At 72.7% G+C, this 115,343-nt stretch carries 94 protein-coding genes, 3 pseudogenes and 1 riboswitch (2 of these 98 cut by a window edge); of the genes and pseudogenes, 57 read left to right on the top strand and 40 right to left on the bottom strand.

The window, feature by feature from the left end; translation table 11 throughout:
* A protein-coding gene (locus ACIGHB_RS12105) for a hypothetical protein (RefSeq protein ID WP_399912045.1) crosses the window boundary here: on the top strand, nt 1–451 show its 3' portion. Its footprint begins 101 nt before the window's first position; 451 of the gene's 552 nt are visible here — the last part of the coding sequence; its start codon lies off the left edge, out of view; its stop codon occupies nt 449–451.
* A gap of 48 nt (nt 452–499) precedes the next feature.
* On the opposite strand, the gene ACIGHB_RS12100 is transcribed toward ACIGHB_RS12105, so the two are convergent.
* The 7 genes from ACIGHB_RS12100 to dhaK all read right to left on the bottom strand — a co-directional run bounded on the left by ACIGHB_RS12100 (nt 500) and on the right by dhaK (nt 5,580).
* Entirely contained in the window at nt 500–1,342 is an 843-nt protein-coding gene (locus tag ACIGHB_RS12100; RefSeq protein WP_360316538.1) for an ATP-binding cassette domain-containing protein, read from the bottom strand.
* Nucleotides 1,339–2,088, bottom strand: coding sequence for a cobalt ECF transporter T component CbiQ (gene cbiQ / locus ACIGHB_RS12095; protein ID WP_399912041.1), 750 nt, complete (start codon nt 2,086–2,088; stop codon nt 1,339–1,341). Before cbiQ ends, ACIGHB_RS12100 begins: the two co-directional genes overlap by 4 nt.
* A gap of 6 nt (nt 2,089–2,094) precedes the next feature.
* Nucleotides 2,095–2,439, bottom strand: a complete 345-nt coding sequence (locus ACIGHB_RS12090; RefSeq protein WP_399912038.1) for an energy-coupling factor ABC transporter substrate-binding protein — start codon at nt 2,437–2,439, stop codon at nt 2,095–2,097.
* Nucleotides 2,439–3,134: an energy-coupling factor ABC transporter permease gene (locus tag ACIGHB_RS12085; protein WP_360316547.1), complete on the bottom strand. Its 696-nt coding sequence runs from the start codon at nt 3,132–3,134 to the stop codon at nt 2,439–2,441. The genes ACIGHB_RS12090 and ACIGHB_RS12085 overlap by 1 nt, the downstream gene beginning before the upstream one ends.
* Before the next feature lie 28 nt (nt 3,135–3,162).
* Nucleotides 3,163–3,385, bottom strand: a riboswitch (cobalamin riboswitch).
* 161 nt (nt 3,386–3,546) lie between these two features.
* Complete coding sequence (locus tag ACIGHB_RS12080) at nt 3,547–3,954, bottom strand: PTS-dependent dihydroxyacetone kinase phosphotransferase subunit DhaM (RefSeq protein WP_399912033.1); 408 nt, start codon at nt 3,952–3,954, stop codon at nt 3,547–3,549.
* Nucleotides 3,951–4,580: a dihydroxyacetone kinase subunit DhaL gene (gene dhaL / locus ACIGHB_RS12075; protein ID WP_399912030.1), complete on the bottom strand. Its 630-nt coding sequence runs from the start codon at nt 4,578–4,580 to the stop codon at nt 3,951–3,953. The genes ACIGHB_RS12080 and dhaL overlap by 4 nt, the downstream gene beginning before the upstream one ends.
* A gap of 7 nt (nt 4,581–4,587) precedes the next feature.
* On the bottom strand, nt 4,588–5,580 hold the full coding sequence (gene dhaK, locus ACIGHB_RS12070) for a dihydroxyacetone kinase subunit DhaK (RefSeq protein WP_399912027.1): 993 nt from the start codon (nt 5,578–5,580) through the stop codon (nt 4,588–4,590).
* A gap of 902 nt (nt 5,581–6,482) precedes the next feature.
* Between dhaK and ACIGHB_RS12065 the strand changes: the two genes are divergently transcribed.
* The 3 genes from ACIGHB_RS12065 to ACIGHB_RS12055 all read left to right on the top strand — a co-directional run bounded on the left by ACIGHB_RS12065 (nt 6,483) and on the right by ACIGHB_RS12055 (nt 9,698).
* Nucleotides 6,483–7,568: a S1 family peptidase gene (locus tag ACIGHB_RS12065; protein ID WP_399912024.1), complete on the top strand. Its 1,086-nt coding sequence runs from the start codon at nt 6,483–6,485 to the stop codon at nt 7,566–7,568.
* Between the two features lie 75 nt (nt 7,569–7,643).
* Nucleotides 7,644–8,558, top strand: coding sequence for a hypothetical protein (locus tag ACIGHB_RS12060; protein ID WP_399912021.1), 915 nt, complete (start codon nt 7,644–7,646; stop codon nt 8,556–8,558).
* A gap of 660 nt (nt 8,559–9,218) precedes the next feature.
* Nucleotides 9,219–9,698, top strand: a complete 480-nt coding sequence (locus ACIGHB_RS12055) for a DUF5709 domain-containing protein (RefSeq protein WP_399912018.1) — start codon at nt 9,219–9,221, stop codon at nt 9,696–9,698.
* A 75-nt stretch (nt 9,699–9,773) separates the two neighbouring features.
* Here ACIGHB_RS12055 and ACIGHB_RS12050 read toward each other — a convergent pair whose 3' ends face one another.
* The 7 genes from ACIGHB_RS12050 to ACIGHB_RS12020 all read right to left on the bottom strand — a co-directional run bounded on the left by ACIGHB_RS12050 (nt 9,774) and on the right by ACIGHB_RS12020 (nt 15,274).
* Complete coding sequence (locus ACIGHB_RS12050; RefSeq protein WP_399912015.1) at nt 9,774–10,040, bottom strand: hypothetical protein; 267 nt, start codon at nt 10,038–10,040, stop codon at nt 9,774–9,776.
* Nucleotides 10,041–10,147: 107 nt separating this feature from the next.
* On the bottom strand, nt 10,148–10,477 hold the full coding sequence (locus ACIGHB_RS12045; protein WP_399912012.1) for a plasmid stabilization protein: 330 nt from the start codon (nt 10,475–10,477) through the stop codon (nt 10,148–10,150).
* A gap of 145 nt (nt 10,478–10,622) precedes the next feature.
* A complete protein-coding gene (locus ACIGHB_RS12040; protein WP_399912010.1) occupies nt 10,623–11,519 on the bottom strand; it encodes a sucrase ferredoxin in 897 nt (298 codons plus the stop codon).
* Nucleotides 11,520–11,532: 13 nt separating this feature from the next.
* A complete protein-coding gene (locus tag ACIGHB_RS12035) occupies nt 11,533–12,681 on the bottom strand; it encodes a cupin domain-containing protein (RefSeq protein WP_399912734.1) in 1,149 nt (382 codons plus the stop codon).
* Nucleotides 12,593–12,973 (bottom strand): PT domain-containing protein, encoded by a 381-nt coding sequence (locus ACIGHB_RS12030; RefSeq protein WP_399912007.1) that lies wholly within the window; start codon nt 12,971–12,973, stop codon nt 12,593–12,595. The genes ACIGHB_RS12035 and ACIGHB_RS12030 overlap by 89 nt, the downstream gene beginning before the upstream one ends.
* Nucleotides 12,974–13,239: 266 nt before the next feature.
* Nucleotides 13,240–14,829, bottom strand: a complete 1,590-nt coding sequence (locus ACIGHB_RS12025) for a phytoene desaturase family protein (RefSeq protein ID WP_399912004.1) — start codon at nt 14,827–14,829, stop codon at nt 13,240–13,242.
* Nucleotides 14,822–15,274 (bottom strand): SRPBCC family protein, encoded by a 453-nt coding sequence (locus tag ACIGHB_RS12020; protein WP_399912001.1) that lies wholly within the window; start codon nt 15,272–15,274, stop codon nt 14,822–14,824. The genes ACIGHB_RS12025 and ACIGHB_RS12020 overlap by 8 nt, the downstream gene beginning before the upstream one ends.
* Before the next feature lie 301 nt (nt 15,275–15,575).
* Here ACIGHB_RS12020 and ACIGHB_RS12015 point away from each other — a divergent pair, with 301 nt between their 5' ends.
* Together ACIGHB_RS12015 and ACIGHB_RS12010 are read left to right on the top strand one after the other, a co-directional pair.
* On the top strand, nt 15,576–16,571 hold the full coding sequence (locus ACIGHB_RS12015) for an SDR family oxidoreductase (RefSeq protein WP_399911998.1): 996 nt from the start codon (nt 15,576–15,578) through the stop codon (nt 16,569–16,571).
* A 56-nt stretch (nt 16,572–16,627) separates the two neighbouring features.
* A pseudogene (locus tag ACIGHB_RS12010) lies at nt 16,628–16,818 on the top strand (ornithine decarboxylase); the annotation flags it as partial.
* 69 nt (nt 16,819–16,887) lie between these two features.
* Here the strand turns inward: ACIGHB_RS12010 and ACIGHB_RS12005 are convergent.
* Nucleotides 16,888–18,447, bottom strand: coding sequence for an FAD-dependent oxidoreductase (locus tag ACIGHB_RS12005; RefSeq protein WP_399911995.1), 1,560 nt, complete (start codon nt 18,445–18,447; stop codon nt 16,888–16,890).
* 343 nt (nt 18,448–18,790) lie between these two features.
* Between ACIGHB_RS12005 and ACIGHB_RS12000 the strand changes: the two genes are divergently transcribed.
* The 4 genes from ACIGHB_RS12000 (at nt 18,791) to ACIGHB_RS11985 (ending at nt 26,491) form a co-directional block, all read left to right on the top strand.
* Entirely contained in the window at nt 18,791–23,035 is a 4,245-nt protein-coding gene (locus tag ACIGHB_RS12000) for a molybdopterin-dependent oxidoreductase (protein ID WP_399911992.1), read from the top strand.
* Nucleotides 23,036–23,198: 163 nt separating this feature from the next.
* Nucleotides 23,199–23,588 carry a helix-turn-helix transcriptional regulator gene (locus tag ACIGHB_RS11995; protein WP_360316591.1) on the top strand — a complete coding sequence of 130 codons (390 nt, stop codon included), beginning with the start codon at nt 23,199–23,201 and terminating at the stop codon, nt 23,586–23,588.
* A 38-nt stretch (nt 23,589–23,626) separates the two neighbouring features.
* Entirely contained in the window at nt 23,627–24,442 is an 816-nt protein-coding gene (gene modA, locus ACIGHB_RS11990) for a molybdate ABC transporter substrate-binding protein (protein ID WP_399911987.1), read from the top strand.
* Nucleotides 24,443–24,556: 114 nt separating this feature from the next.
* Nucleotides 24,557–26,491, top strand: a complete 1,935-nt coding sequence (locus tag ACIGHB_RS11985) for an ABC transporter permease (protein ID WP_399911985.1) — start codon at nt 24,557–24,559, stop codon at nt 26,489–26,491.
* A 57-nt stretch (nt 26,492–26,548) separates the two neighbouring features.
* On the opposite strand, the gene ACIGHB_RS11980 is transcribed toward ACIGHB_RS11985, so the two are convergent.
* Complete coding sequence (locus ACIGHB_RS11980) at nt 26,549–27,127, bottom strand: TetR/AcrR family transcriptional regulator (RefSeq protein ID WP_360316598.1); 579 nt, start codon at nt 27,125–27,127, stop codon at nt 26,549–26,551.
* A 151-nt stretch (nt 27,128–27,278) separates the two neighbouring features.
* Between ACIGHB_RS11980 and ACIGHB_RS11975 the strand changes: the two genes are divergently transcribed.
* The 11 genes from ACIGHB_RS11975 to ACIGHB_RS11925 all read left to right on the top strand — a co-directional run bounded on the left by ACIGHB_RS11975 (nt 27,279) and on the right by ACIGHB_RS11925 (nt 39,211).
* Nucleotides 27,279–27,725, top strand: coding sequence for a DUF1772 domain-containing protein (locus tag ACIGHB_RS11975; RefSeq protein ID WP_360316600.1), 447 nt, complete (start codon nt 27,279–27,281; stop codon nt 27,723–27,725).
* Between the two features lie 224 nt (nt 27,726–27,949).
* On the top strand, nt 27,950–28,684 hold the full coding sequence (locus ACIGHB_RS11970; protein WP_399911981.1) for a dienelactone hydrolase family protein: 735 nt from the start codon (nt 27,950–27,952) through the stop codon (nt 28,682–28,684).
* A gap of 464 nt (nt 28,685–29,148) precedes the next feature.
* Nucleotides 29,149–29,238, top strand: coding sequence for a K(+)-transporting ATPase subunit F (kdpF, locus tag ACIGHB_RS11965; protein WP_033204243.1), 90 nt, complete (start codon nt 29,149–29,151; stop codon nt 29,236–29,238).
* Between the two features lie 8 nt (nt 29,239–29,246).
* On the top strand, nt 29,247–30,911 hold the full coding sequence (kdpA, locus tag ACIGHB_RS11960; RefSeq protein WP_399911976.1) for a potassium-transporting ATPase subunit KdpA: 1,665 nt from the start codon (nt 29,247–29,249) through the stop codon (nt 30,909–30,911).
* Nucleotides 30,908–33,043, top strand: coding sequence for a potassium-transporting ATPase subunit KdpB (gene kdpB / locus ACIGHB_RS11955; RefSeq protein WP_399911973.1), 2,136 nt, complete (start codon nt 30,908–30,910; stop codon nt 33,041–33,043). Before kdpA ends, kdpB begins: the two co-directional genes overlap by 4 nt.
* A 6-nt stretch (nt 33,044–33,049) precedes the next feature.
* The gene (locus ACIGHB_RS11950) at nt 33,050–33,694 is read left to right on the top strand and encodes a potassium-transporting ATPase subunit C (protein WP_399911970.1); all 645 of its coding nucleotides are present in this window, start codon (nt 33,050–33,052) and stop codon (nt 33,692–33,694) included.
* A 124-nt stretch (nt 33,695–33,818) separates the two neighbouring features.
* Nucleotides 33,819–34,511 carry a response regulator gene (locus tag ACIGHB_RS11945; RefSeq protein ID WP_399911967.1) on the top strand — a complete coding sequence of 231 codons (693 nt, stop codon included), beginning with the start codon at nt 33,819–33,821 and terminating at the stop codon, nt 34,509–34,511.
* 12 nt (nt 34,512–34,523) lie between these two features.
* On the top strand, nt 34,524–37,070 hold the full coding sequence (locus ACIGHB_RS11940) for an ATP-binding protein (RefSeq protein WP_399911964.1): 2,547 nt from the start codon (nt 34,524–34,526) through the stop codon (nt 37,068–37,070).
* A gap of 213 nt (nt 37,071–37,283) precedes the next feature.
* On the top strand, nt 37,284–37,970 hold the full coding sequence (locus ACIGHB_RS11935; RefSeq protein WP_360320018.1) for a response regulator: 687 nt from the start codon (nt 37,284–37,286) through the stop codon (nt 37,968–37,970).
* A 44-nt stretch (nt 37,971–38,014) separates the two neighbouring features.
* Complete coding sequence (locus ACIGHB_RS11930; RefSeq protein ID WP_360320021.1) at nt 38,015–38,413, top strand: OB-fold nucleic acid binding domain-containing protein; 399 nt, start codon at nt 38,015–38,017, stop codon at nt 38,411–38,413.
* A gap of 3 nt (nt 38,414–38,416) precedes the next feature.
* Nucleotides 38,417–39,211: a DUF3159 domain-containing protein gene (locus ACIGHB_RS11925; RefSeq protein WP_399911960.1), complete on the top strand. Its 795-nt coding sequence runs from the start codon at nt 38,417–38,419 to the stop codon at nt 39,209–39,211.
* Nucleotides 39,212–39,286: 75 nt separating this feature from the next.
* Here the strand turns inward: ACIGHB_RS11925 and ACIGHB_RS11920 are convergent, their stop codons facing one another.
* On the bottom strand, nt 39,287–39,961 hold the full coding sequence (locus ACIGHB_RS11920) for a TrkA family potassium uptake protein (protein ID WP_360320027.1): 675 nt from the start codon (nt 39,959–39,961) through the stop codon (nt 39,287–39,289).
* On the bottom strand, nt 39,961–40,629 hold the full coding sequence (locus tag ACIGHB_RS11915) for a TrkA family potassium uptake protein (protein WP_189852669.1): 669 nt from the start codon (nt 40,627–40,629) through the stop codon (nt 39,961–39,963). Before ACIGHB_RS11915 ends, ACIGHB_RS11920 begins: the two co-directional genes overlap by 1 nt.
* Nucleotides 40,630–40,864: 235 nt before the next feature.
* On the opposite strand from ACIGHB_RS11915, the gene ACIGHB_RS11910 reads away from it, so the two are divergent.
* Nucleotides 40,865–42,916 (top strand): APC family permease, encoded by a 2,052-nt coding sequence (locus tag ACIGHB_RS11910; protein ID WP_399911955.1) that lies wholly within the window; start codon nt 40,865–40,867, stop codon nt 42,914–42,916.
* Nucleotides 42,917–43,005: 89 nt separating this feature from the next.
* On the top strand, nt 43,006–44,334 hold the full coding sequence (locus ACIGHB_RS11905) for a class I SAM-dependent RNA methyltransferase (RefSeq protein ID WP_399911952.1): 1,329 nt from the start codon (nt 43,006–43,008) through the stop codon (nt 44,332–44,334).
* A gap of 32 nt (nt 44,335–44,366) precedes the next feature.
* Here ACIGHB_RS11905 and ACIGHB_RS11900 read toward each other — a convergent pair whose 3' ends face one another.
* Nucleotides 44,367–46,811: an FtsX-like permease family protein gene (locus ACIGHB_RS11900; protein WP_399911949.1), complete on the bottom strand. Its 2,445-nt coding sequence runs from the start codon at nt 46,809–46,811 to the stop codon at nt 44,367–44,369.
* A complete protein-coding gene (locus ACIGHB_RS11895) occupies nt 46,805–47,656 on the bottom strand; it encodes an ABC transporter ATP-binding protein (RefSeq protein ID WP_399911946.1) in 852 nt (283 codons plus the stop codon). Before ACIGHB_RS11895 ends, ACIGHB_RS11900 begins: the two co-directional genes overlap by 7 nt.
* A 109-nt stretch (nt 47,657–47,765) precedes the next feature.
* Between ACIGHB_RS11895 and ACIGHB_RS11890 the strand changes: the two genes are divergently transcribed.
* From ACIGHB_RS11890 to ACIGHB_RS11875, 4 genes are all read left to right on the top strand, one after another.
* Nucleotides 47,766–48,983 (top strand): histidine kinase, encoded by a 1,218-nt coding sequence (locus ACIGHB_RS11890; protein WP_399911943.1) that lies wholly within the window; start codon nt 47,766–47,768, stop codon nt 48,981–48,983.
* Nucleotides 48,971–49,624, top strand: coding sequence for a response regulator (locus ACIGHB_RS11885; RefSeq protein WP_388880229.1), 654 nt, complete (start codon nt 48,971–48,973; stop codon nt 49,622–49,624). Before ACIGHB_RS11890 ends, ACIGHB_RS11885 begins: the two co-directional genes overlap by 13 nt.
* A 186-nt stretch (nt 49,625–49,810) precedes the next feature.
* Complete coding sequence (locus ACIGHB_RS11880) at nt 49,811–50,785, top strand: alcohol dehydrogenase catalytic domain-containing protein (RefSeq protein ID WP_399911939.1); 975 nt, start codon at nt 49,811–49,813, stop codon at nt 50,783–50,785.
* Between the two features lie 90 nt (nt 50,786–50,875).
* Nucleotides 50,876–51,823 carry a superoxide dismutase gene (locus tag ACIGHB_RS11875; protein WP_399911936.1) on the top strand — a complete coding sequence of 316 codons (948 nt, stop codon included), beginning with the start codon at nt 50,876–50,878 and terminating at the stop codon, nt 51,821–51,823.
* Nucleotides 51,824–51,958: 135 nt separating this feature from the next.
* Here ACIGHB_RS11875 and ACIGHB_RS11870 read toward each other — a convergent pair whose 3' ends face one another.
* A complete protein-coding gene (locus ACIGHB_RS11870; RefSeq protein WP_399911934.1) occupies nt 51,959–52,888 on the bottom strand; it encodes an SDR family oxidoreductase in 930 nt (309 codons plus the stop codon).
* A 115-nt stretch (nt 52,889–53,003) separates the two neighbouring features.
* Here ACIGHB_RS11870 and ACIGHB_RS11865 point away from each other — a divergent pair, with 115 nt between their 5' ends.
* Nucleotides 53,004–54,077 carry an AraC family transcriptional regulator gene (locus ACIGHB_RS11865; RefSeq protein ID WP_399911931.1) on the top strand — a complete coding sequence of 358 codons (1,074 nt, stop codon included), beginning with the start codon at nt 53,004–53,006 and terminating at the stop codon, nt 54,075–54,077.
* Here ACIGHB_RS11865 and ACIGHB_RS11860 read toward each other — a convergent pair.
* A complete protein-coding gene (locus ACIGHB_RS11860; protein ID WP_399911928.1) occupies nt 54,047–54,769 on the bottom strand; it encodes a MerR family transcriptional regulator in 723 nt (240 codons plus the stop codon). The genes ACIGHB_RS11865 and ACIGHB_RS11860 overlap by 31 nt on opposite strands.
* Before the next feature lie 137 nt (nt 54,770–54,906).
* On the opposite strand from ACIGHB_RS11860, the gene ACIGHB_RS11855 reads away from it, so the two are divergent.
* From ACIGHB_RS11855 to ACIGHB_RS11825, 7 genes and pseudogenes are all read left to right on the top strand, one after another.
* Nucleotides 54,907–56,130: an erythromycin esterase family protein gene (locus ACIGHB_RS11855; RefSeq protein WP_399911927.1), complete on the top strand. Its 1,224-nt coding sequence runs from the start codon at nt 54,907–54,909 to the stop codon at nt 56,128–56,130.
* Nucleotides 56,131–56,336: 206 nt separating this feature from the next.
* On the top strand, nt 56,337–57,401 hold the full coding sequence (locus ACIGHB_RS11850; RefSeq protein WP_399911924.1) for a GHMP kinase: 1,065 nt from the start codon (nt 56,337–56,339) through the stop codon (nt 57,399–57,401).
* Between the two features lie 43 nt (nt 57,402–57,444).
* The gene (locus ACIGHB_RS11845; protein ID WP_399911921.1) at nt 57,445–58,752 is read left to right on the top strand and encodes a PLP-dependent aminotransferase family protein; all 1,308 of its coding nucleotides are present in this window, start codon (nt 57,445–57,447) and stop codon (nt 58,750–58,752) included.
* 90 nt (nt 58,753–58,842) lie between these two features.
* On the top strand, nt 58,843–59,286 hold the full coding sequence (locus ACIGHB_RS11840; RefSeq protein ID WP_360320073.1) for a cell division protein SepF: 444 nt from the start codon (nt 58,843–58,845) through the stop codon (nt 59,284–59,286).
* Between the two features lie 469 nt (nt 59,287–59,755).
* Entirely contained in the window at nt 59,756–61,204 is a 1,449-nt protein-coding gene (locus ACIGHB_RS11835; RefSeq protein WP_399911918.1) for an ATP-binding protein, read from the top strand.
* A 104-nt stretch (nt 61,205–61,308) separates the two neighbouring features.
* Entirely contained in the window at nt 61,309–61,674 is a 366-nt protein-coding gene (locus ACIGHB_RS11830; RefSeq protein ID WP_360320183.1) for a nucleotide pyrophosphohydrolase, read from the top strand.
* 127 nt (nt 61,675–61,801) lie between these two features.
* A pseudogene (locus ACIGHB_RS11825) lies at nt 61,802–62,272 on the top strand (DUF6099 family protein); the annotation flags it as partial.
* A gap of 405 nt (nt 62,273–62,677) precedes the next feature.
* On the opposite strand, the gene ACIGHB_RS11820 reads toward ACIGHB_RS11825, so the two are convergent.
* The gene (locus ACIGHB_RS11820) at nt 62,678–63,001 is read right to left on the bottom strand and encodes a hypothetical protein (RefSeq protein WP_399911915.1); all 324 of its coding nucleotides are present in this window, start codon (nt 62,999–63,001) and stop codon (nt 62,678–62,680) included.
* Nucleotides 63,002–63,252: 251 nt separating this feature from the next.
* Here ACIGHB_RS11820 and ACIGHB_RS11815 point away from each other — a divergent pair, with 251 nt between their 5' ends.
* From ACIGHB_RS11815 to ACIGHB_RS11785, 7 genes and pseudogenes are all read left to right on the top strand, one after another.
* Nucleotides 63,253–64,176, top strand: coding sequence for an LLM class F420-dependent oxidoreductase (locus tag ACIGHB_RS11815; protein ID WP_399911912.1), 924 nt, complete (start codon nt 63,253–63,255; stop codon nt 64,174–64,176).
* Between the two features lie 6 nt (nt 64,177–64,182).
* Nucleotides 64,183–65,088, top strand: a pseudogene (gene mmuM / locus ACIGHB_RS11810) (homocysteine S-methyltransferase); the annotation flags it as partial.
* A gap of 600 nt (nt 65,089–65,688) precedes the next feature.
* Nucleotides 65,689–67,179 carry a 3' terminal RNA ribose 2'-O-methyltransferase Hen1 gene (locus tag ACIGHB_RS11805; RefSeq protein WP_399911909.1) on the top strand — a complete coding sequence of 497 codons (1,491 nt, stop codon included), beginning with the start codon at nt 65,689–65,691 and terminating at the stop codon, nt 67,177–67,179.
* Complete coding sequence (locus tag ACIGHB_RS11800; protein WP_399911906.1) at nt 67,176–69,725, top strand: polynucleotide kinase-phosphatase; 2,550 nt, start codon at nt 67,176–67,178, stop codon at nt 69,723–69,725. Before ACIGHB_RS11805 ends, ACIGHB_RS11800 begins: the two co-directional genes overlap by 4 nt.
* 126 nt (nt 69,726–69,851) lie before the next feature.
* The gene (locus ACIGHB_RS11795) at nt 69,852–71,084 is read left to right on the top strand and encodes an arginine deiminase (protein WP_360320162.1); all 1,233 of its coding nucleotides are present in this window, start codon (nt 69,852–69,854) and stop codon (nt 71,082–71,084) included.
* 169 nt (nt 71,085–71,253) lie between these two features.
* On the top strand, nt 71,254–72,267 hold the full coding sequence (argF, locus tag ACIGHB_RS11790) for an ornithine carbamoyltransferase (RefSeq protein ID WP_360320159.1): 1,014 nt from the start codon (nt 71,254–71,256) through the stop codon (nt 72,265–72,267).
* Nucleotides 72,268–72,443: 176 nt separating this feature from the next.
* Entirely contained in the window at nt 72,444–73,877 is a 1,434-nt protein-coding gene (locus tag ACIGHB_RS11785) for an amino acid permease (RefSeq protein ID WP_399911901.1), read from the top strand.
* Here ACIGHB_RS11785 and ACIGHB_RS11780 read toward each other — a convergent pair.
* From ACIGHB_RS11780 to ACIGHB_RS11770, 3 genes are all read right to left on the bottom strand, one after another.
* Nucleotides 73,831–74,310, bottom strand: a complete 480-nt coding sequence (locus ACIGHB_RS11780) for an ATP-binding protein (protein ID WP_399911898.1) — start codon at nt 74,308–74,310, stop codon at nt 73,831–73,833. The two genes, ACIGHB_RS11785 and ACIGHB_RS11780, sit on opposite strands and share 47 nt — an antisense overlap.
* A gap of 380 nt (nt 74,311–74,690) precedes the next feature.
* The gene (locus tag ACIGHB_RS11775; RefSeq protein WP_360320150.1) at nt 74,691–75,512 is read right to left on the bottom strand and encodes a PaaX family transcriptional regulator C-terminal domain-containing protein; all 822 of its coding nucleotides are present in this window, start codon (nt 75,510–75,512) and stop codon (nt 74,691–74,693) included.
* Nucleotides 75,513–75,521: 9 nt separating this feature from the next.
* On the bottom strand, nt 75,522–77,195 hold the full coding sequence (locus ACIGHB_RS11770; protein ID WP_399911893.1) for an AMP-binding protein: 1,674 nt from the start codon (nt 77,193–77,195) through the stop codon (nt 75,522–75,524).
* 492 nt (nt 77,196–77,687) lie between these two features.
* Here ACIGHB_RS11770 and ACIGHB_RS11765 point away from each other — a divergent pair, with 492 nt between their 5' ends.
* Entirely contained in the window at nt 77,688–79,244 is a 1,557-nt protein-coding gene (locus ACIGHB_RS11765; RefSeq protein ID WP_360320144.1) for an MFS transporter, read from the top strand.
* 23 nt (nt 79,245–79,267) lie between these two features.
* On the opposite strand, the gene ACIGHB_RS11760 is transcribed toward ACIGHB_RS11765, so the two are convergent.
* The 6 genes from ACIGHB_RS11760 to ACIGHB_RS11735 all read right to left on the bottom strand — a co-directional run bounded on the left by ACIGHB_RS11760 (nt 79,268) and on the right by ACIGHB_RS11735 (nt 86,990).
* Nucleotides 79,268–81,772 carry an Hsp70 family protein gene (locus ACIGHB_RS11760; RefSeq protein WP_399911889.1) on the bottom strand — a complete coding sequence of 835 codons (2,505 nt, stop codon included), beginning with the start codon at nt 81,770–81,772 and terminating at the stop codon, nt 79,268–79,270.
* 62 nt (nt 81,773–81,834) lie between these two features.
* Nucleotides 81,835–82,503 carry a nucleotide exchange factor GrpE gene (grpE, locus tag ACIGHB_RS11755; RefSeq protein ID WP_399911886.1) on the bottom strand — a complete coding sequence of 223 codons (669 nt, stop codon included), beginning with the start codon at nt 82,501–82,503 and terminating at the stop codon, nt 81,835–81,837.
* Nucleotides 82,500–82,793 (bottom strand): hypothetical protein, encoded by a 294-nt coding sequence (locus ACIGHB_RS11750; RefSeq protein ID WP_360320135.1) that lies wholly within the window; start codon nt 82,791–82,793, stop codon nt 82,500–82,502. The genes grpE and ACIGHB_RS11750 overlap by 4 nt, the downstream gene beginning before the upstream one ends.
* A complete protein-coding gene (locus tag ACIGHB_RS11745; protein WP_399911881.1) occupies nt 82,790–84,787 on the bottom strand; it encodes a hypothetical protein in 1,998 nt (665 codons plus the stop codon). Before ACIGHB_RS11745 ends, ACIGHB_RS11750 begins: the two co-directional genes overlap by 4 nt.
* Before the next feature lie 220 nt (nt 84,788–85,007).
* Complete coding sequence (locus tag ACIGHB_RS11740; protein ID WP_360309372.1) at nt 85,008–86,537, bottom strand: UDP-N-acetylglucosamine 1-carboxyvinyltransferase; 1,530 nt, start codon at nt 86,535–86,537, stop codon at nt 85,008–85,010.
* A gap of 96 nt (nt 86,538–86,633) precedes the next feature.
* Complete coding sequence (locus tag ACIGHB_RS11735; RefSeq protein WP_360309370.1) at nt 86,634–86,990, bottom strand: VOC family protein; 357 nt, start codon at nt 86,988–86,990, stop codon at nt 86,634–86,636.
* A gap of 373 nt (nt 86,991–87,363) precedes the next feature.
* Between ACIGHB_RS11735 and acnA the strand changes: the two genes are divergently transcribed.
* Nucleotides 87,364–90,078, top strand: coding sequence for an aconitate hydratase AcnA (acnA, locus tag ACIGHB_RS11730; RefSeq protein ID WP_399911878.1), 2,715 nt, complete (start codon nt 87,364–87,366; stop codon nt 90,076–90,078).
* Between the two features lie 92 nt (nt 90,079–90,170).
* Here the strand turns inward: acnA and ACIGHB_RS11725 are convergent, their stop codons facing one another.
* Nucleotides 90,171–90,683, bottom strand: a complete 513-nt coding sequence (locus ACIGHB_RS11725; protein WP_399911875.1) for a MarR family winged helix-turn-helix transcriptional regulator — start codon at nt 90,681–90,683, stop codon at nt 90,171–90,173.
* 98 nt (nt 90,684–90,781) lie between these two features.
* Between ACIGHB_RS11725 and ACIGHB_RS11720 the strand changes: the two genes are divergently transcribed.
* Entirely contained in the window at nt 90,782–91,447 is a 666-nt protein-coding gene (locus tag ACIGHB_RS11720) for an FMN-dependent NADH-azoreductase (RefSeq protein WP_399911872.1), read from the top strand.
* Nucleotides 91,448–91,553: 106 nt separating this feature from the next.
* Nucleotides 91,554–92,342 carry an SDR family NAD(P)-dependent oxidoreductase gene (locus ACIGHB_RS11715; protein WP_399911869.1) on the top strand — a complete coding sequence of 263 codons (789 nt, stop codon included), beginning with the start codon at nt 91,554–91,556 and terminating at the stop codon, nt 92,340–92,342.
* An 88-nt stretch (nt 92,343–92,430) separates the two neighbouring features.
* Here ACIGHB_RS11715 and ACIGHB_RS11710 read toward each other — a convergent pair whose 3' ends face one another.
* Entirely contained in the window at nt 92,431–93,375 is a 945-nt protein-coding gene (locus ACIGHB_RS11710; RefSeq protein WP_399911865.1) for an FG-GAP repeat domain-containing protein, read from the bottom strand.
* A gap of 525 nt (nt 93,376–93,900) precedes the next feature.
* Here ACIGHB_RS11710 and ngcE point away from each other — a divergent pair.
* The 10 genes from ngcE to ACIGHB_RS11660 all read left to right on the top strand — a co-directional run bounded on the left by ngcE (nt 93,901) and on the right by ACIGHB_RS11660 (nt 107,233).
* On the top strand, nt 93,901–95,349 hold the full coding sequence (gene ngcE, locus ACIGHB_RS11705) for an N-acetylglucosamine/diacetylchitobiose ABC transporter substrate-binding protein (RefSeq protein WP_360309358.1): 1,449 nt from the start codon (nt 93,901–93,903) through the stop codon (nt 95,347–95,349).
* Nucleotides 95,350–95,451: 102 nt separating this feature from the next.
* Nucleotides 95,452–96,381, top strand: a complete 930-nt coding sequence (locus tag ACIGHB_RS11700) for a sugar ABC transporter permease (RefSeq protein WP_360309356.1) — start codon at nt 95,452–95,454, stop codon at nt 96,379–96,381.
* The gene (locus ACIGHB_RS11695; protein WP_360309354.1) at nt 96,381–97,313 is read left to right on the top strand and encodes a carbohydrate ABC transporter permease; all 933 of its coding nucleotides are present in this window, start codon (nt 96,381–96,383) and stop codon (nt 97,311–97,313) included. The genes ACIGHB_RS11700 and ACIGHB_RS11695 overlap by 1 nt, the downstream gene beginning before the upstream one ends.
* A 159-nt stretch (nt 97,314–97,472) precedes the next feature.
* Complete coding sequence (locus ACIGHB_RS11690; protein WP_399911860.1) at nt 97,473–98,693, top strand: ROK family protein; 1,221 nt, start codon at nt 97,473–97,475, stop codon at nt 98,691–98,693.
* A 121-nt stretch (nt 98,694–98,814) separates the two neighbouring features.
* The gene (locus ACIGHB_RS11685) at nt 98,815–99,879 is read left to right on the top strand and encodes a substrate-binding domain-containing protein (RefSeq protein WP_360309350.1); all 1,065 of its coding nucleotides are present in this window, start codon (nt 98,815–98,817) and stop codon (nt 99,877–99,879) included.
* 236 nt (nt 99,880–100,115) lie between these two features.
* Nucleotides 100,116–100,895, top strand: a complete 780-nt coding sequence (locus tag ACIGHB_RS11680) for an ATP-binding cassette domain-containing protein (protein WP_360309348.1) — start codon at nt 100,116–100,118, stop codon at nt 100,893–100,895.
* Nucleotides 100,892–102,202 carry a sugar ABC transporter permease gene (locus ACIGHB_RS11675; protein WP_388880330.1) on the top strand — a complete coding sequence of 437 codons (1,311 nt, stop codon included), beginning with the start codon at nt 100,892–100,894 and terminating at the stop codon, nt 102,200–102,202. The genes ACIGHB_RS11680 and ACIGHB_RS11675 overlap by 4 nt, the downstream gene beginning before the upstream one ends.
* A 231-nt stretch (nt 102,203–102,433) precedes the next feature.
* A complete protein-coding gene (gene dxs / locus ACIGHB_RS11670; RefSeq protein ID WP_399911855.1) occupies nt 102,434–104,353 on the top strand; it encodes a 1-deoxy-D-xylulose-5-phosphate synthase in 1,920 nt (639 codons plus the stop codon).
* A 218-nt stretch (nt 104,354–104,571) separates the two neighbouring features.
* The gene (locus ACIGHB_RS11665; protein ID WP_399912731.1) at nt 104,572–106,050 is read left to right on the top strand and encodes an amino acid permease; all 1,479 of its coding nucleotides are present in this window, start codon (nt 104,572–104,574) and stop codon (nt 106,048–106,050) included.
* Nucleotides 106,051–106,147: 97 nt separating this feature from the next.
* Nucleotides 106,148–107,233 (top strand): hypothetical protein, encoded by a 1,086-nt coding sequence (locus ACIGHB_RS11660; RefSeq protein ID WP_360309344.1) that lies wholly within the window; start codon nt 106,148–106,150, stop codon nt 107,231–107,233.
* A gap of 104 nt (nt 107,234–107,337) precedes the next feature.
* Here the strand turns inward: ACIGHB_RS11660 and ACIGHB_RS11655 are convergent, their stop codons facing one another.
* The 5 genes from ACIGHB_RS11655 to ACIGHB_RS11635 all read right to left on the bottom strand — a co-directional run bounded on the left by ACIGHB_RS11655 (nt 107,338) and on the right by ACIGHB_RS11635 (nt 113,916).
* Nucleotides 107,338–109,476 carry a 3-hydroxyacyl-CoA dehydrogenase NAD-binding domain-containing protein gene (locus ACIGHB_RS11655; RefSeq protein WP_399911851.1) on the bottom strand — a complete coding sequence of 713 codons (2,139 nt, stop codon included), beginning with the start codon at nt 109,474–109,476 and terminating at the stop codon, nt 107,338–107,340.
* Nucleotides 109,473–110,687: a thiolase family protein gene (locus tag ACIGHB_RS11650; protein ID WP_399911848.1), complete on the bottom strand. Its 1,215-nt coding sequence runs from the start codon at nt 110,685–110,687 to the stop codon at nt 109,473–109,475. The genes ACIGHB_RS11655 and ACIGHB_RS11650 overlap by 4 nt, the downstream gene beginning before the upstream one ends.
* A gap of 198 nt (nt 110,688–110,885) precedes the next feature.
* Nucleotides 110,886–112,169: an HRDC domain-containing protein gene (locus ACIGHB_RS11645; RefSeq protein ID WP_399911845.1), complete on the bottom strand. Its 1,284-nt coding sequence runs from the start codon at nt 112,167–112,169 to the stop codon at nt 110,886–110,888.
* 81 nt (nt 112,170–112,250) lie between these two features.
* A complete protein-coding gene (locus ACIGHB_RS11640) occupies nt 112,251–112,916 on the bottom strand; it encodes a response regulator transcription factor (RefSeq protein WP_015037008.1) in 666 nt (221 codons plus the stop codon).
* A 274-nt stretch (nt 112,917–113,190) separates the two neighbouring features.
* On the bottom strand, nt 113,191–113,916 hold the full coding sequence (locus tag ACIGHB_RS11635; protein ID WP_360309336.1) for a DUF3000 domain-containing protein: 726 nt from the start codon (nt 113,914–113,916) through the stop codon (nt 113,191–113,193).
* A 90-nt stretch (nt 113,917–114,006) separates the two neighbouring features.
* Between ACIGHB_RS11635 and hemE the strand changes: the two genes are divergently transcribed.
* Complete coding sequence (hemE, locus tag ACIGHB_RS11630) at nt 114,007–115,083, top strand: uroporphyrinogen decarboxylase (protein ID WP_399911841.1); 1,077 nt, start codon at nt 114,007–114,009, stop codon at nt 115,081–115,083.
* An 86-nt stretch (nt 115,084–115,169) separates the two neighbouring features.
* Here the strand turns inward: hemE and ACIGHB_RS11625 are convergent, their stop codons facing one another.
* Nucleotides 115,170–115,343 carry the final stretch of an FAD-dependent oxidoreductase gene (locus ACIGHB_RS11625; protein ID WP_399911838.1) on the bottom strand. The gene runs 1,200 nt beyond the window's last position, so only the last 174 of its 1,374 coding nucleotides appear in the window; its start codon lies beyond the right edge, outside the window; its stop codon occupies nt 115,170–115,172.

Genomic DNA, 115,343 nt, shown 5'->3' with positions numbered 1-115,343 from the left:
GCGATTCCGTCTCCCCGACCCGTCCGTCCCCGACCCGTCCGTCCCCGACCCGTCCGTCCCCGACCGGGCCCTCCTCGCCGCGCTCGTCGCCCACGAGCAGTTCCGCGACGACTACGCCGGCGGCGGAGTGGACCCCGGGGGCACCCGCCACGGCCCGTACTGGCTCCGCCTCGTCACCCCCGAGGCGTACGAGTCCATCGGCCGGGACGGGGCGACCCGGCTCCTGGAGACCTGGGCCGAGCGGTACGGCCCCCTCCCGGACGCGCTCGCCGAAGCGCTGCGCCGCGAGGCGTACGAGCCGCTGGCGGCGGCGGACTCCGTCCACCACCTGAACGGCCTCGGGAAGGACGCGTACCACGACTGGGCGAGCGTCCACGGCGAGTTCCACGAACTCGTCCTCGTCGACCGCGCGGCCCGCCGCCTCACCCTGCTCGTGGCCGCCGACGACTGAACGCCTCCGACGCTCAGCCCACGCCGTCCGGGGGCCCGGTACGCGCGCTCAGCCCACCCGCTCCAGCAGCGCGTCCAGGTCCTCCGCCGTCCGGGGGCCCGGTACGCCCTCCGGCAGCAGCCCCCGCGACCGGAGCAGCCGCTCGACCGAGACCGCCCACGGCCGCCGCAGCCGGGCCGCGCCGAGCAGGGCCTCGTCCGCGAGCAGCTCGCCCGCCGGGCCCGTGCGCAGTCCGGCGGGGGAGAGCACGGCGGCCTCGTCGGCCCACCGCAGCGCCAGGTCCACGTCGTGCGTGGCCATGACCACCGTGGTGCCCGCCGCCCGCAGCCGCTCCAGGGTGTCGAGCAGCCGCTCCTGCCCGTGCGGGTCCAGGCCCGCCGTCGGCTCGTCCATGATCAGCACCCGGGGGCGCATCGCGACCGCGCCCGCGATCGCCGCCCGCTTCCGCTGCCCGTACGACAGCAGGTGCGTCGGCCGGTCCGCGAGCGCGGTGATGTCCAGCGCCTCCAGCGCCTCGTCCACCCGGAGCCGCACCTCCTCCTCCGGCAGCCCCAGGTTCATCGGCCCGAACGACACGTCCTGCGCCACCGAGGCGGCGAACAGCTGGTCGTCCGGATCCTGCACCACCAGCTGCACCGACGTCCGCAGCCGGGTCAGCCCCTTCCGGTCGTACGCCACCTCCGCACCGTCCAGGAGCAGCGCTCCCTCCCCGCAGCGGAGCCCGCCGCTGAGCAGCCGCAGCAGCGTGGTCTTCCCGCCGCCGTTCCGCCCGAGCAGCGCGATCGCCCGGCCCTCCGTCACCGCGAACCCGACATCGGTGAGGACGGCGGGACCGTCCTCGTACGCGAAACCCGCGCCCACCAACTCCACCACCGGGACGGGGACCGTCATGGCAGGAACCTTTCCAGTACGAGGGTGAGGGCGACGAGCCCCCCGAGCAGACCGGCCGTCGCCGCGAGGAACGGTCGCGAGACCGGGGCCCCGGGCAGCAGCACCCGCAGCGTCCCGTCGTAGCCGCGCCCGGCGAGACCGGTCTGGAGCCGCCGCGCCCGGTCGAAGGCGCGGACGAACGAGGTCGCGCCGAGCCCGGCCAGCGACCGCCAGACGGCCGCCCGGGTCGTCGCCCCGAGCCGCGCCGCCTGCGCCTGCCGCACCTTGGCCTGCGCGTCGAGCAGCAGGAACACGATCCGGTACATCACCAGGGCCACGTCCACCACCGGCGCCGGCACCCCGGCCCTGACCAGGCGCGGCAGCACGTCCGACACCGGTGTGGTGAACGCGAACAGCAGCACCCCCAGTGAGGCCGAGGCCGTCCGCAGCAGCAGCTCCCCGGCGTGCGCCGGCCCGTCCGGGGCCCAGGCCACGACGCCGCCGGGGCCGCCCACCGCGAACAGCAGCGGGACGGCCCCGGTGACGCAGAAGCCCAGCGGGATCCGGAACGCCCGCCACAGCTGCCGGCCCGGCACACCGGCCGGGCCGAGCAGCACGGCGAGCGTGGCCGCCGCGACCAGGGGCGCGCCCGGCCACGGCGGCAGACACACCGCGCACAGGGTCAGACCGAGACCGAGCGCCGCCTTCTCCGCCGGATGGCGGCGGCGCCAGCGGCTGCTGTGCGCCGCCGCGTCGATCGGCAGCATCGGCGGTTACGCCTCCGCGCCGGGTGCGCCGCTCTCCTCGCGGGCCGCCGCCCGCTCCTCGCCCTGCCGACGGCCGCGCCGCACCCCGAAGTAGTACGCGAGGACACCGGCGCCCAGCGCCGCCTGGAGGGCGAAAAGCGCCGACTCGATCTCGCCGGACGGCGGCTCGTACAGCGGGCTGAACCACGGCTCGTAGTCCGGCTTGATCTCGGTGATCGCCGTCTCGGCCTCCGCGTCGGCGCCGGCGAACGGCTCCTCCTTGTGGTCGCCGAGCCCGAGCGCCAGCGGCACGACGGCGAGCACCGCCACGAGCGCGAGCAGCAGGGTGTTGATCTTCGCGTTCCGGCTCATCACGCCGCCGCCTCCTCGCGTCGCTTCGGCTCCGTCCGGGCGAGCACGCCCAGACGCAGCAGGTCACTCTTGCTGGCCTGCATGAGCAGCCGCACCACGAGGACGGTCAGCAGCCCCTCGCTCACGGCGAGCGGGATCTGCGTCACCGCGAAGATGGAGCCGAACTTCGCCAGCGAACCGGCGATGCCGCTGCCCGGGTCGGGGAAGGCGACGGCCAGCTGGACGCTGGTCACGCAGTAGGTGGACAGGTCGGCGACGAACGCGCCGAAGAAGACGCTCACCATCAGGGGCGCCCCGGACCGCTTCAGCAGCACGTAGGCGCCGTATCCCGCCCAGGGGCCGACGATCGCCATCGAGAAGACGTTCGCCCCCAGCGTGGTCAGCCCGCCGTGGGCGAGCAGCAGCGCCTGGAACAGGAGCGTGATGGTGCCGAGCACCGCCATGATCGGCGGCCGGAACAGTATGGCGCCCAGACCCGTACCCGTAGGATGGGAACAACTGCCCGTCACGGACGGCAGTTTGAGCGCGGACAGGACGAACGTGAAGGCGCCGGCGGCGCCGAGCAACAGCGTGGACTCGGGGTTGGCGCGCACCTCGCGGGTGAGCGCCCGGACGCCGTGGACGACGAACGGAGCCGATGCGACGCCCCAGGCGGCCGCATGGACGGGGGGCAGATACCCCTCGGCGATATGCATGATCGGGAGACCCTCTCCAGCACCTCGTGGATGGACAACGCGCCCTGGCCGGTCTCCTGGCTGACGGTCATGACGCCCGACTCCGCCTTCCCACCCCGCGACGGTCTCCCGCGGCGGAGCAGTGGCTTCCCCGAGGGGAAGGAGCCGGACCTCCCGATCACAGTGGCGAGGGCCGCACCGGTACTGCACCGGTTTCCCGAACACCAAGGCGCTGTGACATTAGTGTGTTGACCTGCTTCATCACAATGCGGGGTCGGTCACTCGCGCTCGGACATCCTCGCCGGGCCCGGTGGCGCGGGACCCGTTGTCAGACCCTCGCACTAGCGTGGAACGCGTCCTAGTGCTTGCTGCTGCTCGGACGAGGGCGCCCCGGCGGCGTGGAACCCAGCCGGGGCGGCCCCCTCTCCCCGTCTCAGACCTTGCGGTAGGCGTACGCCTCCGACGCCGCGGCCGTCACCGCGTCCAGGCCGCCGCCGGCGCTCGCCGTCACCAGGGCGGCCACCGCGCCCTCCACGAAGGGGGCGTCCACGAGCCGGGTGCCCTCCGGGAGTTCGTCGCCCTCCGCGAGGAGGGCCTTCACCGTCAGGACCGCGCTGCCCAGGTCCACCAGGACGGCCACGCCGGCCCCCGCGTCGACGTCCCTCGCCGCCGCGGCGATCAGCTCGGAGCTCGTACCGAGACCGCCGTCGGGCGTGCCGCCCGCCGCCGCGACCGGTGCCAGGTCGCCGCCGCCGGCGAGCCCCCGGGCCAGCTCCGCGACCGCCGCCGCCACGGCGGCACTGTGCGAGACGAGCACGATCCCGACCCTCGCCCCGCTCATCCGGCCGCCCCCTCCGCCGCCTCCTCCGCCGCCTCCGCCAGCGCGGCGAACAGCAGCGCCGAGGAGGTCGCCCCCGGGTCCTGGTGGCCGACCGACCGCTCGCCGAGGTAACTGGCCCGGCCCTTGCGGGCGCGCAGCGGGACCGTCGCGAGCGCGCCCTCGCCGGCCGCGGCGCGCGCCGCCGCGAAGGACTCGGGCAGCGCCGCCACGGCCGGGACCAGCGCGTCCAGCATCGTCTTGTCGCCCGGTACGGCCCCGCCGAGCTGCCCGACGGCGGCGACGCCGGCCGCGAGCGCGTCCGCGAGCTCGGCCCGCGTCACCGCGTCACCGTCGCCGAGCGCCTTGCCGGCCCGGCGCAGCAGCGTCCCGTAGAGCGGCCCCGAGGCCCCGCCCACCGTGGAGATCAGCTGCCGTCCGGCGGCCACGAGGACCCCGCCGGGTGTCGCGGGCGGCTCCTTCGCCAGCGCGTCGGCGACGGCGGCGAACCCGCGCCGCAGATTGGCGCCGTGGTCCGCGTCGCCGATCGCCGCGTCCAGCTCGGTCAGCCGGCCCGCCTCCTGGTCCACCGCCGCCGCCACCGTCTCCATCCAGCGCACCGCGAACGCGGCACCGTACGCCTCCGTCATCGCCCGCTCACCGGCCCCAGCGCAGCGCGGCCGTCGACACCGGCGCGTCCCACAGCCGCAGCAGCTCCTTGTCGGCCGCGCACACGGTCACCGAGCACCCGGCCATGTCGAGCGAGGTCACGTAGTTCCCCACCAGGGTCCGCGCCACCGGCACCCGGCGCGCGTCGAGCACCCGCCGTACCTCCGCGTTGAACCCGTACAGTTCGAGCAGCGGCGTCCCGCCCATCCCGTTCACGAGCAGCAGCACCGGATCCGAGGGCCGCAGGTCGTCCAGGACCGCGTCGACGGCGACCTCGGCGATCTCCCGCGCGGTCATCATCCCGCGCCGCTCCCGCCCCGGCTCGCCGTGGATGCCGACGCCCAACTCCAGCTCCCCGGGCGGAAGATCGAAGGTCGGGCTGCCCTTGGCGGGCGTGGTGCAGGCGCTCAGCGCGACGCCGAAGGACCGCGACCGCGCGACCACCCGCCGGGCCAGCGCCTCCACCCGCTCCAGCGGGGCGCCCTCCTCGGCCGCCGCCCCGGCGAGCTTCTCCACGAAGAGCGTGGCGCCGGTCCCGCGCCGCCCCGCCGTGTACAGGCTGTCGGTGACGGCCACGTCGTCGTCGACGAGCACCCGGGCGACCTGGATGCCCTCGTCCTCGGCGAGCTCGGCGGCCATCTCGAAGTTCAGCACGTCCCCGGTGTAGTTCTTCACCACGAACAACACCCCCGCCCCGCTGTCCACCGCGGCGGCGGCCCGCACCATCTGGTCCGGCACGGGCGACGTGAACACCTCCCCGGGGCACGCCCCGTCGAGCATCCCCGGCCCCACGAACCCCGCGTGCAGCGGCTCGTGCCCGGACCCGCCCCCCGACACCAGGGCGACCTTCCCGGCCACCGGCGCGTCCCTCCGCACCACCACCCGCCGCTCGACGTCCACGGTCAACTCGGGGTGCGCGGCGGCCAGCCCGCGCAAGGCATCGGCGACGACGGTCTCGGGCACGTTGATCAGCATCCTCATGGATACCTCCTGGTGCGACTAGCAGGTAGGTGACTGAGCAGGCTTTACGCAGGTCACAGTAGGTGAGACCGTTTGTTGATCTTGGCGGATCGCGGCGCCCGGGGGCGATCCCGAGCGGTACTGATGCTGACCTGTAGCTGACTTTATTGACCACCCGTCAGGGGTGAGTCGGACTGGGTGCTCTTTGCACTTGTGCATGATGGCGCAATTATCTGCCTGGGAGTGAGGTCGCGCACCGGTGCGCGTAAGAGAGCCTGTGCCGGCCGGGCAGGGTCACCGCGCAGCTGGCGCACGGCGGGCCTGCACCACACCCCGGGCGCGCCCACTGTCGTCGTACGAGAACCCGTTTGCCACCGGCCGGCCACAGCCTGGCTCACCCAGCGCACCGCCGACCGGTTCGACCTGACCAGCGCCGCCGCAGACTCCCACAGCCACCGCACCCCGATCCTGCCCGAGGACACGCTGCCCCTGGGCGCGGGCAGTCCCTGACCGAACTCCTCACCCTCATGCACCCCGCCACGGCCCACGGCCCGCAGGTCGCCGACGCCGCCCCCTCGGCACTGCTGACCGCACTCGCCGCCGATCTGCTGGAAGCCGGCGTGCCTCAGGAGCGATGCGGAGAGGTCATCAGGGGCGCCCTTTGCCACGACGCTGCCGCTGAACTCGCAGGTGATGGTGACCGAAGGGGCGGGCACGTGGGCCTCCTGGGTTCGAGGGGCCGGGTCTGGACTGGCGGGCAGGTGCCCCATCTCAGCTCGGAATCTGCCAAGAACCGATATGGATCGGCCAAGCCTTACTCACCCGTATGTGTGGACGATTCCTGTTCGCCCCCCGGCCATCGACCGCAGACAGTGTCGTCCCTCGAACACCACTGATCAGTTTGTTCTGTTGGGGGACTTCGCATGCTGAGACGCCAGATACGCCGCACGGGAATCACGATGGCGACAGGTGTCATGCTCGTGGCGCTTGCCGTACCCGGCGCCCAGGCGGCCCCGGAGCCGCTCATGGACCCTGCCCGGGCCACGGCTCTGGCCGCCGAACTGGGAGACGACCGCATGGCGGGCGTCTACTACGAGAACGGTCGGTTGGTGGTCGCCGTCACCGACGAGACCGCCGCGCGGTCGGTGCGAGAGGCGGGTGGGGCCGCGAAGGTCGTTGCCCATAGTGCCGACGAACTGAACTCGGCTCAGGCGGACTTGGATCGTCTGGCGGGTATCCCCAACACCGCCTGGGGGGTCGACCCGAGCGGCAACCAGGTGGTCGTCAGCATCTACGACGGGGTTTCCGCAGCCGACCGAGCCCGCATAGAGAAGGTGGCCGCCACGCACGGTGACGCCGTGAGCGTGGAGAACAAGCCCGGCACGCTCCAGAGCACCGTCGAGGTCATGCGCGGCGGCCTCGGCATCACTTCGGGCAGCCGAACCTGCAGCGCCGCGTTCAACGTGCGGAACGGCTCGTGGAAGACGTACATGCTCACCGCCGGACACTGCATGGTGGGTGGCTACTACGACTGGGACCGGCGCTCCAACGGGGTCTACCTGGGCCGTCAGACCACGTTCAGCTATGGCGGCGATGGCGACTACGCCATCGTCGAGTACCTCAACTCCAACGTCATCCCGTACGGAACCATTCAGTACCGGGACGCCTCGACCGGTCAGATCACGACCTCCCGGTACGCCTATGACGGGGAGAAGGTGAAGCGTGTGGGGACCATGAGCCAGGACCTCGACGGGATGGTCCTCCAGCCGAGCACGACCGTCACCTACAGCGACGGAATCACGCTCAAGGGCATGATCAAGACCAGCCTGTGCAACAAGCTCGGGGACAGCGGCGGAGCCTTGTTCACGGGAACCACGGCCCTGGGTATCACCTCGGGCGGTAACTACGTCGACCAGCCCTGCGGAGACACGGACGCCCAGTCGGACCGCGAAACCTATTACCACCCCGTCCAGAAGGTGCTCTCCGCGTACGGCCTCCAGGTCATCTGAGGAGTGGAGCGGTGCCGCACCATCTCGCACTGCGCCCGCCCCCCCGCATCCGTCCTCGGCAGCCCTGGGAGATCCATGCGTACACGTATCAGGCACACCGTTCCCCTGTTCCTGGCGATGACCATGCTTGTCGTCGGCGCCGGGACACTCACTGGCTGCGACAGCGAGGAAAACGGGGGCAGCAACCGCTCGGGCGCGGCCGAGGCATCGCAGCCACGTGCGCGCGAGGTGGCCGCCGCCTGGGACGGTTCCCAGGCCGCCAAGGCGTGGAGCAGGGGTTACCACCCGATGGACGAGCACGTCCAGCCGCCGGAGAACGGCCTACGCGGCAAGGCAGACAGACGTGCCTTCGAGACCCGGAGCTTCATGCTGCGCGGCGAACTCCCCGCCGTCTCACCGGGGGTCGGGACGGTGACGTGGGAGCGTGGCGGCTCCCTCAAGGCACCCCTGACCGGCGCACGGGAGGCATACGCGTCACTCGACCGCACCAGCGGCCCCGGCCCGCACCTCACGGTTACGCGGGCGGAACCGGGCGTGATGACGCTGGCAACCCACCGCGGCCCGGCCACTGTCCCCGCCTGGCTCTTCACCCTGGAGGGATACGACACCCCGCTCAAACAGGCGGCCGTCGCACCGTCGAGACTCTCCGAACCTCCCATCGCGCCAGCCCCGCAGACATCCTCACGGAACCTGACACCGCTGCGCCGACTGGTCGACATGTCGGCCGACGGCCGTTCTGTCACCGTGCAGGCGGATCACGGAGCGTGCGACGACGGGCCCAGGGTGACGGTGCTGGAGACGAGCGGCAGCGTGGTGCTTTCCGCATCCGTCGCCGGCGTGGACGACGGACCCTGCACCGGCCGACTCGACGGCGAGAAGCTGACCGTCAGACTCGACCGGCCTATGGGTGACCGGGTGTTGCTGGACGCCTTCACGGGTCGCCCTGTGCCGTACGGCGAGCCGGGCGGCCCGTCACCGAGCTGGCGCTGACTTCCGGGCGACCGGGGGAGTCGACGTCACGAGGCGAACGCCCGGCCAGGACACCGAGGAGGGTACGGGTGAGCAGGAACGTGCCGAAGGCGAGACGACGACGAGACCGGTGGAGCCGACTACCTTGAGGGCGTGGATCTCGTCCAGGGGCGGGATGGTGACCCGATGGGGTATGTACTCCGGAGGCACGACGCCCTGGAAGGGATCGCCGGTGGCTGTCGAGCAGTTGCTTGATCGTGCGTATGGTGCCGGGCGCGAAGTGGCGCTGACGCGGCAGCCAGGCGCTCGCGTACTCCCCGAAGCGCTGCGCTCCCAGCGTGCGCTTCGACTCGGAGTGCTGCGCAGGTGTGCTGCGCTTCTCCTGGTAGATCTGCGTGAGACGGTCGAGGGCGTCGTCCTGTGCCGGATAGCCCGACTCCTCGCACTGGCGCCCCGTTCCGTCGCGAAACCGAAGAGCGTAAGGGTGTGCACAGCCGTCTGGGGCGCCGCCGCGCACGGGTGCGTCGCGGGTGGCCTCCGACTCCGTCGGCAGCCACGCCCGCCCCGACCGTTTCGCGTGGCGCGCCGCGGGCAGCCGCTCCTGGGGCGAGCGAGACGGCAGGACAGCGAGGTGACCCGCCCCCCGCCGGACGCGGCGCGACGTTTCCGAAGGAGCGCCCGATGAGTGAGAACGAGAGGGCGGACGACGCCCATCAGCCCACGGGGACCAACGAGGAGCAGGAGGACGCGGCGCCGCTGGACCTGCAGAACGCCGTGGACGAGCGCACCTACGACGACATGCTGGACGAGGGCTATTCGCCCCCCGAGAAGCCGTTGGGCGTGACGAAGCACGGTACGACGGCGGAGGAGCAGCGGGCGGGCGAAGCCCTGGACGACAGGCTGTCCCAGGAGGAGCCCGATGTCGCGGAGCCCGAAGGGGACGGTGTGGGGGACCTGCCCGGCGGGGAGGGGGAGATGATCGACACCGAGGCGGGTAGCCGCCGCGCCGGACGCCTGAGGGTGCCGGACGAGAATGTCCGTACCGGCACCACCGCGGGGTCGACGGCCCGGGACGAGGGCATCGACGGAGGCGCTGCCGGCGCCGAGGAAGCGGCGATGCACGTCATCGAGAACGAGGAAGAGGAACCCGATGCGACGTGACCCGGACGTCGTCCGCTCCTGAGCGGCGCGTCGGACCGACCGGGCGCGTGCGCTCGGTCGGTCCGACGCGTGGGCTCAGTCGGTCTGTTCCTGGGGGGCCGGGGTACCCGGACCGGCGGCCGGGCGGCCCTCGCCGTGCGCGTCGGCGTCCTCGTCCGGCTCGGCGGCGGTGCCGTCCTCGGGGGACGCGCCGGACCCGCCCGTTCGCTCGGAGCGGGGCCGCCGGCCTCCGGCGCCGGGAATGTCGGGCGCCTCCTCGTCCGGCGGCGGCAGATCGGGGGTGACGGCGTCGGGTGTCGTCGGTACGGGGTCGGGAAGCTCCGGCTCGGGAGTGCCGGCCATCGGATCCTCCTTTGTCGGACAGGTGCTCTGTCGGACAGGTGCTCTGTCGGGCAGGCGCTTCGTCGGGCAGGTGCCAGGACGGGCAGGCGCTTCGGGGAACGCGCGGGTCAGTGGCCGAGGGCGTTCTTGAGCTGCTGCTTGGTCATGGTCGAGCGGCCGTGGATGTCTCGCTTCTTCGCCTCTTCGTAGAGCTCGTCCTTGGTCTTGCCGGAGGAGCCGCCGCCCCCTCCCGACTTCTCGCCGCCCCGCTGCGAGGCGGACTTTCCCTGGGTGGAGCTGCGGCTCGACGTCTTGCTCTCTCCCGACCTCGCCCGCTCCTTGTTGACCGTGCGAGAAGCCATCTCCTTGGCACGTCCCTCCGACATGCCGCGTTTCTCGCCGGACTCCTTGATGTGCTCGTACTGGCGCTCGCGCTTCGGGCTGGAACCTCGAGGCATGGCGAAACCTCTCGTCGTGGGGGTGGTCAGTGTCATGGTGCGACTACCCCCGTCGCCCCGCACCTCACGCGACGCGGCCGGGTATTTCCCCGCGGCCTCCTTCACGACGAACCTCCCCGTGAGGCACGCGAGGACGGGAAGGCGATCAGCCGACGTGAAGGGAGGTGACGTCGTAGGAGACCGCCGAGCCGGGGGCCGGGGCGCGGCAGGTCAGCCGGTGCGGGCGTGACCGGTGGGCGTGGACCTCGACCTCGAAGGCCGAGAGGCCGGCCAGCCGGCCGGTGACACGGACCCGCCAGCGGTCCTCGTCCCTGACCGTCTCCTCGACGACGTAGTCGTGGCGGCCCGAAGGACCCGCGTGGCGGAGGACGGCGCAGAGGGCCGCCTGCTGGGGCGGGGTGAGGTCCGTGTAGCCGCGCAGGTGGTCCGGCCGGATGCGGTCCGACAGGTGTTCCTCGACCACCGTCACCGCCGAGAGGGCGTCGAGGTTCCCGTAGTAGACGCCGTCGGGTACGACGGCGACGTTGGCGGCGAAGCGGTCGCCGCCCACGTGGGTGCACTCCCACACCAGCTCCGGCCTGCTCTCGCTCAGCGCCCTTGCCACCGGACGGCCGCGCAGAGCACAGCAGGTGTCGTGCGGGCCGTGGGTGCAGACGAGGACGACGGGTGGGTGCCCCGGTTCTCCGGGCGCGTCCAGGGCGGTGACGATTCCCTCCAGGTCCCCGTCGCCGTCCCACGTTCCCCACGTCTGGCTGTGGGCGCCGCCCCGCTCGTGGCGGAGGACGGCCCACCGGGGCCGTTCGTCGGGACGGCCGCGGCCGTGGCGCCTGACCAGCAGCACACGGGCGCGCGTCGCCCGCGCGGCGGCGTTCACCCGTGCCTTGACCTCGGGTGCGAGAGCGATTCCGTCGAAGCCGTCGAACGGCCAGCCGGCCCGGTACTCGACGAGGATCCAGACCGCACCGTACGGCGCCGTGCCCGCCATAGGGTCGCCGCGCAGGCGAGCGGCGTCGGAACAGAGGAACCGTGCCGGAGTCGTCATCGTGTCCGCGGCCTCACGGCTCGGCGGGGACGAGTACGCCTGCCCGGAGCAGTCGTTCGACGAGGGGAAGGCCCAGCTCTCCCGCCGGGTGGACGCCGCCGTCGAGGATCCGGAGCACCGGCGGGAGCTCCGCCTCCGACAGGTCGAGCCACCCGGCCCGGGTGGCGAGGCGCCGTCCCGCCAGCCGCGCTTCCAGCCCCTCCCGCAGCCGCATCGGCGAGTCGGGCGCGAGCCTGTCGAGAGCCCGAAGCTGAGCCAGCGGCCCCATGGGGGCGGGGCGTGCCTGGCGGCGGCGGGCGCGGTGGAACAGGGGAGTGGGGTCGGCTTCGGTGAGCGCCTCGGCGAGACGCCGGCGTACGAGGGCGAGGTCGTCGCCCGGACCGTCCGCGCCCAGGGGGAGGGACGCGCGCATCTCCGCGTCCTCCCGCAGCGACGCCAGGGCGGCCTGGGCGAGTTGCTCGGCCAGCGCGTGCCGCGTCCAGGTGTGGACGCCGAGCGTCAGATGGATGGACACCGCGCCCAGCGCCTCGGCGGCGTGCAGCCAGCCGCGCGGAAGGTAGAGGACGTCGCCGGGTGCGAGCACGGCCTCGGCGTACGGCTCCTTCCGCGCGGCCTCGGCGACCGCGGCGCGGTGCGCGGTCCAGGGCTGGTCGCGCAGCGGAGCCGGGAGCACCGGCTCGCGGACGAGCCAGCGCTTGGTGCCGGTGATCTGGAGGACGAAGACGTCGTGGACGTCGTAGTGGGCGTCGAAGCCGCGGTTCTGCGGTGGGGTGACGTAGGCGTTCGCCTGTACGGGGTGGCCGAGTTCCGTGCCGAGCCGCGTCACGAGGTCCGTGACCGGCTGCCAGGTGCGGTGCAGTGCCTGGAGGACCAGGGTGCTGCCGTCGGCGAAGCTTCGCCACAACGCGGTGTCGTCCAGCTGGTCGGCGACCGACGCGCCGACTCCTGCGGGTGACGTGAAGGAGGAGTCGGGGGCCGTGGAGCCGTCCTTGGCGACGCGGAGGAACGGCGTGCGCAGTCCGCGTCCTGAGATCAGCTCGTCCACCGCGGACGCCGAGAAGAGGTCGGAGAATTCACCGGCTCCGCGGGTGAGCAGCGGGGTGCGGCCCCAGACCTCCCGGGCGAACTTCTCGCGGCTGACGCCGATCAGACGGGTCTCCAGGACACGGCCGCGGGCGTCGGCGGCGGCCGTGTCCCGCAGCGTCTGGTGAACGGTGCTCAACCGCCGCCGCCGGCCTCATGGGCGCCACTGTCGGCCCCTCCGTCCGCGCCACTGTCCGCGCCTCCGTCGGCGCCACCGTCCGCGCCGCTGTCGGAGCCTCCGTCTGCGCCGCTGTCGGCCCCTCCGTCGGCCCCACTGTCCGCGCCTCCGTCGGCCCCGCTGTCGGCGCCTCCGTCGGCCCCGCTGTCGGCGCCTCCGTCGGCCCCGCTGTCGGCGCCTCCGTCGGCCCCACTGTCCGCGCCTCCGTCGGCCCCGCTGTCGGCGCCTCCGTCGGCCCCACTGTCCGCGCCTCCGTCAGCGCCGCCGTCGTGGACGCCGGGGGCGCCGTCCGCGCCGCCGTCCGCCGGACCTTCCTGCCGCTCCGGGTCCTGCTCGGGGTGCGTCATATCTCCTCCTGAGGACAAGACGATCGGTGAAGGGTCGGTCCCGTCGGACCCTCTCTCCAAGCTCACCCACCCGGGTGAACGCGGCAACCGGAGCGCCCGGCCCACCGGGCCGTCACATCCGCTGGGCGCGGTGGAGGGCCGCGCGCAGGGCGCGGGGGCACAGGGCGGCCCGGGCCGCGTTGGCGCCCGGCGCGCCGTGGACCCCGCCACCGGGATGGGCGGCGGCGGAGGCGAGATAGAGGTGTTTGACCGGCGTCTCGGGCCGGCCGGTGCCGGGGGTGGGCCGGAACACCGTCTGCTGGTGGAGCGCCGTGGTGCCGTTGTTGACGGCTCCGCCATGGAGGTTCTCGTCCATGGCCTGGAGGGTCGGAGGAGCGAGGACACGGCGTGCGGCGATCAGGGAGCGGAAGCCGGGAGCGAACCGTTCGACCTGGTTCTCGACACGATCGGCCATGACCTCTCGTTCGCGGGGGTCCCACCGGCCGGTGATGCCGTCGGGGCCCGCGTCCGCGGTGACGTGCTGGGGGAGATGGGTGTAGGCCCACGCCGATTCCGTTCCGGCGGGCGACCGGCTGGGATCCGCGGTGGTCATCTGACCGAAGAGGACGAACGGCTCGTCGGGGACGAGCTCCCTGGCGAGCTGCGCGGCGAAGCGGGTCAGGCCGTCCACCCCGTCGGAGAGGTGGACGGTACCGGCTCCGACAGCGCCGGGCGCCGCCCAGGGCACGGGACCCGTCAGCGCCCAGTCGACCTTGAAGGTCGCGAAGTCCCACTGGAAGCGGTCCAGGTCGCGCAGGAGGCGGGACGGAAGGTGCTCCTCGCCGACGAGCTCCCGGTAGAGGGCGGGCGCGGAGGTGTCGGCCAGTACGGCCCGACGCGCGTCGACCCTCTCCCCGCCCGCCGTCTCCACGCCCACGGCCGTGCCGCCGCGGATGACCACGGACGTGACGCGCTGCCCGCACCGCAGGACTCCGCCCCGGCTCCGGAGACGGCTCACGAGCGCCGCCGTCAGCGCTTCGGCTCCCCCGACGGGAACGGGGAACCCGTGGCTCTGGCCCAGCATCGACATCAGCCAGCCGAAGCCGCCGCTGCCCGCCGCTTCGGGAGCCAGGTCGGCGTGGAGCGCGTTGCCGGCGAGCAGGAGCCGGCCGCCTTCCCCCTCGAACTCCTCCTCGCCCAGGCGCCGCACAGGCAGGGACAGGCTCCGGGCCAGCCGCAGCCCCTCCGGGCCCCCGAGCCTCGCGGCCAGCCGCAGTCCCGCGCGAACCGGCGGGAAGGGCGTGAAGAGGGCTCGCAGCAGATCCGCTTCCACGCGTCTCCACGTCCGGTACAGCGCCTCCCAGGCGTGCCCGTCGGCGGCGGCGAACCGCTCCAGCGCGGCGCAGGTGTCCTCCACGCGGCGTTCGAGCACGGCACACCGCCCGTCGGGCAGCGGGTGCGCCAGCACGCGAGGGGCATGGCTCCAGCGCAGCCCCTCGGCGGCGAGGTCGAGCCCGGCCAGGACGGGGGAGGCGGCGGCGAGCGGGTAGAAGGCGCTGAAGAGGTCCGAGACGTAATCCGCGTGCACCCCGCGGTCGCTTCTCGCGGCCCCGCCCGGCTCGTTCTGGGCTTCGAGGACCTCCACGCTCCACCCCGCGTCGACCAGCAGGTTCGCGGCGACGAGCCCGTTGGGTCCGGCGCCGATGACCACCGCGTCAGGCACGGGACACCTCGTCGGGCCGCCGCTCCACCACCGCGGCCAGACGGGCCAGCATGCCGCGGTGTCTGAGCTGGAGGGCCGCCTCGCTCACGGAGTTGTGCAGGGTGCCCCCGAGGCCGCGCAGCGGATGCTCGTCGCAGACGACGAGCGTCTCCTCGCCCCAGGGCCTGAGCTGGAGGAAGATCCTCGCCGTGCCGAGGGACGGGAACGCGGCCTCCAGTTCGAGTTCCCGGCCGGTCTCCTGGTGGCGGACCGTCGTCACGCCCTCGACGGCCCAGGGCCCCAGCCGGATCCTGTAGCGCAACCGGGAATCCACCGCCGGCCACGTGTCGTCGAGCGGGACGGACTCGGACGGGCCGGCCACCCACTCTCCGTAGCTGGTCGGATCGGCGAGGACGGCCCACACGGCCCGTGGGGGACGTCGGACGAGCTGATGACGGACGGCCACGACGATCCTCCTAGCGAACGCCGGGGGCGCTGCCCCGGTACGCCCCGGCGAGGCCGGAACGGTGTCACGGTCGTGGCGCCCCTACCCCGACGGATACGCCTCAAGCGGGCGGAACCGGACGAGCCGTCCCCCGCGACGACGGGCCGCACCCCCGGCGGAGGGCCGGGACCCGCCCCCTGAGTCACGAGCGCGCGACGGCGGGTGACCGCCGGTCAGGAGCATCCTGGAAGGGAGGACCCGCTCCCGGGGCCGTACGACGTCGCGGCGGCGGGGCCGGTACGGAGCGGGAGGGAGGTGCCGGATGAGGACGCGGACCCACGGCAGTCCCCTGCACGGCCGCACCGTCGTGGTGACGGGGGCGGCGCGAGGTCTCGGAGCGGCGGTGGCCCGGTCCTTGGGCGCGCGGGGAGCGCGCTTGGCCCTCCTGGGCCTGGAAGGAGGCCGCCTGCGGGACGTGGCGGCCGCTTCGGGTGCCGAGGCCGCCGCCTGGGAGGTCGACGTGACCGACGACGCGGCCATGGCCGACGCGGCCCGGGAGGTCCGCTCCCGGTTCGGGCCGGTGTCCGTGGTGGTGGCCAACGCCGGTGTCGCCCAGGAAGGTTTGTTCGCCGACACCGATCCGTACGTGTGGCGCCGTGTCGTCGAGGTCAACCTCGTCGGCAGCGCGGTCACGGCACGGTCCTTCCTGCCCGACCTCCTCCGCACCCGCGGCTACTACCTCCAAGTGGCCTCCCTGGCGTCGCTGGGAGCGACCCCGCTCATGAGCGGCTACTGCGCGTCCAAGGCGGGCGTCGAGTCCTTCGCCCAGTCCCTGCGCGCGGAACTCTCGCCCCGCGGTGTCGCCGTCGGGATCGGCTACCTCAACTGGATCGACACCGATCTGTTCCGCGACGCGGACCGCCCCGGCGTGCTGCGTGAACTGCGCGCCCACATGCCGCCGCCGGCGCGCGCGGTGTCCTCCGCGGGGCAGGTCGCGGAGCGGCTCGCCGTCGCCGTGGAGCGGCGCCGGACCTCCGTCTACGTGCCGGCGCGGCTGCGTGCCGTCCCACCCGTGCGTGCCTGTGTCCCGCCCGTGGTCACACGTCACGCCCGCGCCTGGCTGCCGCGCCTGGAGCGGGACGGGCGCATCGAGGCGACCGGTCTGCTCGGCGCGGGGGGCCGCGCCGACGAGCTGCGCGACAGCGGGCCCGGGCCGGATCCCCGGACGGGTGGGGAGACGGGCCCCGCCGACGAAGTCGCGCGCGGCATGCCTCCCGCGGAAGGCGCCGGACCTTCCGGCGTGGAGCGCCGGCCGTGAGACTCCGCACCGGCCGCCGGTGAAGGCGCGCGCCATGGACCAGTCGAAGGCACCCGAAGGCGGACGGCCGGATCGCCGCCGAGATGCTGACCCCCTACCCGCCGGGCATCCCGGTGGTGGGGCCGGGGGGGGGCGCCTGAACGGCGACGTCCTGCGCTACCTGCGGACCGGGGTGCGGGCGGGCATGGCCGTGCCGGACGCCGTCGACACCGAGGTCACGAGTCTCCGGGTGGTGCACGACGAGTGACCCCGCAGAGCGCTGGGGGCGCGACCCCGGCCTGCGCGGCCCCGTGAGCCGGCCGGGTGGCCCGCCCGCTCACCACTCCTCGGCGTCCCGGGGCTCCAGGGGAGTGAGCGCCGGCCCCTGAAGGACGGCGCCGTCGACGCCGAAGCGTGAGCCGTGGCAGGGGCACTCCCATGTGCGTTCCGCGTTGTTGAACGCGACGAGGCACCCGAGGTGGGTGCAGACGGCGGACACGGCGTGGAGCCCGCCCCGGTCGTCGCGGTGTACGGCGCAGGGTCCGCCCTTCCCGCGGACCACGGTGCCCTCACCCGGCCGCAGGTCCCGGACGGGCCCTCCGGTGCCGTCGCCGAAGGTCTCCAGACGGTCCTTGACGAAGTGCTTGCCCGTCTCCCACTGGTCCTTGAGGAGCGTCGGCGCGGAACGCAGGGCCGAACCGAGACGGCTCGGGGCGTAGAGGTCGGTCCACGGCTCTCGTTCGCCCCGCACGAGGGTGGCGATGACGGACGCCGCCATGACCCCACCCGTCATCCCCCAGCCGGCGAAGCCGGTGGCGACGTAGACGTTCTCGCCGGCGGTGGGCATGCGGCCGATGAACGGAAGCGTGTCCGTGGCGCTGTTGTCCTGCGCCGCCCAGCGGTGGGTGATCGTGACGTCGGGGAAGTACCGCTCGGTCCACTCCCGGAGGCGGGCGTAGCCGGCCTCGGTGTCCTCCCCGGTGCCGGGCCTGAACGCCTCACCGGTGACGATCAGGAGCCGTCGGCCGTCCGGGAGCGGTGCCGTGCGGACGGAGCGCTTGCCCTCCTCCTCCGTGATGTACATGCCCTCCGGGTCCTGCGGGGCGGGCACGGGGCCCGCGATCACCAGGTCGCGGTGCTGGGTCAGCCTCGTGGCGAGCAGCGCGTGGTCGAAGACCGGGTGGTGGGTGGCCACCACCACGTGCCGGGCCGAGACGACGGCGCCGGTGTCGGTGGTGAGCCGGCACGGGTCCCCGCGGTCGAGGTCCACGACACGGGTTCCCTCGTGGATCCGGCCGCCGCGCGCGACGATGGCGTCGACGAGACCGCTCAGGTACGCGAGCGGATGGAACTGGGCCTGGTCCTCGACCCTGACGGCGCCGGCCACGGGGAAGGGCAGGCCGGTCTCCGTGACGAACGAGGCGGCGAGGCCCGCGGCCCGCGCCGCCTCGGCCTCGGCGCGCAGGGCGGCGATGTCCTCGGCCCGCCGTGAGTAGGTGAGCGCCGGGCGTCGTTCCAGGTCGCAGCTGATGCCGAGTTCGTCGGCCACCTCGATGACGCGTCGAAGCGCGGTGCTCTGCGAGCTCGCGTACTGACGGGCGGCGTCGTCCCCGTGCTCGGTCCGCAGCGTGTGGTACACGCTGGTGTGGAGAGCGGTGAGCTTTCCCGTCGTGTGACCCGTGACCCCTCCGGCGAGCCGGCCCGCCTCCAGCACGACGACGTCGAGCCCGGCGCGGGTGAGCTCCCACGCCGTGGCGAGCCCGGCGATGCCCGCGCCGATGACCACCGCGTCCGCCCCGGCCGCCTCCGTGAGCGACGGGAAGGACGGCAGGGAGGCCGTCTCCCTCCAGTAGGACTGTCCGCTGTCAGAGATTCGCTTGTCAGAGATTCGCTTCATGCCCGGCGCCTGCCCGGCCGGGCCGTCCTGACGCGCCGAGGTGACATCCTCGCCACCCGGGCCCGAGCCCGAGCGCCTGCTGCCGCGCACCAGCGCTCGCCACCCGGGCCCGAGCCCGAGCCACCCGTGGCCCGAGGCCGAGCCACCCCGGCCCGAGCCCGAGCCACCCCGGCCCCGAGCCCGAGCGCCCGCTGTGGCACCCTCAGCCCTCACCCCCCGTCCCGGCCCCTCGTGCGGGTGGTGTAACCCTTGACGTGCCGAGCATGTGATCATCCAGTAATCCCGGCTGCCTACCGTCGTCGGCGTGGGGATCACCCACGGGCGGACGAGGGAAGGGGTTCCGGTGACGTCGGCGGAAACGGGGGACGGATCCGTCCGTACGGCGTGCTCGTACTGCGGGGTCGGCTGCGGCATCGTCCTCGACAACGCGCGGGACGCGACGACCGGGCGCGCCAGGATCACCAGGGCGACCGGGGACAAGGCCCATCCCGCGAACTCCGGACGGCTCTGTACGAAGGGGGCCACCAGCGCCGACATGATGGCCGCGCCCGGACGGGCCGCGACGGCCCTGGTGCGCGCCGAGCGGGGCGGGGAGCCGGTCGCGACGGACGTCGACGCCGCGGTCGCGGACGTGGCGCGGCGGCTGCGGGCGATCCTGGACGAGCACGGGCCGGACGCGCTGTCCTTCTACGTCTCCGGGCAGATGTCCCTGGAGGCGCAGTACCTGGCGAACAAGCTGGCCAAGGGGTTCGTGCGGACCCACCAGATCGAGTCCAACTCCCGGCTCTGCATGGCCTCCGCCGGCACCGGCTACAAGCTGTCGCTGGGCGCGGACGGGCCACCCGGCTCCTACCGGGACTTCGACCACGCCGACGTCTTCCTCGTGATCGGCTCCAACATGGCCGACTGCCATCCCATCCTGTTCCTGCGGATGATGGACCGCGTCAAGTCGGCCGGGGCGAAGCTGATCGTCGTCGACCCGCGGCGCAACGCCACCGCCGACAAGGCCGATCTCTTCCTCCCGATCAGGCCCGGCACCGACCTCGCCCTCCTCAACGGCCTGCTGCACCTGCTCGCCGAGAACGGGCACGTGGACGAGGAGTTCGTCGCCGCGCACACCGAGGGCTGGGAGGAGACCGCCGCCTTCCTCGCCGACTACCCGCCCGCCCGCGTCGCCGGGATCACCGGCATACCCGAGGAGGACATCCGGCGGGCCGCCCGGTGGATCGGCGAGGCCGGCGCGTGGATGAGCTGCTGGACGATGGGGCTCAACCAGTCCACGCACGGCACGTGGAACACCAACGCGCTGGTCAACCTGCACCTCGCGACCGGTGCGATCTGCCGGCCGGGCGCCGGGCCGTTCTCGCTCACCGGCCAGCCCAACGCCATGGGCGGCCGCGAGATGGGCTACATGGGGCCCGGCCTGCCCGGGCAGCGGTCGGTGCTCGTCGACGCCGACCGCTCCTTCACCGAGGAGCTGTGGGGCATCCCCGAGGGCTCGCTGCGCACCGACGTCGGACGCGGCACCGTCGAGATGTTCGAGCGGATGGCGGCCGGCGACATCAAGGCGTGCTGGATCATCTGCACCAACCCGGTCGCCTCCGTCGCCAACCGCAAGACCGTCATCGCCGCCCTGGAGGCCGCCGAACTCGTCGTCACCCAGGACGTGTTCGCCGAGACCGAGACCAACGGCTACGCCGACGTCGTGCTGCCCGCGACGCTGTGGGCGGAGTCCGACGGCGTCATGGTCAACTCGGAACGGAACCTCACCCTGGTCCGGGGCGTCGTCGACCCGCCCGGCCAGGCCCTCCCCGACTGGGAGCTCATCGCCCGCGTCGCCCGCGCGATGGGCTTCGCCGAGGCGTTCGCGTACGACTCCGCCGAGGAGGTCTTCGAGGAGCTGAAGCGGGCGTGGAACCCCCAGACCGGCTGGGACCTGCGCGGAGTCTCGTACGAGCGGCTGCGCGAGACCCCCGTGCAGTGGCCGGCCCCCACGGCCGACGGCCCCGACCGCAACCCGGTCCGCTACCTCAACGACGGCGTCAGCCAGACCCTCCTGGAGCGCCCGGACGGCAGTCGGCCCCGCCTCGCCTTCCCCACCCCGAGCGGCCGGGCCCGCTTCTTCGCCCGCCCGCACCTGCCCGCCGCCGAACTGCCCGACGACGACTACCCGTTCGTCCTCAACACCGGACGCCTCCAGCATCAGTGGCACACCCTGACCAAGACCGGGAAGGTCGCCAAGCTGACGAAGCTGAACCCCGGCCCCTTCGTCGAGGTCCACCCGGAGGACGCCCTGTCGCTCGGCGTCGCCGAGGGCGACCACCTGGAGATCGCCTCCCGGCGCGGGCGGGCCGTCCTGCCCGTCGCCGTCACCGACCGCGTACGGCGCGGAGACTGCTTCGCCCCCTTCCACTGGAACGACCTCTTCGGCGAGTACCTGAGCATCAACGCCGTGACCAGCGACGCCGTCGACCCGCTCTCCTTCCAGCCCGAGTTCAAGGCGTGCGCGGTCGCCCTCACGAGGACGACCGCGCCCGTCCCGCCCGCCCGCTCCGCCGGCGACCCGGCCGAGCCGACAAGGACCGGGGCCGCCACGGAGGCCGCCACGCCCGCCCCGGACACCACCACCGTCACCACGCGGGAACCGGTACGCGTCCTCGCCGCGCTGCTCGGCGTCGCGGACCTCACGCCCCCGGCCCTCACCGAGCCCGAGCGCGGCTACCTCGCCGGCTACCTCACCGGACTGTCGAGCGCGCCCGCCGACGGCCGGACACCCGTCCTGCCCGCCTCCGCGCCCCTCGCCCCCGACCACAGCCTCTGGGTGAACGGCGTCCTGGCCGGCCTGTACTCCCGCGCGGAGACCCCCGCGCAACTCCCGGCCCCCTCACCGGAACCCGCACGTCAGGACGGCCCCGGCGAGCCCGCGCCCCCGACCCGGCGGCTGCTCGTCCTCTGGGCCTCCCAGACGGGCACCGCCGAGGAGTTCGCCGCGACCGTCGCCGCCCGCTGCGCCGAGGTCGGCCGGGAAGCGGCCCTCCTCCCCATGGCGGACATCGCCCCCGCGGACATCGGCGCCGACACCGACCTCCTCGTGGTGACCAGCACCTTCGGGGACGGCGACGCGCCGGACAACGGCAGCGCGTTCTGGCAGGCCCTCAGCTCACCCGACGCGGCCCGCATGGAAGGCGTGCGGTACTCCGTCCTCGCCTTCGGCGACTCCAGTTACGACGACTTCTGCGGGTACGGCCGCCGCGTGGACGAACGGCTCGCCGCCCTCGGCGCGGGCCGCCTGCACCCCCGTACCGACTGCGAACCCGACCACGAGGAGACCTCCGCCGCCTGGCTGGACACCCTCCTGCCGCTGCTCGCCGCCCCCACCCGCGTGCCCGCTCCGGCTGCGGCTCCGACTCCGGCGGGGCCCGCACCGGCCGCGCCCGCTCCCACGCCGGCCGCCGCGCCCACGCCGTCGTACACCAAGGCGTCGCCGTTCCCGACGCTCCTCGTCGGCAACCGTCTCCTGAGCCTGCCCGGCTCGCAGAAGGAGGTGCGGCAGTTCGCCTTCGACACCCGCGGCGGCGCACTCGCCTACGAGGCCGGCGACGCCCTGGGGGTGTGGCCCGCCAACAGCACCGAACTCGTCGCCGAATGGCTGGCCCTCACCGGGCTCGACCCCGCCGAGCCCGTCGCCGCCGGCGACGGCGGCCCGCTGCCGCTCGCCGAGGCGCTGCGGACCCGCCTCGACATCACCCGCATCACGCCGGACCTGCTCCGCTTCGTCGCCGAGCGGGCCGGCAGCCAGGAGCTGAAGCGGCTGCTGCGCCCCGGGAACAAGGACGAGCTCGCGAAGTGGAGCTGGGGCCTCCAGGCCGCCGACCTGATCGGCGCCTACCCGGCACGCGCCTCCGCCGCCGAGTGGACGGGCGTCCTCAAACGCCTCCAGCCGCGCCTGTACTCGATCTCCTCCAGCCCCCTCGCCCACCCGGGGGAGGTCCGGCTCACCGTCTCCGTGGTCCGCTACTCCAACGACCGGGGACGGGACCGCACGGGAGTGTGCTCGGCCTACCTGGCCGACCACGCCGACGACGGCCCGGTCCAGGTCTTCGTCCAGCGCTCGGCGCACTTCCGCCCGCCGGCCGACCCCGCCGCGCCCCTGATCATGGTCGGGCCGGGGACGGGCGTCGCCCCGTTCGTCGGCTTCCTGGAGGACCGGCAGGCCCGGGGGCACACCGGACGCAACTGGCTCTTCTTCGGCGAGCAGCGCGAGGCCACCGACTTCTACTACCGCGAGGAGCTCGCGGGCCTGCTGGCGAGCGGCCGGCTCGACCGGCTCGACACCGCCTTCTCCCGCGACCAGCGCGCCAAGGTCTACGTGCAGGACCGCATGCGCGAGCACGGGGCCGCCCTCTGGTCCTGGCTCCAGGACGGCGCCCACCTCGCCGTCTGCGGTGACGCCGCCCGCATGGCGAAGGACGTCGACCGGACCCTCCGGGAGATCGTCGCCCGCCACGGCCGGATGGGCGAAGAGGAGGCGGCCGCGTACGTCCGGCAGCTGGCCGCGGACAAGCGCTACGTACGCGACGTCTACTGACCGCCGACCGCCGACCGCCGACCGCCGACCGCCGACCGCCGGCGGGGCCCCGCGCCAGGGACCCCGCGCCCTTGGTGGCTTCCTACGACCCCTCTCTCATCCGCGATGGAGGGTCCCACGATCTTGTTGCAGATGAGAGCGATCGCGGCCTACGGTGTCGCATATGCAGTCCTACACCATCGGGCAGGCCGCGCGTCTCCTGGGCGTCAGCCCCGACACGGCGCGGCGCTGGGCGGACGCGGGGCGGGTCGCCACCCACCGCGACGAGAGCGGCCGGCGCGTCATCGACGGCAAGTCGCTCGCGGCGTTCTCCGTGGAGCTCGGGCAGGCGGACGACGAGGACGCCTCGTACACCTCGGCGCGCAACGCGTTCCCGGGGATCGTCACGGCGATCAAGCTCGGCGACGTCGCGGCCCAGGTCACCATCCAGGCCGGCCCGCACCGTCTGGTCTCCCTCCTCACCCGCGAGGCCGTGGAAGAGCTGGGACTGGAAGTCGGCATGCAGGCCACCGCCCGCGTGAAGTCGACCAGCGTGCACATCGACCGCACCTGACACCCTCTTCCGTTCCTCTGCGAGGAGTTCCGACCCTCATGTCCCTCACCCGCACCCTCACGAGACGCCGTACGGCCGCCGCCGTGCTCACGGCGGCCCTGCTCGTCCCGCTCGCGGCCTGTTCCACCGACGACACCCGGGCGGACGGCGGGAACGCCACCGCTTCCGGTTCCGCCGGCGCGGCGCCCCGGGCGGACCTGACCGTGCTCGCGGCGGCCTCGCTCACCGACGTCTTCAAGACGGCGGGCGCCGCCTACGAGAAGGCGCACCCCGGCACGAGGATCACCTTCTCCTTCGCCGGCTCGCAGGAGCTCGTCGCCCAGGTCTCGCAGGGCTCGCCCGCCGACGTCCTGGTCACGGCCGACACCAAGAGCATGGACAAGGTGAAGGCCGACACCGGCACCCCGGCGATCATCGCGAAGAACCGGCTCGTCATCGCCACCGGCGAGGGCAACCCGTTCAAGGTCGACGACCTCAAGGACCTGGCCGACACCAAGCTGAAGGTCGTCCTCGCCGCGCCCGAGGTCCCGGCGGGCAAGTACAGCAAGCAGATCCTCGACAAGCAGGGCATCACGGTGAAGCCGGTCTCCCAGGAGCCCAACGTGCGCGCCGTGCTCAGCAAGGTCGAGCTCGGCGAGGCCGACGCCGGCCTCGTCTACAGGACCGACGCGGCGAGCGCCGCCGACAAGGTCGACGCCGTCGAGATCCCCGACGACCGGAACGCCATCGCGCAGTACCCGGCCGCCACGCTGAAGGACTCGAAGAACGCGGAGGCCGCCGCCGCGTTCGTCGCGTGGCTGTCCTCGCCCGACGGCCAGAAGATCCTCCAGGACGCCGGCTTCCAGAAGCCGTAACCGTCCGGGATCACCCGACCGTGAGGGGCTGTCCGCATCGGGGGAACGGACAGCCCCTCCGCTCCACGTCCTCACCTCTCCGGGATCTTCGCCCTCACCTCTCCGGGACCTTCGATGAAACGAGCAGGCGTACGAACCTCCGGTGCGCGCCCGCCCCTCGCCCTGGCTCTGCCCGCGCTCGCGGCGGTGGCCTTCCTGGCCCTCCCGCTGATCGGCATCCTCGTCCGCACCGAGTGGACCGAGCTCGCCGGCCACCTCCGCTCGCCCGGCACCGTGCAGGCGCTGAAGCTGTCGCTCGTCGTCTCCTTCTGGGCGCTCGGCCTCTCCCTGCTGCTCGGTGTGCCGCTGGCCTGGCTGCTCGCCCGGGTGCCGTTCCCCGGCAAGGCGTTCGTCCGCTCGCTGGTGCTGCTGCCCATGGTGCTGCCGCCGACCGTCGGCGGCGTCGCCCTGCTCCTCGCCTTCGGCCGCCGCGGACTCCTCGGCCCGTGGCTGGAGTCCACCTTCGGCATCACCCTGCCGTTCCACACCTCCGGCGCCGTCCTCGCGGCGACCTTCGTCGCCATGCCCTTCCTCGTCATCAGTCTGGAGGGCGCGCTCGGCGGACTGCGCCCCCGGTACGAGGAGACGGCGGCGTCCCTCGGCGCCTCCCCGGTCCGGGTCTTCTTCACCGTCACCCTGCCGATGGTGGCGCCCGGCGTGCTCGCCGGCGCGGCGCTCACCTGGGCGCGGGCGCTGGGCGAGTTCGGCGCGACGATCACCTTCGCCGGCAACCTCCCCGGTACGACCCAGACGCTGCCGCTCCAGGTCTACCTGCTCCTCCAGGAGGAGCCCGAGGCCGCCACGTCGGTGTCGCTGCTGCTCCTCGCGATCGCCATGGGCGTGCTCATCGCCCTGCGCGGCCGGTGGACCGGGATGCCCGCCGACCGCCCCCGCCGCGACGAGCCCGCTCCGGACCCGGACGCCGTCCCCGCCCCACCCGCCCCCGGTCCCGCGCTGCCCGCGCCGTCCACCGGGCGCTGGGCGCTGCACGCCGACGTCACCGGATTCACCACGCTCACGCTCGACGCGGACCCCGGCACCACCATCGCCGTCGTCGGCCCCAACGGCGCCGGGAAGACGACCCTGCTGCGCGCCCTGCTCGGCCTCACCCCCCGCGCCCACGCCGAGCTCCGCCTCGGCGGCGAGGACGTCACCGCCCTGCCGCCGCACCGGCGCCGGGTCGCCTGGGTGCCGCAGGACGGCGCCCTCTTCCCGCACCTGACGGCCCTCGCCAACACCGCGTACGGGCTCCGCGCCCAGGGCGTTTCCCGGGCCGAGGCCCGCCGCGAGGCGCAGGCGTGGCTCGACCGCCTCGGCGTCGGCCACCTCGGGCACCGGAAGCCGGCGCAGCTCTCCGGTGGCCAGGCCCAGCGCGTGGCCCTCGCCCGCGCGCTGGCCGCACGCCCCCGGCTGCTGGTCCTCGACGAACCGCTCGCCGCGCTCGACCAGACCACCCGGGCGCATGTGCGCCACACCCTGCGCGCGCACCTCACCGGCTTCGGCGGGGTCTGCCTCATCGTCACCCACGACCCGGTGGAGGCGGTCTCGCTCGCCGACCGCGTCCTGGTCCTCCAGGACGGCGGCGCGCTCCAGGACGCCACGCCCGCCGAGGTCACCCGGCACCCGCGCTCGCCCTGGGTGGCCCGGATGCTGGGCCGCAACGCCTGGCCGGGAACGGCCACGCCGGAGGGGCTCTCGCTGGCCGGCGGCGGCACCCTCGTCGCGGCGGAACCCCCGTCGCCCGGCACGCCGGCCCTCGCGATCGTCGCCCCCGAGGCGGTGTCCCTGCACCGGGAGAAGCCGGCGGGGAGCCCGCGCAACGTCTGGCCCGGCACCGTACGCGAGATCACCACCAGCGGCAGCCGCCTCCGCGTCCTGGTCACCTCCGCCGAGGCACCCGACCTCGTCGCCGAGATCACCCCTCAGGCCGCCGCCGAACTCGGTCTCGCCGACGGCGTGTCCGTCTGGACCAGCGTCAAGGCCACCGAGACGACGGTCGTCCCGCTCTGACCCGCCGAGCCGCGTTCAGGACACCGCGAGTCGGGTGGAGGACACCGCGAGCCGGGTTCAGGACACCGCGAGCCGGTCCACCAGGAGCTCCGCCCTGGCCTCGGCGTCCGCGGCGGGCAGGCGTCCCGCGCGGGTCAGGGTCGCCAGGCCGTGGAGGGACGCCCAGAACAGCTCGGTGAACAGGCCCGGGGGGACGTCTTCCCCGGCGACCTCGGTCAGCGTCTCCAGGAGGGCGGCGAAGCCGTCCTTCAGGGGTTGCGGGGTGTCCTCGTGCGCGAACGGCAGGCCGCCGTCGAGCTGGAACATGGCGTCGTAGACCGCCGGGTTGCGCTCGGCGAAGTCGAGGTAGGCGCGGGTCAGGGCGCCGACCCGGGCGCGCGGGCCGTCCGCCGCGGAGGTGGCCGCCCGCAGGGCTGCGGCCAGCTCGGCGGCGCCCTCCAGGGCGACGGCGCCGATGATCTCGCGCTTGCCCCGGAAGTGGCTGTAGAGGACGGGCTGGCTGTACTCGATGCGCTCGGCGAGCCGGCGGGTGGTGACCGCCTCCCAGCCCTGCCGCTCGGCGATTTCGCGGGCCGTCGCGACGATGAGGCGCTCGCGGACGGCCCGTTCGCGTTCCTTGCGTTCCTGTACCGACATACCGAGATTCTAGCACCGCTAGACAACCGAGCGGCGGAAGCTCTAGCGTTGAACCATCACCTAGCGCCGCTAGATCGCGATGGGGGGCGTCGACGTCGATCGCGGACGCCGGAGCTCCCTCGCGGGTGCCGCATTCCAGGAGGGGTACGCCATGCTCGACGCACTGCAGATCGCCACCACCGTGATCGTCGGCCTGATGGTCGGGGTGGAGTTCTCCGTCGCCTTCGTCATCAACCCGATCCTCGCCGCCCTCCCCGACGACAGCGGTCAGCAGGCCCGCAGCCACGGCGGCCGGATGCTCGGCGCCGTCATGCCCGTCTGGTACATCGGCTCGCTCGTCCTCGTCGCGGTCTGGGCGGCCGCCGGCCGGAGCCAGGAAGGTGTCGGACTGGTCGTCACCGCCGGAGCGCTGTTGATCGTCAGCGTGATCATGTCGATCCTGCTGCTGGTCCCGATCAACAACCGGGGCAAGACGTGGACCCCCGAGAACCGGCCCGCCGACTGGAAGGAGCAGATGAACCGCTGGGACCGCTACCACTACGTCCGCGTCGCCGTCATCGTCGCCGCCTTCACCCTGCTGGTCACCGCCCTGGCCTGAACCGGCCACACGCTGGTCCCGCCCGGGCCGGTGGGCTAGGCTCGCCGACCATGACCACCGGGACGGCCTCGCGCCACACACGGATCGGTGACCCGGTGCTCCACTGAGCGCCGGACGGGCCGGTACGGGCCCGCTCTCCGACCGAGCACCCCGCGCCGCCGCGCGGGCCCCGCCTCCGTCGTGTCGATCACAGCTCCACCCATCGACCACGACAGGAGACGCACATGCCCATTACGACGTTACGGATCCCCACCGCGGACGGTCACGCCGACGCGTTCGCCGCCCTCCCCGACGACGGTGCCCGGCACCCGGGGGTGCTGATGTACGCGGACGGCTTCGGCATCCGCCCGGTCCTGCGGGACCTGGCCCTCGAACTGGCCGGGCACGGCTACTACGTGCTCGTGCCCCACCTCTTCTACCGGCACGGCCCGGCACCGGTGGTGGAACTCCCCGCGTACATCGGGGAAGAGGCCAGGGCCGAGGTCTTCGCCCGGCTGATGCCGCTGATCGAGGCGCACACCGCCGCACACGCGCGGAGCGACGCCGAGGCGTACCTCCGGTTCCTCACCACCCGGCCCGAGGTCGAGGCCGGCCCGGTCGCGGTGACGGGGTACTGCGTCGGCGGCCTCCTGGCGGTGCGTGCCGCCGCCGAGCACCCCGGTCGAGTCGCCGCGGTCGCCGCCTTCCACGGCCCGGTCGCCGCCGACGGGCCCGGCCTCTTCGCCGGCCTCACCGCCCGGGTCCACCTCGGCCACGCCGAGAGCGACCTGACGCCGGAGGAACTCGGCGAGCTCAACCGCACCCTGGACGCGGCGGGCGTCTCGTACACCTCCGAGATCTACCCCGGCACCGTCCACGGCTTCACCATGGCCGACACCGACACCTTCAGCCCCACCGGCCTGAAGCAGCACTGGTCCCGCCTGCTCCCCCTGCTCGAGAGCACCCTCTCCACCACCTGAGCCGAGCCCCGAGACCCGGCCCGACGCCCGACCCGAGCATCGGCCCGGGGCTCGGGTCCGGTCCGGGTGCCGTGCGAGGGCATCCGCTCGGATCTCGGGGCGCGGTACAGCTGACGGCCGTCACCGGGCTCGCCGCGCTCTCGCTCGACGCCATGGCGTCGGTGGCGTGCGGCCCCGAGGCGATCGTCCTGGTCCTGGCCGCGGCCGACGGGTACGGGCTGCCTGCTGGCCGCGCGGCAAGTTCCGTCCCCGTAGAGGACGCGTCAAGAGCGCGCCGCAGGGCGTATGGGGGCCGTTAACGGCAGCCGCGACCTGGCTGAAACCAGGTTTGCTCATCTCGTCCGAGAATCCGTTCTTCCTTCTTCCTGAATCCGGGAGTCCACGATGGCCGATCTGGCCTTCGTCGTCACCACGATCGCGGTCTTCGCGCTGGTGGCGTTCATCGCCAAGGGGGTGGCGAAGCTGTGAGTGCCGAGAACATCGTCGGTCTGCTCGTGGCGGCCGCCCTGCTGGGTTATCTCGTTCTTGCCCTCGTCAAGCCGGAGAGGTTCTGAGTTCCGAGATGAGTCCTGTTCTTGCTGGAGTGCTCCAGCTTCTGGCGTTGATCGTCGCTCTGGGCCTGTCGTACCGGCCGCTGGGCGACCACATGGCGCGCGTGTACTCCTCGGAGAAGCACTACAAGCCGGAGAAGTGGCTCTACAAGGCGGTCGGCGCGAATCCCGACACGCAGATGCGCTGGCCGGCGTACCTGCGCGGGGTGCTCGCCTTCTCCGTGGTGAGCGTGCTCTTCCTCTACCTGCTCCAGCGGGTGCAGGGGTCGCTTCCCGGCTCGCTCGGGTTCGTGTCGATCGACCCGGACCAGGCGTTCAACACGGCCGCCTCGTTCGTGGCGAACACGAACTGGCAGTCGTACTACGGCGAGCAGGCCATGGGCCACGTCGTGCAGACCGGCGGCCTCGCCGTGCAGAACTTCGTGTCCGCCGCGGTGGGCATGGCGGTCGCGGTCGCCCTCGTCCGCGGTTTCGCCCGGTCGCGCTCGGGTGAGCTGGGCAACTTCTGGGCCGACCTGGTCCGCGGTGTCGTCCGGATCCTGCTGCCGATGGCGGTGATCGGCGCGCTCGTGCTCGTCGCCTGCGGCGCGATCCAGAACTTCTCCGGGATCCACGAGGTCGGCCAGTTCACCGGCGGTGCGCAGCAGTGGAACGGCGGCGCGGTGGCCTCGCAGGAGGTCATCAAGGAGCTGGGCACGAACGGCGGCGGCTACTTCAACGCCAACTCGGCCCACCCCTTCGAGAACCCCAACGGGCTCTCCAACCTCTTCGAGGTCTACCTGATCCTCGTCATCCCGTTCGCGCTGACCCGCACCTTCGGCCGGATGGTCGGCTCGCTGAAGCAGGGCTACGCGATCCTCGGCACCATGGCCGTCATCTGGGTCGGCTTCACCGCGCTGATGATGTGGACCGAGTTCGCGGGCAAGGGCCCGGCGTTCGAGCTGGCCGGCGGCGCGATGGAGGGCAAGGAGACCCGGTTCGGCATCGCCGGCTCCGCGATCTTCTCGGTCGCCACCACGCTGACCTCGACCGGCGCGGTGAACTCCTTCCACTCCTCCAACACCGGCTTCGGCGGTGGCATCAACCTGCTGGGCATGCAGCTCGGCGAGATCGCGCCCGGCGGCGTCGGCTCCGGTCTCTACGGCATGCTGATCATGGCGATCATCGCCGTGTTCATCGCCGGCCTCATGGTCGGCCGCACCCCGGAGTACCTGGGGAAGAAGATCGGCACCCGCGAGATCAAGTTCGCCGCGTGCTACATCCTCGTCACCCCGGCCCTCGTCCTCGGCTTCACGGCGGCGTCGTTCGTCCTGGACACGCCGGCGAACTCGATGACGAACTCCGGCGCGCACGGCTTCTCCGAGATCCTGTACGCGTTCACCTCGGGCGCGAACAACAACGGCTCGGCCTTCGCCGGCCTGAACGCGGACACCCAGTGGTTCAACAGCACGATCGGCATCGCGATGCTGTTGGGCCGGTTCCTGCCGATGGTGTTCGTCCTGGCGCTCGCGGGTTCGCTCGCGGAGCAGCGGCCGGTCCCGGAGACCGCGGGCACCCTGCGGACGGAGAAGCCGCTGTTCACGGGTCTCCTGGTCGGCACGATCATGATCATCACCGGTCTCACCTACTTCCCGGCCCTGGCCCTCGGCCCGCTCGCGGAAGGGCTCGCGGCATGACCATCGACGTAGAGAAGCACGAGGACACGATGTCCACCACGACGGCGGCCACGGCGCCCCACGGCGATCTGTCCGGGGGCCACCAGGCCCCGGGGCGGGTCGGCGGGGGCCTGTTCGACCCGAAACAGCTGGTCAAGTCCTTCCCGGACGCGATCAGAAAGCTCGACCCGCGCGTGATGGTCAAGTCCCCGGTCATGTTCGTGGTCCTGGTCGGCTCGGTCGTCACCACCGTCCTCGCGGTGAGGAACCCGGGGGACTGGTTCGGCTGGGCGATCACGGCCTGGCTGTGGCTGACCACGATCTTCGCCAACCTCGCCGAGGCGGTCGCGGAGGGCCGGGGCAAGGCTCAGGCCGACACCCTGCGCAAGGCCAAGACCGACACCGTCGCCCGCCGTCTGACGAAGACGGGCGAGGAGCAGGTGGCCGGCACCGAACTGCGCATCGGCGACCTGGTGGTCTGCGAGGCCGGCGACATCATCCCCGGCGACGGCGACGTCGTCGAGGGGGTGGCGAGCGTCGACGAGTCCGCGATCACCGGCGAGTCGGCCCCTGTCATCCGCGAGTCCGGCGGCGACCGCTGCGCGGTCACCGGCGGCACCAAGGTCCTCTCCGACCGGATCGTCGTCAAGATCACGACGAAGCCCGGCGAGACCTTCATCGACCGCATGATCAACCTCGTCGAGGGCGCCGCCCGGCAGAAGACGCCGAACGAGATCGCCCTCAACATCCTCCTCGCCTCCCTCACCATCGTCTTCCTCCTCGCGGTCGTCACGCTCAAGCCGTTCGCGATCTACGCGGGCGCCGACGAGCAGACCTCCCTCATCGTCCTCACGGCACTCCTCGTGTGCCTGATCCCGACGACGATCGGCGCGCTGCTCTCCGCCATCGGCATCGCCGGCATGGACCGCCTGGTCCAGCGCAACGTCCTGGCCATGTCGGGCCGGGCGGTCGAGGCCGCCGGGGACGTGTCGACGCTGCTCCTGGACAAGACGGGAACGATCACTCTCGGCAACCGGCAGGCGTCGGAGTTCGTCCCGGTCTCCGGGACGACGGCGGCGGAGCTTGCGGACGCCGCCCAGCTCTCCTCGCTCGCCGACGAGACCCCCGAGGGCCGCTCGATCGTGGTCCTCGCCAAGGAGAAGTACGGCCTGCGGGAGCGCCACCAGGGCGAGCTCGCGCACGCCACCTGGATCGAGTTCACCGCCCAGACCCGCATGTCCGGGGTCGACGTCGACGGCAGGTCCACCCGCAAGGGCGCGGCCGGGTCGGTCGTCACCTGGGTCCGTGAGCAGGGCGGTCAGGTCGCGGACGACGCCGACGCCCTCGCCGACCGCATCTCCGAGGCCGGCGGCACGCCGCTGCTCGTCGCGGTCAAGGACGACAAGGGCGCGCGCGTCCTCGGGGTGATCCACCTCAAGGACGTCGTCAAGGAGGGCATGCGGGAGCGGTTCGACGAACTGCGCCGGATGGGCATCAAGACCATCATGATCACGGGTGACAACCCGCTGACCGCGAAGGCGATCGCCGAGGAGGCGGGGGTCGACGACTTCCTCGCCGAGGCCACGCCCGAGGACAAGATGGCCCTCATCAAGCGCGAGCAGGCCGGCGGCAAGCTGGTCGCGATGACCGGCGACGGCACCAACGACGCCCCGGCCCTCGCCCAGGCGGACGTGGGCGTGGCGATGAACACGGGCACGTCGGCCGCGAAGGAGGCCGGCAACATGGTCGACCTCGACTCCAACCCGACCAAGCTCATCGAGATCGTCGAGATCGGCAAGCAGCTCCTCATCACCCGGGGCGCGTTGACGACCTTCTCGATCGCCAACGACGTCGCCAAGTACTTCGCGATCATCCCCGCCATGTTCGCGGTCGCCTACCCGTCGCTGGACAAGCTCAACATCATGGGCCTGGCCTCGCCGGAGTCCGCGATCCTCTCCGCCGTCGTCTTCAACGCCCTGATCATCGTCGCGCTCGTCCCGCTCGCCCTCAAGGGCGTCCGTTACCGGCCCTCCAGCGCCGACTCCATGCTCCGGCGCAACCTCGGCCTCTACGGACTCGGCGGCCTGATCGCCCCGTTCATCGGCATCAAGCTCATCGACATGCTCCTCTCCCTCATCCCCGGAATCGGCTGACCCACGATGAACAACTCAGCAGCGAACACCGGCCGCGTCCTGTGGGCGGGCCTGCGCGCCCTCCTCGTCCTCACCGTCCTCACCGGCGTCCTGTACCCCCTCGCCGTCACCGGCATCGCCCAGGCCGCCTTCCCCGGCAAGGCCAACGGCTCCGAGATCGAGGTGGACGGCAAGGTCGTCGGCTCCGCGCTCATCGGCCAGACCTACCTCGACGGGGACGCCCCCGACCTGCGGTGGTTCCAGCCCCGCCCGTCCAACGGCCTGGGCACCAACTCCGTCAACACCCAGTACAAGCTGATCCTCTCCGGCGCGACGAACCGTTCCGGCGACAACGAGGACCTGATCCAGTGGGTCACCGACGCCAAGGCCGCCGTCGTCAAGGACAACTCGGTCGCCGGCCACGAGGTCGATCCCTCTGACGTCCCCGTCGACGCGGTCACCTCCTCCGGCTCGGGCCTCGACCCGCACATCTCCCCGGAGTACGCGAAGCTCCAGGTCCACCGCGTCGCCGAGAAGAACAAGCTGACCGTCGCCCAGGTCGACAAGCTCGTCGCCGACCACACCGACGGCCGCATCCTCGGCTTCATCGGGGAACCCCGCGTCAACGTCCTCGAACTCAACGTCGCGCTCAAGGAATTGACCAAGGGCTGATGTCCGTGACACCACGGCATGGGAGCCGGCGGACCCGGGTCAGCCCGGCGTCCGCCGGCTCCCGCGGCGCGACGCGCCGCACGAACCACGCGAACCGCACGCACGACAGGAAGGCAGCACGCCGATGACGCGGGTGCTGGTGGTCGAGGACGACTCGAAGCTCGCGCGAGCCCTGGTCATCAACCTGCGGGCGCGCCGATACGTGGTGGACTCGGCGCCGGACGGCGCCACCGCCCTCACGCTCGCCGCCGCCGAACCGCCGGACGTGCTGATCGTCGATCTGGGACTGCCGGACATGGACGGCGTCGAGGTCATCCAGGCCCTGCGGCGCTGGAGCCGTTCCCCCGTCCTCGTCCTCTCCGCGCGCAGCGGCTCCGAGGACAAGATCCGCGCCCTCGACGCCGGCGCCGACGACTACATGACGAAACCGTTCAGCATGGACGAACTCCTGGCCCGCCTGCGGGCCGCCACCCGGCGTACGGCCGAGGCGTCCCCGACCACGCCCGACACCGGCGTCGGCCGGATCGCCACCGCCGACTTCAGCGTCGACCTGGTGGCGAAGCGGGTGCGGCGCGCGGACCGGGACGTGCGGCTCACACCGACCGAGTGGCACCTCCTGGAGATCCTGATCCGCAACCCGGGCCGGCTCATCAGCCAGCGCAGGCTGCTCCAGGAGGTGTGGGGGCCGAGCCACGGCACGAAGACGAACTATCTGCGGGTCTACATGGCCCAGTTGCGGCGCAAGCTGGAGACGGACCCGTCGCATCCCCGCTATCTGATCACCGAACCCGGCATGGGCTACCGCTTCGAACCGTAGGAGACGCCGTACATGGGACGCGGGAAGCTGCGCATCTACCTGGGAGCCGCGCCGGGCGTCGGCAAGACGTACGCCATGCTCTCGGAGGGACACCGCCGCGTCGAGCGCGGCACGGACTGCGTCGTCGCGTTCGTCGAGCACCACGACCGGCCCAGGACCGAGGTCATGCTGCACGGTCTCGAAACGATCCCGCGCCGGACGATCGAGTACCGGGGGACGTCGTTCACGGAGATGGACGTGGACGCCGTCCTCGCCCGGCGGCCCGCCGTCGCCCTCGTCGACGAACTGCCGCACACCAACGTGCCCGGCTCCCGCAACGCCAAGCGCTGGCAGGACGTCGAGGAACTCCTCGCGGCCGGCATCGACGTCGTGTCGACCGTCAACATCCAGCACCTCGAATCGCTCGGCGACGTCGTCGAGGCGATCACCGGGATCCGGCAGAAGGAGACCGTCCCGGACGAGATCGTCCGCCGGGCCGACCAGATCGAGCTGGTCGACATGTCGCCCCAGGCGCTGCGCCGCCGCATGGCCCACGGCAACATCTACAAGCCCGACAAGGTCGACGCGGCGCTCTCCAACTACTTCCGCCCCGGCAACCTCACCGCCCTGCGCGAGCTGGCCCTCCTGTGGACCGCCGACCGGGTCGACGAGTACCTGCGCCAGTACCGCGGCGAGCACGACATCCGCTCCACCTGGCAGGCCCGCGAGCGGATCGTCGTCGGCCTCACCGGCGGACCCGAGGGCCGCACCCTGATACGCCGCGCCTCCCGGCTCGCCGAGAAGGGCGCGGGCGGCGAGGTCCTCGCCGTCTACATAGCCCGCAGCGACGGCCTCACCGCCGCCTCGCCCAAGGAACTGGCCGTCCAGCGGACCCTCGTCGAGGACCTCGGCGGCACCTTCCACCACGTCATCGGCGACGACATACCGACCGCGCTCCTGGAGTTCGCGCGCGGCGTCAACGCCACCCAGGTCGTCCTCGGCTCGAGCCGCCGCCGCACCTGGCAGTACGTCCTCGGCCCCGGTGTCGGCCAGACCGTCGCCCGCGAGTCGGGACCCGACCTCGACGTCCACATCGTCACCCACGGCGAGGTCGCCAAGGGCCGGGGTCTCCCGGTCGCCCGCGGCGCCCGCCTCGGCCGCTCCCGGCTCATCGCCGGCTGGCTCGTCGGCGTCGCGGGACCCGTCGCGCTCGCCCTGCTCCTCACCCACACCGACGCGGACCTCGGGCTCGCCAACGACATGCTGCTGTTCCTGGCGCTCACCGTCGCCTCGGCGCTGCTCGGCGGCTTCCTGCCGGCGCTCGCCTCGGCCGCCGCCGGCTCGCTGCTGCTCAACTGGTTCTTCACCCCGCCGATCCACCGCATCACCATCGCCGACCCGCTGAACATCGTCGCCATCGCGGTCTTCTTCGGCGTCGCCATGGCCGTCGCCTCCGTCGTGGACCTCGCCGCCCGCCGCACCCACCAGGCGGCCCGGCTGCGCGCCGAGTCCGAGGTGCTCTCCTACCTGGCCGGCAGCGTGCTGCGCGGCGAGACCAGCCTCGACGCCCTCCTCGAACGCGTCCGCGAGACCTTCTCCATGGAGTCCGTCGCCCTGCTCCAACGGGCCGACGGCGCCGAACCCTGGACCAGGGCCGCCGCCGTGGGCCCCCACCCCGCCGCCCGTCCCGAGGACGCCGACGTCGACATGCCCGTCGGCGACCATCTGGCGCTCGCCCTCAGCGGGCGGGTCCTGCCGGCCGAGGACCGGCGGGTGCTGGGCGCCTTCGCGGCGCAGGCGGCCGTCGTCCTGGACCGGCAGCGGCTGGTCGGCGAGGCGGAGGAGGCCCGCAAGCTCGCCGAGGGCAACAAGATCCGCACCTCCCTGCTCGCCGCCGTCAGCCACGACCTGCGCACCCCGCTGGCCGGCATCAAGGCGTCCGTCACCTCGCTCCGCTCCGACGACGTGGAGTGGTCGGAGGAGGACCGGGCCGAACTCCTCGAAGGCATCGAGGCAGGCGCCGACCGCCTCGACCACCTCGTCGGCAACCTCCTCGACATGTCCCGCCTCCAGACCGGCACCGTGACCCCGCTCATCCGCGCCGTCGACCTCGACGAGGTCGTCCCCATGGCCCTGGGCGGCGTCCCGGACGGCAGCGCCGAGGCCGACGTCCCCGAGACCCTGCCCATGGTCGAGGTCGACAAGGGCCTGCTGGAGCGGGCCGTCGCCAACATCGTCGAGAACGCCGTGAAGTACAGCCCCGACGGCGTTCCCGTCACCGTCGCCGCCAGCGTGCTGGGCGACCGCGTCGAGCTGCGCGTGGTGGACCGGGGCCCCGGGGTCCCCGACGAGTCCAAGGAGGGCATCTTCGAGCCCTTCCAGCGCTTCGGCGACGCCCCGCGCGGCTCCGGCGTCGGGCTCGGCCTCGCCGTCGCCCGCGGCTTCGTCGAGGCCATGGGCGGGACCCTCGGAGCCGAGGACACCCCCGGCGGCGGCCTCACCATGGTCCTCACCCTGCGGGCCGCCGGCGGAGGAGCCCCGCCGCCCGCCACGGACCTCCCGGCCCATGTGGTGAGCTGAACCCGAGCCCCGCGGCCCGCGCCCCGCGCAGCCGTACCGCCGCTCGCCGCTCACGCACCGCCCACGTACCGCTCGCGCACCGCCCCGACGTACCGCTCACGCACCGCCCCGACGCACCGCCCCGACGCACCGCCCCGACGTACCGCCCCGACGTACCGCCCACCGTCCCAGCTCCCGCATCCGCTCCCGTACAGCAGAAGGAAGGCCCCCGACATGACCCGGGTCCTCGTGGTCGACGACGAGCCGCAGATCGTCCGCGCCCTGGTGATCAACCTCAAGGCGCGGAAGTACGAGGTCGACTCCGCCCCCGACGGCGCCACCGCCCTCAAGCTCGCCGCCGAACGCCACCCCGACGTCGTCGTCCTCGACCTCGGCCTGCCCGACCTCGACGGCGTCGACGTCATCAAGGGACTGCGCGGCTGGACCCGGGTCCCGATCATCGTCCTCTCCGCCCGGCACACCTCCGACGAGAAGGTCGAGGCGCTCGACGCCGGCGCCGACGACTACGTCACCAAGCCCTTCGGCATGGACGAGCTCCTCGCCCGGCTGCGCGCCGCCGTCCGCCGCGCGGAGCCCGTCGGCGGCGCCGAGGACGGCGTCGTCGTGGTCGAGACCGAGGGCTTCACCGTCGACCTCGCCGCCAAGAAGGTGCACCGCGACGGCAGGGACGTCCGGCTCACCCCCACCGAGTGGCACCTCCTGGAGGTCCTGGTGCGCAACGGCGGCCGCCTGGTGAGCCAGAAGCAGCTCCTCCAGGAGGTCTGGGGACCCTCGTACGGCACCGAGACCAACTACCTCCGGGTCTACATGGCGCAGCTGCGCCGCAAGCTGGAGGCCGATCCCTCGCACCCCCGCCACTTCGTCACCGAGCCCGGCATGGGGTACCGCTTCGAACGGTGAACCGGGCACCTTCCGGCCGGAGCCGCGGCCGGTACGCTTTCGGTATGAGTGCTGCACCCCGAACCGACAAGCCGGCGGGCCGGTTCCGCCGGATGCTCGACCGGCTCTCCTCCTCGCCGGAGGACCTGGAGTCCGAGGAGCTCCAGGAGGACTCGGCGGCCTCGGGCTGTACGCGGATCTGCGACTGCGCCGACCGCCAGATAGTCAAGGTGACTGGTACCTTGCGCACGGTCACCCTGCGCCCCCGGGCCGGTGTCCCCGCCCTGGAGGCCGAGCTCTTCGACGGCACCGCGCCGCTCGACGTGGTCTGGCTGGGCCGGCGCTCCATCGTGGGCATCGAACCGGGCCGCAAGCTGATCGCCTCCGGCCGCATCTCCATGAGCCACGGCCGGCGGGTCCTCTTCAACCCCAAATACGAGCTCCGACCGCTCGGACAGGAGTAGCCGGTGACGTCCGTCGACAAGCCGACCACCGCACCGCCGACCCCGGACCAGGACGCCCGGACCGACAAGGCGGTGACCGAGGCCGCGCTCTTCGAGGCGTTCGGCGGCATCCGGGGCATGGTCGAGACGGTCCTGCCCGGACTGCTCTTCGTCACGATCTACACGATCAACAAGAACCTGCAGCTCTCGGCCATCGCCGCGCTCGCCATCTCCCTCGCGCTCGTCGCCGTCCGGCTCCTGCGCCGCGACACCGTCAAGCACGCCTTCAGCGGCGTCTTCGGCGTCGGCTTCGGCGTCGTCTTCGCGATGATGACCGGCGACGCCAAGGACTTCTACCTCCCCGGCATGATCTACACGCTGGGCCTCGGCCTCGCGTACATCATCACCACGCTCGCCGGCGTCCCGCTCATCGGCCTCATCCTCGGCCCGGTCTTCAAGGAGAACCTCTCCTGGCGGACCCGGAACCCGGGCCGGAAGAAGGCGTACGCCAAGGCCAGCTGGGCCTGGGGCCTGATCCTCCTCGCCAAGTGCGCGATCCTCTTCCCGCTCTACTGGTGGGCCGACACCACCCAGCTCGGCTGGGTCCTCGTCGCCCTGAAGATCCCGCCCTTCCTGCTCGCCGTCTACCTCACCTGGGTGTTCCTCGCCAAGGCGCCGCCGCCCATCGACGTCTTCGCCGAGATGGAGGCCGAGGAGAAGGCCGAGAAGGAGCGCGAGGCCGCCGAGAAGGAGCGCGAGGCCGCCGAGAAGGAGCGCGAGGCCGCCGCCCGCGCCGCCGGCGGACAGGACGCCTCCTAGGAGAGCGCCGACGTACGGAGAAGGGCCCGGGACCTCAAAGGTCCCGGGCCCTTCTCCGTATGCCGTACGGCGGCGCTACTCCGCCGGCTCCCGGCGCACCTGGAGCAGCTCCTCCAGCTGCTCCTCGCGCGCCTGCGCCGCCACGAACAGCAGCTCGTCACCGGCCTCCAGGGTCTCCTCCGGGCTCGGCGTCAGCACCCGCGAACCGCGGATGATCGTCACCAGGGAGGTGTCCTGCGGCCAGTCGACGTCGCCCACCTGCGTACCGGCCACCGCCGACTCCGGCGGCAGCGTCAGCTCCACCAGGTTGGCGTCGCCGTGGCTGAAGCGGAGCAGCCGGACCAGGTCGCCGACGCTCACCGCCTCCTCCACCAGGGCCGACATCAGACGCGGGGTCGAGACGGCCACGTCCACGCCCCACGCCTCGGTGAAGAGCCACTCGTTCTTCGGGTTGTTCACCCGGGCGACGACCCGCGGCACGCCGTACTCGGTCTTCGCCAGCAGCGAGACGACCAGGTTCACCTTGTCGTCACCGGTGGCCGCGATGACCACGTTGCAGCGCTGGAGCGCCGCCTCGTCCAGCGAGGTGATCTCACAGGCGTCGGCCAGCAGCCACTCCGCCTGCGGCACCCGCTCCACCGAGATGGCGGTCGGCGCCTTGTCGACCAGCAGGACCTCGTGGCCGTTCTCCAGGAGCTCGCCCGCGATGGAACGGCCCACCGCGCCCGCGCCCGCAATCGCGACACGCATCAGTGACCGCCCTCCTCGGGACCCTCGGCGAAGGCCGCCTCGACCTTCGCGATCTCGTCCGTCCGCATCATCACGTGCACCAGATCCCCCTCCTGGAGCACCGTCTGCGAGGACGGGATGACCGCCTCGCCCAGCCGCGTGAGGAAGGCGACCCGTACGCCGGTCTCGTCCTGGAGCCGGCTGATCTTGTGACCGATCCACGCCGGGGAGGTGTGCACCTCGGCGAGCTGGACGCCGCCGCTCGGATCGCTCCACAGCGGCTCCGCGCCCGAGGGAAGCAGCCGGCGCAGCATCTGGTCGGCCGTCCAGCGGACCGTCGCCACGGTGGGGATGCCCAGGCGCTGGTAGACCTCGGCGCGCCGGGGGTCGTAGATCCGCGCGGCCACGTTCTCGATGCCGAACATCTCGCGGGCCACCCGGGCCGCGATGATGTTCGAGTTGTCGCCGCTGCTCACCGCGGCGAAGGCACCGGCCTCCTCGATCCCCGCCTCGCGGAGCGTGTCCTGGTCGAAGCCCACCCCGGTGACGCGCCGGCCGCCGAAGCCGGAGCCCAGGCGGCGGAAAGCCGTCGGGTCCTGGTCGACGACGGCGACCGTGTGGCCCTGCTGCTCCAGGGTCTGCGCGAGAGCGGCTCCCACTCGCCCGCAGCCCATGATGACGATGTGCACGTCCCCGCTACCCCGCACTCCTGATCGCCTTGCTGACCTGCGAAAACACCCTGCTCACAACTTTCCTCGCCCGATCGGCCCGGGCCGTGGCGGACAACACCCTGCCGGGTTGTCCGGTCCGAGCTTAAGCGGCAACGCTGGCCGGGACCGCATCCGAGGTGATACTCAGGGAGATTCGGTGCCGTTCGGGGGTGCCGGTGCGCGTGGCTCTTTTCGAACGCTTACGATCCTCTGCGTGTCCAAACTGACCGACGTGCCCAAACGGATCCTGATCGGGCGGGCCCTGCGCAGCGACAAGCTGGGAGAGACCCTCCTCCCCAAGCGGGTCGCCCTCCCCGTCTTCGCCTCCGACCCGCTGTCCTCGGTGGCGTACGCACCGGGCGAGGTCCTCCTCGTCCTCTCCGTCGCCGGTCTGTCGGCCTATCACTTCAGCCCGTGGATCGCGCTGGCCGTCGTCGTCCTGATGTTCACGGTCGTCGCCTCGTACCGGCAGAACGTGCACGCGTACCCGAGCGGCGGCGGCGACTACGAGGTCGCGACCACGAACCTCGGGCCGAAGGCCGGACTCACCGTCGCGAGCGCCCTGCTCGTCGACTACGTCCTCACCGTCGCCGTGTCGATCTCCTCCGGCATCGAGAACCTCGGCTCCGCGATCCCCTTCGTCGTCGAGCACAAGGTCGCCTGCGCCGTCGGCGTGATCGTCCTCCTCACCGTGATGAACCTCCGCGGCGTGAAGGAGTCGGGCAGCCTCTTCGCGATCCCGACGTACGTCTTCGTCTTCGGCGTCTTCTGCATGATCGCCTGGGGCGCCTGGCGCGGTCTCGTCCTCGACGACACCATGAAGGCGCCCACCGCCGACTTCGAGATCAAGCCCGAGCACCCGGGACTCGCCGGCTTCGCGCTGGTCTTCCTGCTGCTGCGCGCCTTCTCCAGCGGCTGCGCCGCCCTCACCGGCGTCGAGGCGATCTCCAACGGCGTCCCCGCCTTCCGCAAGCCGAAGTCGAAGAACGCCGCCACCACCCTCGCGCTCATGGGCGGCCTCGCCGTCACCATGTTCTGCGGCATCATCTTCCTCGCCGGGGCGACCGACGTCCGGATGGCGGAGAAGCCCGCCGAGGACCTGCTCCTCAACGGCGTCCCGGTCGGCGAGGGCTATGTCCAGGACCCGGTCATCTCGCAGGTCGCGGCCGCCGTCTTCGGCGACGGGACGTTCTTCTTCGTCCTCCTCGCCGCCGCCACCGCGCTCGTCCTCTTCCTGGCCGCCAACACGGCGTACAACGGCTTCCCGCTCCTCGGCTCGATCCTCGCCCAGGACCGCTACCTGCCGCGCCAGCTCCACACCCGCGGCGACCGCCTCGCCTTCTCCAACGGCATCGTGCTCCTCGCCGGCGCCGCCGCCCTCCTCGTCTGGCTCTACGGAGCGGACTCCACCCGCCTCATCCAGCTGTACATCGTCGGCGTCTTCGTCTCCTTCACGCTCAGCCAGATCGGCATGGTGCGGCACTGGAACCGGCACCTGAAGACCCAGAAGGACCCCGCCAAGCGCCGCCACATGATCCGCTCCCGCGCGATCAACGCCTTCGGCGCCTTCTTCACCGGCCTCGTCCTCGTCGTCGTCCTCGCCACCAAGTTCACCCACGGCGCCTGGGTCGCCCTGCTCGGCATGGTGATCTTCTACGTGACGATGACCGCGATCCGCCGCCACTACGACTCCGTCTCCGCGGAGATCGCCGCCGCCGAGCAGCGCCCCGACGAGTACGTCCGCCCCTCCCGGGTCCGCTCGATCGTCCTCGTCTCCAAGCTCCACAAGCCCACCCTCCGGGCCCTCGCCTACGCGAAGCTCCTCCACGCCAGCGAACTGGAGGCGCTCACCGTCAACGTCGACCCGGCGGAGACCAAGGCGCTCAAGGAGGAATGGGAGCGGCGCGGCATCAACGTGCCGCTGAAGATCCTCGACTCGCCCTACCGCGAGATCACCCGGCCGGTCATCGAGTACGTGAAGAACCTCCGCAAGGAGAGCCCGCGCGACGCCGTCTCGGTCTACATCCCCGAGTACGTCGTCGGCCACTGGTACGAGCACCTGCTGCACAACCAGTCCGCGCTCCGCCTCAAGGGCCGGCTCCTCTTCACCCCGGGCGTCATGGTGACCTCCGTCCCGTACCAGCTCCAGTCCTCCGAGGCCGCGAAGAAGCGGGCACGGAAGCGGCAGGACTGGAACGCGCCGGGCTCGGTGCGCCGGGGCCCGGTCGAGAAGACCAGGAAGGAACCGGCCGCGAAGAGCGACTAGCGGAGAGTGTCCGGCGAAGTGCAACTAGACTGGTGGGCTGCTGTGCGAACAGCGGCCCATCTCTCTTCTTCGCTACGGAGCCCCCGATCATGCAGAACACCCCTGTGACGTCACTGATCGGGGAGGAGTACGAGGTCGAGGTCGGCCCGGTGGCGCACGGCGGCCACTGCATCGCGCGTACGGAGGAGGGCCGGGTCCTCTTCGTCCGGCACGCCCTGCCGGGCGAGCGCGTCACGGCCCGCGTCACCGAGGGCGACGAGAGCAGCCGCTTCCTGCGCGCCGACGCCGTCGACATCCTGGACGCGTCCAAGGACCGCATCGAGGCCCCGTGCCCCTTCGCCGGCCCCGGCAAGTGCGGCGGCTGCGACTGGCAGCACGCCAAGCCGGGCGCCCAGCGCCGCCTCAAGGGCGAGGTCATCGCCGAGCAGCTCCAGCGGCTCGCGGGCCTCACCCCGGAGGAGGCCGGCTGGGACGGCACGGTCGTCCCGGCGGAGGGCGACAAGCTGCCGGCCGGCGAGGTCCCGCAGTGGCGCACCCGCGTCCAGTACGCCGTCGACGCCGAGGGCCACGCCGGACTGCGCAAGCACCGCTCGCACGAGGTCGAGGTCATCGACCACTGCATGATCGCGGCCCAGGGCGTCTCCGAGCTGGGCATCGAGGCCCGCACCTGGGAGGGCATGGCCACCGTCGAGGCGATCGCCGCCTCCGGCTCGCACGACCGCCAGGTCATCCTCACCCCGCGCCCCGGCGCCCGCCTCCCGCTCGTCGAGCTCGACAAGCCCGTCTCCGTGATGCGCGTCGACGAGAAGGACGGCGGAGTCCACCGCGTCCACGGCCGCGCCTTCGTCCGCGAGCGCGCCGACGAGCGCACCCACCGCGTCGGCAGCGGCGGCTTCTGGCAGGTCCACCCGAAGGCCGCCGACACCCTCATGAAGGCCGTCATGCAGGGCCTCCTCCCGCGCAAGGGCGACACCGCCCTCGACCTGTACTGCGGTGTCGGCCTCTTCGCCGGCGCCCTCGCGGACCGGGTCGGCGACCAGGGCGCCGTCCTCGGCATCGAGTCCGGCAAGCGCGCGGTGGAGGACGCCCGCCACAACCTCGCCGACTTCCCGCGCGTCCGCATCGAGCAGGGCAAGGTCGAGTCCGTCCTCCCGCGCACCGGCATCACCGAGGTCGACCTCATCGTCCTGGACCCCCCGCGCGCCGGCGCCGGCAAGCAGACCGTCCGCCACCTCGCCGGCCTCGGCGCCCGCCGCATCGCCTACGTCGCCTGCGACCCGGCCGCCCTCGCCCGCGACCTCGGCTACTTCCAGGAATCGGGCTACCGGGTCCGGACGCTGAGGGCGTTCGACCTGTTCCCGATGACGCATCACGTGGAGTGCGTGGCGATTCTGGAGCCCGCCGACAAGGGCCGCTGACCTGCCCCTTCTTCGCCGGTCCCGGGTGGTCGTCATGGGTGGGTTGCGGAGGCCCGGGCACCCGTCCTGCGCAGGGCCATCCGGGCCGGCAGGACGCTGGAGGCGAGGGCCAGGGCCAGGCACAGGGCGACCGTGAGCAGGATGGTGGGCCAGGGGAGGTTGAGGTTCACCTGGGTGCCGAGCTGAGAGGAGAGGCCCGATCGGATGCCGAGCAGGGTGACCAGTGCGATGAGCAGTCCGAGCCCGGCGCCGATGCCCACGGAGAGCGCCGACTCGGCGGTCACGATCCGCAGCACCTGACGCCGCGTCGCGCCGGACAGGCGCAGTACCGCGAAGTCCCCGGAGCGGTCGGCGGTCGCCATCATCAGGGTGTTGGCGATGGCGAGGCAGGTGTAGCCGAGTGACATCCCGATCAGGATCGTCAGAAAGATCCGTACCAGACGGTCGTCCTCGGCGTCCGTACGGGCCGCGTACGCGGATGTGGTCAGGGACTCCGCTCCGAGTCCGGCCGCCGGTTCCGGCCGGCCGGGGCCGCTCGCGTACACGACCTGGGTGAGCGCGGAGGGCGCGTGCGCCCGGACCGTGTCCCGGGGGAGGAGCACACTGGCCGTGGACGAGTCGTCCGTGATCTCCGCGACCACCTTGATCCGCTCGGTCCTGCCGTCCTCGAACGTGACGTCCACGGTGCTGCCGGCGGTCCAGCCGAGCCAGGCCGTGGTCGAGGACCGCACGATCATGGTGTTCCCGCCCTGGAACGCCTCCAGCGAACCGGACTTGACGGTCATCTTCTCGCGCGCCTTCTCGAAGGCACCCTCGCTCACGCCCATCGCGCCGATGTGGTCGGTGCCCCCCACGTAGAGCTCGGTGGGCAGCAGTGACGCCCCGCCGGGGACGGTGGCGACCGCGGCGTCCGAGAGCCCCGGGGTCCCCTTCGGGGTGACCACCGACGTCGCGCCCTGCCGGACCGTCTCCTCCAGCGCGTATCCGCTCGCCTTGATCTGGAACATCCCGGCGATCAGCACGGCGAAGCCCACGGTGACCAGCACCGGCGCCGCCGTCGACGCGGTACGTCGCACCGCCGTCAGCGAGCTCTCCCTCGCGACCATGCTCGTGGCCCCGCGGAGCCGGCCGAGCGGCCTCCAGACGGCCTTGACCACCAGCGGGATGACCGCGGGGGCGAACAGCGTCAGGCCGAGGATCAGGGCCATCGCGGCGTACAGCGCGTTGTTGATCATCTCGTCCGAGGAGCTGCCGGCCGCGACCACGACCAGGATCAGCCCGAGGGCGGTGAAACCGATCGCGCCGATCCACCGGCCGCGCGTCATCGGCCGCTTCTCCAGCGCCGCCTCGCGCAGTGCCTCCAGCGGGGCGATCCGGGCCGCTCGCCGGGACGCCGCCCAGACGCCGAGCAGGGCCACCAGCAGCCCGAGGGCGAAGGAACCGATCAGCGGCAGGACCTGCATGCGTACGGTGAAGCCGGGCGGCTCCAGGCCGCCGTCCACCAGGAGCCCGCCGAGCACCGGGGCGAGCAGGGAGCCGAGGACCAGACCGGCCGCCGCCGCCACGACGCCCACGCCGAGCGCCTCGCCGTACATCATGCGGCGGATCTGCCGCGGAGTGGCGCCGATGGTGCGCAGCAGGCCGAACTCCCGGCGCCGCTGCACGATGCTGAACGCGAACGTCGAGGCGACCACGAAGAGGGAGACGAACGCGGTCAGCCCGGCCATGGCGATCAGGATCTGCATACCGATCCAGCGGGTCTTCGCCGCGGTCTTGGCCTCCAGTTCCTTCAGGCTGCCGCCGGAGACCACCCGGTCGCCCTCGCCCACGATCTTCTGCGCCGCGCTCGCCACCGCGGCGGCGTCGGCGCCCCGCTCGGTGACCAGGCCGATGACCCGTACTCCGCCGGCCAGGGGGCCGGCGGCGGCGTCCGTGAGGTAGAAGGCGTCGGACGCGACCGTGCCGGACACCGTGTAGGGCGCGGGTCCCGCGGCGGTGAGCAGGGTCACGGCGGCGCCGGGGGCCAGTCCCAGGGAGCCGGGGAGGACGACCTCGTCGTCCGCCCGCGGAGCGCGGCCCGACGCCAGCTCGTCGGGTGCCAGCGCGGCACTGGCCCAGGGGTGGCCGCGCAGCTCCCCGCCCGGGTCGTCGACGGGCTTGCCGCCGACCACGGCCTGGGCGTAGAAGGACCGGTCGGGCACCGCCGCGGCGACGCCCGGCACGGCGTCCAGCTGGTCGACCAGCTCGTCGGTCCGCTCGGGCGACCAGGGCAGGTTCTCGGTGAAGTTGCCGTCCGACTGGTCGGCTCCCGGGCTCTGCACCAGCACCTGGGTGCCGGCGTACCGCTCGGGCGCCTCGGCACGGGCGGAGGTGAGCACCAGCGCGGTCATGCAGAGGATGGTCACGCCGAGGCACAGGGCGGTGAAGGTGCCGGTGAAGGACACCCAGCGCCGGCGGATGGTCGCGAGGCTCAGCATGTCACGGACTCCAGGGCGGCCATGCGGGCGGCGATCGTCTCGATGGTGTTGCGGCCGTGCAGTTCGTCCACGATCCGGCCGTCGGCGAGCAGCAGCACCCGGTCCGCGTAGGTGGCGGCGGCCGGATCGTGGGTGACCATGACCACCGTCTGCCGGTGGCGGTCGACGATGTCACGCAGCAGCGCCAGGACGTCACGGGACGTCTTGGTGTCCAGAGCGCCGGTGGGTTCGTCGGCGAAGAGCACGGCGGGCCGGGTGATGAGGGCACGGGCGATGGCCACGCGCTGCTGCTCGCCGCCGGAGAGCTCGCTGGGACGGTGGGGGCCGCGGTGTCCGAGGCCCACTTCGGTGAGGGCCGCGATCAGGTCCTGGCGGTCGGGCTTGCGTCCGGCGAGGCGCAGCGGCAGGGCGACGTTCTGTTCGGCGGTGAGGGCCGAGACGAGGTTGAACGCCTGGAAGACGAATCCGACACGATCACGCCGCAGCAGCGTGAGCGCGGTCTCGTCGAGGTCGCTCAGATCGGTGTCGTCGATGATCACCTTGCCTTCGGTGACCCGGTCGAGGCCCGCCGCGCAGTGCAGCAGCGTGGACTTGCCGGACCCGGAGGGACCCATCACCGCGGTGAAGGTGCCGCGAGCGAAGGTGGTGGTGACGTTGTTCAGCGCGGTGACGGTCTGCGCCCCCGATCCGTACTGCTTGGTCGCGGACCACAGCTGGACGGTGTCAGTCGAACGTCGGACGGTGTCGGTCGAAAGTCGGGCGGTGTCGGTTGAACGTCGGGCGGTGTCGGTCGAAAGCCGGGCGGTGTCGGTTGACGGTCGGACGGCGTCGGTCGGATGCGTCATGGTCGAAGCCAACGCCCTCCGGACGGTCCGCCGCAGGGGCCCCTGCTGGAGACTCGGGGTAGACCTGGCACCCCTGCCCGCGGACCACGCAGGCCGCTACGGTCGGAGCGTGATCGCGCGCAATACGCTGGAAGCACTCGCACGGCGGCCGCTGAGCTTCCTCACCTCCTCCTGGCCCTGGAGGTCGCTGGGATACCTGCTCTCCAGCGCCGCCGTGGGGGCCTGTGTCGCGGGCCTCGGGGCGCTGACGTACCTCATGTGGGACGGACTGGGGCCGCTCGCCCTCGTCGTGGTGCTCGCCACGGCCGTCGTCGTGGCGTGGGGCGTGTCCCGGTACGAGCTCTGGCGCCTGGGCCTGGTGACGCACCTGCCGCCGGCCCCGGACGCCGCCCCGCCGCCACGGCTGTCGTGGAGCGGGCTCAGGGCGCGCCTGCGTGCCGCGGCCGGCCTGCGGGAACTCGGCTACGGCCTGGTCGCGCTGCTGGTGCTGTGGTGGACGGACATCGGCGTCGCCCTCGTGTCCCTGGGCATTCCGCTGTTCCTGATGAGCGCCCCCTTCCAGCCGACCGCCGGCACCGCCGTCGGCTGGGCCGGAGCGGTCGTCGGCGCGGTGCTGCTGCCCATCGCGGCCTATCCGATCGCGGCCTGGGCGGGCGTACGGGCCGCGATGGCCCTCGCGGTCCTCGATCCCCGCGACAGCGAACTCGCCCAGGTCGTGCAGTCCCGCGCCCGCCTCGTGGACGCCTTCGAACTGGAGCGCCGCCGCATCGAACGCGACCTCCACGACGGAGCGCAACAGCGGCTCGTCACCCTGTCCATGAAACTCGGTCTGGCCGAACTGGACCTGCCGCCGGACTCGCACGCCGCCCGCGAGGTGCGGGAGGCGCGGGCCCAGGCCGGACAGGCCCTCCAGGAACTGCGGGAGCTGATCCACAACATCCACCCCCAGGTGCTCACCGACCGTGGTCTGGAACCGGCCGTCCGGGACGTGGCCGGACGCTCGGTGATCCCGGTGGAGGTCGACATCGCGCTGCCCGGACGGCTCCCCTCGCAGGTGGAGAGCACCGCCTACTTCGTGGTGTGCGAGGCCCTCGCCAACATCGCCAAGCACAGCCGGGCGGCCCACGCCCGGGTGCGCGGCCGGCTCGGCGGCGGCGATCTCGTGGTGGAGGTCCGGGACGACGGCGTCGGCGGCGCCGACGCGGAGGCGGGCAGCGGGATCGTCGGCATCTCGGACCGGCTCGCGGTCCTGGAAGGCAGAATGTTCCTCAGTTCACCGGTCGGCGGACCGACCGTCCTGCGAGTGGAGATCCCGTGCCATCACTGAGGCTGGTCATCGCGGAGGATTCCGTCCTGCTGCGCGAGGGGCTGGTCGGGCTCCTGGAACGCTTCGGGCACTCCGTACTCGCCGCGGTCGGGGACGCCCCGTCGCTGATCGCCGCGGTCGCCGAGCACGAACCGGACGCCGTCATCGTCGACGTGCGGATGCCCCCCGACAACACGGACGACGGACTGCGCGCCGCCCGGCGACTGCGGGCCGACCACCCCGGTCTCGCGGTGCTCGTACTCAGCCAGTACGTGTCCCAGGGGTACGCCTCCGAGCTCATCGCCTCCGACCGGCAGGGCGCCGGCATGGGCTACATGCTCAAGGACCGCATCGGGGAGGTCGAGGAGTTCATCTCGACGCTGGACGCCGTGGCCCGCGGGGGCACGGTGGTGGACCCGGAGGTGGTGCGCCAGTTGCTGAGCCGCCACCACGACCCGCTGCAGCGGCTCAGCCCCAAGGAGAAGGAGGTGCTGGGCCTCATCGCGGAAGGGCGGTCCAACGCGGCCATCGCCCGCCGCCTCGTGGTCACGGAGGCCACCGTCTCCAAGCGCATCGCCGCCATCTTCACCAAACTGGACCTGCCACAGGCCCCCGACGACCACCGCCGGGTGCTGGCCGTACTGGCTTATCTGAACGTGTGACCGCCCCTGGAGCTGTTCGGGACCGCCGTGGTGCGGGGCGGAGAGCGTTCTCGTGGTGCCCGAAGCACCTGGTTGTCCTGTGGACACCCGCCGGTCTCCCTCGGTTTTCTGGCGTGGTCGGGTCGCGGCGAACGACCCGACCCCGGCAAACCGTCCCGACCTTGCGCACACCAGGAGTCCTCTGCCATGCGTGTCCTCGCCGCCCCGCACCACGGCGGTCCCGAACAGCTCCAGTGGCTCGACCTGCCCGACCCGCCCCTCGGGCCGGGCCAGGTCCGTATTGACGTCGCCGCCATCGGACTCAACTTCGCCGAACTCGTCCAGCTCTCCGGCGACTTCCAGATCCGCGCCCCGCAACCGCTCGTTCCGGGCTTCGAACTGGCCGGGACCGTCGCCGAAGTCGCTTCCGATGTAACGGAGTTAGCAACCGGTCGGCGCGTGATGACACTGGTCGGCTGGGGCGCTTACACCGACCGGCTCGTCGTCGACGCCGCGCACGTACTGCCCGTGCCCGACGCCATGGACGACCTGACCGCCGCCGCCTTCCCCGTGGCGTACGCCACGGCCCACCTCTCCCTGCTGCGCCGGGGCGGGCTGCGGGAGGGCGAGACCGTCGTGGTCACCGGCGCCACCGGGAACGTCGGGACGGCCGCACTCCAGGTCGCCCGTGCCGCCGGCGCGCGGGTCGTCGCGGTGGACCGTTCGGGCACGCTGCCGCCGACCGCCGCCGATCACGTCCTGCGGCCGCCCGGCCTCCCCGGCGCCCTCTGGGGGGTGACCGGCGGCCGCGGCGCCGACCTCGCCCTCGACCTCGTCGGCGGGGCGCTCACCACGGAACTGCTCGACGGGCTGGCCTGGGAAGGGCGACTCGTCACCACCGGCTTCGCGAGCGGCACGATCCCCGAGGTGAGCCTGCTCGACGTCCTCGTCCGGAACGTCGGCATCATCGGCGAGGACGTCGCGGGGTACGCCACCCGCGACATCGCCCCAGCCGCGGGGGCGTTGCGCCAGTGCCTGCGCTGGTACGAGCAGGGCCTCCTGGAGCCGCGCCGGCCGGTCCGTATCCCCGTCACGGACATCGCCTCCGCGCTCGCTTCCATCGCCGACGGAACGGCACGGCACAAGCTCGCCGTGGACCTCCGCGACGCAGGACACCACTGAGACGCCGCGATGTCCGCGCCTTCCGGGGTGTCCGCGACCCCCGATACGCCCACGACCGCTGACACCGGTACCACCAGAAGGGCATCCACCATGCGCGTGAATAATGCCGTCGCCGCGATCGTCGCCGCAGCCACCCTCGCCTTAGCCAACGGCGGCTCCGCCGGGGCGAGTTCCGAGGAGAGGGCGACGGCCGGGAGATCTCCGGCGGTCATCCCGCTCCCCAAGGGCTTCCGGCCCGAGGGCATCGCCGTCGGACCCGGCCCGTACGCGTTCGTCGGCTCGATGGCCGACGGATCCGTCTACCGCGCCGACCTGCGCACCGGGCGCGGCACGCTCCTCAGCCACGGCCCCGGCACACCCTCCCTCGGCATGAAGACCGACGAGCGCGGACGGCTGTTCGTGGCGGGCGGCACGGGCGGCGACGCGCGCGTCATCGACACCCGCACCGGCCGGCTGCTGGCCTCCTACCGGCTCGCCGACGGGCCGGCGTTCGTCAACGACGTCGTCCTCACCGAGCACGCCGCCTGGTTCACCGACTCCACCAACCCGGTGCTCTACAAGCTGCCGCTGCACGGCGGACGGCTGCCCGCTGCCGCGGTGCGGATCCCGATCAGCGGGGATCTCGCGTACGGCGAGGGCTTCAACGCCAACGGCATCACACCGACCCCGGACGGCAGGGCCCTGCTCGTCGTCCAGTCCAGCACCGGCGGGCTGTTCCGCGTCGACGCGTCTGGCGGGAGCCGCCGGGTGGACCTGCGCGGGGAGTCACTGCCCGACGGCGACGGCCTGCTGCTGCGAGGCAGGACGCTGTACGCCGTGGAGAACGGGGTCCGGAACGGGGACAGCTTCCTCACCGTCCTGCGCCTGAACGCGGCGGGCACCGAGGGCCGCGTCCTGCGGCGGGTCCGCGACGACCGCTTCGACACGCCGACGACCGTGGCCGCGTTCGGCGACCGCTTGTACCTGCCCAACGCCCGCTTCGGCGTGGGCCAGGATCCGGAGGAGAAGTACGACGTGATCGCCGTCCGCCGCCCCTGATCCCTCGCCTCTGACACGCGCCTGCCCCTGATCCCTCGCCCCTGACCTCCGTCCGCCAGACCGCTCCTGATCCCCCAAACTCCTCCTTCCCCCTGACTCCTCCTTCCCTCTTACCCGGAGGGCCGGTGCCCGGTCTCACCAGGCCCGGTCGCCCCAGGGCTGCGCCCGTATCCACTCGGCGACGGGGGTGAGGCGTACGCCGAAGACGGACTCGGTGTCGGCGGGGCGCGGGGCGAGCAGGCCGGGCGCCCGGGAGGAGGCCGCGTAGTGGTAGACGCCGGCCACGCCGGCGGCGGTCCCGGGAGTGAGCGCCCGGCCCAGGGCCTCCTCGAAGACCCGGACCTCCAGGGGCAGATAGGACACCTCCCGGCCGAGTACGCGCGCGAAGACGGCGGCCAGCTCGGGGCCGGTGAGCGGCTCGGCGCCGCCGACGGGCCAGGCGCGTCCCGTGGGCACGTCGTCGTCCAGGGCGCGGGCGGCGACGCGGGCCAGGTCCGCGTGGGACATCCACGCGACCTTCCGGTCGGCGGGGAGCGGGTAGGTGAGGACGCCGTGGTCGACGAGGGCCGGGCCGTTCCACGGACTGAACAGGTTCTCCAGATAGACCGGGGGACGGACGACGGCCACCGGCACCGGTCCCGCGAGCAGGATCCGCTCCGCGAGGCGGCGGGTCTCGAAGCCGGCGTACGGGGTGGGCTCGTCCGGGACCGGTGTGTTGGCGTTGAACACCAGGCGCCGCACGCCGGCCCGGTGCGCGGCCTCGGCGATGTTGCCGGCGTAGCGGGTCACGGTCCCGGGGTCGTACTCCAGCGGCAGCGCGACGACAGCGTGGGTGACGCCCTCGAAGGCCGCGCGCAGCGCGTCGGCGTCGGCCAGGTCGCCGTCGACGGGGGTGACACCGGCGGGCAGCGCCGCCGCCTTCGCCCGGTCCCGTACCAACCCGCGTACCGCGTGCCCCTCGGCGGCGAGCCGCCGGGCCACCGCCCCACCCTGGAAGCCGTTGGCCCCGGTCACGAGCACGTGCTTGCGGTCCCCGGAGGCTGTCTGCCGGATGTCTCGTGTCATGTCGCGCCTTTCACGCAGCGGTCTTTCCCTCGCTCTCATCGTTCGCGGCGCGCTGGATACGATCAATGAAGCGGGAGCCGGATCGGTTTAAGGAGCGTCCGCATAAGGAGTGTCCGTGCCTGACGACGTGCTGACCGCGCTGCTGAGACCGCTGTGGCTGACCGACGTCTTCCACAGCGTGTGGGAGGCGGGCGGGGCCTGGGGCGTGCGGGGGCACGAGGACGGCTGCGCGATCCTCCACCACATGGTCCGGGGCGGCTGCGTGATCTCCTTCGAGGACGGTTCCGCACCGGTCGAGCTGTACGAAGGGGACCTCGCGATCTTCCCGCACGGCACCGCGCACACCTTCTCGGCGCCTGAGCGGAACGGGGGCCACACCACACCGCTGTCGGCCCTGCTGCCGAGCACCGCCGCCGTACCGTGCCTTCCGGGCGCGGATCCGGCCCGGTCGGGATGCGTCAGGGTGGGGACGCCCCCCTACGGGACGCGGATGCTCTGCGCGAGCCTGCGGTACAACCCCCTGACCGATCCCGGGCTTTACGGCGAGCTGCCCCGGATCATCGTGCTGCGGCGGCAACAGCTGGCAGGCGAGCCGCTCCTCACGGCGACCCTGGCCGCCCTGCCGTACGAGATCGAGAGAACCGCCCCCGGGGCGCGGCTCGTGGCCCTGCGGGCCTTCGAGACCGTCTTCGCGCTGTCGCTGCGGATCGCCCTGGCGCGGCTCACCGAGGAGACGCCCGCGCTGCGGGGCCTGCGCCACGAGGGCATCGGCAGGGCGCTCGTGGCGATCCACGGCGCGTACGCGGAGCCGTGGACGGTGGAGTCGCTGGCACGGACGGCGGGCATGTCACGGTCGGTGTTCTCCCAGCGGTTCAAGGAGCTGGTGGGCGAGACGCCGATGCGCCGGCTGACGGTGCGCAGGCTCCAGGAGGCGATGCGGCTGCTCGCGGACACCTCGGTGGCGCAGCAGGACATCGCGGGGCGCGTGGGCTACCGCAGCCAGGTCGGCTTCCACCTGGCGTTCCGGAAGGAGTTCGACGTGACGCCGGGGGCGTACCGGGCGGAGGGGGCGTACCGAGCGGAGGGGGCGGCGGTGCGGTCCGGGAATGACCCCAGGGGCGTCAGGGGTAAGGACGGGCGGTCCTCCGAAGTCAGGGGTCAGGACGGATCGTCCTCCCAGGCCAGGTAGGCGGAGAGGAGGGCCGCCGCCCTCAGCATCGCCACGCCCCTGGCCGTGACGCGCCGGCGCCAGTCCTCCAGGGCCTCTTCCAGGGCCCGCGTGTCGCCGGCCGTCCGGATCTGCCGGACGACCGTGGCGATCAGCTCCAGGGAGTAGTGGCCGCGGCGGAGGAAGTGGGCCAGTTCGGCGTCGCGGACGTCGTCGGCGTCGTAGGAGCGGTGGTCGGTGTCACGGCGGCGGCCGGGGGCGAGGACGCCCGCCCGCTCCCACGCGCGGATGGTCGCCACGCTGACGCCGAGACGGCGGGCCAGCTCGCCGATGGTGAAGGGCTGGGTGGTTCTCGGGGCGCGCCAGTCGGTGCCGCCCGCGCGTTTCCTGAGGTGGGCGAGGACCTCGCCCACCGCGTCCAGCGTGCCCCGGTCGCGGAGGAGCTCGGCGTGGCTGCGGTCGACGGCCGCCAGGGCGTCGTCCAGGCGGCCCCCGGTGACCGCCCGCATGATCGTGCCGCCCTCGGCGTACCCATGGGCGGGAACCATGGCGAGATACGCCCGCAGGGCAGCGGCGTGGCGTTCGGTGTACCGGCGGTACCCGGAGGCGGTGCGCTCGGCCGGCGGAAGGAAACCGTCCCGCTCGTAATTGCGCACGGTCTGCGGGGAGATACCGTGCTCCTGGGCGAGATCGACCGGTCGCAGAGAGGACACGCTTTGAAACTACAGGACGGCGTAAGCAGCCAGTAGAGCGCTGCCTTCCGCGCCAACCTTCAAACGAACATTCAGGTATAGCTTCCACCCCACGGAGCCGGGGGACCGCCCCGTCCGGCCCGAGAAAGGTGGACCGCATGCCCCTCTCCCTCAAGGACGCCGCCCGGACCGTGGACGAGGCAAGCCTCCTGGAACTGCTCGGGACCCGCCCGCGGGTCCTCGCCCTCGGCGAGCCCACCCACGGCGAGGACGCCCTCCTCGACGTGCGCAACGACCTCTTCCGCCGACTCGTCGAGGACGAGGGGTACCGGACCATCGCGCTGGAGAGCGACTGCCTGGCGGGCCTGATCGTCGACGACCACGTCACGACCGGCGCCAGCGACCTCGACGACGTGATGACCCGCGGCTTCAGCCACGGCTTCGGCGGATCCCCCGCCAATCGCGCGCTCGTGCGCTGGATGCGCGCGTTCAACGAGGACCGGCCGGCGGCGGACCGGGTGCGGTTCGCCGGGTTCGACGGACCGCTGGAGATCTCCGGCGCCGACAGCCCCCGGCGGGCCCTCACCGCGCTCCACACCCACCTCGCCGCCCGGTGCGACAGCCCGCCGCTGCCCTGTACCGCCGCCGCTCTCGACGGGCTCCTCGGCGACGACGCCCGCTGGACCGAACCCGCCGCGATGCGCGACCCGTCCCGGTCCGTGGGGCGGACGCCCGACGCCGAACGCCTGCGCCGGATCACCGACGACCTGACCGCCCTGCTCGACGCCCAGGCCCCTGACCTGCGCGACCCGGCCGAGCACGACGCGTGGGAGCGGGCGCGCCTGCACGCCCGTACCGCCGCGGGACTGCTGCGCTACCATTCCTGGACGGCCGACACCTCGTCCGCCCGCCTGAGCGGAATGCTCACCCTCCGGGCCGCCATGATGGCCGCCAACCTGCTCGCCCTCGCCGAGCGCGGCCCCGTCCTCGCCCACGGCCACAACACCCACCTCCAGCGCGCCCGGGGCGCCCTGCTGATGGGCGGGCAGCGGGCCGAGTGGTGGCCCGCCGGGGCGATCACCGGCTCCCGCCTCGGCGAGGAGTACGCCTTCGTCGCCACCGCCCTCGGCACGATCCGCCACCACGGGGTCCAGGACCCGCCGCCGGACACCGTCGAAGGACTCCTGTACGGGCTCCCCGAGGACCGGTACGTGATCGACACGCGCCTGCTGGCCGAAGCCCTAGGGGACGTACCGCCCGCTCCCCGCTCGTCGCCCTGGTACGGCTACGCCCCCTTGGACCCGGCCCGGCTGGGCGACCTGGACGGGCTGGTCTTCGTGCGGGACGCGCCGGAGGGGGAGCGGTGGTGGCCATTCGGATGAGCGGCGGCCGGACGGGGGCCGTAGGTGTAGGCGTACGGTGACCCGGCCCAGCGCCGGTAGGCCGACTCGGACTCGGACCCGGACCAGGACCCGGACTTGTACCCCCTACGCCGCCCCGTACCCGGACTCGTACCCCTACGCCGACCCGTGCCCGTCCCCCACCCCGCCGCCCTACCGCCCCCGACCCTGAAGCCACAATCACCCTCGTGACCACCAGGACCCCGACCCTGACCTCGACCTCGACCCCGACCCCGACCTCGACCCTCCGTCAGGGCTCCGGCGCCGGCATCAACCCCGCCACCGGAGCCACCCCCGCCACCGGCACCGGTCACGCCGCCTCCCACCACGGCGAACTCCTCCAGGGCTTCTTCCGCGATGCCGACGGCGTCCCGCGCGCTGGCCTCGTCACGCTCCCCATGGCCGCCCCCGGCACCCGGGCCGACTTCACCTCCCGGCCCGGCACCCCGCCCGGCGCCGTCACCGTCGCCCCCGCCGACCGCACCAAGGCCGCCCGCGCCGCCAGGCTCGCCGTCGCCGCCTGCGCGGCCCGCACCGGCCGCCCCGCCCACGGCGGCAGCCTGCGCCTGAGCGGTGCCGTGCCGCTCGGCCTCGGCATGGGCAGCTCGACCAGCGACGTCCTCGCCGCTGTACGGGCCGTCGCCGACGCGTACGGGCTCCGCCTCGACCCCGGTACCACCGCCCGGCTCGCCGTCCGCGCCGAACGCGCCAGCGACCCGCTCATGCTCGACGCGGACACCCGGACCGTCCTCTTCGCCCAGCGCGAGGGCCGCGTCCTCGAAGTCCTCGGCCCCGCCCTGCCCCCGCTCCTCGTCGTCGGCTGTCTCCTCGGGGGCGGCGCGCCCGTCGACACCCTCGCCCTGCCCGCCACCGCGCCGACCGAGGCCGACCTCCGCGCCTACGCCCTCCTCCGCGACCGGCTCCGCCGCGCCGTCACCGACGGCGACGCCGCGCTCCTCGGCCGGGTCGCCACGGCCAGCGCCCGCCGCGCCCAACGCGTCCTGCGACAGCCGGAGTTCGAGGCGCTCGTCGCGCTCGCCCGCCGGACCGGCGCCGTCGGCGTGCAGATCGCCCACAGCGGCTGCGTCGCCGGCGTCCTCCACGACCCGGCCGCCCCCGGAGCCGAGGCACGGGCCGAGGCCACCCGCCGCGCCCTCGACGCCCACCGCGTCCCGCACACCGGCACGTTCACCACCGGTACGTTCACCGCCGGCGGCGTCGCACCCGCCGCGCGCGGGGCTTTCGGACCGTGAGACACCCCTGGACAGCGAACAGTTGGCTCCTACACTGAACCGCATGCCTTCCGCCGCGCTCCCGGTGCCCCCGTCCGCCGCGCTCCCGGTGCCCTCGTCCGTCGCGCCGCTCCCGCTCCCTCCTTCCGCCGCGCAACCGGTGCCCCCTTCCGCCGCGCCCACGCCCCCCGTCGCCGCGCCCGCGCCCCCCGTCGCCTCCCGCCTCGGAAACGTCGCCGCGTCCCCGGTACGCGAGATCCTGGCGCTCACGGCACGGCCCGAGGTCATCTCGTTCGCCGGCGGCCTGCCCGCCCCCGAACTCTTCGACACCGAAGGCATCAAGGCCGCCTACCAGGCCGTCCTGACGGACAGCCCGCACTCCGTGCTCCAGTACTCCACCACCGAGGGCGACCCCGCCCTCCGCGCCGCCGTCGCCGCCCGGCTCACCGCCCGCGGACTGCCCACCGGCGCCGACGACCTGCTCGTCACCACCGGCTCCCAGCAGGCACTCACCCTCCTCGCCACCGCGCTCCTCGAACCCGGCGGCGTCGTCCTCGTCGAGGACCCCTGCTACCTCGCCGCCCTCCAGGCGTTCGGCTTCGCCGGCGCCCGCGTCGTCCCCGTGCCCACCGACGACGACGGCATCCTCCCCGAGGCCCTGGACGAGATCGCCGCCCGCGAGAATCCCACCCTGCTCTACCTCGTCCCGACCTTCCAGAACCCCACCGGCCGCACGCTCCCCGCCGCGCGCCGAGCCGCCGTCGCCGAGGCCGCCGCCCGGCACGGCTTTTGGATCGCCGAGGACGACCCGTACGGCGAACTCCGCTTCGAGGGCGAGCCCGTCCCGCACATCGCCGCCACTCCCGCCGCCGCCGACCGCACCGCCCTCCTCGGCTCCTTCTCCAAGGTCATGGCTCCCGGCCTGCGCCTCGGCTTCCTCCGCGCCCCGACCGCCCTCCGCCGTGCCTGCGTGATCGCCAAGCAGGCCGCCGACCTGCACACCTCCACCATCGACCAGGCCGCCGCCGCCCGGTACCTCCGCGACAACGACCTCGACGCCCACGTCGCCCGCGTGCGCGCCGCCTACCGGGCCCGCCGGGACGCCATGCTCGACGGCCTGCCCGCCGCCCTTCCCGCCGGCAGCCGCTGGAACCGGCCCGAAGGTGGCATGTTCGTCTGGGCCACCCTCCCCGAAGGCCACGACGCCGGTGCCCTCCTCGTCACCGCCGTCGGACACGACGTCGCCTACGTTCCCGGCGCCCCGTTCTTCTCCAGCACCCCCGACCACGCCTCCCTCCGTCTCTCCTTCACCACTCACGGGCCCGACGAGATCACCGAGGGGCTGCGCCGCCTGGCCAAGACCTTCGCGTGAGCGCGCGCGACGGCCGGGTCCCCGACCCGTTCGGCGGTGTCGTTCGTGTCGTTGTTGGGCCGAACGGGTGAGGAGCGGGAGGATGGGGCCATGAGTAGGTACGAGAGGTACGACGTCACCGACGAGCAGTGGGAGGGCCTGGCCCAGGTCCTGCCGCTGCGCGGCCGTGACGAATGGCCGTCCAGGGTCGACCACCGCACGATCCCCGAGCAGTACGAATCCGTCGAGCAGCGCCGCATGGTCGTGCTGCGGGTCCAGGTCTTCGCCGACGCCCGCGAGGTCGCCGAGTACCTCATCGCCCAGATCCCGGTCCTGCTCGACCTCACCGGAGCCGACCCCGAAGTCGGCAAGCGGGTCCTCGACTTCAGCAGCGGCGTCGTCTTCGGCCTCGGCAGCGGCATGCACCGCGTCGACCGCAACGTCTTCCTGCTCGCCCCGCCCGGGACCGAGGTCGAGAGCACCGGCGACGCCCCGGCGGGCGAGGACGACGACGAACCCGTCGGCGCCCCCCGCGCGAGCGTCCCCCGATCGTAGGAAGGTCATCTCGCCGTAACGGTTCGTCAGCACCGCCCCTGCGTACGGTCCGATCATGGACCTCACCGGCGGCCCCGCCCTCGCCCGCACCCCCGGCCCCCGCACCCCCGACGCCCGCGCGTCCGACCCCCGAACGGCCGGAGTGCGAACGCCCGACACCAGCACGCCCGGCGCCCGCGCGACCACCCCCCACCCGCCCGTCGCCCGCACCCCGCGCCCGGACACCGTCCCCCACCCCCGCCCGACCCCACCCCCGGCCGAGGCCCCGACCCCGCCCGACGCCGGCAGGGGGTCAGGGACGGGTAGGGGTACGGGTACGGGGTCCGGCTCGCGTACGGGTACGCCTTCGGGCCCGCGGTCTGGTACGGGTACGGGTACGGGGTCCGGTACGGGCGCTGCTGACACCGAAGCCCGTACGCCCGCGGCCACGCCCGACTCCGGCCCCAGGCCGGCCACCGCGCCCACCCGTATGCCGGCCCCCGCGCCCGCCGGTAGGCCCGAACCCGCGCCCACCCGTAGGCCCGGACCCGCGCCCACCCGTACATCCGCGCCTACGCCCGCGTCTACGTCCGCGCCGGCCCCCACCCCTACACCCGCGTCCACCCGTACGCCTGCCCCGACGTCCCCCGGCCGGGAGACGCGGCCCGAGGGCGAGGGGCGAGCCGTCGCGCCGTCCGGGGGCGAGGGACGGGCCGTCGGGCGGTCCGGGGGCGAGGGACGGACCGTCGGGCGGTCCGGGGGCGAGGGGCGGGGGGCCGTCGCAAGGCCCGGGCGCGAGGCACCGGCCGTCGCGGGGGCCGTCGCGCGGCCCGTCGTGAGCGAACTGCGCCTGTCGGCCTACGCCGGGCGGCGGCGCGCCGTCCACGCGCTCGGCCCCGTCACCCTCTTCGCCGGACCGAGCGGCAGCGGCAAGTCCACCGTCCTCCACGCGTACGAGGCGCTCGCCCGGCTCGGCGCGGGAGAGCCGCTCGGCGAGGTGTTCCCGGATCCCGCCGCGTACGTCCCCGACAGCGCCCGGCCCGACGCGCAGGGCCGCCGCGGCTTCTCCCTCGGCTGCACCGTCGACGGGCCCGCCGGGCCGGTCCGGCTCGACCTCGCCGTCCAGGCCGAACCCGAGCTCCGCATCGTCGGCGAACGCCTCACCCGCCACGGCCGCACCCTCCTCACCACCGCCCTCAGGGACCCCGGCCGCTCCACCGTCCAGGCCGCCTGGCTCACCGCCGGCAGCACCCCCGTCACCCGCGCCCCGCTCCCCGACGACCTCCTCGGCACCGCCCTTCTGCCGCTGCGCGTCGCCGGGGCCACCGCGGGGCAGCGCGAGGTGCTCGCCGCCGCCGAGCAGACCGTGGTCGGCCTCCGCTCGCTCTTCCCCTGCGCCCCCGAACCCGCGAAAATGCGCGCCCCCGTCCTCGCCGGCGAGGGCCGGCTGCTGCGTGACTGCGCCAACCTCGCCGAGGTCCTGCACCGCACCCACAACGCCTGCCCCCGCCGCCACCAGCGCCTCGCGGCCGTCGCCGCCGCGGGCTGCGCCGGTCCCGTCACGGGCATCGGCGTGCGCGAGCTGCCCGGCGGCACCGTCCAGGCCCTCCTCGGCCGGGGCGCCCGCCCCGCCACGCCGCTCGACCGGCTGGGCGACGGCGAACTCCGCTACCTGGCACTGGCGTTGACCCTCCTCACCGGCCCCGGCGTCTACGCGATGGACCGGATCGCGGAGGTCCCCGAGGCCATGCAGTGCCTGACCCTGCTCACCGACGACCTCGACCGGGGGCTCGACGCGCGCCAGGTGGGCGCCCTCCTCGACCTGACCGCGGACATCACCGCCGACGGCCACATGCGGCTCGTCGGCGCGGTCGGCGAGGCCACGGCGGCGCAGGCCCGGCGGATGCCCGGGGTGGCAGTGGTAGACCTGACGCCGTGACGGACACGGAGCACGAAGAACAGAAGAACGCCGGAGAAGGCGAGCCCGGCCACGGGCAGGACGCGGCCGGCCACGGACTTGACGTGGCCAGCCACGTCCAGTCCGTGGCCGGACTCCAGCGCCGCCTCACCGATTTCGCGGCGGCGCGCGGCTGGCAGCCGTACCACACGCCCAAGAACCTGGCGGCGGCGCTCAGCGTCGAGGCGTCCGAACTCCTGGAGATCTTCCAGTGGTTGACGCCCGAGCAGGCGGAGAAGGTGATGGATTCCCCGGACTCCGCCCACCGGGTCGCCGACGAGGTCGCCGACGTCCTCGCCTACCTCCTCCAGTTCTGCCAGGTGCTGGGGGTCGACCCGCTCGCCGCCCTCGCCGCCAAGATCGACAGGAACGAGCTCCGCTTCCCGGCCCGCAGACGGGACGGAACGGACGAGTCGGACAGTAATGACGGTGATCGTCACTCTTCGGAGTGATCGATTTACCTCGATCGAGCCGCCTGTCCACAGATTTCCGAATTCCTCTGGTGCGGGGGCTCAGGCGGCCTCACTCTGGGTAGTGGACTGAAGGGAACGGCAAGTCGCACGAACGGGGGCGGAGTTGATGGAAGCGGAGCGACTCGTCCTGGCCGGCCTGCACGCGCTGGCCGAGAGCGGGACGGCACACGACATCGTGGCGGAAGCCTGGCAGGCCCGGGCCCTCGCCCAGGCGATAGGAAGTCACCTCGCGCTCTGCGGACCGCTGGAGCTCCGAGGCGAGGCGCGGGGGCTCAGCGAGGCCGGGGAGTACCCGGCGTGGGGCACGACCGGCCCGCGGGCCGCCCGGCTCACCGAGGTCGGTGACCCGCGCTCGGCGCTGACCGCGCTGGGTGAGCTCCTCGGGGAGGTCGGCATCGCCCTCGTCGGCGTGGCCTCGGTCACCGACGACGAGGGCCTGTACTGGCAGTGCATGGAGGCCATCGACGCGGCCGACGAGGCCGGTGACCGGGTACGGGGCATGCTGCGGCGCCTCGACGTCCGCGAACAGGGGCGGGCCCGCCCTCCCGACCCGCCCCCGGGCCGCGCCGGCCCCCCGCGGCCCACCTCGCACCCCAGGAACCCGACCCCCCGCACGGCCCCCGAGCCCGCGCGGGACCCGGGGCCGGAACCGGAGCGGGAGGCGGGGCCGGAACGGCGGACGAACCAGGGTGGGGACCAGACGCGGGACCGGGGCGGGGACCAGGACCGGTACCGAGGCGGGGACCAGGACTGGGACCGAGGCGGGGACCAGGACTGGGACCGAGGCCGAGGCGGGGACCAAGAACGGGACCGGGACCAAGAACGGGACCGGGACCGGGACCAAGAACGGGACCAAGAACGGATCGGGGACCGGGAAGGGGACCGGGATCGGCATCTGGACCGGGGACGCGACCGGGCCCGGGACCGGTGACGGTCGCGGGCCCGGACAGCGGGGGAGGGGAGGAGAGGGGGAGGAGAGGGGTCAGCGGCGCGGTTCGCCGCTTCCGCCGAGGTCACGGCCCTCGTGGCCGGGGCCGTCGGCACGACGACCGGCGGACGGCGCCGACAGCGGCGTCTGCAGCGGCGCCGCCACGGGCTGCGCCTCTGCCCCCGGCTGCGGCTCCTGCCGCTCCACCGAGGACTGGAGGTCGGCGTCCAGCTGGGAGAGATCGGCGGAGAGCGCCGCCATCAGCTCCTCCATCTGCTGGAGCAGCCCCTTCGGGGCTCCGGGAGCCTGCTGGTCGGGAACGGACTGCGGCACCTGCTGCTCGGGCAGCGCCTGCTCCGACGCGGCTTCCTGGGACATCGCGGCCTCCTCGCCCCGGGCCCCGGCCGACGCGGACGGGATCACGGGAGAAGAACGACGCACCGGCTGCTGCCGCCGGCACGCGGGCCGGGCGGTCCGGCTCCGCCCCGGCAAACGACGAGGCCCGGTCACGGTCACTGGGCAGCGGTGACGCGTCCCGCCAGGGGGGACGGATATTCACCCGACCGTGCCGGACGGCACCGCGCGCTGACGCGCGGCTTGACACGCACCCCTGGGTGCAGGATGGAGGTATGGATCTTCGCATCTTCACCGAACCCCAGCAGGGCGCCGACTACGACACCCTCCTCCGGGTCGCGCGCGCCACGGAGGAACTCGGCTTCGACGCCTTCTTCCGCTCCGACCACTACCTCCGCATGGGCTCGTCCGACGGACTGCCCGGGCCGACGGACGCCTGGATCACGCTGGCGGGCCTCGCCCGCGAGACCAAGCGGATCCGCCTCGGCACCCTGATGACCGCCGGCACCTTCCGGCTGCCGGGCGTCCTCGCCATCCAGGTCGCCCAGGTCGACCAGATGTCCGGCGGGCGCGTCGAATTCGGCCTCGGCGCGGGCTGGTTCGAGGAAGAGCACACCGCGTACGGCATCCCGTTCCCGAAGGAGAAGTTCGGCCGGCTGGAGGAGCAGCTGGCGGTCGTCACGGGCCTGTGGGAGACCGAGGTCGGCAAGACCTTCTCCTACGAGGGGAAGTACTACACCCTCGCCGACTCGCCCGCCCTGCCCAAGCCCGCCCAGCAGAAGATCCCGGTGCTCGTCGGCGGACACGGCGCGACCCGCACGCCCCGGCTCGCGGCTCGGTACGCCGACGAGTTCAACATCCCGTTCGCCTCCCTGGCGGACACCGAGCGGCAGTTCGGGCGCGTCCGGGCCGCCGCCGAGGAAGCGGGCCGGCGCGCCGACGACCTCGTGTACTCCAACGCGCTGGTCGTCTGCGTCGGCAAGGACGACGCCGAGGTGGCGCGCCGGGCCGCCGCCATCGGCCGGGACGTGGAGGAACTGAAGGCCAACGGCCTCGCGGGCTCGCCCGCCGAGGTCGTCGAGAAGCTCGGCCGGTACGCGGCGGTCGGCTCCTCCCGGGTCTATCTCCAGGTGCTCGACCTGGACGACCTGGACCACCTGGAGCTGATCTCCGCGCAGGTCGCACCGCAGCTGGGGTGAGAACCGATGGCACCGGTCCGGACGTTCGCGCGGGCGCTCTCCGACGGCGTGCTCGTCCTCGACGGCGGGCTCTCCAACCAACTGGAGGCCCAGGGCTGCGACCTGTCGGACGCGCTCTGGTCGGCGCGGCTGCTGGCCGACGCGCCCGACCAGATCGAGGCGGCCCACACCGCCTACGTCCGGGCCGGTGCCCGGGTGCTGATCACCTCCAGCTACCAGGCCACTTATGAGGGCTTCGCCCGTCGTGGCCTCGGCCGCGAGGCCACGACGGCGCTCCTGAGCCGGAGCGTGTCGCTGGCCCGCGCGGCCGGCCGGGGGGCGGGCTGGGTGGCGGCCTCCGTCGGGCCGTACGGGGCGATGGCGGCCGACGGAAGCGAGTACCGGGGACGGTACGGGCTGTCGGTGCGCGCCCTGGAGCGCTTCCACCGCCCGAGGGTGGCGGCGCTCGCGGCGGCGGGCCCGGACGTCCTGGCCCTGGAGACCGTGCCGGACAGCGACGAGGCCGAGGCGCTGCTGCGGGCGGTCGCCGGGTGCGGGGTGCCGGTGTGGCTCTCGTACACGGTGGCGGGCGGCCGTACGAGGGCCGGCCAGGACCTGGCCGAAGCCTTCGCGGTGGCCGCCGGGAACGACCAGGTGGTGGCGGTGGGCGTGAACTGCTGCGACCCGGCCGAGGTGGCGGACGCGGTGGCCGCGGCGGTGGCGGTCACCGGCAAGCCCGGCGTCGCCTACCCCAACAGCGGGGAGCAGTGGGCGCCCGACCCCGGCGCCTGGCGGGGCCCGGCGGCCTTCGGCCCGACCGAAGCCCCCGGCCTCGCCGCCACCTGGACCACGGCCGGCGCCCGCCTCGTGGGCGGCTGCTGCCGCGTCGGCCCGGCGACGATCGCCGCCATCGCCGGAGCTGAGGGACAGGGGGAACAGGGGGAGGGGGAGGGGGAGGGGGGCCGAGGGGGCGGGGCGCGAGGGGCTGGGCATCTAGAGACCCGGGTCCGCGGGGGGCGTCTGGACGTGGGACCCGGGGGGACACGGGCAGGGTCTGGGAGTGATCGTCGCGTTGTCGATGTGGAGGAAGCCGGTGCCGTCGTCCGTGCACCGGAGGGCCAGGGAGAGGCGGCGGGGTTCGTCACGCGGGGTGGTGGTGAGGGCGAGGGCGGCTTCGAAAAGGTCGTGGCCGTCGGGGCAGGCGAAGACGGGGGAGGGGCCGGGGTGGGCGGGGGTGAGGCGCCAGGGGTAGCCGTTCGGGTGGACGCCGCCGTCCTCGACACCGAGCGGGAGGCAGCAGCCTTCACAGAAGCATTCGTCGGCGACGACCTCGAACCGGTTCCAGCCACAGGCCGGGCAGACTAGGGGCGTGATCGTGATCCGCTCGTCGGGGTGGTGGGCGTGGACCGTTCCGCGCAGGAGGGCCACCAGGTCGTCGTCCGTCGCGCTCTCGTCCATGGGAGCATCCTCGCAGCAGCGCCGGACCGGGAAAATACCTGGTGGGTGGGGTGGGGGGTGTTCATACTCGGACGTGTGTTCCTGACGATCAGTACCACCGGCACCCTGGAGCGCCCCGCGACCGATCTCGGATTCCTGCTGCACAAGCATCCCGAGCGGGCACAGGCGTTCTCGACCTCGCACGGTACCGCGCACGTGCTCTACCCCGAGGCCACCGCGGAGCATTGCACCGCGGCGCTGCTCCTGGAGGTGGACCCCGTGGCGCTGGTGCGCCGCGGCCAGGGCAAGGGCCGGGGCGGCGCCCCGGACGCGGCCCTCGCGCAGTACGTGAACGACCGGCCCTACGCGGCGTCCTCGCTGCTCGCGGTCGCCCTCGCGCAGGTCTTCAAGACGGCGCTGCACGGGGTGTGCCGGGCGCTGCCCGAGCGGGCGGCCGAGCCGCTGCCGCTGCGGATCGAGGTGCCGGTGCTGCCGGCGCGGGGTGGCGCGGAGCTGGTCCGGGAGCTGTTCGGGCCGCTCGGCTGGACGACGGTGGAGGCCGAACCGGTCGCGCTGGACGCGGAGTTCCCCGAGTGGGGCGACTCGCGGTACGTGCGGCTGGTGCTGGCGGGTGACGGGCTGCGGCTCGCGGACGCGCTGAACCAGCTCTATGTGCTGCTGCCGGTCCTCGACGACTCCAAGCACTACTGGGTGGCGCCCGACGAGGTGGACAAGCTGCTGCGGGCCGGCGAGGGCTGGCTGGCGGCGCATCCGCGACGCGAGCTGATCACCACGCGCTATCTGTCGCGCCGCCGGAGCCTGGCCCGGGAGGCGTCGGAGCGGCTGGAACTGGTCCGGCTGGCCGAGGCCGACGGGCTCGACGTCGAGGACGTCGACAACGCGGTGGACGAGACGAGCGACACGGAGGAGCGGCCGGTGCCGCTCGCCGAGCGGCGGCGTACCGCGATCCTGGCCGCCCTGCGGTCGGCCGGAGCCGCCCGGGTCCTCGATCTGGGCTGCGGGCAGGGCCAGTTGGTGCAGGCGCTGCTGAAGGACGTCCGGTTCACGGAGATCGTGGGCGTGGACGTGTCGGTCCGCGCGCTGACCGTGGCCGCGCGGCGGATGCGGCTGGACCGGATGGGGGAGCGGCAGTCCGCCCGCGTGCGGCTGCTCCAGGGCTCGCTCACGTACACGGACAAGCGGCTCGGCGGCTATGACGCGGCCGTGCTCAGCGAGGTCATCGAGCACCTGGACCTGCCGAGGCTGCCGGCCCTGGAGTTCGCGGTGTTCGGGTCCGCCCGGCCCCGCACGGTCGTCGTGACCACGCCGAACGTCGAGTACAACGTGCGCTGGGAGTCGCTGCCCGCCGGGCACGTCCGGCACGGCGACCACCGCTTCGAGTGGACGCGGGCGGAGTTCCGCGCATGGGCCGAGGGCGTGGCCGCACGGTACGGGTACGGCGTGGAGTTCGCGCCCGTCGGGCCGGACGACCCCGAGGTCGGCGCGCCGACGCAGATGGCCGTCTTCACCCGCGCGGGGCAAGACGAGGAACAGCGGACGAGGAAGCGGGAGGAGGATCGGGCATGACCGTCACCACCATCGAGGAGCGTCGGGTCCTGCCCGTCACCGATCTGTCCCTCGTCGTCCTCGTCGGCGCGACCGGATCCGGCAAGTCGTCCTTCGCGCGGCGGCACTTCAAGCCGACCGAGGTGGTGTCCTCGGACTTCTGCCGGGGGCTCGTCGCGGACGACGAGAACGACCAGTCGGCGTCCCGGGACGCCTTCGACCTGCTGCACTACATCGTCGGCAAGCGGCTCGCGGCCGGCCGGCTGACCGTCGTCGACGCCACCAACGTGCAGCGCGAGGCGCGCCGGCAGCTCGTCCAGCTCGCCCGGGAGCACGACGTGCTGCCGATCGCGATCGTGCTCGACCTGCCCGAGTCGGTGTGCCGTGCGCGCAACGCGCTGCGGGCCGACCGGGCCGGAATGCCGGATCATGTGATTCCCCGTCACCGACGGGAACTCCACCGGGGGTTGAAGGGCCTGGAGCGGGAAGGGTTCCGCAAGGTCCACGTCCTGCGGTCGGTCGAGGAGGTGGACGCGGCCGAGGTGCGTCTGGAGCGCCGGTTCAACGATCTGCGGCACCTCACCGGCCCGTTCGACATCATCGGCGACATCCACGGCTGCCGGAGCGAGCTGGAGACGCTGCTCGACCGGCTCGGCTACGTGGACGGCGTGCACCCGGAGGGGCGTACGGCGGTCTTCGTCGGCGACCTGGTCGACCGGGGGCCGGACTCGCCGGGCGTGCTGCGCCGGGTGATGGGCATGGTGGCGGCCGGGAACGCGCTCTGCGTGCCGGGCAACCACGAGAACAAGCTGGGGCGCTGGCTGAAGGGCAGGAAGGTCCAGCTGACGCACGGTCTCGCCGAGACCGTCGAGCAGCTGGAGCGCGAGCCCGACGCGTTCCGCGACGAGGTACGGAGGTTCATCGACGGCCTGGTGAGCCACTACGTCCTGGACGACGGGAAGCTGGTGGTGTGCCACGCCGGTCTGCCGGAGAAGTACCACGGCCGTACGTCGGGCCGGGTCCGCTCGCACGCCCTGTACGGCGACACCACCGGCGAGACCGACGAGTTCGGGCTGCCGGTGCGGTACCCGTGGGCGGAGGAGTACCGGGGCCGGGCGACGGTCGTGTACGGGCACACGCCGGTGCCGACGACGTCCTGGGTCAACAACACGATCTGCCTGGACACGGGTGCCGTGTTCGGCGGGCGGATGACCGCCCTGCGCTGGCCGGAGCGCGAGCTCGTCGACGTCCCCGCCGAGAAAGTCTGGTACGCGCCGGCGCGTCCGCTGTCGTCGGAGGCGCCGGGCGGGCACGAGGGGCGCCCGCTCGACCTGGCCGACGTCCACGGGCGGCGCACGGTGGAGACCCGGCACTTCGGCCGGGTCGCGGTACGGGAGGAGAACGCGGCGGCGGCCCTGGAGGTCATGAGCCGGTTCGCGGTCGATCCCCGGCTGCTCGCCTACCTGCCGCCGACGATGGCGCCGACGCCGACCGCGCGGGCGGAGGACTACCTGGAGCACCCGGCGGAGGCGTTCGCCCAGTACCGGGCGGACGGCGTCGAGCGGGTCGTGTGCGAGGAGAAGCACATGGGCTCGCGGGCGGTCGCGCTGGTCTGCCGGGACGCGGACGCGGCCCGGGAACGGTTCGGCGTGGACGGCCCGACGGGCGCGCTGCACACCCGTACCGGCCGGCCGTTCTTCGACGACGAGGCCGCCACCGAGCAGGTCCTCGCCCGGCTGCGGACGGCGATCGGCGCGGCGGGGCTGTGGGAGGAGCTCGACACGGACTGGCTGCTGCTCGACGGCGAGCTGATGCCGTGGTCGCTGAAGTCGGGCGGGCTGCTGCGCCACCAGTACGCGGCGGTCGGCGCGGCGTCCGGCGCCGTCCTCCCGGAGGCCGTACGGGCCCTGGAGGCGGCGGTCGGGCGGGGGGTCGAGGGGCTCGAAGGGCTGCTGGCCGCGCAGCGCGAACGGGCGGTGGACGCGGGCGCGTTCACCGAGGCGTACCGGCGGTACTGCTGGCCGACGGAGGGCCTGGAGGGGGTGCGCTTCGCGCCGTTCCAGGTGCTGGCCGGGCGCGGGCGGTCGTTCGCGGGCGTGCCGCACGACACCCAGCTGGGGTGGCTGGACCTGCTGGTGGAGCACGATCCGACGGGGCTGCTCCAGGTGACGCGGCGGATCGTCGTCGACACCGGCGACGAGGCGTCCGTCCGCGCGGGCACCGACTGGTGGCTGGAGCTGACCGGCGCCGGCGGCGAGGGCATGGTCGTGAAGCCGCTCGCCGCGCTGGTCCGGGACGGCAAGGACCGGCTCGTGCAGCCGGGCGTGAAGGTGCGCGGCCGGGAGTACCTGCGGATCGTGTACGGCCCCGAGTACACCCGTCCGGAGAACCTGGCGCGGCTGCGGCAGCGTCACCTCGGCCACAAGCGTTCGCTGGCGCTGCGCGAGTACGCGCTCGGTCTGGAGGCGCTGGAGCGGCTGGCGGCCGGGGAACCGCTGTGGCGGGTGCACGAGGCGGTCTTCGCGGTGCTGGCCCTGGAGTCGGAGCCGGTGGACCCGAGGCTGTAGCGGGGAGGGGGCGGTCGCCGTACCGCCCCCTCCCCCTCCTTGCCCCCGCCCCTTCCGAGTCCCGGCCGCCGAATTCGACCGTGCGCGTGTCACGCGTCCGGCGGTCCGCTCCGTCAGGATGGGCGCATGGGATTCCATGTCGACTCCGAGACCGGCCGGCTCCGCCGCGTGATCCTCCACCGCCCCGATCTGGAGCTCAAGCGGCTGACCCCGACCAACAAGGACGCCCTGCTCTTCGACGACGTGCTCTGGGTGCGGCGGGCCCGTCAGGAGCACGACGGCTTCGCGGACGTGCTCCGCGACCGGGGGGTCGAGGTGCATCTCTTCGGCGATCTGCTGAGGGAGGCGCTGGACGTGCCGGCGGCGCGGGCGCTGGTCCTGGACCGGGTCTTCGACGAGAAGGAGTACGGGCCGCTGGCCGCCGACCATCTGCGGGAGGCGTTCGACTCGCTCGACACCGGGGCGCTGGTGGAGGCGCTGGTCGGCGGGATGACGAAGCGGGAGTTCCTGGCGGCGCACCGGGAGCCGACGTCGGTCCGGTTCCACGCGCTCGACCTCGACGACTTCGTGCTCGGTCCGCTGCCGAACCACCTCTTCACCCGGGACACCTCGGCGTGGATCTACGACGGGGTGTCGATCAACGCGATGCGGTGGCCGGCGCGGCAGCGGGAGACGGTGCACTTCGAGGCGATCTACAAGCACCACCCGCTCTTCACGGGCCCGGAGGCGGGGCCGTTCCACCACTGGTCGGAGGGGCAGGCGGACTATCCGTCGACGATCGAGGGCGGGGACGTGCTGGTCATCGGCAACGGCGCGGTCCTCATCGGGATGAGCGAGCGGACCACCCCGCAGGCGGTGGAGATGCTGGCGCGGGGGCTGTTCGCGGCGGGTTCGGCGCGGTCGATCGTGGCGCTCGACATGCCGAAGCGGCGGGCGTTCATGCACCTGGACACGGTGATGACGATGGTGGACGGGGACACCTTCACCCAGTACGCAGGGCTCGGGATGCTGCGCTCGTACACGATCGAGCCGGGCGACGACGGGCAGGCGCTGCGGGTGACGGACCACCCGCCGGAGCAGATGCACAGCGCGATCGCGGCGGCGCTGGGGCTCCAGGACGTGCGGGTGCTGACGGCGACGCAGGACGTGCACGCGGCGGAGCGGGAGCAGTGGGACGACGGCTGCAACGTGCTCGCGGTGGAGCCGGGGGTGGTGGTGGCGTACGAGCGGAACGTGACGACCAACACGCACCTGCGGAAGCGGGGCATCGAGGTGATCGAGATCCCCGGGAGCGAGCTGGGGCGGGGGCGGGGCGGTCCGCGCTGCATGAGCTGCCCGGTGGTGCGGGATCCGGTGTGAGCGGAGGACCACCCGGAGGGTTGGATCCGGTGTGAGCGGAGGACCACCCGGAGGGCTGGATCCGGTGTGAGCGGAGGCCCACCCGGAGGGCTGTATAAGCATGCTGTGTTATGTATACACTTCCAAGGTCTTCCCGAACCCGCCCGACCGCATCTCAGGAGCGCCCCCCATGGCCCTTCACCTCTCCGGCCGCCCCTTCCTCAAGGAGCTGGACTTCACCGCCGAGGAGTTCCGCGGCCTGGTCGACCTCGCCGCCGAGCTGAAGGCCGCCAAGAAGGCGGGCACGGAGACGCAGCGGCTGCGCGGCAGGAACATCGCCCTGATCTTCGAGAAGACCTCCACCCGCACCCGCTGCGCCTTCGAGGTCGCCGCCGCGGACCAGGGCGCCTCCACCACCTACCTCGACCCCTCCGGCTCGCAGATGGGGCACAAGGAGTCGGTCAAGGACACCGCCCGCGTCCTCGGCCGCATGTTCGACGGCATCGAGTACCGGGGCGACAGCCAGGCCACCGTGGAGGAGCTGGCCGCCTTCGCCGGCGTCCCCGTCTTCAACGGCCTGACCGACGACTGGCACCCCACGCAGATGCTCGCCGACGTGCTCACCATGTCCGAGCACAGCGAGAAGCCGCTGGACGGCATCACCTTCGCCTACCTCGGCGACGCCCGCTTCAACATGGGCAACTCCTACCTGGTCACCGGCGCCCTGCTCGGCATGGACGTGCGGATCGTCGCCCCCGAGGCGTACTGGCCGGCCCCCGAGGTCGTCGCGGCCGCCCGCGAGCTCGCCGACGGGAGCGGCGCCAAGCTCACCCTCACCGAGTCCGTCGCCGACGGCGTTCGGGGCGCCGACTTCGTCATCACCGACGTCTGGGTCTCGATGGGCGAGCCCAAGGAGGTGTGGGACGAGCGGATCGCCGCCCTCGCCCCGTACGCCGTGACCATGGACGTCCTGCGCGCCACCGGCAACCCGGACGTGAAGTTCCTGCACTGCCTGCCCGCCTTCCACGACCTGGGCACGAAGGTCGCCCGCGAGGTCCACGACCGGCACGGGCTGACCGAGCTGGAGGTCTCCGACGAGGTCTTCGAGTCGGCGCACTCCGTCGTCTTCGACGAGGCCGAGAACCGGCTCCACACCATCAAGGCGGTCCTCGTCGCGACCATGGCGGGTCCCGCCGGAGCATAGGATCGTCCCAGCGTCAGGGGGGTCCGGGCACACATGCCCGGGCCCCCTTACGCATGCACGGCCGGAACGACGGGGCCGGCAGCAGGAGTGAGTGACAGCAACCACTGACACCACTGCAACACCTGCAACAACGCAGCATCAGCAACATCAGCAAGACCAGAGATGAGAAGCGCCGCATGTTCTCGCGGATCAAATCCCCCCAGCAACTGATCGCCGAATCCGGCGGTGACCTCGAAGGCCACAGCCTCAAGCGCACCATGGGCCTCTTCCAGCTCGTGTGCTTCGGCGTCGGGGCGATCGTCGGCACCGGCATCTTCGTCGGACTCGCCGACAGCGTCGCCGAGGCGGGACCCGCGGTCGTCGTCTCCTTCGTCCTCGCCGCGATCACCTGCGTCTTCACCGCCTTCTCCTTCGCGGAGCTCGGCGGCGCCATCCCGGTCTCCGGCTCCTCCTACTCCTTCGCCTACGCGAGCCTCGGCGAGCGGGCCGCCTTCCTGGTCGGCTGGTGCCTGCTCCTGGAGTACGGCGTCTCCGTCTCCGCGGTCGCCGTCGGCTGGAGCCAGTACCTCGACGAGCTGCTGCACAGCGTCACCGGCCTCCGGCTGCCCGACGCGCTCGCCGCGGGACCCTCCGAGGGCGGCGTGATCAACCTGCCCGCCGTGGTCGTCATCCTGATGGCCGCGACCCTCCTGGTCCGCGGCGTCCGCGAGAGCGCCCGCGCCACCGCCGCCATGTCGATCCTCAAGATCGGCATCCTGGTCGCCTTCTGCGCCATCGGCTTCTCCGCCTTCCAGGCCGGGCACCTCTCGCCGTTCGCCACCGAGGGCATGAGCGGCATCACCGCCGGCGCCTCGGTCGCCTTCTTCTCGTACATCGGCTTCGACGCCATCACCACCGCCGGCGAGGAGGTGAAGAACCCGCGCCGGAACATCCCGCTCGCCATCCTCATCTGCATCGGCGTCGTCACCGTGCTCTACTGCGCCGTCGCCCTCGCCGCGATCGGCGCGCTCGGCGCCGACGAGGTCGCCGACAAGCCGGCCGCGCTCTCCCTCGTCGTCGACCAGGTCACCGGCTCCACCGTCGGCGGCGGGATCATCGCCTTCGGCGCCGTGGTCGCCATCGCCTCCGTGGTCCTCGCCGTGATGTACGGCCAGACCCGCATCCTGATGGCGATGTCCCGCGACGGCCTGATGCCCCGGGTCCTCGAACGGGTCTCCCCGAAGACCTCCACCCCCGTCGCCAACACCTGGATCGTCGCCGGCGTCTTCGCCGTCCCGGCGGCCTTCGCCCCGCTCGACGTGGTCGTCGACCTCACCACCATCGGCACCCTCGCGATCATGGCCGTGGTCAACCTCGCGGTGATGGTGCTGCGCCGCCGCGAGCCCGGTCTCGCCCGCTCGTTCAAGGTGCCGCTGTACCCGCTGAGCCCGGTCCTCGGCATCGGCTTCTGCCTCTACCTCATCTGGGGCACCGGCTGGCGCACCTGGCTCGTCTTCGCCTGCTTCCTCGTGGCCGGGGCCGTGCTGTACGCGGTCTACGGGCGCCGCCGCTCCCGCCTCGCGCTCACGCCCGCCGACGACTCCGCTGGGCGGGCACCCGGGGGAGCGTGAACCAGACCGCCTTGCCGTCGGGGGTCGGGCGGTGACCGCAGTCGCTGCTCAGCGCCCGGATGAGGAGCAGTCCCCGGCCGTGCTCCTGCCAGGGGTCCACCTCGTCCTCCGGATCCGGGCAGACCAGCCGGCCGGGCCGGGCGGGATCGGGGTCGTGCACCTCGATCTGACAGCCGCCGGGCGCCGCGAGGAGCTCGATGATCAGCTCGATGGGGCCGTCACCCGAGGTGTGCTCCACCGCGTTGGCCACCAGCTCGGCGGTGAGCAGCTCGGCCGTGTCGAGGTCCGGCCGGTCGGTGGCGGCGGGGTCGATCTCGCCGAGGGCGTTACGCACCAGGGCGCGGGCGACCGGGACGGCGGCGGTGGTACGGGGCAGCCGGATCCGCCAACAGGCTCCTGGCGCGGCAGGTGCGGGGCCGGTGACTTCGGGCATGGGGGGAGGGCTCCCTTGGCCGGGGGGTGGCGGACGGGCGACGGGGAAACGGAGCGGGGCGACCCGAGACGTCCTGGTTTCAACCATAGAGGGGGGTCGATTACCGGCCACAGAGACCCCCCTCCCGAGGTTCCGGGACCCTCTTCCCGACCGCGCGGGACCGGGGTCCCGGCGGGGGAGGGACGCAGGTCCCCCTTCACGGTGGGATCCCGGATATTGGATCCAGGATCCAGAATTTTGGATCACGGATCCTGGATCACGGATCACGGATCACGGATCACGGATCCAGAATTCTGGATCCGAGGCCCTGGACCCTTGGATGCCGCCGTGGCGATGCCCTCGGACGCCCGGGGCCCCGTGGCGCCCCCACGACCGGCTCCCTACAGGTCCTTCTCCACCGCCCGGACGTACTCCGCGCCCCGCTCCCACAGCAGCGCGTGCAGCTCCGCGAAGACCTCCGCCGACCTCCGGCCCGGCCATCCGGCGGGCAGCAGCTCGGCCGGCAGCACCGGGTCGGCGTAGGGCAGCCGGCGCCAGGCGTCCAGGGTGAGCAGGTAGTCGCGGTAGGCGTCCTCCACGGTGCCGGGCGCCGCCCGCCAGGCCGCGAGGACCGGCTCGTGACCGGCCAGGAACTCCTCGTGCAGCCGGGCGATCGCGGGCAGGTCCCACCAGCGGGCGACCGCCTCCGCCGTCGCCGTGTATCCCAGGTGCTCGCCGCGGAAGAAGTCCACGTACGGGGAGAGCTCAAGGCGTTCCAGGGCGTTGCGGGTCTCCTCGTACAGCCGGGCCGGCGCGATCCACACGCCCGGTGCCGCCGAACCGAAACCGAGCCGGCCGAGCCGGGAGCGCAGCAGGTGCCGCTTGTGCCGCTCCTGCTCCGGGACCGAGAAGACGGCCAGGACCCAGCCGTCCGCCAGGGACGGCTCCGTACGGGCGTAGATCCGCCGGTCACCGTCCTCCAGGAGCCGCCGGGCGTCGTCGGAGAGCGCGTACCCGGCCGAGCCGTCGGGGGTGCGGCGGGCGAGCAGCAGCCCGCGCCGCTTCAGCCGGGACACCGAGGAACGTACCGAGGGCGCGTCCACGCCGACCGCCGCGAGCAGCCGGATCAGCGCGGCGACCGGCATCGGCGTCTCCTCGGACGGTCGGCCGTAGGCGCCGTAGAGCGAGACGATCAGGGAACGGGGGGTGTGCTGCTCGGCCACGTGATCACTTTAGGCCGTGCGGGGTGGACCGGCGGCTCCGGCCGGGGCGGGCCCCGGGCCCGACCCGTCGCGCAGCAGGTGGCGCTGGAGCTTGCCCGTGGCGGTACGGGGCAGCGCGTCGACGAAGACGACCGCCCGGGGGCACTTGTACGGGGCGAGCCTGGCGCGGACGAAGGAGCGCAGCGCGGCCCCGGTGGCGGCGTCGCGCGGCACCCCCTTCCGGACCACCGCGTAGGCGACGACGGCCTCGCCGCGCACCGGGTCCGGGCGGCCGACGACCGCCGTCTCGACCACGTCCGGATGGGTGAGCAGGACCTCCTCCACCTGGGCGCCGGCGATGGTGTGCCCGGCCGAGATGATCATGTCGTCGGCGCGGGACACGTAGCGGAAGCGGCCGCCCGGCTCGCGGACGTACCGGTCGCCGGTGAGGTTCCAGCCGTGGCGGACGTACTCCGTCTGCCGGCCGTCGGCCAGATAGCGGCAGCCGACCGGGCCGCGGACGGCCAGCAGTCCCTCGCACCCGTCCGGCACCGGCCGCCCGTCCGGGCCCAGGACGGCGGCCTGCCAGCCGGGCACCGGCCGGCCGGTGGTGCCCGGGCCGCTGTCGGCGTCGGCCCCCGCGACGAAGATGTGCAGCAGTTCGGTGGCACCGATGCCGTTGATCAGCCGGAGGCCGGTCCTGGCGTACCAGGCGGTCCACACCGCGTCGGGCAGGTGCTCGCCGGCCGAGACGCAGCGCCGCAGCGAGGAGAGGTCGGCGCCGGAGCCGCCGTCGAGCAGGCGGAGCATCATCCGGTAGACGGCGGGGCCGCTGAAGAGCACCGAGACCCGGTGCCGGCCGATCTCCGCGAGCAGCTGCTGCGGCCCGGCCCGGTCCAGCAGCACGGTGCTGGCGCCGGCCCGCAGCGGGAACACGAGGAGCCCGCCGAGGCCGAAGGTGAAGGCGAGCTGCGGGGAGCCGGCGAAGACGTCGTCGGGGCGGGGCCGCAGGACGTGCGCGGAGAACGTGTCGGCGACGGCCAGGACGTCCCGGTGGAAGTGGACGCACCCCTTGGGGCGGCCGGTGGTGCCGGAGGTGAAGGCGATCAGGGCCACGTCGTCGGCGGCGGTGTCGGCCGCCCGGTAGGGGTCGGGGGACCGGCGGGCGGCGAGGGCGAGGAGGTCGTCGCGCCCCTCACCGCCGTACGGGACGACCGTCAGGCCCGGCACGCGGGCGGCCAGCAGCTCGTCGAGGGAGTCCGCCGCGCAGAGCGCCAGCGAGCAGGCGGCCGTCCCGGCGGCGAAGGCGAGCTCGGCGGCCCGCTGTTCCGGCGGGACGGAGACGGCTATCCCGCCTGCCTTCACCACGGCGAGCCAGCAGGCGGCGAGCCAGGGCGTGGTCGGCCCGCGCAGCAGGACCCGGTTGCCGGGCCGCAGTCCCAGGTCCCCGGTGAGCACATGGGCGATCCGGTCCACGTGCCCGCGCAGCTCGCCGTAGGTCCAGGTGCCGCCCTCCCCGTCGTGGAAGGCGGGCCGTCCGGCGCCGAACCGTTCGGTCGTGGCGTCGAGGAGTTCGGCGGCGCAGTTGAGCCGTTCGGGGTAGGCGAGGCCGGGCAGGCCGAAGACCAGCCGGGGCCACTGGGCGGCGGGCGGCAGCCGTTCCCGGGCGAAGCCGTCGACGTGTCCTGAGGGGGTCAGCCGCACGGTCCCGGCCCTCCGTCCCCGGCCCGTGGGCCGCCTCCCTGACGTATCGCGCGTATCCCGCGGGTGAGCGGAGCAGCCGGTCCGGGCCACCGGGAAACCGGTCGGCCGCGCCACCGGGAAGAGGCCGGGCCGCGACGCGACGGGGTCACCGCACCACCTGGTCCGGTCCGGAGAAGGCGACCGGGACGCCCGAGGGCGTCGGAGAGAGCCCACATGACCGCATTCTGACCCGAATCGGACCGGAGTACCCGGTGTACGGAGCGGCAGGGCGCCCGGGAGGCGGGGGCCGGGGGCCGGGGGGCCACGGCGTACGTACCGGAGCGGGGCCGTACCGAACTGGGCCCCGCCCGGCTCCGGATGGTGTCAGGTCACGCCGGACGGGGGGCCGTGCTTGATCGACTGGTCGCCACCGGGGGCCGGGCTTAGGGTCGAAAGGTGGACCGACCGGCCCACGGCTCCTGAGGTGAGGGCGCGGCGCGCCATGAACGAATCATGAGCAGCACACCGAAGCCGAAGACTCCGGCGGTGGACCCGAATTCCACCAAGGCGGGCGACGGCAAGGGCATCGCACTCTTCGTGATCGCCTCCTGCCAGCTGATGGTCGTCCTCGACATCACCATCGTCAACATCGCACTGCCCGACATCCAGCGCTCGTTGGACTTCTCGACGACAAGCCTGGCCTGGGTGGTCAACGCCTACACGCTGACCTTCGGCGGCCTCCTCCTGCTGGGCGGCCGCGCGGGCGACATCCTCGGCAGGCGCAGGGTCTTCATCTTCGGCGTCCTGCTCTTCGGACTCGCCTCCCTGCTCTGCGGATTGGCGCAGAGCGAGTGGCAACTCCTCGCGGCCCGCGCTCTCCAGGGCGTCGGCGGTGCCATCTCGTCACCGACGTCCCTGGCCCTCATCACCTCGAACTTCGACGAAGGACCCGAGCGCAACCGGGCCTTCGGAGTTTTCGCGGGCGTCTCGGCGGGCGGCGGCGCGATCGGCCTGGTCGCCGGCGGCATGCTGGTGGAGTGGCTCGACTGGCGCTGGATCTTCTTCGTGAACGTGCCCATCGCCGTGGTCATCGCCCTCCTGACGCCCCGTCACGTCAAGGAGTCCGAGCGGCATCCCGGCCACTTCGACCTCGCCGGCGCGCTGACGGCCACCCTCGGCATGGTCGCCCTCGTGTACGGCTTCATCCGTGCCGCCCAGGAGGGCTGGCGTGATGTGCTCACGATCGGCTCGTTCGTCGCGGCGGTGGTGCTCCTCACGGCGTTCATCCTGATCGAGCGCCGCTCGCAACAGCCCATCACACCCCTGCACATGTTCGCCGACCGCAACCGCTCGGGCACCTACGCGATCATGCTCTGCCTCGCGGCGGCGATCTTCGGGATGTTCTTCTTCCTGACCCTGTTCGTCCAACAGGTCCTGGACTTCAGCCCGTTGCGCACGGGCCTCGCCTTCCTGCCGGTCAGCGCGATCATCGCGGTGGGCGCGGGCCTGACCTCCAGCCTGCTGCCCCGCTACGGTCCGAAGCCCTTCATGGTGACGGGTTCGCTCCTCGCCGCGGCGGGACTCGCCTGGCTGACGCTCACCGACGTGCACTCGACCTACAGCGGCAGCATCCTCGGGCCGATCCTCGTCTTCGGCCTCGGCATGGGCCTGATGTTCGTCTCGCTGACCATCATGGCGCTGTCCAACGTCGAACAGCGGGAGGCCGGCGCCGCCTCGGGCATCCTCAACGCGACCCAGCAGGTGGGTGGTTCACTGGGCCTGTCGATCCTCGTCACCGTCTTCGGCACGTACAGCCGGAACGAGGCCGAGGTGCAGGTGCCCGCCTTCCTCGCCGAGGCGGGCCCCCTGGAGAAGGCCGAGTTCGGCCGCACCGGCGAACTCCCCCCGCCCTACGCCGACCAGGTCCTCACCTCCGGCGTCTCCGCGGGCTTCGTCACGGCGGCGATCTTCGCCGTCGTCGCCGCCCTGATCGCCCTCTTCGTCATCGAGACCCGCGCCTCCGACCTCGAACGCCTCAAGGGCGGCGGGGTGATGCCGGGCGGCGGATAGCAGCAGTCCCCCTGGCGAGCGTCCTACCGCTGCGACGGCAGGACGCTCGTCGGCGCCGTGAGGTCCCGGTCCTCCGCGAACTGCCCCCGGCCCTGCTCGCCGAGGCGGCCGAGGCGGACCAGCTGGGTGTCCCGGGCGGCGCGGTCGCCGCGGGCCATCGCCCCTCGCAGGGCGTCCCGGGCGGCGAGGACCTCCGTGCGCAGCGTGGCGGGGTAGGAGTTCTGCTCGGCGAAGCGGATGGCGTAGAGCGCGGTGCGCACCGCCGGGTCGATGCCGGGCCACAGGGCCTCCACCCGCTCCGTAGCCTCCCGCATGGCGGGGACGTCCATGGCGTCGCGGGCCTCCTTCACCGCCTCGCCCGCCCTCCGCAGGTCCTCCAGGAGCTCGGCGGCCAGCAGCCCGCGCCCGCCCCGCGAGATGATCCGCGCCCCCGCCTGGGCGCTCCGGGCGCGCGTGCACAGGTCCAGGGTGTCGCGGGCGGTGTCGAGGAACCCGTCGAGGGACCCGCTCACGGGCTCGCCCCGGCCGAGGGCCGCGAGGTCGTCCGTGATCTCGGTGAGCGCGTCGCGCTCGGCGTGGGTCAGCTCCTGCCTCCAGGTGTCCAGGAACTCGGCGTAACCGGCCCGGAGCGCCGCAGCCTTCCGGCCGACGGAGGCGGAGACCATGCTGCGCCGCAGCGCGGCGCCGTGCTCCTCGCCGGAGCCGATGCGGTACTTGAGGGCGATGGTCCGGTCGGCGTCGAGCCGCACGTACAGGGTCAGCGGCAGGTCGCCCCGCAGCCCCTCGGGCTGCTCGTGGAGGAACCCGCCGCAGAAGTCGTTGCGCTGGGCGGAGCGCAGGTGCTGCCCCTCCCAGAGGTTGAACCGCACGGACGTGCCGCGGTCGCTGCGGATCGCGAGGTCGTCCACCCGGTGCCACTCGGTCGGGTACGGGGTGCCCCCGGGGAACAGCACCTTCACCGTGCCGTCCTGGAGCTCGATCCCGATGTGCTGCGCGGTGATCTGCTCCGGCAGCGCGGTCCCGAAGTCGCTGCCGCAGTTCGAACAGCCGCTGAGACCGGGCGCGTTGACCATGCCGCAGCCGGGGCACTTCAGACCACCGGTGTCCAGGGGCGCGTCGCAGTCCCCGCACACGGTCGCGGTCGCCGGGTTGTCGTCCCGGCCGCACTCCCCGCAGGTGACGAGGGTGACGGTCGGGGCGGCCGCGCGCAGCCCGGACAGGTCCGTGGCGCACACCGGGCAGGCGGCGGTGGACTGCGGGTCCGGCACGTGACAGCCCGGACAGTCGACCGTGGCCGCGCCGAGCAGCGGGGTGGCGCAGGCAGGGCATGCGTCGGCGGCGACGGGGATGCGCTCGGCGGTGCAGGCGGCCGACGGGCAGTCCAGCACGTCGAGGAGACCGGCCTCCACGGCGGCGCCGTGGGCGACGGCCGTCATCGGGTCCACCGCGTCCGACACCGTCGCCGCGCCGAAGAGCTCCTGGAGCTCGCGCCGGACGGCCGGCACCAGGGTGGAGCCGCCGACCAGCAGGACCCGCTGGACGTCCTCGGGCATCGCGCTGTAGTCGGTGAGGACCGTCTCGACCGTCTCCCGCATCCGGCGCAGGTGGTCGCCGATGAGCTCCTCGAAGTCGGCCCGCCGTACCGTCCCGGACCAGGAGCCGCCCTGCCGTCCCAGCGGGGAGAGGACCACCTCGGAGGCGTCCTGCCCGGACAGTTCGATCTTCGCGCGCTCGGCGGCGGCGCGGATGCGGTGGGCGTCGCCGTCCCCGTCGTGGTCCCGCCCGTCGAACCGCTCCCGCAGGTGCCCGTCGAGCAGCGCGTCGAAGTCGGCCCCGCCGAGGAGGTTGTCCCCGCCGAGCCCGGCCACCGAGAAGTGGCCAGGGCCGAGCGTCAGGAGCGACACGTCGAAGGTGCCGCCGCCCAGGTCGAAGACGAGCACCGTGGCGTACTCCTTGAGCCCGTCCTCGCCCGTCCTGACCCCGAACGCGTGGGCGGCGGCGGTCGGTTCCTGCACGATCCGCGCCACATGGAACCCGGCGAGCCGGCCGGCCTCGCGCACCGCCGCGAACTGTGGCTCGGCGAAGTACGCGGGGACGGTGATCACCGCGCGCCGGAACGGCACGCCCGCCGCGTCCTCGGCGTCCTTCCTGAGCCGCCGCAGCAGCACGGCCGAGACCTGCACGGGGGAGAGCCAGTGCGTGCCGAGCCGCACCTGCACCGAGCCGTCGGGACCCTCCCGTACGGCCGGCGCGTCGGCGGGCCGGGTCTTCAGCGCCTTCTGGACGAGCTCGTCGTCCCAGCGCCGCCCGATCAGCCGCTTCACCTCCGTGATCACCGAACCGGGCTCTGCGGAACGCCAGTTGAGCGCCTCCTGCCCGACGAGCAGGGTGCCGAGGGGGTCGACGCCGACGGCCGACGGGGTGGCCTGGCCGCCGTCGCGGTTGCGCAGGACGACGGGGACGCCGTCACGCATCCACGCGGCGACGGAGTTGGTGGTGCCGAGATCGATGCCGAGGGTCCGGTGCATGAGGGGTGCTTCCTGATCGTCGAGGCGGAGGCGGGGGAGATGCAGGCAGGTGCCGTACGGAGTCAGCCGGCGCGACGGGGACGCCGTGCCCGCCGTACCGACGGCTTGCGGAGCAGCCGCCGCTGCGCGCGGGTGGTGCGCCGCGGCTGAGCCCGTACGGAATCGGAGACGGGATCGAGGTCGGGATCGGTTTCGGCCTCGGAGGCGGGTACGTGATCCGGTCCGGGTCCGGGTACGGGTCCGGGTACGGGCTCCGGCGCGGGGCCCGGCACCGAGACGACCACCTGCGCCGGCCGGAGGGTGGCGGAACCCCGCCGGAAGCCGGTGAGCTTCTCCCGCAGCACGGTGCCGTCCGGACGGCCCGGGTGCGGCTCCGTACCGACCACCCGCATCTCCGCCGGGTCGAGGGCCCGCCCCACCACGTCCATCGGACGCACGTCGTGCCGCTCGAACTCGACCCGCAGCATCAGATGGGCCGCCTCGATCTGCTCGCCCAGCGCGAGGGCCGCCGAGGCCGTCTCGCGCGCGGACCGCGCCTCGTACAGGACACCGGCCCGCAGGCGGGTGTCGGCGAGGACGTCGTCCAGCGACAGCAGCGAGCCCAGCAGGGCCTGGAGCCGGGCCTCCGCCTCCTCGCGCTTCTCGGACAGGGCGGCGACCCTGCGGCGCAGCTTGTCGAGCTCGGACGGCGGGCCGCCGGCGTCAGGGGGGAGGGGACCGGGACCGGTCACGAGCGCTCCTCGGGATCAGGGACGGGGTCGGGTTCGGGGTGCGGCAGGTTCGGGGTGAGCAGCTCGGCGACGAGCGCGTCGACGGGCGTGCGGGAGTTCTGGTTGGCCCGGTGGACGAGCGCGTGCCGGACCGGGTCCTTCCGGGCCGCGGCGGCCGACAGCTCGGGCGCGGCCCGTCTGCGCAGGTCCACGGGCCGGGTGCCGAGCGGCGCGTCGGGCAGCAGCTCGTGGAGCGTGGGGCCGAACCAGGGGAGCGCGGGCGGCGCGTCGCCGGCGCTGTCGTCGTTCACCAGAGGGCGTCCTGTCCGGAGTCGGAACCGGCGCCGGAGGAACCGGTGTCGGGGGAGCGGGTGTCGGTGGAGCCAGAATCGCCGGCGCGAGGACCGGCAGCGCGGGGGCCTGCGGGCCCCTGCCTGAAGAGCTGCGCCCCCGCCGACTGCCCGGCGCGGACCCCTTCGGCGCACGCGCGGTCGCGCAGCGCGCCGGCCGTGTCCCCGGCCTGCTCCCTGGCCCGCGCCCGGCACCGGTAGGCGAGGTGCACGAGCCGGTCGAGGGCCGGGTCGGCTCCGGTCCGGATCCGGCCCCGGAGGAACAGTCCGATGACGTCCGACCAGGCCGCCTCCGCCTGGAGGTGGAGGGCGAGGCGGAGCACCGCCTCGTCGGCGAGCCCGCCGAGCCCGCCCCCGCCCCCGCTTCCGGCCTCCCCGCTCCCGGCCCCGGCCCCGCCCCCGTCCCCAGCCCGGCTCGGGAGCGACGCCGCCACCGCCAGCAGCTCGGCCCGGCGTTCCGCTTCGGCGCGGCGGGCCGCGACGGCGCCGCGGTCCCGGGCGGCGGCGATCTCCTGGGCGACCCGCCGTTCCAGCTCGGCGCGGCGCTCCCGCCCGGTGCCGCGGAGCGGGATCTCCGTACCGACGCGCCCGGCCGCGTCGACGAGGAGGGTCGCGAGCCGGTCGTCGACGCGCTCCGCGTCGTACGACCCCGCCGGGCTCTCCAGGTGGAGCAGCGCGCGGACGGCGCCCCGGGCCTCGTCCGTGCGCCCCCGCACGGCGGCGGTCACGGCGTGCTCCGTGTAGTGGTTCTCCAGCCACCGACGGGCCGCCGCGTCGCCCGCGTGGCGGCCGAGCAGCCGCCGCACCTCGTCGGCCGGGATCGGATCCCCCCGGTACGTGCCCCGGTTCGCCCGGTCCAGGTTCGCCCGTAACCGCTCGTCGAGGCCCGCGAGGCCCGCGAGGGCGTCCCGGTCGCCCGGGGACACGGCCAGGGCGCGCGCGTACCGCCTCCGGCTCTCGGCGGGGTCGGTGTCGGCGGTCCGCGCCGCCTGCTGGACCAGTTCGGCGGTCAGTTCGGCGGCCAGGTGGGTGTCCAGGGGCAGGAGGGCGAGGGCCTGTTCGAGCCCGTCGATGCGTACGAGGGGGGAGTAGTCGCGCCCGGTACGGCTCCGGCCCACGTTCTTCCCCGCCCGCAGGACGTCCGCCCGCTCCTCGGCCCCGAGGGTGAGCCCGAGCCGTACGGCGGCGCCGAAGTCGGCCAGCGCCTCGCCCCAGGCGCCGGCCCGCACCCGCTCCCGGCCCCGCTCGCCGAGGGCCCGGCGCAGGAAGGGCGCGCAGGCCCGGTGCCCGGGGGCGTCCCCGGTCCAGGCGCCGACGTCGGGGTGGCGGGCGGCGTAGACGGCGAGGAGGTCGGCACCGTGCCCGTGGTGGGCGAGCTGCCGGGCGGCCTCTTCGAGCGGGATGAGGGCGTGCGGCCCGGCGTCCGTGGGCACGTCGTCGACGAAGACCGCGCCGATCCGGCACTCCGCCTCCCACGCCGTGTGCCAGGCGGAGAGGGCGTCCCGCCCGGCCCGCGCGTCCTGCGCGCGCAGCAGCTCGGCGATCCGCCCGCGCAACCGCGCCTGCCCCTGCTCCCACAGCTCGTCGGGAACGGGCGTGCCCCGCCGCGCGCCGAGCAGCTCACGGAAGCCGCCCAGGTCCTCCTCCTCCAGGAGGTACGCCCACAGCACGATCACCACCGCCGCGGTGCCCGCGTCGGTGTGCCGCCCCTCGCGGGCGAGCTCGCGGAGGCCGCTCACCGCGAGGAAGTGGACGATCCCGGTCTCCGCCCCGTACGGCGCGTCCGGGCACCGCCGTACCGCCTCCCGCCAGTTCCCGGCCCGCGCGGCCAGCGCGCCGAGGAGCACGTCGTACCGCACCCTGGCCGGATCCCCGTCGGGCACCCCGAACTCGTGCCGCAGCCGCTGCAACAGCGGCCGCACGACATCGAACTCGGCCCGCAGAAACGCCCCCACGGCGTCATCCAGCAACGACTCCGCCGTGACGTCCGCACCCGGACCTCCGCCCGGACCCCCGCCCCGCTCCACTCGCACGCGCGTAGCCCCCTCGCTCCCCCGGCGCAGCAAGAACCACCGTAGGCAGGCGTGTTGGCGAGGTCAACGCACGCCGCGCGGGCCCCGGCGCGCCGGACGGCGGCGGCAGGGCCCGCGCGGAGGGGGCTCGGGCGGAGGGGCCTCAGATGTCCCGGAAGATCTCGATCTGCGCCCCGATCGAGTTCAGTCGCTCCGCCAGGTCCTCGTAACCGCGGTTGATGACGTACACGTTGCGCAGGACCGAGGTGCCCTCGGCGGCCATCATCGCGAGGAGGACGACGACGGCGGGGCGGAGGGCGGGCGGGCACATCATCTCGGCGGCGCGCCAGCGGGTGGGGCCCTCCACCAGGACGCGGTGGGGGTCCAGGAGCTGGAGGCGGCCGCCGAGGCGGTTGAGGTCGGTGAGGTAGATGGCGCGGTTGTCGTAGACCCAGTCGTGGATGAGGGTCTGGCCCTGGGCGGTGGCCGCGATCGCCGCGAAGAAGGGGACGTTGTCGATGTTGAGGCCCGGGAAGGGCATCGGGTGGATCTTGTCGATCGGCGCCTCCAGCTTGGAGGGGCGGACCGTCAGGTCGACCAGGCGGGTGCGGCCGTTGTCGGCCGGGTACTCGGCGGAGCGGTCGTGGTCGAGGCCCATCTCCTCCAGGACCGCGAGCTCGATCTCCAGGAACTCGATCGGCACCCGGCGGATGGTCAGCTCGGACTCGGTGACGACGGCGGCGGCGAGGAGGCTCATCGCCTCGACCGGGTCCTCGGAGGGGGAGTAGTCGACGTCGACGTCGATCTCCGGGATGCCGTGGACGGTGAGGGTGGTGGTGCCGACGCCGTCGACCCGTACGCCGAGGGCCTCCAGGAAGAAGCAGAGGTCCTGGACCATGTAGTTGGAGGAGGCGTTGCGGATGACGGTGACGCCGTCGTGGCGGGCGGCGGCGAGCAGCGCGTTCTCGGTCACGGTGTCGCCGCGCTCGGTCAGCACGATCGGGCGGTCCGGGGCCACCGCCTTCTCCACCTGCGCGTGGTAGAGGCCCTCGGTGGCGGTGATGTCCAGGCCGAAGCGGCGCAGCGCGATCATGTGCGGCTCGATCGTGCGCGTACCGAGGTCGCAGCCGCCGGCGTACGGCAGCCGGAAGCGGTCCATGCGGTGCAGCAGCGGGCCGAGGAACATGATGATGGAGCGGGTGCGGATGGCGGCCTCGGCGTCGATGGCCTCCATGTCCAGCTCGGCCGGCGGCACGATCTCCAGGTCCACGCCGTCGTTGATCCAGCGGGTGCGGACGCCGATGGAGTTGAGGACTTCGAGGAGGCGGAAGACCTCCTCGATGCGCGCCACCCGGCGCAGCACCGTGCGGCCCTTGTTGAGGAGGGTGGCGCAGAGCAGGGCGACGCAGGCGTTCTTGCTGGTCTTGACGTCGATGGAGCCGGAGAGCCGGCGGCGGCCGACGACGCGGAGGTGCATGGGTCCGGCGTAGCCCAGGGACACGATCTCGCTGTCGAGCGCCTCGCCGATGCGGGCGATCATCTCCAGGCTGATGTTCTGGTTGCCGCGCTCGATGCGGTTGACCGCGCTCTGGCTGGTGGCCAGGGCCTCGGCGAGCTGCGTCTGGGTCCAGCCGCGATGCTGCCGCGCGTCACGGATGAGCTTGCCGATGCGTACGAGGTAGTCGTCTGCCATGGCGTCACGTTATCTCAGATATGAGATGTGTCGATCACTGGGGTACGGCAAACGGGTGACGTGTCGTTACGTATGGGGTCTTATGCCCGGTTCGGCTTACGTCGGCAGGTCGAGCGCCGTGGGGTGGCGCGGCTCGTACAGCGGCAGCTCCGTGCCGCTCGGCAGCCGTACCGCCGCGAGCAGGCCCCATCCCTGGTCGGTGATGGCCCGTGAGATCTCCGCGCCCTTGTCCTCCAGAGCGGTGAGGGTACGGGTGAGGTCCTCGCACATCAGGTAGACCTCGTGCTTCGGCTCGTCCTCCGTCGGGTGCACCGCGACCTCGGCCGGCGGCAGCCGGAACACCAGCCAGCCCCGCCCGGCGTCCACGTGCGGGAAGCCGACGACGTCCCGGAGGAAGGCCCGGTCGGCCTCCGCGTCGCGGGTGTACAGGATGACGTGCGCGCCGGTGAACATGCCCCGATCGTCGGCCCGCCCCCGGAGCCCGGCAACGCGTGCGCCGCCGGAAGGGTGGGCGGCGCGGGCGGTTGGCGTGGGTGGTGCCGGCGGGCGGGGTGGCGTGGGTGGTGCGGCCGGGGCGGTGTGGGCCGGTGTTCTTCCGGGTGTACGCGCGCGTGTCGGGGGCGCCACACCGGATCGCGGGGTGCCCAGGCATGACCGATCGGCGGGGATGCACTAGAGTTATCTCGACATCGAGATAACTGCTTACGGCGCACCGTGGCCGCCTGAACGGTAAGGGTTACCTAACTTAGCCTTACCTTAGCGGATCGGCGAGGAGCCGTGGCGGCAGCATGACGGTAGTACGCGCACATTGATGAAGGAGACTGTCGTGTCGGCGAACAGCTTCGACGCCCGCAGCACGCTGCGCGTGGGCGACGAGTCGTACGAGATCTTCAAGCTGGACAAGGTCGAGGGCTCCGCGCGCCTCCCTTACAGCCTGAAGGTCCTCCTGGAGAACCTGCTCCGCACCGAGGACGGCGCGAACATCACCGCCGACCACATCCGCGCGCTCGGCAACTGGGACTCGCAGGCCCAGCCGAGCCAGGAGATCCAGTTCACGCCGGCGCGCGTGATCATGCAGGACTTCACCGGTGTGCCCTGTGTCGTCGACCTCGCCACCATGCGCGAGGCCGTCGCGGCGCTCGGCGGCGACCCGGCGAAGATCAACCCGCTCTCCCCGGCCGAGATGGTCATCGACCACTCCGTCATCGCCGACAAGTTCGGCACCAACGACGCGTTCGCGCAGAACGTCGAGCTGGAGTACGGCCGCAACAAGGAGCGCTACCAGTTCCTGCGCTGGGGCCAGACCGCCTTCGACGACTTCAAGGTCGTCCCGCCGGGCACCGGCATCGTCCACCAGGTGAACATCGAGCACCTGGCCCGCACCGTCATGGTCCGCAACGGCCAGGCGTACCCGGACACCCTCGTCGGCACCGACTCCCACACCACCATGGTCAACGGCCTCGGTGTGCTCGGCTGGGGCGTCGGCGGCATCGAGGCCGAGGCCGCCATGCTCGGCCAGCCGGTCTCCATGCTGATCCCGCGCGTCGTCGGCTTCAAGCTGACCGGCGAGCTGCCGACCGGCACCACCGCCACCGACCTCGTCCTCACGATCACCGAGATGCTGCGCAAGCACGGCGTCGTCGGCAAGATCGTCGAGTTCTACGGCGAGGGCGTCGCCGCCACCTCGCTGGCGAACCGCGCCACCATCGGCAACATGTCGCCGGAGTTCGGCTCCACCGCCGCGATGTTCCCGATCGACGGCGAGACCCTGAACTACCTCAAGCTCACCGGCCGCTCCGCGCAGCAGGTCGCGCTCGTCGAGGCGTACGCCAAGGAGCAGGGCCTCTGGCTGGACCCGAAGGCCGAGCCGGACTTCTCCGAGAAGCTGGAGCTCGACCTCTCCACGGTCGTCCCGTCCATCGCCGGCCCGAAGCGCCCGCAGGACCGCATCGTCCTCGCGAACGCCGCCGCGCAGTTCGCCCAGGACGTGCGCAACTACGTCGACTCGGTCGACGAGGCGGGCCAGGAGTCCTTCCCGGCCTCCGACGCCCCGGCCGTCTCCAGCTCGGTCCCGTCGAACCCGGTCGAGGTCACCGCCCCCGACGGCTCGACCTACACCCTCGACCACGGTGCGGTGACGGTCGCGGCCATCACCTCCTGCACCAACACGTCGAACCCGTACGTCATGGTCGCCGCCGCGCTCGTCGCGAAGAAGGCCGTGGAGAAGGGCCTGACCCGCAAGCCGTGGGTCAAGACCACCCTCGCCCCGGGCTCGAAGGTCGTCACCGACTACTTCGACAAGGCGGGTCTCACCCCGTACCTCGACAAGGTCGGCTTCAACCTCGTCGGCTACGGCTGCACCACCTGCATCGGCAACTCCGGCCCGCTGCCGGAGGAGGTCTCCAAGGCGGTCAACGAGCACGACCTGGCCGTGACCTCGGTCCTCTCGGGCAACCGCAACTTCGAGGGCCGCATCAACCCCGACGTCAAGATGAACTACCTGGCCTCCCCGCCGCTGGTCGTCGCGTACGCCCTCGCGGGCTCCATGAAGGTGGACATCACCAAGGACGCGCTCGGCGTCGACACCGAGGGCAACCCGGTCTTCCTCAAGGACATCTGGCCCTCCGAGGCCGAGGTCAACGACGTCGTCGCCAACGCCATCGGCGAGGACATGTTCGCCAAGTCCTACCAGGACGTCTTCGCCGGCGACGCCCAGTGGCAGGCGCTGTCGATCCCGACCGGCAACACCTTCGAGTGGGACGCCGAGTCGACCTACGTCCGCAAGCCCCCGTACTTCGAGGGCATGACGATGGAGACCACCCCGGTCAAGGACATCACGGGCGCCCGCGTGCTCGCGAAGCTCGGCGACTCGGTCACCACCGACCACATCTCCCCGGCCGGCGCCATCAAGGCCGACACCCCGGCCGGCAAGTACCTCACCGAGCACGGTGTGGAGCGTCGTGACTTCAACTCCTACGGCTCGCGCCGAGGCAACCACGAGGTCATGATCCGCGGCACCTTCGCCAACATCCGCCTGCGCAACCAGATCGCGCCGGGCACCGAGGGCGGCTTCACCCGCGACTTCACCCAGGCCGACGGTCCCGTGTCGTTCATCTACGACGCCTCGCAGAACTACCAGGCCGCCGGCATCCCGCTGGTCATCCTGGGCGGCAAGGAGTACGGCTCCGGTTCGTCCCGCGACTGGGCCGCCAAGGGCACCGCGCTCCTCGGCGTCAAGGCCGTCATCACCGAGTCGTACGAGCGCATCCACCGCTCGAACCTCATCGGCATGGGCGTCCTCCCGCTCCAGTTCCCGGCCGGCCAGTCGGCCGACTCGCTCGGCCTGACCGGCGAGGAGACCTTCTCCATCGCGGGCATCACCGAGCTGAACGAGGGCACCACCCCCAGCACGGTGAAGGTCACCACCGACACCGGTGTCGAGTTCGACGCGGTCGTCCGCATCGACACCCCCGGCGAGGCGGACTACTACCGCAACGGCGGCATCATGCAGTACGTGCTCCGCAACCTGATCCGCGGCTAAGGGTCAGCGCAACGGAACGAGCCCCGCTCCTCGTCACGAGGAGCGGGGCTCGCCTGTTCCCACGGGTCCTGCGCGGCCGGGTGCGGCGGCCGTCACGCCTGCCGGGGGGCGCAGGCGTCGTCGTACGCCCGGCCGTCCTCGATCCGTGTGACCGGGGCGCCGACGAGTCGGCCCAGGACGGTGCGCAGTGCCTGACGGGCCGCCGGCTCCAGGTCGGAGAGCAGGCTGTCCTCGATCGCCCGGACGTCGTCTCGTGCGGCGTCGAGGACGCGCCGGCCGTCGTCGGTCGCCTCGACGATGCGGGCCCGGCGGTCCGCCGGGTCGGGCCGGCGGGCGACCAGTCCGGCCGCCTCCAGTTCGTCGAGGACGAGGACGAGCTTGCTCTTGTCGACGGAGACGGCCTGAGCGAGGGCGAGCTGGCTCCTCGTGGGCGCGTCGACGATCGCCATCAGCACCGTGTATCCCCACAGGGACAGGCCGTGCTCGCGGACGGCCGAGGTCTCCGCGGTGGCGAGGCCCTGCTTGAGCCGGGCGAAGAGCCAGTGCAGATCGCTGTGGAGCCGGGGGCCCGACGCCTGCTCGTCGGCGGGAGTGGTGAGGGACATGCCGGCAGAATAGCAACCGTTCGAAATCGTCTTGACTTGAGATTATCTCGAACTACTCTGGTCCCGACTTCAGATCGTCTTGCTCGGAAGGGACCGCTGTGCCGCAGCTCTTACATCTCGACGCCAGTGCCCGAAGCGACTCGTTCTCCAGGGAGCTCGGCGTCGCCTTCGCCGGCCACTGGAAGACAACCCACCCGGACGGCGTGTACACCTACCGCGACCTGGTGGCGGACCCGGTGCGGCCGATCGACGAGGCCCGCGTGCGGCTGTCCACCCTGTCGTCCCTGAACGGCGTCAAGGACCTCGCGGCGATGGACGGGGTGGCCGCCGCGCCCGAGCTCGCCGGGGCATGGGCCGAGACCCGCCCCCTCATCGAGGAGCTCATCGCGGCGGACGTCCTGGTCATCGGGACGCCCATGTACAACTTCACCGTGCCGGGAGCCCTCAAGACCTGGATGGACCGGGTGACCCTGCCGTGGATCCCGCTCGCCGGCAAGTCCGCCGTCGTCCTGAGCGCGCGCGGCGGCGCGTACGGCCCCGGAACCCCCCGTGAGCCGTTCGACTTCCAGGAGCCGTTCCTCCGCGCCTACTTCGCCGTGCTCGGACTCGACGACGTGGAGTTCGTGCACACCGAACTCACCCACGCGCCGGTCATGCCGTTCCTCGCGCGGTTCCGGGACGTCCACGAGGCATCGCGCGCGGCCGCGCTCGACCGGGTCAAGGCCCTGGCCACCCGCGTGCCCGCCGAGAACCCCGCCGCCTGAGACGCCGCCGCGGGGCGGAGCGGGCCCCTGTCCGCCGCCCCCGGACGTCCGCAGAAGACGCACGTTCGCAGAGCACGCACTGCCGCCAGAGAGGACACCCCGCACGATGGATACCGCACTCGAGGACCGCGTGGTCCTGGTCACCGGCGCCTCGACCGGTATCGGCGCCGCGACCGCCCGGGCGTACGCGCAGGAGGGCGCCCGGGTCGCCCTCACCTACCGCGACAACCCGGAGAAGGCCGGGAAGGTCGTCTCCGGGATCGAGGGCGCGGGAGGGCGGGCGCTCGCGGTCCGGCTCGACCTGGAGGACCTCGGCACCGTCGAGGAGGCCGTGAACACGGTCGTCGAGCAGTGGGGCGGGGTCGACGTCCTCGTCGCCAACGCCGTGCGCTGGGGCGGCGACGGCCCGCCGGACCCGAGCGTCCGCTTCGAGGACGTGCCGCTCGAGGAGTGGCAGGCCATGATCGGCGCCAACCTGATCGGAGCCGCCGCCCAGGTGCGGGCCGTCCTGCCGGGCATGCGCGCACGCGGCTGGGGCCGCATCGTCCTGATCTCCTCCAGCGTCGCCGAGGAGGGCGTGCCCGGCCCCGGCCCCTACGGGACGGCCAAGTCCGGGCTCTACGGGCTCGCCCGCAGCCTCGCCTGGGAGGCGGGCAGGGACGGCATCCTCGTCAACGTGGTGGCCCCCGGCTTCACGCTGACCGACAGCCGTCCGCCCCTTCCCGCGTTCATCACCGACAAGCTCGCCGCCGGCACGCCCACCCGCCGCCTCTCCGACGCGGACGACGTCGCCAGGCTGGTGCTGTTCCTCGGCTCGGGAGCCAACGGCAACCTCACGGGCGAGGTCGTCCGTGACGGCTCGTCGGCGGCCCGCGCCCCGCACGCCGGTCCCTGACCGACGCGCCCCGGAGCACCCCTGGAGAAGCGGGAAGGGCCCCGCTCCTCGTCGCGAGGAGCGGGGCCCTTCCGTCGTACGCGGTCGATCAGAACAGCGCGCGGAAGTTGTTCCAGCCCGACGTGCCGATCTTCATGCGGGTGCCGTACGGGGAGGACGAGCTGCCCCTGCCCTTGTACAGCCACAGCGCGCCGGCGCCGTCGCGGGCGACGAGGTCCGCGCGGCCGTCGCCGTCCAGGTCACCGGAGGAGAACAGGTGGTTGTACATGTTCCAGCCGCTGCCGACCCGGATCCGGGAGGAGAACGGCGCCCGGTAGTTGCCGGTGCCCTTGTACAGCCACAGGACGCCGCCCCGGTCACGGGCGACCACGTCGGCGCGGCCGTCGCCGGTCACGTCGCCCTTGCCCGCGATCTGGGTGTACGCGTTCCACCCGGAGCCGACGCGGTAGCGCTGGGTCAGGCCGGCGTTGCCGGTGCCCAGGTAGTGCCAGAGCACGCCGGCGCCGTCGCGGGCCAGGATGTCGTCCGGGCCGGCGCCGCCGGTGTTGCCGGCCGAGACGACCTTGTTGTAGATGTTCCAGCCGCCGCCGAGGTCGCGGACCGGGCCGTTGCTGGCGTGGTGCAGCCGACCGCCGCTGGTGACGGCGTACCAGCCGTCGGAGTGGTACGCGTTGCCCTCCAGGCGCCCGTCGGTGTCCGCCTGGTTCATGTGCTTGTAGCCCACCCAGCCCGTGCCGGCCTTGCCGGCGATGCGCTGGATGGTGCCGCCGCCGACGGGCGTGTAACCGATGACGTCGCCGTTGCTGTGCACGCCGAAGAGGTTGTTGTACTGCGTGCCGGAGGCCGCGGTCGCCGCGGCCGCGGTGGCGTTCCCGGAGCCCGTGGGCTGCGCCTGCTGCGCGGGCTTGAACGTCGGGCCGACCGGCTCCGCCGCCACCGCCGCCGTCGTGGTGCCCACCAGGGCGGCGGTCACCGCGGCGACCGTGACACGGGCGAGCACGCCCGTGCGGTTCAGGCCAGAAGTCTTGGCCACGTATATCTCCAGATCCATATCGAGAACGGGACAGTACGGACGGCCACCGAACTCGGCCCGGTTCGGCGGGATTTCCCCCGTTTCCGCCCGCCCGGCGGCGAGTCCGTACATGACAGGAAGACGGTGCTGGTGCCCGTGCGGTTCCAGCCATCCGCAACTTCCTTCGAGGGGGGTCCCGTTCGCCGGATTTCGCATGGACCATTCACCTTGTGAAGACACTCCGGAGGGATGGATTCCGCGCAGGCCGGGAAGTGTTCCGGCGGAAGGCCGGGAGAAAAGCCCGAGGTCTCAACTCGGGAAAGATGCCTGACGAATGCTGCTTTCGATCTTGCTCCCGTCGAGGGAAGTGGACTATACCTGTCGGCGTCCAGCCCGTCGGATCCTTCCGGCGACGGCCCGACGCCTGCACGACCCAGCTGCACCTGCTGCAAATGACCGCGGTGGCGGGGCCCTTCGCCGGTGGCGAGACGAAGTACGGGCGACCGGTACACCGCCTGAGTCCTGAATGAAGGCGAGGACTTGAGCATGGGATCCACCTCCGCCCACTCGAACGAGGGCGGCCTCGGCCGTCGTGATCTGATCAAGCGTTCCGCCGCTCTCGGTCTGGTCTCCGTCCCGGCCATGGGCTTCCTTTCCGCCTGCGCCAGCGGTGGCGGCGAGAGCAACGACAAGGTCGAGAAGGGCGTCAAGTCCGACAAGAACCCGCTCGCGGTGAATGAGTCGGCCGAGCTCGATTTCGTTCTCTTCGACGGCGGTTTCGGCCAGCAGTACGCGAAGGACGCGATCAAGCTCTACGAGCAGGCCCATCCGAAGGCCAAGGTCAAGTTCACCCCGACCCAGAAGATCACCACCGCGCTCCAGCCCCGCTTCAACGGCGGCACCCCGCCGGACCTCATCGACAACTCCGGTGCCGAGCAGATGGACATGGGCGTCCTCGTCGGCCAGAAGCAGCTGACCGACCTGACCCCGCTCCTGGACGCGCCCTCCGTCGACGACCCGAGCAAGAAGGTCCGCGACACCCTGCGCCCCGGCATCATCGAGATGGGCCAGTTCGACGGCGAGCCCTGCTGGATGCTCAACTACGCCTACACCGTCTACGGCGTGTGGTACTCGCAGAAGGCGCTCGACTCGCTCGACGCCGAGTACCCCGAGACCTGGGACCAGATGCTGGCCGTCTGCGAGAAGGCCAAGAAGAAGGGCATCGCGCCCTGGACGTACGCGGGCAAGCACCCGTACTACCTCCCCTTCTCGCTCTACCCGATGATCGGCAAGGTCGGCGGCCGCGAGGTCCTCGACGCCATCGACAACCTGGAACCGAAGGCGTGGGAACACCCCGCGGTCAAGGCGTGTTTCGAGGCGTACTTCGAGCTCTTCAAGAAGGGCTACATCCTCCAGGGCACCACCGGCCTCGACCACATCCAGTCGCAGACCGCCTGGACCGAGGGCAAGGCGCTGTTCCTCCCCAACGGCTCCTGGGTCGAGAACGAGGCCGCGCCGACGATGCCGGCCGACTTCGGCCTCGCCGTCTCCGCCCCGACCGGCCTGGACTCCTCCGACAAGATGCCGTTCGGCACCCTCTGGGCGGCCGGCGGCGAGCCCTTCATCGTCCCGGCGAAGGCGAAGAACCCCGAGGGCGCGATGGAGCAGCTGCGCATCATGCTCAGCGAGGCGTCCTCCAAGAACTTCACCCAGTCCGTGAAGTCGCTCAGCGCGCTCAACGGCGGCACCGACGGCATCGAGCTCTCCCCGGGCCTCAAGTCCGGTGTGGCGGCCCTGGAGAAGGCCGGCGCCAACGTGGTCAACCCCCGCCTCCAGGACTGGTACGTCGCGCTCCAGAAGGAGAAGATCGGCGTCGCCGGCATCGGCGAGATGATGGCCGGCCGCGCCACCCCCGCCGAGACGATCAAGAAGATCCAGAAGTTCGCCGACGAGGCGGCCAAGGACCCGAACATCAAGCACTACAAGCACCAGTGAGCAGTGCCGGGGCCCCTTCCCGCCGACCGGGAGCGGGCCCCGGCCCCTCGGCGCGCGGCGCCGCGGCGCGCGTCCTTCGCCGGAGATCGGGGTCGGTTCGGAATGCAGCACGGCAAGTACCGTTTCATCGTGGGGTTCCTGGCCGCACCCCTGGCGCTGTACGCGCTCTTCGTCATCTGGCCGTTCATCCAGTCCATCTACTACTCGCTCACGGACTGGACGGGACTGAGTCCCGAATTCGGGTTCGTCGGACTCGCCAACTACACCAGACTGTTCGAGGACGAGATCTTCTGGAAGTCGCTCCAGCACAGTCTGACCTTCGCCGTCGTCCTTCCCCTGGTGACGGTCGGATTCGCCCTCTTCCTGGCGTTCATGCTGAACGTGGGCGGGAAACGGCGGAAGGGCGCGGCGATCGCGGGCGTCCGCGGCTCCTCGTTCTACAAGATCGTCTATTTCTTCCCGCAGGTGCTGTCGATCGTCATCGTCGCGCTGCTCTTCCAGTTCGCGTACAACCCGAACAGCGGGGCGATCAATTCGTTCCTGAAGGCGATCGGGCTCGGCAGCATCCAGCCCGACTGGCTCGGTGACCCGAACCTCGCCCTGATCTGCGTGATGGTGGTCCTCGTCTGGTCCACGGTCGGATTCTTCGTGGTGCTCTTCTCGGCGGGCATGGCGTCCATTCCGCGCGATTTCTACGAGGCGGCCCTGCTCGACGGCGCCAGCCGCTTCACCACCTTCTTCAAGATCACCCTGCCGCTGCTCTGGGACACGGTGCAGTCGGGCTGGATCTACATGGGCATCCTCGCGCTCGGCGCGGAGTCCTTCGCGGTGGTGCAGATCATGACCGTCGGCCCCAGCGGCGGCGGGCCCGACTACTCGACCATCGTCATGCCGCTGTACGTGTACCAGAAGGCGTTCCGGGACGGTCAGGCCGCCTACGCCACGACCATCGGTGTCGCGCTCCTCCTCGTCACGCTCGCCTTCGCCGCGGTCGTGATGAAGCTGGGCCGGCGCGAGCGGCTGGAGTTCTGATGAAGACCACCGACACCCCGCCCACCGGGGACGCGACCATCCCCGCCCCCCGGCCCGGCCAGGACCCGGTGATCGCGAAGTCCGCGGCCCCCGTGAAGGAGAAGCGCGAGGGCGGCGTCCTCAACGTCTTCTCGCACGGCGTCCTGATCATCTGGGCGATCATGGTGGTGATGCCGCTGCTCTGGGCGGTGATGACCTCCTTCAAGACGGACCGGGCGATCTTCACCTCGCCGTGGTCGCTGCCGGACGCGCTGCACTTCGAGAACTGGTCGCGCGCCTGGACCCAGGCGCACATGAGCGAGTACTTCCTGAACACGATCGTGGTGGTCGGCGGCTCGCTCGTCGGCACCCTGCTGTTCGGCTCGATGGCGGCGTACGTGCTCGCCCGCTTCGAGTTCCCCGGGAACCGCTTCCTCTACTTCCTCTTCATCGGAGGGATGAGCTTCCCGATCATCCTGGCGCTGGTGCCGCTCTTCTACGTGATGCAGAACATGGCCCTGCTCAACACCCTGCACGGCCTGATCCTGGTCTACATCGCGTACTCGCTGCCCTTCACCGTCTTCTTCCTGACGGCGTTCTTCCGGACGCTGCCGACCTCGGTGGCGGAGGCGGCCTTCATCGACGGCGCCTCGCACACCCGCACCTTCTTCCAGGTGATGCTGCCGATGGCCCGGCCGGGCCTGATCAGCGTCGGCATCTTCAACTTCCTGGGGCAGTGGAACCAGTACCTGCTGCCGACCGTGCTCAACACCGACCCCGACAACAAGGTGCTCTCCCAGGGACTGGTGCAGCTCGCGGTCAGCCAGGGCTACAAGGGCGACTGGTCCGGGCTCTTCGCCGGCCTCGTGATGGCGATGCTGCCGGTGCTCGCCGCGTACATCGTCTTCCAGCGGCAGGTGGTGGCCGGTCTCACGGCCGGTGCCGTGAAGTAGGGCTGAAAGCGCTCCCAAGCCCCCGCGCGCCCGCGTGCGGGGGCTTTCGCGTGCCCGCCGCGCATCCCCTGGCCTCGCTCCGGGTCTTGACGGAAGCGAAGCGGAAAGCGTCCCCTTAGAGTTCACATGTTGGAGAAAACGGTGGGAGTGAGAGAGTCGATGGAGACTCCGGGGTCGCAGACGTCTCTGCACAGGGCCAATCTCGAACGAGTCGTCCGGGCGGTCCGGATGGCCGGTTCGCTGACCCAGGCGGAGATCGCCCGGTCGACGGGGCTGTCCGCCGCGACGGTCTCCAACATCGTGCGGGAGCTGAAGGACGGCGGCACGGTCGAGGTCACCCCCACCTCGGCGGGCGGCCGGCGGGCCCGCAGCGTCTCGCTCTCCGGCGACGCCGGCATCGTCATCGGCGTCGACTTCGGTCACACCCACCTGCGGGTCGCGGTCGGCAACCTCGCGCACCAGGTCCTCGCCGAGGATGCCGAGCCGCTCGACGTGGACGCCTCCGCGGCGGAGGGCTTCGACCGGGCGGAGCAGCTGGTCAACCGGCTCATCGTGGCCACCGGAATCGGCCGTGACAAGGTGATCGGCGTCGGCCTCGGCGTCCCCGGCCCCATCGACGTCTCCTCCGGGACGCTCGGCTCGACGTCGATCCTGCCGGGCTGGAGCGGCATCAACCCGGCCGAGGAGCTGTCCGCCCGTCTCGGGGTCCCCGTCCACGTCGACAACGACGCCAACCTCGGCGCGCTCGGCGAGCTGGTGTGGGGGAGCGGCCGGGGCGTCAAGGACCTGGCGTACATCAAGGTGGCGAGCGGCGTGGGCGCCGGCCTCGTGATCGACGGGCGGGTCTACCGGGGACCGGGCGGCACGGCCGGCGAGATCGGCCACATCACCCTGGACGAGTCGGGGCCGGTCTGCCGCTGCGGCAACCGGGGCTGCCTGGAGACCTTCACCGCCGCCCGGTACGTGCTGCCGCTGCTCCAGCCGAGCCACGGCCCCGACCTCACCATGGAGCGGGTGGTGCAGCTGGCCCGCGAGGGCGACCCCGGCTGCCGGCGGGTCATCGCCGACGTCGGGCGGCACATCGGCAGCGGTATCGCCAACCTTTGCAATCTCTTGAACCCGAGCCGGGTCGTGCTCGGCGGCGATCTCGCGGAGGCCGGCGAGCTGGTGCTCGCCCCGATCCGGGACTCGGTCGGCCGGTACGCCATCCCGAGCGCCGCGCGCCAGCTCTCCCTTGTGCAGGGCGCCCTCGGGGGCCGTGCGGAGGTGCTGGGGGCGCTGGCCCTGGTGCTCAGCGAGATGGGCGATTCGACGCTGCTCAGCGGGACAGAGGGGGCATTTCCGGCGGCCGCCCCCGCCTCCGTTCCTGCCTTCACTTAGAAAACGCTAACCACCGTTGTCATCTCGTTAAGTTTTCACTTCTTGACGACGGTGGTGCGGCCGAGTTGACTTCGTGGCACCTCGGCCGCACCGTCGCGGCCTCGTCAGGGAGGCACCTCACATGAACGCAATGACCCGTCGCGTCGTCATAGGCACGGCCGCGGTCTCCATGGCCCTCGCGCTCTCCGCCTGCGGCCAGGCCGGCGGCGACGACAGCGGTGACAAGGGCAGCTCGACCAAGATCGGTCTCCTCCTGCCGGAGAACAAGACCGCCCGGTACGAGGCGCTGGACAAGCCGCAGTTCGAGAAGGCCGTCAAGGACGCCTGCGGTGACTGCGAGGTCGTCTACAACAACGCCGTCTCCGACGTCGTGAAGCAGAAGCAGCAGTTCGACCAGCTCATCGCCGACGGCGTGAAGGTCATCGCGCTCGGCTCGGTCGACGCCGCCAAGTCCGCCGGCTGGGTCAAGGAGGCGCAGGGCAAGGGCGTCAAGGTCGTCGCGTACGACCGCGCGATCCAGGGCGCCGACGCCTACGTCAGCCACGACAACAACAAGGTCGGCGAGCTCCAGGGCCAGGCCCTCCTCGCCGCCCTCGGCGCCAAGGCCGCCACCGCCCAGATCGTCATGATCAACGGCGACGAGAAGGACCCGAACGCCGGTCTCTTCAAGAAGGGCGCCCACGCCGCCCTCGACGGCAAGGTCGGCAAGATCGCCTACGAGGCGTCCGGCGAGTGGGACCCGAAGGTCGCGGGCGAGAAGATGGCCGCCGCCGTCTCCTCCGTCGGCAAGGACAAGATCGGCGCCGTCTACTCCGCCAACGACGGCATGGCGGGCGGCATCATCACCTCCCTGGAGAACGCCGGCATCAAGAACATCCCGGTCGGCGGCCAGGACGCCGAGGTCGCGGGCATCCAGCGGATCGTCGCCGGCAGCCAGACCTTCACCATCTACAAGTCGCCGCTCCAGCTGGCCCCCGAGGCCGCCAAGTTCGCGGTCAACCTGCTCCAGGGCAAGGACCTCGGCGCCCAGGGCGAGACCGACGGCGTCAAGTCCACCCTCTTCGCCCCGGTGGTCGTCGACAAGACCAACATCCAGACCACGGTGATCAAGGACGGCATCTACGCCGCCGCCGACATCTGCACCGCGGACCTCGCCGCCAAGTGCACCGAGCTGGGCATCAAGTAAGCCCCGCGGGGCCCGACTCCCGGGCCCCCAGCCCCTCCTGCCGGACCGTCAGCCCCGGCAGGACGCGGAACGCGCCGCCCCCCGTGCCGCGGCTCCGCCCCCTCGCCGTCCGGCCCCGGCCGACCCAGACCCCGCTGTCGGTCCGGGGCCGGACGAGCACAGCCCCCCTCGAACTCGGCGCCGTACGGCGCGACATGCCGCCGCCCTCCGCACGGGCGGCGAAGGAGTTGGTTCACGTGTCCCAGACGCCTGTCCTGGCGTTGCGCGGGATCTTCAAGCGATTCGGAGCGGTCCAGGTCCTCTCCGGTGTCGACCTCGAAGTCCACGCCGGTGAGGTCGTCGCCCTGGTCGGCGACAACGGCGCCGGAAAGTCCACCCTGGTCAAGACGATCGCCGGCGTCCACCCGATCGACGAGGGCGTCATCGAGTGGGAGGGCCGCCCGGTCGAGATCTCCCGCCCGCAGGACTCCCAGGCCCTCGGCGTGGCCACCGTCTACCAGGACCTCGCCCTCTGCGACAACCTCGACGTCGTCGCCAACCTCTTCCTCGGCCGCGAACTCAAGAGGGGCGGCGTCCTCGACGAGGTCGCCATGGAGAAGCGGGCCAAGGACCTCCTCTCCACCCTCTCCATCCGCATCCCCAGCGTCCGCATCCCCGTCGCCGCCCTCTCCGGCGGACAGCGCCAGGTCGTCGCCATCGCCCGCGCCCTGGTCGGCGACCCCAAGATCGTGATCCTGGACGAGCCCACCGCCGCCCTCGGCGTCGAGCAGACCGCACAGGTCCTCGACCTGGTCGAGCGGCTCCGCGAGCAGGGCCTCGGCGTCATCCTCATCAGCCACAACATGGCCGACGTCAAGGCCGTCGCCGACACCGTTGCCGTGCTCCGCCTCGGCCGCAACAACGGCACCTTCCCGGTCGCCACCACCACGCACGAAGAGATCATCGCCGCGATCACCGGAGCCACGGACAACGCCGTGACCCGCCGGCAGGCGCGCACCGCGGAGGTAGCCCAGTGAGCACGACCCCCGAGGCGACCGACGAGGCGCCCGTGCCCGAGCCGCGCACCCCCGAGGCCGCCGTCACCGAGACCCCGGCCGCCGCGGCGGTCCCCGCCGTCGACCCCCGCCTCCTCGTCCGCGAGCGGGGCTTCAAGGGATACGCCGAGGAGTTCAAGCGCAAGATCCGCTCCGGCGAGATCGGCTCCCTGCCCGTCGTCGTCGGCCTGATCGTCATCGGCATCGTCTTCCAGGCGCTGACCGGCAACTTCATCACCTCGTACAACCTCGACCAGATCACCCTGTACGCGGCCGGCCCCGGCATCATGGCCGTCGGCATCGTCTTCGTGCTGCTGCTCGGTGAGATCGACCTGGCCGTCGGCTCCGTCGCCGGCCTCGCGGGCTCCGTCTGGGGCGTCCTCGCCACCGACATGCCGGACTCCGTCGCGATCCTCCTCGGCATCCTCTCCGGCGCCCTCCTCGGCGCCTTCCACGGCCTGGTCTTCGCCAAGATCGGCGTCCCCGCCTTCGTCGTCACCCTCGCCGGCTTCCTCGGCTGGGCCGGCCTCCAGACCTGGGTGATGGGCGAGCGGTCCACCATCCCCACCCCGATCGGCAGCTTCGTCGGCGACCTCACCAAGTTCTACTTCTCCGACGTCGCCGCCGCCTACGGCCTCGCCGCCGTGGTCATCGCCGCCTTCTACCTCGCCCAGCTGCGCGACTCCCGCCGCCGCAAGGCCGCCGAGCTGCCGCACCGCCCGCACAGCGAGATCCTGCTGCGCACCGGCGTCCTCGCGGTCCTCGTCCTGGTCGCCGCGTACGCCTTCAACCAGGAGAAGGGCCTGCCGCTCTCCCTGGTGATCTTCCTGGTGATCCTGCTCGTCACCGACTTCGTGCTGCGCCGCACCACCTACGGCCGGCAGGTCTTCGCGGTCGGCGGCGGCATCGAGGCGGCCCGCCGGGCCGGCATCAACGTCGCCTGGATCCGGATCTCCGTCTTCATGATCTCCGGCACCCTGGGCGCCGTCGGCGGACTCTTCCTGGCCTCCGCCACCGGCGGCGCCGACCGCTCCCTCGGCGGCGGCAACCAGCTCATGATGTGCATCGCCGCGGCGGTCATCGGCGGCACGTCCCTCTTCGGCGGCCGCGGCAAGGTCTGGTCGGCGCTCCTGGGCATCCTGGTGCTCCAGTCCATCGTCCAGGGCCTCAACCAGCTCAACCTGGAGTCCAACGCCATCCAGTACATGATCACCGGCGCCGTGCTCCTCATCGCCGTGATCATCGACTCCGTCTCCCGCAAGACCCAGAAATCCGCGGGACGGGCGTGACACACGCGACACGTGTGACGCGTGTGACGCCCCTCGGGTAAGACGCGCCACATTCGCCCGGCACCGGAGAACCGGTGCCGGGCACCGTCGCGTCCGGAGCAGTGTCCGGGGCCGTACGTCCCCCGTGCGGGTGACGCCACTCCGGCTGGCCCGATGCCCACGATCCAAGACGGAACATTAGACTCGGCAAAATCGGCAAGCTCGACCAGCTCAGAACGCAAGGAGGCACGGGTGGCCCTGCTGACCCGTATCAGGACACCGCGCGACCTGGACCGGCTCTCCCCGGAACAGCTGGACCAGCTGGCCGCGGAGGTCCGGACCTTCCTCGTCGACGCCGTGTCCAAGACCGGCGGACACCTCGGCCCCAACCTCGGCGTGGTGGAACTGACCATCGCCCTGCACCGCGTCTTCGACTCCCCGAAGGACAAGGTCCTCTGGGACACCGGCCACCAGAGCTACGTGCACAAGCTCCTCACCGGCCGCCAGGACTTCTCCAAGCTGAAGATGAAGGGCGGCCTCTCCGGCTACCCCTCCCAGGCGGAGTCCGAGCACGACGTGATCGAGAACTCGCACGCCTCGACCGTCCTCGGCTGGGCCGACGGCCTCGCCAAGGCCAACCAGATCCTGAAGAAGGACGACCACGTCGTCGCCGTCATCGGCGACGGGGCCCTCACCGGCGGCATGGCCTGGGAGGCGCTCAACAACATCGCCACCGCCAAGGACCGCCCGCTCGTCATCGTCGTCAACGACAACGAGCGCTCCTACGCGCCCACCATCGGCGGCCTCGCCAACCACCTGGCCACCCTGCGCACCACCGACGGCTACGAGCGCTTCCTCGCCCGCGGCAAGGACATCCTGGAGCGCACCCCGGTCGTCGGGAAGCCGCTCTACGAGACCCTGCACGGCGCCAAGAAGGGCCTCAAGGACTTCATCGCCCCCCAGGGCATGTTCGAGGACCTCGGCCTCAAGTACGTCGGCCCCATCGACGGGCACGACATCGAGGCCCTGGAGTCCGCCCTGACCCGCGCCAAGCGGTTCGGCGGCCCGGTGATCGTCCACTGCCTCACCGAGAAGGGCCGCGGCTACCAGCCCGCCCTCCAGGACGAGGCCGACCGCTTCCACGCCGTCGGCAAGATCCACCCCGACACCGGCCTGCCGATCGCCACCTCCGGCGCCGACTGGACCGGCGTCTTCGCCGACGAGATGGTCGCGCTCGGCAAGGAGCGCGCCGACATCGTCGCGATCACGGCGGCCATGCTCCAGCCGGTCGGCCTGGACAGGTTCGCCAAGGAGTTCCCGGAGCGCGTCTTCGACGTCGGCATCGCCGAGCAGCACGGCGCCGTCTCCGCCGCCGGCCTCGCCACCGGCGGCCTCCACCCGGTCTTCGCCGTCTACGCGACCTTCCTCAACCGCGCCTTCGACCAGGTCCTGATGGACGTGGCCCTGCACAAGTGCGGCGTCACCTTCGTCCTCGACCGGGCCGGCGTCACCGGCACCGACGGCGCCTCCCACAACGGCATGTGGGACATGTCGATCCTCCAGGTCGTACCCGGCCTGCGGCTCGCCGCCCCGCGCGACGCCGACCAGGTCCGCGCCCAGCTCCGCGAGGCCGTCGAGGTCACCGACGCGCCCACCGTGGTCCGCTTCTCCAAGGGCGCGGTCGGCCCCGCCGTCCCCGCCGTGGGCCGGATCGGCGGCATGGACGTGCTCCGCGAGCCCGGCACGGACCGGCCGGACGTCCTCCTGGTCTCCGTGGGCGCCCTCGCGCCCATGTGCCTGGAGATCGCGGGCCTCCTCGACAACCAGGGCATCTCCACCACCGTGGTCGACCCCCGCTGGGTCAAGCCGGTCGACGAGGCCCTCGCCCCGCTCGCCGCCGGCCACCGGGTCGTCGTCACCGTCGAGGACAACAGCCGCGTCGGCGGCGTCGGCTCGGCCGTCGCCCAGGCCCTGCGCGACGCCGGCGTCGACGTGCCGCTGCGCGACTTCGGCATCCCGCCGGTTTTCCTCGACCACGCCTCCCGCGCCGAGGTCATGGCCGAGATCGGCCTGACGGCCCCCGACATCGCCCGCCAGGTCACCGGCCTGGTCTCGCGCCTCGACGGCAAGTTCGAGCGCGCCGAGCGTGCCGTGGAGCCCGCCCGCGACTGACCCCGCCCCCACGGGCGGCCGCTCACCGAGCGTCACCTTTGGGCCGGTCGGCTCACCCTTCCGGGTGCCGATCGGCCCTTTTGTGTGCATGCTGACCTCACTGAGGGCAGGCGTCCCCTAGACCCCCGTCCACCGGGGGCTCCGAGACCCGACGTCACGGACGACGCGGAGGTACCACGGTGAGCACGGACCAGCGCCCCCCACGGGCCAACTCCGGGATGTTCCGGACCAAGTCGGTCGAGCAGTCCATCCGGGACACCGAGGAACCGGAGCACGCGCTCCGGAAGTCCCTCTCCGCCTGGGACCTCACGGTCTTCGGCGTCGGTGTCATCATCGGCACGGGCATCTTCGTCCTGACCGGCAAGGTCGCGAAGGAGAACGCGGGCCCCGCCACCGCCCTCGCCTTCGTCGCCGCCGGCATCGTCTGCGCCCTGGCCGCCCTCTGCTACGCCGAGTTCGCCTCGACGGTGCCGGTGGCCGGATCGGCGTACACCTTCGCGTACGCCTCCATCGGCGAGCTGCCGGCCTGGATCATCGGCTGGGACCTCGTCCTGGAGTTCGCGCTGGGCACGGCGGTGGTGGCGGTCGGCTGGTCCGGGTACGTGCGCTCGCTGATGGACAACATCGGCTGGCACCTACCGGCGGCCCTGGAAGGACCGGACGCGCCGGGCGGCACCTTCGACATCCTGGCCTTCCTGCTGGTCCTGGTCCTCACCGTGATCCTCGTCGTCGGCATGAAGCTGTCCGCCCGGATCACCGCCGTCGTGGTGGCCATCAAGGTCACCGTCGTCATGATCGTGATCATCGCGGGCCTCTTCTTCATCGTCGGCGACAACTACTCGCCGTTCATCCCGCCGGCCGTGACCCCGGAGGGCGGCGGCTCCAACTGGGACTCCCCGCTCGTCCAGCTCCTCTTCGGGTACGAGCCCACCAACTTCGGCGTCATGGGCATCTTCACCGCCGCCTCCATCGTCTTCTTCGCCTTCATCGGCTTCGACGTGGTGGCCACCGCCGCCGAGGAGACCAAGCTGCCGCAGCGGGACATGCCCCGCGGCATCCTCGGCTCGCTCCTCATCTGCACCGTGCTGTACGTGGCGGTCGCCCTGGTCGTCACCGGCATGCAGCACTACACCGAACTGTCCGTCAGCGCCCCGCTCGCCGACGCCTTCAAATCCGTCGGCCATCCCTTCTACGCCGGTGTGATCAGCTTCGGCGCGGCCGTCGGCCTCACCACCGTCTGCCTCATCCTGCTGCTCGGCCAGACCCGCGTCTTCTTCGCGATGAGCCGCGACGGACTGCTGCCCCGCTTCTTCTCGGTGACGCACCCGCGCTTCAAGACCCCGTACCGCCCCACCATCCTGCTCGGCGTCGTCATCGCGATCGTGGCCGGCTTCACCAGCATCAACGAGCTGGCGACCCTGGTGAACATCGGCACCCTCTTCGCCTTCGTGATGGTCGCCGCCGGCGTCATCGTCCTCCGCCGCACCCGCCCGGACCTGCACCGCGCCTTCCGCACCCCGTGGGTCCCGGTGCTGCCGATCGTCTCCATCGCCGCCTCCCTGTGGCTGATGCTCAACCTGCCGGGCGAGACCTGGTTCCGCTTCGCCGTCTGGATGGCGCTCGGCGTCGTCGTGTACTTCGCGTACGGGCGCCGGAACAGCCGGTTGGGCAAGGAGGGCCGCGACGCCCTGTACTAGGGCGCCTGTTCCAGCGGGCGCGGGGAAGGCGGCCGGGTCGGGCGGATACAGTCGGTGGGAACCGACCCCCACTCGACCCGGAGCGCTGGATCCCCCCATGGTGAACCGACCCCAGGCCCCCGCCGACCCCTCCCACGGCTCCCCGGACGCCCCCCGCATGCACGGCGGCTGGCTGGCCCGGGGCGCCGAAGGACGCTTCAGCGTGTACGTCCCCCGGGACGGCGAGGTGGTCCGCTGGACCGAGGGCCCCGGCGGCCGGTTCACCGGACCCGAACCGATCGGCGGCGGCGGTCTGCTGCCCTTCCTGGCCGCCGCGCAGGGCCCCGACCGCTACGTCCACCTGATCGGCCTGCGCCCCACCGCGACCGGCGCCGAGGCGGGCGAGGACCACGTCGAGCTGGTGCACAGCGTCCAGTTCCAGACCGGCCGGCCCAACGTGGAGTGGAAGGCCGTCGGCCACCCCAACGGCAAGGGCGAGTGGTGCGGCAACCCGGCGCTCGCCGTCGACGGCAAGGGCCGCGCCCACGTCTTCGTCCGCAACCGCGGCGGCGGCGTCAGCGCCCGCGTCCAGAAGGACGCCGGCGGCTGGCACCCCTGGTGGGACCTGAAGGGCGGCCGGACCGACCAGAACCCGGTGGCGGCGGTCAACGGCGACGGCCTCGTCGAGCTGTACACCGCCACCGACCGCGGGCTGCTCCGCTACGTGCAGAAGGAGCCCGGCGCCCGCCCGGTCGTCGAGCCGCTGCTGACCACCCCGGTCGTCCAGGGCACCCTCGCCGCGGTGACCGGCGAGTCCGGGCACGTGACCCTCTTCTACGCCGACGGCGAGGGCCGGATCCGCGCCTGGTCCCCGGGCCGGGGCTTGGAGCCCACGGCGTTCGCCGACGCGGTCGGTTCCGGCCCGCTCACCGCGGGACGCTGTGTCATCGACGGCTACGACTGCACCCTGCTCGCCCAGTGCGACGACAAGGGCGGCGCCACCCTGGCGGCGTACCTGACGGAGCGCGAGGACACCGGCCTGCACTGGACCCCGTCGGGACCGCCGGTGCTCGGCCCGCCGTCCCTGACGGCCGACGCCGACGGCGCGGCGGCGGTCGCCGCGCTCGCGGCCGACGGCGGTGTGGTCGTCACCCGGCAGAAGGACGAGTCCGGCCTCGCCCTGGCCGCCTGGACGCGGCTCTGAGACCGTCCGGGCCCCCGCCGCGCGTGCGGGGGCCCGGGAGAACGCCGAAGGCGCTGCCCGGCCCCTGGAGAGGGGGCCGGGCAGCGCCTTGCGTACGGGGTGCGTTACGCCGGGACGCTCGCGACGCCCTGCGCCAGGAAACGCTTGCCGTTGACGCGCTCGGAGACGCCCTCGCGGTCCAGGTACGGCGTGATGCCGCCCAGGTGGAAGGGCCAGCCGGCACCGGTGATCAGGCAGAGGTCGATGTCCTGCGCCTCGGCGACGACACCCTCCTCCAGCATGAGGCCGATCTCCTGCGCCACCGCGTCGAGGACGCGGTCGCGGACCTGCTGCTCGGTGAGGACGCTGTCGCCCTGCTTGAGCAGCGCGGCGACCTCGGGGTCGAGCTCCGGCTTGAAGCCGTTCTCCGGCTTGTAGACGTAGAAGCCGCGCTTGCCGGCCTCGACGACGGCCTTCAGGTTGGGGGAGACGGTGAAGCGCTCCGGGAAGGCGCGGTTCAGGGTCTCGGAGACGTGCAGGCCGATGGCCGGGCCCACGAGCTCCAGGAGGACCAGCGGGGACATCGGCAGGCCCAGCGGCTCGACGGCCTTCTCGGCCGTCTCGACCGAGGTGCCCTCGTCGATGACGTTCTGGATCTCGCCCATGAAGCGGGTCAGGATGCGGTTCACGACGAACGCCGGGGCGTCCTTGGTGAGGACCGCGGTCTTCTTCAGCTTCTTCGCCACGCCGAAGGCGGTGGCGAGGGAGGCGTCGTCGGTCTGCTCGCCCTTGACGATCTCCAGGAGCGGCAGGACGGCGACCGGGTTGAAGAAGTGGAAGCCGACCACGCGCTCCGGGTGCCGGAGCTTGGAGGCCATCTCGGAGACCGACAGCGAGGAGGTGTTGGTGGCGAGGATCGCGTGCGCCGGGGCGACCGCCTCGACCTCCGCGAACACCTTCTGCTTGACGGACATCTCCTCGAACACGGCCTCGATGACGAAGTCCGCGTCCGCGAAGCCCTCGGCCTTGTCGAGGACGCCGGAGACCAGGCCCTTGAGACGGTTGGCCTTGTCCTGGTTGATGCGGCCCTTGCCGAGCAGCTTCTCGATCTCGCCGTGGACGTAGCCGACGCCCTTGTCCACGCGCTCCTGGTCGATGTCGGTCAGGACGACCGGCACCTCCAGGCGGCGCAGGAAGAGCAGGGCCAGCTGGGAGGCCATCAGACCGGCGCCGACGACGCCGACCTTGGTGACCGGGCGGGCGAGGGACTTGTCCGGGGCGCCGGCGGGGCGCTTGCCGCGCTTCTGCACCAGGTTGAAGGCGTAGATGCCGGAGCGGAGCTCGCCGCCCATGATCAGGTCCGCGAGGGCCTGGTCCTCGGCGTCGAAGCCCTTCTGCAGGTCGCCGTCCTTGGCGGCCTCGATGATGTCGAGGGCGCGGTAGGCGGCCGGGGCGGCGCCGTGCACCTTGGAGTCGGCGACGGTACGGCCCTTGGCGACGGCGGCGTCCCAGCCCTCGCCGCGGTCGATCTCCGGGCGCTCGACGGTCACGGTGCCGTTGAGGACACCGGCGGTCCAGACGAGCGACTGCTCCAGGAAGTCGGCGCCCTCGAACAGGGCGTCGGCGATGCCGAGCTCGAAGACCTGCTTGCCCTTGAGCTGGCGGTTCTGGTTGAGCGAGTTCTCGATGATGACCTGGACGGCCTTCTCGGCGCCGATCAGGTTCGGGAGGATCGCGCAGCCGCCCCAGCCGGGCACCAGGCCGAGGAAGACCTCGGGGAGCGAGAAGGCCGGGAGGGCCTTCGACACGGTGCGGTAGGTGCAGTGCAGACCGACCTCGACGCCGCCGCCCATGGCCGCGCCGTTGTAGTACGCGAAGGTCGGCACGGCGAGCGCGGAGAGGCGCTTGAAGACGTCGTGGCCGCCCTTGCCGATGGCGAGGGCCTCGTCGTGCTTCTTCAGCAGCTCGACGCCCTTGAGGTCGGCGCCGACCGCGAAGATGAACGGCTTGCCGGTGAGGCCGGCGGCGACGATCTCGCCGTTGGCGGCCTCGGCCTCGACCTGGTCGATCGCCGTGTTCAGATTGGCGAGGGACTGCGGGCCGAAGGTGGTCGGCTTGGTGTGGTCGAAGCCGTTGTCCAGGGTGATCAGCGCGAAGCGGCCGGCCCCGGAGGGCAGGTCGAAGTGGCGCACGTGGGCCTGGGTGACGACCTCGTCGGGGAAGAGCTCGGCGGCGCCCTTCAGAAGCTCGGCGGTGGTGCTCACTTGCCCTCCCAGTGGGGGTTCTCCCAGATGACCGTCGCGCCCATGCCGAAGCCGACGCACATGGTGGTGAGGCCGTAGCGGACCTCGGGCTGCTCCTCGAACTGGCGGGCCAGCTGCGTCATCAGACGGACGCCGGAGGAAGCGAGCGGGTGACCGAAGGCGATCGCGCCGCCGTACTGGTTGACGCGCGTGTCGTCGTCGGCGATGCCGTAGTGGTCGAGGAAGGCGAGGACCTGGACGGCGAACGCCTCGTTGATCTCGAACAGGTTGATGTCGTCGATCGTCAGACCGGCCTTGGCCAGGGCCTTCTCGGTGGCCGGGATCGGACCGTAGCCCATGACCTCCGGCTCGACGCCGGCGAAGGCGTACGAGACGAGGCGCATCTTGACCGGGAGGTTGTTCTCCCGGGCGAACTCCTCGGAGGCGATGATCGAGGCGGTGGCGCCGTCGTTCAGGCCGGCCGCGTTGCCCGCGGTGACGTTGCCGTGGACGCGGAAGGGCGTCTTCAGGCCCGCCAGGGACTCCAGGGTGGTGCCCGGGCGCATCGGCTCGTCGGCGGTGACCAGGCCCCAGCCGGTCTCGCCGGCCTCGGGGGAGGTGCGGCGGACCGAGATCGGCACCAGGTCCTGCTGGATCTTGCCGTCGGCGTACGCCTTGGCGGCCTTCTCCTGCGAGCGCACGGCGTACTCGTCGGCGCGCCGCTTGGTGATGTGCGGGTAGCGGTCGTGCAGGTTCTCGGCGGTCATGCCCATGAAGAGGGCGGACTCGTCGACCAGCTTCTCGCTGACGAAGCGCGGGTTCGGGTCGACGCCCTCGCCCATGGGGTGGCGGCCCATGTGCTCGACACCGCCGGCGATGACGGCGTCGTAGGCGCCGAAGGCGATGGAGCCGGCGACGCTCGTCACGGCCGTGAGCGCGCCTGCGCACATGCGGTCGATGGAGTAGCCGGGCACGGACTGCGGCAGACCGGCGAGGATGCCGGCGGTGCGGCCGAGGGTGAGGCCCTGGTCGCCGATCTGGGTCGTCGCGGCGATCGCGACCTCGTCGATCTTCGCCGGGTCGAGGGCCGGGTTGCGGCGCAGCAGCTCCCGGATGGCCTTCACGACGAGGTCGTCGGCGCGGGTCTCGTGGTAGATGCCCTTCGGGCCCGCCTTGCCGAACGGGGTGCGGACGCCGTCGACGAAGACGACGTCCCTGACGGTACGAGGCACGATGGCTCTCCTCCAGGTGCGGGACGGCACTGCTGCGGCGCACCACTAAGCGTGCGCTTGCTTCCCCCATGCTACTTGTGGGTAACCAAGCTGCCCACCCCCTGAGGGCCAAGCGACGGAGGTCACACCCGCACGGACGCGCGGAAGCCCCCGGCGCCGGGGCGCGGGGGGCTTCGTCGCACGGGTCGGTCCACGACCTCAGGCGCGGGCCGTCAGGGCCTCGGCGAGGAGCGGGGTGACCAGGCCGATCTGCCAGGAGCGGGCGCCGTGCGCGGTCAGCGCGGCGGCGATGGCGTCCCGGTCGGCGGGGGCCGGGGGCTCCCAGCAGATCCGGCGGACGGTGTCCGGGGTGATCAGGTTCTCCTGCGGGAGGTTCAGCTCCTCGGCGAGCGCCGAGACGCCGGCCCGGGCGGCCGAGAGGCGCGCGGCGGCGGCCGGGTCCTTGTCCGCCCAGGCGCGCGGCGGGGGCGGGCCGGCCGGCTGCGCGCCCGGCTGGGGCAGCTCGCTCTCGGGGAGGGCGCGGGCCCGGTCCACGGCCGCCTGCCACTGCTCCAGCTGGCGCCGGCCCATCCGGTGGCCGAAACCGGGCAGGGCGGTGAGGGCGGCGACGTTCACCGGGACGGCGAGCGCCGCCTCGACGATCGCCGCGTCGCCCAGCACCTTGCCGGGGGAGACGTCGCGCCGCTGGGCGACCCGGTCGCGGGCCGTCCACAGCTCGCGTACGACCGCCATCTGGCGGCGGCGGCGCACCTTGTGCATGCCGGAGGTGCGGCGCCAGGGGTCCTTGCGCGGAGGGGCGGGCGGGGCGAGGGCGATGGACTCGAACTCCTCGCGGGCCCACTCCAGCTTCCCCTGCCGGTCCAGCTCCTTCTCCAGCGCGTCGCGCAGGTCGACGAGGAGCTCGACGTCGAGGGCCGCGTAGCGCAGCCAGGGCTCGGGGAGCGGGCGGGTGGACCAGTCGACCGCCGAGTGGCCCTTCTCCAGGGCGTAGCCGAGGACGGACTCGACCATCGCGCCGAGGCCGACGCGCGGGAAGCCGGCGAGCCGGCCGGCCAGCTCGGTGTCGAAGAGCGAGGAGGGGCGCATGCCTATGTCGCGGAGGCAGGGCAGGTCCTGGGTGGCCGCGTGCAGGATCCACTCGGTGCCGTCGAGGGCCTGGCCGAGGCCGGAGAGGTCGGGGCAGCCGACCGGGTCGATCAGCGCGGTGCCCGCGCCCTCGCGGCGGAGCTGGACGAGGTAGGCGCGCTGGCCGTAGCGGTAGCCGGAGGCGCGCTCGGCGTCGACGGCGACGGGTCCTCGTCCGGCGGCGAAGGCGGCGATCACCCGGGCGAGCTCCGGCTCGCCCGCGACGACCGGCGGGACGCCCTCACGGGGCTCCAGCAACGGGGTCGGAAGCCCATTCGCAGGGACGTTTTCGTCCGGGGGGCCGCCCCCGGTGGTGCGCAGTGCGGTGTCTGCTGCGGTCTCTTGGGCGTCGGTCACCTGTCAAGGGTATCCGCCGACGGCAAGCGCCTGCCGACGGAACGTTCCGTCGACAGGCGCCGCGTTTCCGTCGGGGTGGCGTCAGTGGATGATCCCGGTCCGCAGCGCCACGGCGACCATGCCGGCCCGGTCGCCGGTGCCCAGCTTGCGGGCGATCCGGGCGAGGTGGCTCTTCACGGTGAGCGCCGAGAGCCCCATGGAGACGCCGATGGCCTTGTTGGACTGGCCCTCGGCGACCAGGCGGAGCACCTCGACCTCGCGGCCGGAGAGCTCGCGGTAGCCGCCCGGGTGGCTCGGGGCACCCGGGGGGCGGCGGTGGCCGAGCCGGGCGGCCGCGGCGCCGATGGGCGCGGCGCCGGGGCGCGTCGGGTGGCCGATATTGGTCCGCGTGCCGGTGACGACGTAGCCCTTCACGCCGCCGGCGAGCGCGTTGCGCACCGCGCCGATGTCGTCGGCGGCCGAGAGGGCGAGGCCGTTGGGCCAGCCGGCGGCGCGGGTCTCGGACAGCAGGGTGAGGCCGCTGCCGTCGGGAAGGTGGACGTCGGCCACGCAGATGTCGCGCGGGTTGCCGACGCGGGGACGGGCCTCCGCGATGGACGACGCCTCGATCACGTCGCGTACGCCGAGCGCCCACAGGTGGCGGGTGACGGTGGAGCGGACGCGCGGGTCGGCCACGACGACCATGGCCGTCGGCTTGTTCGGGCGGTAGGCGACCAGGCTAGCGGGCTGCTCGAGCAGAACGGACACTCGGCCTCCTGGGGGGAAGGGGCGGGACGGAGCCGGCTCGGGGAAGAAGCCGGGGGCGAACCCGTGCTCTGAAGGGGTCAATGACTCCTTCGGCAATCCGGGCGCCCGCCTTTAGGGAAAGATCACGATTTAGTGAGTAACAATTGGGGCAATTCGGACGAGCGATCGATCATCCTACGAGTGGGCCCCGTTCCCTCACCCCCACGGGGGACCCCCGTACGAACGCGAGAAGGGGCCCCGAAGGGCCCCTCGCGCACCGCCGGCCGGACTCCGCTCAGGCTCCCTGCGGCCCCCGGCGCTGGGGCAGCGAGACGACCCCCGCGCCCGACACCGTCCCCGCCGCGCCCGTCCCCCCGGCCGGACCCGTCCCCCCGGGCGGTTCCGCCGGCGCGGGCGGCAGCCCCGCGATCTGGCACAGCAGGTCCGACCAGGCCGCCAGGTGCGCCGCCGTGTCCGGCACCCCGCCGGCCCCCTCCAGGGGCGTCCAGGACGCCCGGATCTCGATCTGGGTGGCCGGACGGCGCGCCGCGAGCCCCCCGAAGTAGTGCGAGCCCGCCATCGTCACCGTCCCGCTCGCCTCCCCGTACGCGAGCCCGCGCGCCTCCAGCGCCCCGGTCAGCCACGACCAGCACACCTCCGGCAGCAGCGGGTCCGCCGCCATCTCCGGCTCCAGCTCCGCCCGCACCAGCGTCACCAGCCGGAAGGTGCCCTTCCAGGCGTCGTGCCCCGCCGGATCGTGCAGCAGCACCAGACGCCCGTCCGCGAGGTCCTCCTCGCCGTCGACGACCGCCGCCTCCACCGCGTACGCGTACGGCGCGAGCCGCTGCGGCGGCCGGGTCGGCTCGATCTCCATCTCGGACCGCAGCCGCGCCGTCCGCAGGGCGTCCACCGCCCTCCGGAACGCCGTCGGCACCGGGGTCCCCGCCGTACTCTCCGCCTTGTCGCCCGTCCCTCGAATGCCGTCGGAATGATCGGAAAAATGTCCCTGAGCCGCAGCCATGCGGGGAAGAGTAGGCGGAACGGGGCCGCCATGCGGGGAGGGACACCCGCCCGGCACCAGCGGCTTCCGGTCACATGCGAAGATTTGGGCGTGAGCGCCATGAACAGCCCGACGGGCCAGCAGACGAAGCAGCAGTCGCGGACGTACGACTCCGCGTTCCTCAAGGCGTGCCGGCGCGAGCCCGTGCCCCACACCCCCGTCTGGTTCATGCGCCAGGCAGGGCGCTCCCTCCCCGAGTACCTGAAGGTCCGCGAGGGCATCCCCATGCTGGAGTCCTGCATGCGGCCCGAGCTGGTCAAGGAGATCACGCTCCAGCCCGTCCGCCGCCACAAGGTCGACGCCGCGATCTTCTTCAGCGACATCGTCGTCCCCCTCAAGGCCATCGGCGTCGACCTCGACATCAAGCCCGGCGTCGGCCCCGTCGTCGCCGAACCGATCCGCACCCGCGCCGACCTCGACCGGCTCCGCGACCTCACCCCCGACGACGTCCGCTACGTCAGCGAGGCCGTCGGCATGCTCACCGAGGAGCTCGGCGACACCCCGCTGATCGGCTTCGCCGGCGCTCCCTTCACCCTCGCGAGCTACCTCGTCGAGGGCGGCCCGTCCCGCAGCCACGAGCACACCAAGGCGCTCATGTACGGCGACCCGCAGCTCTGGGCCGACCTGCTCGACCGCCTCGCCGAGATCACCTCCGCCTTCCTGACGGTGCAGATCGAGGCCGGCGCCTCCGCGATCCAGCTCTTCGACTCCTGGGTCGGCGCCCTCGCCCCCGCCGACTACCGCCGCTCGGTCCTGCCCGCCTCCGCGAAGGTCTTCGACGCGGTCGCGGCGCACGGCGTCCCCCGCATCCACTTCGGCGTCGGCACCGGCGAGCTCCTCGGCCTCATGGGCGAGGCCGGAGCGGACGTCGTCGGCGTCGACTGGCGCGTCCCGCTCGACGAGGCCGCCCACCGCGTCGGCCCCGGCAAGGCGCTCCAGGGCAACCTCGACCCCGCCGTCCTCTTCGCCCCCACCGAGGTCGTGGAGGCCAAGGCCGACGAGGTCCTGGCCGCCGCCAAGGGCCTGGAGGGCCACGTCTTCAACCTGGGCCACGGCGTCATGCCGTCGATGGACCCCGACGCCCTCACCCGCCTCGTCGCCCACGTCCACGAGCGCACCGCCGTCTGACGCCACCGGCCCGGAGGGCACGGCGGCGGGGCCGGCCCCGCCGCCCTGCCGCCCCGGCCCCGCTCAGCCGCGGCCGGGCGGTCCGCTCACCCCTCCGCCCGTACCGCCGCCACCGCCTTCCTGGCCGCGACCAGCACCGGGTCCCACACCGGCGAGAACGGCGGCGCGTACCCCAGGTCCAGCGCCGCCACCTGCTCCACCGTCATCCGGGCCGTCAGCGCCACCGCCGCCACGTCCACCCGCTTCGCCGCGCCCTCCCG

This window comes from Streptomyces sp. NPDC085460 (assembly GCF_044541975.1).
Classification (GTDB): Bacteria; Actinomycetota; Actinomycetes; order Streptomycetales; family Streptomycetaceae; genus Streptomyces.
The sequence above is the reverse complement of the archived record's forward strand: the minus strand, read 5'-3'. Positions and strand labels throughout refer to the sequence as shown.

Bases quoted from the DNA above. Each gene is read 5' to 3' on its own strand.
- ACIGHB_RS12100 (WP_360316538.1), bottom strand. From the start codon at position 1,342: ATGACGGTCCCCGTCCCGGTGGTGGAGTTGGTGGGCGCGGGTTTCGCG.
- cbiQ (WP_399912041.1), bottom strand. From the start codon at position 2,088: ATGCTGCCGATCGACGCGGCGGCGCACAGCAGCCGCTGGCGCCGCCGC.
- ACIGHB_RS12090 (WP_399912038.1), bottom strand. From the start codon at position 2,439: ATGAGCCGGAACGCGAAGATCAACACCCTGCTGCTCGCGCTCGTGGCG.
- ACIGHB_RS12085 (WP_360316547.1), bottom strand. From the start codon at position 3,134: ATGCATATCGCCGAGGGGTATCTGCCCCCCGTCCATGCGGCCGCCTGG.
- ACIGHB_RS12080 (WP_399912033.1), bottom strand. From the start codon at position 3,954: ATGAGCGGGGCGAGGGTCGGGATCGTGCTCGTCTCGCACAGTGCCGCC.
- dhaL (WP_399912030.1), bottom strand. From the start codon at position 4,580: ATGACGGAGGCGTACGGTGCCGCGTTCGCGGTGCGCTGGATGGAGACG.
- dhaK (WP_399912027.1), bottom strand. From the start codon at position 5,580: ATGAGGATGCTGATCAACGTGCCCGAGACCGTCGTCGCCGATGCCTTG.
- ACIGHB_RS12065 (WP_399912024.1), top strand. From the start codon at position 6,483: ATGCTGAGACGCCAGATACGCCGCACGGGAATCACGATGGCGACAGGT.
- ACIGHB_RS12060 (WP_399912021.1), top strand. From the start codon at position 7,644: ATGCGTACACGTATCAGGCACACCGTTCCCCTGTTCCTGGCGATGACC.
- ACIGHB_RS12055 (WP_399912018.1), top strand. From the start codon at position 9,219: ATGAGTGAGAACGAGAGGGCGGACGACGCCCATCAGCCCACGGGGACC.
- ACIGHB_RS12050 (WP_399912015.1), bottom strand. From the start codon at position 10,040: ATGGCCGGCACTCCCGAGCCGGAGCTTCCCGACCCCGTACCGACGACA.
- ACIGHB_RS12045 (WP_399912012.1), bottom strand. From the start codon at position 10,477: ATGCCTCGAGGTTCCAGCCCGAAGCGCGAGCGCCAGTACGAGCACATC.
- ACIGHB_RS12040 (WP_399912010.1), bottom strand. From the start codon at position 11,519: ATGACGACTCCGGCACGGTTCCTCTGTTCCGACGCCGCTCGCCTGCGC.
- ACIGHB_RS12015 (WP_399911998.1), top strand. From the start codon at position 15,576: ATGAGGACGCGGACCCACGGCAGTCCCCTGCACGGCCGCACCGTCGTG.
- ACIGHB_RS12005 (WP_399911995.1), bottom strand. From the start codon at position 18,447: ATGAAGCGAATCTCTGACAAGCGAATCTCTGACAGCGGACAGTCCTAC.
- ACIGHB_RS11995 (WP_360316591.1), top strand. From the start codon at position 23,199: ATGCAGTCCTACACCATCGGGCAGGCCGCGCGTCTCCTGGGCGTCAGC.
- modA (WP_399911987.1), top strand. From the start codon at position 23,627: ATGTCCCTCACCCGCACCCTCACGAGACGCCGTACGGCCGCCGCCGTG.
- ACIGHB_RS11985 (WP_399911985.1), top strand. From the start codon at position 24,557: ATGAAACGAGCAGGCGTACGAACCTCCGGTGCGCGCCCGCCCCTCGCC.
- ACIGHB_RS11980 (WP_360316598.1), bottom strand. From the start codon at position 27,127: ATGTCGGTACAGGAACGCAAGGAACGCGAACGGGCCGTCCGCGAGCGC.
- ACIGHB_RS11975 (WP_360316600.1), top strand. From the start codon at position 27,279: ATGCTCGACGCACTGCAGATCGCCACCACCGTGATCGTCGGCCTGATG.
- ACIGHB_RS11970 (WP_399911981.1), top strand. From the start codon at position 27,950: ATGCCCATTACGACGTTACGGATCCCCACCGCGGACGGTCACGCCGAC.
- kdpA (WP_399911976.1), top strand. From the start codon at position 29,247: ATGAGTCCTGTTCTTGCTGGAGTGCTCCAGCTTCTGGCGTTGATCGTC.
- kdpB (WP_399911973.1), top strand. From the start codon at position 30,908: ATGACCATCGACGTAGAGAAGCACGAGGACACGATGTCCACCACGACG.
- ACIGHB_RS11950 (WP_399911970.1), top strand. From the start codon at position 33,050: ATGAACAACTCAGCAGCGAACACCGGCCGCGTCCTGTGGGCGGGCCTG.
- ACIGHB_RS11945 (WP_399911967.1), top strand. From the start codon at position 33,819: ATGACGCGGGTGCTGGTGGTCGAGGACGACTCGAAGCTCGCGCGAGCC.
- ACIGHB_RS11940 (WP_399911964.1), top strand. From the start codon at position 34,524: ATGGGACGCGGGAAGCTGCGCATCTACCTGGGAGCCGCGCCGGGCGTC.
- ACIGHB_RS11935 (WP_360320018.1), top strand. From the start codon at position 37,284: ATGACCCGGGTCCTCGTGGTCGACGACGAGCCGCAGATCGTCCGCGCC.
- ACIGHB_RS11930 (WP_360320021.1), top strand. From the start codon at position 38,015: ATGAGTGCTGCACCCCGAACCGACAAGCCGGCGGGCCGGTTCCGCCGG.
- ACIGHB_RS11920 (WP_360320027.1), bottom strand. From the start codon at position 39,961: ATGCGTGTCGCGATTGCGGGCGCGGGCGCGGTGGGCCGTTCCATCGCG.
- ACIGHB_RS11905 (WP_399911952.1), top strand. From the start codon at position 43,006: ATGCAGAACACCCCTGTGACGTCACTGATCGGGGAGGAGTACGAGGTC.
- ACIGHB_RS11900 (WP_399911949.1), bottom strand. From the start codon at position 46,811: ATGCTGAGCCTCGCGACCATCCGCCGGCGCTGGGTGTCCTTCACCGGC.
- ACIGHB_RS11895 (WP_399911946.1), bottom strand. From the start codon at position 47,656: ATGACGCATCCGACCGACGCCGTCCGACCGTCAACCGACACCGCCCGG.
- ACIGHB_RS11880 (WP_399911939.1), top strand. From the start codon at position 49,811: ATGCGTGTCCTCGCCGCCCCGCACCACGGCGGTCCCGAACAGCTCCAG.
- ACIGHB_RS11875 (WP_399911936.1), top strand. From the start codon at position 50,876: ATGCGCGTGAATAATGCCGTCGCCGCGATCGTCGCCGCAGCCACCCTC.
- ACIGHB_RS11870 (WP_399911934.1), bottom strand. From the start codon at position 52,888: ATGACACGAGACATCCGGCAGACAGCCTCCGGGGACCGCAAGCACGTG.
- ACIGHB_RS11855 (WP_399911927.1), top strand. From the start codon at position 54,907: ATGCCCCTCTCCCTCAAGGACGCCGCCCGGACCGTGGACGAGGCAAGC.
- ACIGHB_RS11845 (WP_399911921.1), top strand. From the start codon at position 57,445: ATGCCTTCCGCCGCGCTCCCGGTGCCCCCGTCCGCCGCGCTCCCGGTG.
- ACIGHB_RS11840 (WP_360320073.1), top strand. From the start codon at position 58,843: ATGAGTAGGTACGAGAGGTACGACGTCACCGACGAGCAGTGGGAGGGC.
- ACIGHB_RS11835 (WP_399911918.1), top strand. From the start codon at position 59,756: ATGCCGGCCCCCGCGCCCGCCGGTAGGCCCGAACCCGCGCCCACCCGT.
- ACIGHB_RS11820 (WP_399911915.1), bottom strand. From the start codon at position 63,001: ATGTCCCAGGAAGCCGCGTCGGAGCAGGCGCTGCCCGAGCAGCAGGTG.
- ACIGHB_RS11815 (WP_399911912.1), top strand. From the start codon at position 63,253: ATGGATCTTCGCATCTTCACCGAACCCCAGCAGGGCGCCGACTACGAC.
- ACIGHB_RS11800 (WP_399911906.1), top strand. From the start codon at position 67,176: ATGACCGTCACCACCATCGAGGAGCGTCGGGTCCTGCCCGTCACCGAT.
- ACIGHB_RS11795 (WP_360320162.1), top strand. From the start codon at position 69,852: ATGGGATTCCATGTCGACTCCGAGACCGGCCGGCTCCGCCGCGTGATC.
- argF (WP_360320159.1), top strand. From the start codon at position 71,254: ATGGCCCTTCACCTCTCCGGCCGCCCCTTCCTCAAGGAGCTGGACTTC.
- ACIGHB_RS11785 (WP_399911901.1), top strand. From the start codon at position 72,444: ATGTTCTCGCGGATCAAATCCCCCCAGCAACTGATCGCCGAATCCGGC.
- ACIGHB_RS11780 (WP_399911898.1), bottom strand. From the start codon at position 74,310: ATGCCCGAAGTCACCGGCCCCGCACCTGCCGCGCCAGGAGCCTGTTGG.
- ACIGHB_RS11765 (WP_360320144.1), top strand. From the start codon at position 77,688: ATGAGCAGCACACCGAAGCCGAAGACTCCGGCGGTGGACCCGAATTCC.
- ACIGHB_RS11760 (WP_399911889.1), bottom strand. From the start codon at position 81,772: ATGCACCGGACCCTCGGCATCGATCTCGGCACCACCAACTCCGTCGCC.
- ACIGHB_RS11740 (WP_360309372.1), bottom strand. From the start codon at position 86,537: ATGGCAGACGACTACCTCGTACGCATCGGCAAGCTCATCCGTGACGCG.
- ACIGHB_RS11735 (WP_360309370.1), bottom strand. From the start codon at position 86,990: ATGTTCACCGGCGCGCACGTCATCCTGTACACCCGCGACGCGGAGGCC.
- ACIGHB_RS11725 (WP_399911875.1), bottom strand. From the start codon at position 90,683: ATGTCCCTCACCACTCCCGCCGACGAGCAGGCGTCGGGCCCCCGGCTC.
- ACIGHB_RS11715 (WP_399911869.1), top strand. From the start codon at position 91,554: ATGGATACCGCACTCGAGGACCGCGTGGTCCTGGTCACCGGCGCCTCG.
- ngcE (WP_360309358.1), top strand. From the start codon at position 93,901: ATGGGATCCACCTCCGCCCACTCGAACGAGGGCGGCCTCGGCCGTCGT.
- ACIGHB_RS11700 (WP_360309356.1), top strand. From the start codon at position 95,452: ATGCAGCACGGCAAGTACCGTTTCATCGTGGGGTTCCTGGCCGCACCC.
- ACIGHB_RS11695 (WP_360309354.1), top strand. From the start codon at position 96,381: ATGAAGACCACCGACACCCCGCCCACCGGGGACGCGACCATCCCCGCC.
- ACIGHB_RS11690 (WP_399911860.1), top strand. From the start codon at position 97,473: ATGGAGACTCCGGGGTCGCAGACGTCTCTGCACAGGGCCAATCTCGAA.
- ACIGHB_RS11685 (WP_360309350.1), top strand. From the start codon at position 98,815: ATGAACGCAATGACCCGTCGCGTCGTCATAGGCACGGCCGCGGTCTCC.
- ACIGHB_RS11665 (WP_399912731.1), top strand. From the start codon at position 104,572: ATGTTCCGGACCAAGTCGGTCGAGCAGTCCATCCGGGACACCGAGGAA.
- ACIGHB_RS11660 (WP_360309344.1), top strand. From the start codon at position 106,148: ATGGTGAACCGACCCCAGGCCCCCGCCGACCCCTCCCACGGCTCCCCG.
- ACIGHB_RS11635 (WP_360309336.1), bottom strand. From the start codon at position 113,916: ATGGCTGCGGCTCAGGGACATTTTTCCGATCATTCCGACGGCATTCGA.